The sequence below is a fragment of the Pseudoalteromonas sp. NZS100 genome (assembly GCF_015864815.1).
Classification (GTDB): Bacteria; Pseudomonadota; Gammaproteobacteria; order Enterobacterales; family Alteromonadaceae; genus Pseudoalteromonas; species Pseudoalteromonas distincta.
Genome location: NZ_JADYWM010000018.1, coordinates 1 through 95,576, shown reverse-complemented (window position 1 = coordinate 95,576; position 95,576 = coordinate 1). Strand labels below are relative to the sequence as shown.

The 95,576-nt window shown below is 38.7% G+C and carries 86 protein-coding genes, 3 tRNA genes, 1 rRNA gene and 1 riboswitch; of the genes, 47 read left to right on the top strand and 43 right to left on the bottom strand.

Annotated features, from left to right (window positions below):
* Positions 1 to 116: 116 nt before the first annotated feature.
* From I6E69_RS16515 to murB, 4 genes are all read right to left on the bottom strand, one after another.
* Positions 117 to 192, bottom strand: a tRNA-Thr gene (locus tag I6E69_RS16515).
* Positions 193 to 318: 126 nt separating this feature from the next.
* The gene (locus I6E69_RS16510; protein ID WP_197121682.1) at positions 319 to 1,029 is read right to left on the bottom strand and encodes a type III pantothenate kinase; all 711 of its coding nucleotides are present in this window, start codon (positions 1,027 to 1,029) and stop codon (positions 319 to 321) included.
* Entirely contained in the window at positions 1,026 to 2,018 is a 993-nt protein-coding gene (gene birA, locus I6E69_RS16505; protein WP_197121681.1) for a bifunctional biotin--[acetyl-CoA-carboxylase] ligase/biotin operon repressor BirA, read from the bottom strand. Before birA ends, I6E69_RS16510 begins: the two co-directional genes overlap by 4 nt.
* On the bottom strand, positions 2,018 to 3,025 hold the full coding sequence (gene murB / locus I6E69_RS16500; RefSeq protein WP_149601948.1) for a UDP-N-acetylmuramate dehydrogenase: 1,008 nt from the start codon (positions 3,023 to 3,025) through the stop codon (positions 2,018 to 2,020). The genes birA and murB overlap by 1 nt, the downstream gene beginning before the upstream one ends.
* Positions 3,026 to 3,168: 143 nt before the next feature.
* Between murB and I6E69_RS16495 the strand changes: the two genes are divergently transcribed.
* Positions 3,169 to 5,010: a M1 family metallopeptidase gene (locus tag I6E69_RS16495; RefSeq protein WP_039488662.1), complete on the top strand. Its 1,842-nt coding sequence runs from the start codon at positions 3,169 to 3,171 to the stop codon at positions 5,008 to 5,010.
* Positions 5,011 to 5,068: 58 nt separating this feature from the next.
* Here the strand turns inward: I6E69_RS16495 and I6E69_RS16490 are convergent, their stop codons facing one another.
* On the bottom strand, positions 5,069 to 5,668 hold the full coding sequence (locus I6E69_RS16490; RefSeq protein WP_004334921.1) for a DUF2057 domain-containing protein: 600 nt from the start codon (positions 5,666 to 5,668) through the stop codon (positions 5,069 to 5,071).
* Between the two features lie 92 nt (positions 5,669 to 5,760).
* Between I6E69_RS16490 and I6E69_RS16485 the strand changes: the two genes are divergently transcribed.
* From I6E69_RS16485 to I6E69_RS16475, 3 genes are all read left to right on the top strand, one after another.
* A complete protein-coding gene (locus I6E69_RS16485) occupies positions 5,761 to 6,129 on the top strand; it encodes a histidine triad nucleotide-binding protein (protein ID WP_197121680.1) in 369 nt (122 codons plus the stop codon).
* Positions 6,130 to 6,348: 219 nt separating this feature from the next.
* Positions 6,349 to 7,005: a response regulator transcription factor gene (locus I6E69_RS16480; protein WP_004334929.1), complete on the top strand. Its 657-nt coding sequence runs from the start codon at positions 6,349 to 6,351 to the stop codon at positions 7,003 to 7,005.
* A gap of 166 nt (positions 7,006 to 7,171) precedes the next feature.
* Complete coding sequence (locus tag I6E69_RS16475) at positions 7,172 to 9,328, top strand: response regulator (protein ID WP_024606307.1); 2,157 nt, start codon at positions 7,172 to 7,174, stop codon at positions 9,326 to 9,328.
* A 30-nt stretch (positions 9,329 to 9,358) separates the two neighbouring features.
* Here I6E69_RS16475 and I6E69_RS16470 read toward each other — a convergent pair whose 3' ends face one another.
* From I6E69_RS16470 to I6E69_RS16460, 3 genes are all read right to left on the bottom strand, one after another.
* On the bottom strand, positions 9,359 to 10,774 hold the full coding sequence (locus tag I6E69_RS16470) for a mannose-1-phosphate guanylyltransferase/mannose-6-phosphate isomerase (RefSeq protein WP_197121679.1): 1,416 nt from the start codon (positions 10,772 to 10,774) through the stop codon (positions 9,359 to 9,361).
* Between the two features lie 75 nt (positions 10,775 to 10,849).
* Positions 10,850 to 11,623: an amidohydrolase gene (locus I6E69_RS16465; RefSeq protein WP_024606305.1), complete on the bottom strand. Its 774-nt coding sequence runs from the start codon at positions 11,621 to 11,623 to the stop codon at positions 10,850 to 10,852.
* A complete protein-coding gene (locus I6E69_RS16460) occupies positions 11,611 to 12,753 on the bottom strand; it encodes a methionine aminotransferase (protein WP_197121678.1) in 1,143 nt (380 codons plus the stop codon). Before I6E69_RS16460 ends, I6E69_RS16465 begins: the two co-directional genes overlap by 13 nt.
* 108 nt (positions 12,754 to 12,861) lie before the next feature.
* Between I6E69_RS16460 and I6E69_RS16455 the strand changes: the two genes are divergently transcribed.
* The 4 genes from I6E69_RS16455 (at position 12,862) to I6E69_RS16440 (ending at position 15,894) form a co-directional block, all read left to right on the top strand.
* On the top strand, positions 12,862 to 13,491 hold the full coding sequence (locus tag I6E69_RS16455) for a methylthioribulose 1-phosphate dehydratase (protein ID WP_149601943.1): 630 nt from the start codon (positions 12,862 to 12,864) through the stop codon (positions 13,489 to 13,491).
* Positions 13,488 to 14,174 carry an acireductone synthase gene (gene mtnC, locus I6E69_RS16450; RefSeq protein WP_197121677.1) on the top strand — a complete coding sequence of 229 codons (687 nt, stop codon included), beginning with the start codon at positions 13,488 to 13,490 and terminating at the stop codon, positions 14,172 to 14,174. The genes I6E69_RS16455 and mtnC overlap by 4 nt, the downstream gene beginning before the upstream one ends.
* On the top strand, positions 14,171 to 14,713 hold the full coding sequence (locus I6E69_RS16445; RefSeq protein ID WP_197121676.1) for an acireductone dioxygenase: 543 nt from the start codon (positions 14,171 to 14,173) through the stop codon (positions 14,711 to 14,713). The genes mtnC and I6E69_RS16445 overlap by 4 nt, the downstream gene beginning before the upstream one ends.
* A gap of 116 nt (positions 14,714 to 14,829) precedes the next feature.
* Complete coding sequence (locus I6E69_RS16440) at positions 14,830 to 15,894, top strand: RelA/SpoT domain-containing protein (RefSeq protein ID WP_004334940.1); 1,065 nt, start codon at positions 14,830 to 14,832, stop codon at positions 15,892 to 15,894.
* On the opposite strand, the gene mtnA is transcribed toward I6E69_RS16440, so the two are convergent.
* Complete coding sequence (mtnA, locus tag I6E69_RS16435) at positions 15,883 to 16,911, bottom strand: S-methyl-5-thioribose-1-phosphate isomerase (protein ID WP_197121675.1); 1,029 nt, start codon at positions 16,909 to 16,911, stop codon at positions 15,883 to 15,885. The genes I6E69_RS16440 and mtnA overlap by 12 nt on opposite strands.
* Before the next feature lie 129 nt (positions 16,912 to 17,040).
* On the opposite strand from mtnA, the gene mtnK reads away from it, so the two are divergent.
* Positions 17,041 to 18,258 (top strand): S-methyl-5-thioribose kinase, encoded by a 1,218-nt coding sequence (gene mtnK, locus I6E69_RS16430; RefSeq protein WP_197121674.1) that lies wholly within the window; start codon positions 17,041 to 17,043, stop codon positions 18,256 to 18,258.
* A gap of 46 nt (positions 18,259 to 18,304) precedes the next feature.
* Here mtnK and I6E69_RS16425 read toward each other — a convergent pair whose 3' ends face one another.
* Both I6E69_RS16425 and I6E69_RS16420 read right to left on the bottom strand, forming a co-directional pair.
* Positions 18,305 to 19,786, bottom strand: coding sequence for an FMN-binding glutamate synthase family protein (locus I6E69_RS16425; protein WP_138489912.1), 1,482 nt, complete (start codon positions 19,784 to 19,786; stop codon positions 18,305 to 18,307).
* 175 nt (positions 19,787 to 19,961) lie between these two features.
* The gene (locus I6E69_RS16420) at positions 19,962 to 21,740 is read right to left on the bottom strand and encodes a DUF885 family protein (RefSeq protein WP_197121673.1); all 1,779 of its coding nucleotides are present in this window, start codon (positions 21,738 to 21,740) and stop codon (positions 19,962 to 19,964) included.
* A 334-nt stretch (positions 21,741 to 22,074) separates the two neighbouring features.
* Between I6E69_RS16420 and I6E69_RS16415 the strand changes: the two genes are divergently transcribed.
* From I6E69_RS16415 to mdoH, 14 genes are all read left to right on the top strand, one after another.
* A complete protein-coding gene (locus I6E69_RS16415; RefSeq protein WP_004334947.1) occupies positions 22,075 to 23,061 on the top strand; it encodes a GGDEF domain-containing protein in 987 nt (328 codons plus the stop codon).
* 83 nt (positions 23,062 to 23,144) lie between these two features.
* On the top strand, positions 23,145 to 23,900 hold the full coding sequence (ubiE, locus tag I6E69_RS16410; RefSeq protein ID WP_024597074.1) for a bifunctional demethylmenaquinone methyltransferase/2-methoxy-6-polyprenyl-1,4-benzoquinol methylase UbiE: 756 nt from the start codon (positions 23,145 to 23,147) through the stop codon (positions 23,898 to 23,900).
* A gap of 11 nt (positions 23,901 to 23,911) precedes the next feature.
* The gene (locus I6E69_RS16405; protein WP_004334950.1) at positions 23,912 to 24,595 is read left to right on the top strand and encodes an SCP2 domain-containing protein; all 684 of its coding nucleotides are present in this window, start codon (positions 23,912 to 23,914) and stop codon (positions 24,593 to 24,595) included.
* Positions 24,596 to 24,604: 9 nt separating this feature from the next.
* Positions 24,605 to 26,206 carry a ubiquinone biosynthesis regulatory protein kinase UbiB gene (ubiB, locus tag I6E69_RS16400; protein WP_197121672.1) on the top strand — a complete coding sequence of 534 codons (1,602 nt, stop codon included), beginning with the start codon at positions 24,605 to 24,607 and terminating at the stop codon, positions 26,204 to 26,206.
* 80 nt (positions 26,207 to 26,286) lie between these two features.
* The gene (tatA, locus tag I6E69_RS16395; protein WP_004334954.1) at positions 26,287 to 26,535 is read left to right on the top strand and encodes a Sec-independent protein translocase subunit TatA; all 249 of its coding nucleotides are present in this window, start codon (positions 26,287 to 26,289) and stop codon (positions 26,533 to 26,535) included.
* 5 nt (positions 26,536 to 26,540) lie between these two features.
* Positions 26,541 to 26,873: a Sec-independent protein translocase protein TatB gene (tatB, locus tag I6E69_RS16390; protein ID WP_024597077.1), complete on the top strand. Its 333-nt coding sequence runs from the start codon at positions 26,541 to 26,543 to the stop codon at positions 26,871 to 26,873.
* Positions 26,874 to 26,921: 48 nt separating this feature from the next.
* Complete coding sequence (tatC, locus tag I6E69_RS16385; protein WP_004334958.1) at positions 26,922 to 27,662, top strand: twin-arginine translocase subunit TatC; 741 nt, start codon at positions 26,922 to 26,924, stop codon at positions 27,660 to 27,662.
* A gap of 1 nt (position 27,663) precedes the next feature.
* Entirely contained in the window at positions 27,664 to 28,179 is a 516-nt protein-coding gene (locus I6E69_RS16380) for a hypothetical protein (protein WP_004334960.1), read from the top strand.
* On the top strand, positions 28,179 to 28,964 hold the full coding sequence (locus tag I6E69_RS16375; protein WP_197121671.1) for a TatD family hydrolase: 786 nt from the start codon (positions 28,179 to 28,181) through the stop codon (positions 28,962 to 28,964). Before I6E69_RS16380 ends, I6E69_RS16375 begins: the two co-directional genes overlap by 1 nt.
* The gene (locus tag I6E69_RS16370; protein ID WP_197121670.1) at positions 28,964 to 30,817 is read left to right on the top strand and encodes a diguanylate cyclase; all 1,854 of its coding nucleotides are present in this window, start codon (positions 28,964 to 28,966) and stop codon (positions 30,815 to 30,817) included. Before I6E69_RS16375 ends, I6E69_RS16370 begins: the two co-directional genes overlap by 1 nt.
* A 12-nt stretch (positions 30,818 to 30,829) precedes the next feature.
* Positions 30,830 to 31,840 (top strand): porphobilinogen synthase, encoded by a 1,011-nt coding sequence (gene hemB / locus I6E69_RS16365; RefSeq protein WP_024597079.1) that lies wholly within the window; start codon positions 30,830 to 30,832, stop codon positions 31,838 to 31,840.
* Positions 31,841 to 31,967: 127 nt separating this feature from the next.
* Positions 31,968 to 34,694 carry an ExeM/NucH family extracellular endonuclease gene (locus I6E69_RS16360; RefSeq protein WP_197121669.1) on the top strand — a complete coding sequence of 909 codons (2,727 nt, stop codon included), beginning with the start codon at positions 31,968 to 31,970 and terminating at the stop codon, positions 34,692 to 34,694.
* A 330-nt stretch (positions 34,695 to 35,024) separates the two neighbouring features.
* The gene (locus tag I6E69_RS16355; RefSeq protein WP_193225464.1) at positions 35,025 to 36,644 is read left to right on the top strand and encodes a glucan biosynthesis protein; all 1,620 of its coding nucleotides are present in this window, start codon (positions 35,025 to 35,027) and stop codon (positions 36,642 to 36,644) included.
* Complete coding sequence (gene mdoH / locus I6E69_RS16350) at positions 36,616 to 38,577, top strand: glucans biosynthesis glucosyltransferase MdoH (protein ID WP_197121668.1); 1,962 nt, start codon at positions 36,616 to 36,618, stop codon at positions 38,575 to 38,577. The genes I6E69_RS16355 and mdoH overlap by 29 nt, the downstream gene beginning before the upstream one ends.
* Positions 38,578 to 38,642: 65 nt before the next feature.
* Here the strand turns inward: mdoH and I6E69_RS16345 are convergent, their stop codons facing one another.
* From I6E69_RS16345 to I6E69_RS16310, 8 genes are all read right to left on the bottom strand, one after another.
* Complete coding sequence (locus I6E69_RS16345; RefSeq protein WP_138489902.1) at positions 38,643 to 39,074, bottom strand: hypothetical protein; 432 nt, start codon at positions 39,072 to 39,074, stop codon at positions 38,643 to 38,645.
* A gap of 356 nt (positions 39,075 to 39,430) precedes the next feature.
* Positions 39,431 to 41,515, bottom strand: coding sequence for an elongation factor G (fusA, locus tag I6E69_RS16340; protein WP_004334977.1), 2,085 nt, complete (start codon positions 41,513 to 41,515; stop codon positions 39,431 to 39,433).
* 206 nt (positions 41,516 to 41,721) lie between these two features.
* On the bottom strand, positions 41,722 to 42,447 hold the full coding sequence (locus I6E69_RS16335; RefSeq protein ID WP_197121667.1) for a response regulator: 726 nt from the start codon (positions 42,445 to 42,447) through the stop codon (positions 41,722 to 41,724).
* A 14-nt stretch (positions 42,448 to 42,461) separates the two neighbouring features.
* The gene (locus I6E69_RS16330; protein WP_052201245.1) at positions 42,462 to 44,084 is read right to left on the bottom strand and encodes a sensor histidine kinase; all 1,623 of its coding nucleotides are present in this window, start codon (positions 44,082 to 44,084) and stop codon (positions 42,462 to 42,464) included.
* Between the two features lie 8 nt (positions 44,085 to 44,092).
* On the bottom strand, positions 44,093 to 45,637 hold the full coding sequence (locus I6E69_RS16325) for a tripartite tricarboxylate transporter permease (RefSeq protein WP_039488686.1): 1,545 nt from the start codon (positions 45,635 to 45,637) through the stop codon (positions 44,093 to 44,095).
* A gap of 3 nt (positions 45,638 to 45,640) precedes the next feature.
* Positions 45,641 to 46,108: a tripartite tricarboxylate transporter TctB family protein gene (locus I6E69_RS16320; protein ID WP_039488687.1), complete on the bottom strand. Its 468-nt coding sequence runs from the start codon at positions 46,106 to 46,108 to the stop codon at positions 45,641 to 45,643.
* Between the two features lie 11 nt (positions 46,109 to 46,119).
* Entirely contained in the window at positions 46,120 to 47,091 is a 972-nt protein-coding gene (locus tag I6E69_RS16315) for a tripartite tricarboxylate transporter substrate binding protein (RefSeq protein ID WP_039488688.1), read from the bottom strand.
* An 11-nt stretch (positions 47,092 to 47,102) separates the two neighbouring features.
* On the bottom strand, positions 47,103 to 48,344 hold the full coding sequence (locus I6E69_RS16310) for an OprO/OprP family phosphate-selective porin (protein WP_197121666.1): 1,242 nt from the start codon (positions 48,342 to 48,344) through the stop codon (positions 47,103 to 47,105).
* Between the two features lie 498 nt (positions 48,345 to 48,842).
* Here I6E69_RS16310 and I6E69_RS16305 point away from each other — a divergent pair, with 498 nt between their 5' ends.
* Positions 48,843 to 51,821, top strand: coding sequence for a DUF3857 domain-containing transglutaminase family protein (locus I6E69_RS16305; RefSeq protein WP_197121665.1), 2,979 nt, complete (start codon positions 48,843 to 48,845; stop codon positions 51,819 to 51,821).
* Between the two features lie 553 nt (positions 51,822 to 52,374).
* Here the strand turns inward: I6E69_RS16305 and ylqF are convergent.
* Entirely contained in the window at positions 52,375 to 53,319 is a 945-nt protein-coding gene (ylqF, locus tag I6E69_RS16300) for a ribosome biogenesis GTPase YlqF (RefSeq protein ID WP_004334981.1), read from the bottom strand.
* A gap of 91 nt (positions 53,320 to 53,410) precedes the next feature.
* Here ylqF and I6E69_RS16295 point away from each other — a divergent pair, with 91 nt between their 5' ends.
* Together I6E69_RS16295 and I6E69_RS16290 are read left to right on the top strand one after the other, a co-directional pair.
* Positions 53,411 to 53,947 (top strand): YaeQ family protein, encoded by a 537-nt coding sequence (locus I6E69_RS16295; RefSeq protein ID WP_024593828.1) that lies wholly within the window; start codon positions 53,411 to 53,413, stop codon positions 53,945 to 53,947.
* 183 nt (positions 53,948 to 54,130) lie between these two features.
* Entirely contained in the window at positions 54,131 to 54,736 is a 606-nt protein-coding gene (locus I6E69_RS16290) for an alpha/beta fold hydrolase (RefSeq protein ID WP_149601930.1), read from the top strand.
* On the opposite strand, the gene I6E69_RS16285 is transcribed toward I6E69_RS16290, so the two are convergent.
* Positions 54,733 to 54,942, bottom strand: coding sequence for a hypothetical protein (locus I6E69_RS16285; protein ID WP_024597139.1), 210 nt, complete (start codon positions 54,940 to 54,942; stop codon positions 54,733 to 54,735). The two genes, I6E69_RS16290 and I6E69_RS16285, sit on opposite strands and share 4 nt — an antisense overlap.
* Before the next feature lie 334 nt (positions 54,943 to 55,276).
* Here I6E69_RS16285 and I6E69_RS16280 point away from each other — a divergent pair, with 334 nt between their 5' ends.
* Positions 55,277 to 55,750: a Dps family protein gene (locus I6E69_RS16280; protein ID WP_004334993.1), complete on the top strand. Its 474-nt coding sequence runs from the start codon at positions 55,277 to 55,279 to the stop codon at positions 55,748 to 55,750.
* Positions 55,751 to 56,031: 281 nt separating this feature from the next.
* Here the strand turns inward: I6E69_RS16280 and I6E69_RS16275 are convergent, their stop codons facing one another.
* Positions 56,032 to 58,974 carry a TonB-dependent receptor gene (locus I6E69_RS16275; protein WP_004334996.1) on the bottom strand — a complete coding sequence of 981 codons (2,943 nt, stop codon included), beginning with the start codon at positions 58,972 to 58,974 and terminating at the stop codon, positions 56,032 to 56,034.
* A 238-nt stretch (positions 58,975 to 59,212) separates the two neighbouring features.
* On the opposite strand from I6E69_RS16275, the gene I6E69_RS16270 reads away from it, so the two are divergent.
* Positions 59,213 to 59,965: a LytTR family DNA-binding domain-containing protein gene (locus I6E69_RS16270; RefSeq protein WP_197121664.1), complete on the top strand. Its 753-nt coding sequence runs from the start codon at positions 59,213 to 59,215 to the stop codon at positions 59,963 to 59,965.
* A 22-nt stretch (positions 59,966 to 59,987) separates the two neighbouring features.
* Here I6E69_RS16270 and I6E69_RS16265 read toward each other — a convergent pair whose 3' ends face one another.
* The 4 genes from I6E69_RS16265 to I6E69_RS16250 form a co-directional block, all read right to left on the bottom strand.
* Positions 59,988 to 60,386 (bottom strand): hypothetical protein, encoded by a 399-nt coding sequence (locus I6E69_RS16265; protein ID WP_033020977.1) that lies wholly within the window; start codon positions 60,384 to 60,386, stop codon positions 59,988 to 59,990.
* Between the two features lie 60 nt (positions 60,387 to 60,446).
* The gene (locus tag I6E69_RS16260) at positions 60,447 to 62,522 is read right to left on the bottom strand and encodes a S9 family peptidase (RefSeq protein ID WP_197121663.1); all 2,076 of its coding nucleotides are present in this window, start codon (positions 62,520 to 62,522) and stop codon (positions 60,447 to 60,449) included.
* 137 nt (positions 62,523 to 62,659) lie between these two features.
* Entirely contained in the window at positions 62,660 to 63,223 is a 564-nt protein-coding gene (locus tag I6E69_RS16255) for a chitin-binding protein (protein ID WP_182672463.1), read from the bottom strand.
* Positions 63,224 to 63,319: 96 nt separating this feature from the next.
* Positions 63,320 to 63,407: riboswitch (cyclic di-GMP riboswitch) on the bottom strand.
* An 88-nt stretch (positions 63,408 to 63,495) separates the two neighbouring features.
* Entirely contained in the window at positions 63,496 to 64,152 is a 657-nt protein-coding gene (locus I6E69_RS16250; RefSeq protein ID WP_004335011.1) for a cytochrome b/b6 domain-containing protein, read from the bottom strand.
* Positions 64,153 to 64,259: 107 nt separating this feature from the next.
* Between I6E69_RS16250 and I6E69_RS16245 the strand changes: the two genes are divergently transcribed.
* The 3 genes from I6E69_RS16245 (at position 64,260) to I6E69_RS16235 (ending at position 65,831) form a co-directional block, all read left to right on the top strand.
* Complete coding sequence (locus I6E69_RS16245; protein WP_004335013.1) at positions 64,260 to 64,964, top strand: AzlC family ABC transporter permease; 705 nt, start codon at positions 64,260 to 64,262, stop codon at positions 64,962 to 64,964.
* Entirely contained in the window at positions 64,961 to 65,260 is a 300-nt protein-coding gene (locus I6E69_RS16240) for an AzlD domain-containing protein (RefSeq protein WP_197121662.1), read from the top strand. Before I6E69_RS16245 ends, I6E69_RS16240 begins: the two co-directional genes overlap by 4 nt.
* Positions 65,261 to 65,333: 73 nt before the next feature.
* A complete protein-coding gene (locus I6E69_RS16235) occupies positions 65,334 to 65,831 on the top strand; it encodes a glutathione peroxidase (RefSeq protein WP_197121661.1) in 498 nt (165 codons plus the stop codon).
* A 118-nt stretch (positions 65,832 to 65,949) separates the two neighbouring features.
* Here the strand turns inward: I6E69_RS16235 and I6E69_RS16230 are convergent, their stop codons facing one another.
* Complete coding sequence (locus tag I6E69_RS16230; RefSeq protein WP_007579801.1) at positions 65,950 to 66,135, bottom strand: PA3496 family putative envelope integrity protein; 186 nt, start codon at positions 66,133 to 66,135, stop codon at positions 65,950 to 65,952.
* 387 nt (positions 66,136 to 66,522) lie between these two features.
* Between I6E69_RS16230 and I6E69_RS16225 the strand changes: the two genes are divergently transcribed.
* A complete protein-coding gene (locus tag I6E69_RS16225; protein WP_197121660.1) occupies positions 66,523 to 67,317 on the top strand; it encodes a YggN family protein in 795 nt (264 codons plus the stop codon).
* A 237-nt stretch (positions 67,318 to 67,554) separates the two neighbouring features.
* Here the strand turns inward: I6E69_RS16225 and I6E69_RS16220 are convergent, their stop codons facing one another.
* A complete protein-coding gene (locus I6E69_RS16220) occupies positions 67,555 to 68,997 on the bottom strand; it encodes a PLP-dependent aminotransferase family protein (protein ID WP_197121659.1) in 1,443 nt (480 codons plus the stop codon).
* Between the two features lie 103 nt (positions 68,998 to 69,100).
* Between I6E69_RS16220 and I6E69_RS16215 the strand changes: the two genes are divergently transcribed.
* Positions 69,101 to 70,030, top strand: coding sequence for a DMT family transporter (locus tag I6E69_RS16215; RefSeq protein WP_004335033.1), 930 nt, complete (start codon positions 69,101 to 69,103; stop codon positions 70,028 to 70,030).
* Between the two features lie 37 nt (positions 70,031 to 70,067).
* Here I6E69_RS16215 and I6E69_RS16210 read toward each other — a convergent pair whose 3' ends face one another.
* Complete coding sequence (locus I6E69_RS16210; protein ID WP_197121658.1) at positions 70,068 to 70,937, bottom strand: diacylglycerol kinase family protein; 870 nt, start codon at positions 70,935 to 70,937, stop codon at positions 70,068 to 70,070.
* A 325-nt stretch (positions 70,938 to 71,262) separates the two neighbouring features.
* On the opposite strand from I6E69_RS16210, the gene I6E69_RS16205 reads away from it, so the two are divergent.
* The 4 genes from I6E69_RS16205 (at position 71,263) to I6E69_RS16190 (ending at position 72,653) form a co-directional block, all read left to right on the top strand.
* Positions 71,263 to 71,403 (top strand): hypothetical protein, encoded by a 141-nt coding sequence (locus I6E69_RS16205; RefSeq protein WP_164487637.1) that lies wholly within the window; start codon positions 71,263 to 71,265, stop codon positions 71,401 to 71,403.
* 218 nt (positions 71,404 to 71,621) lie between these two features.
* A tRNA-Ser gene (locus I6E69_RS16200) sits at positions 71,622 to 71,712 on the top strand.
* A 51-nt stretch (positions 71,713 to 71,763) separates the two neighbouring features.
* Positions 71,764 to 71,856, top strand: a tRNA-Ser gene (locus I6E69_RS16195).
* Between the two features lie 308 nt (positions 71,857 to 72,164).
* Positions 72,165 to 72,653 (top strand): RNA-binding protein, encoded by a 489-nt coding sequence (locus I6E69_RS16190; protein WP_197121657.1) that lies wholly within the window; start codon positions 72,165 to 72,167, stop codon positions 72,651 to 72,653.
* On the opposite strand, the gene I6E69_RS16185 is transcribed toward I6E69_RS16190, so the two are convergent.
* Both I6E69_RS16185 and I6E69_RS16180 read right to left on the bottom strand, forming a co-directional pair.
* Complete coding sequence (locus I6E69_RS16185; protein ID WP_197121656.1) at positions 72,637 to 73,761, bottom strand: aminotransferase class V-fold PLP-dependent enzyme; 1,125 nt, start codon at positions 73,759 to 73,761, stop codon at positions 72,637 to 72,639. The genes I6E69_RS16190 and I6E69_RS16185 overlap by 17 nt on opposite strands.
* Position 73,762: 1 nt before the next feature.
* The gene (locus I6E69_RS16180; protein WP_165744624.1) at positions 73,763 to 74,932 is read right to left on the bottom strand and encodes a monodechloroaminopyrrolnitrin synthase PrnB family protein; all 1,170 of its coding nucleotides are present in this window, start codon (positions 74,930 to 74,932) and stop codon (positions 73,763 to 73,765) included.
* A 136-nt stretch (positions 74,933 to 75,068) separates the two neighbouring features.
* Here I6E69_RS16180 and I6E69_RS16175 point away from each other — a divergent pair, with 136 nt between their 5' ends.
* The 4 genes from I6E69_RS16175 (at position 75,069) to I6E69_RS16160 (ending at position 80,834) form a co-directional block, all read left to right on the top strand.
* Positions 75,069 to 75,524 carry an Lrp/AsnC family transcriptional regulator gene (locus I6E69_RS16175; protein WP_024604725.1) on the top strand — a complete coding sequence of 152 codons (456 nt, stop codon included), beginning with the start codon at positions 75,069 to 75,071 and terminating at the stop codon, positions 75,522 to 75,524.
* A 74-nt stretch (positions 75,525 to 75,598) separates the two neighbouring features.
* Positions 75,599 to 78,316 (top strand): ATP-binding protein, encoded by a 2,718-nt coding sequence (locus I6E69_RS16170; RefSeq protein ID WP_331459130.1) that lies wholly within the window; start codon positions 75,599 to 75,601, stop codon positions 78,314 to 78,316.
* On the top strand, positions 78,306 to 79,688 hold the full coding sequence (locus I6E69_RS16165; protein WP_197121655.1) for a carboxylesterase: 1,383 nt from the start codon (positions 78,306 to 78,308) through the stop codon (positions 79,686 to 79,688). The genes I6E69_RS16170 and I6E69_RS16165 overlap by 11 nt, the downstream gene beginning before the upstream one ends.
* A gap of 6 nt (positions 79,689 to 79,694) precedes the next feature.
* Entirely contained in the window at positions 79,695 to 80,834 is a 1,140-nt protein-coding gene (locus I6E69_RS16160; RefSeq protein WP_197121654.1) for a GNAT family N-acetyltransferase, read from the top strand.
* Here I6E69_RS16160 and I6E69_RS16155 read toward each other — a convergent pair.
* The gene (locus I6E69_RS16155) at positions 80,811 to 81,401 is read right to left on the bottom strand and encodes a DUF938 domain-containing protein (protein ID WP_149601919.1); all 591 of its coding nucleotides are present in this window, start codon (positions 81,399 to 81,401) and stop codon (positions 80,811 to 80,813) included. The genes I6E69_RS16160 and I6E69_RS16155 overlap by 24 nt on opposite strands.
* A 200-nt stretch (positions 81,402 to 81,601) precedes the next feature.
* On the opposite strand from I6E69_RS16155, the gene I6E69_RS16150 reads away from it, so the two are divergent.
* The 5 genes from I6E69_RS16150 to I6E69_RS16130 all read left to right on the top strand — a co-directional run bounded on the left by I6E69_RS16150 (position 81,602) and on the right by I6E69_RS16130 (position 84,700).
* The gene (locus I6E69_RS16150) at positions 81,602 to 81,787 is read left to right on the top strand and encodes a hypothetical protein (RefSeq protein ID WP_010554833.1); all 186 of its coding nucleotides are present in this window, start codon (positions 81,602 to 81,604) and stop codon (positions 81,785 to 81,787) included.
* A 101-nt stretch (positions 81,788 to 81,888) separates the two neighbouring features.
* Positions 81,889 to 82,257 (top strand): hypothetical protein, encoded by a 369-nt coding sequence (locus tag I6E69_RS16145; protein WP_231619805.1) that lies wholly within the window; start codon positions 81,889 to 81,891, stop codon positions 82,255 to 82,257.
* An 11-nt stretch (positions 82,258 to 82,268) separates the two neighbouring features.
* Positions 82,269 to 83,645, top strand: coding sequence for an aspartate ammonia-lyase (locus tag I6E69_RS16140; protein WP_197121653.1), 1,377 nt, complete (start codon positions 82,269 to 82,271; stop codon positions 83,643 to 83,645).
* 109 nt (positions 83,646 to 83,754) lie between these two features.
* Complete coding sequence (locus I6E69_RS16135) at positions 83,755 to 84,288, top strand: hypothetical protein (RefSeq protein ID WP_197099194.1); 534 nt, start codon at positions 83,755 to 83,757, stop codon at positions 84,286 to 84,288.
* Positions 84,289 to 84,298: 10 nt separating this feature from the next.
* The gene (locus I6E69_RS16130) at positions 84,299 to 84,700 is read left to right on the top strand and encodes a hypothetical protein (protein WP_004335077.1); all 402 of its coding nucleotides are present in this window, start codon (positions 84,299 to 84,301) and stop codon (positions 84,698 to 84,700) included.
* A gap of 29 nt (positions 84,701 to 84,729) precedes the next feature.
* Here I6E69_RS16130 and I6E69_RS16125 read toward each other — a convergent pair whose 3' ends face one another.
* The 8 genes from I6E69_RS16125 to I6E69_RS16090 form a co-directional block, all read right to left on the bottom strand.
* Entirely contained in the window at positions 84,730 to 84,915 is a 186-nt protein-coding gene (locus I6E69_RS16125; protein WP_193225444.1) for a hypothetical protein, read from the bottom strand.
* 15 nt (positions 84,916 to 84,930) lie between these two features.
* The gene (locus I6E69_RS16120) at positions 84,931 to 85,251 is read right to left on the bottom strand and encodes a hypothetical protein (RefSeq protein WP_024597423.1); all 321 of its coding nucleotides are present in this window, start codon (positions 85,249 to 85,251) and stop codon (positions 84,931 to 84,933) included.
* The gene (locus I6E69_RS16115; protein WP_197121652.1) at positions 85,248 to 85,886 is read right to left on the bottom strand and encodes a DUF4178 domain-containing protein; all 639 of its coding nucleotides are present in this window, start codon (positions 85,884 to 85,886) and stop codon (positions 85,248 to 85,250) included. Before I6E69_RS16115 ends, I6E69_RS16120 begins: the two co-directional genes overlap by 4 nt.
* A gap of 74 nt (positions 85,887 to 85,960) precedes the next feature.
* Positions 85,961 to 86,653 (bottom strand): PspA/IM30 family protein, encoded by a 693-nt coding sequence (locus I6E69_RS16110; RefSeq protein ID WP_004335088.1) that lies wholly within the window; start codon positions 86,651 to 86,653, stop codon positions 85,961 to 85,963.
* 24 nt (positions 86,654 to 86,677) lie between these two features.
* Entirely contained in the window at positions 86,678 to 87,091 is a 414-nt protein-coding gene (locus tag I6E69_RS16105) for a YjfI family protein (RefSeq protein WP_004335098.1), read from the bottom strand.
* 79 nt (positions 87,092 to 87,170) lie between these two features.
* The gene (locus tag I6E69_RS16100) at positions 87,171 to 88,892 is read right to left on the bottom strand and encodes a polyamine aminopropyltransferase (RefSeq protein ID WP_197121651.1); all 1,722 of its coding nucleotides are present in this window, start codon (positions 88,890 to 88,892) and stop codon (positions 87,171 to 87,173) included.
* Positions 88,893 to 88,895: 3 nt separating this feature from the next.
* Positions 88,896 to 89,795, bottom strand: a complete 900-nt coding sequence (locus I6E69_RS16095) for a DUF350 domain-containing protein (protein WP_024597420.1) — start codon at positions 89,793 to 89,795, stop codon at positions 88,896 to 88,898.
* Between the two features lie 26 nt (positions 89,796 to 89,821).
* Positions 89,822 to 90,754: a CHAD domain-containing protein gene (locus tag I6E69_RS16090; RefSeq protein ID WP_197121650.1), complete on the bottom strand. Its 933-nt coding sequence runs from the start codon at positions 90,752 to 90,754 to the stop codon at positions 89,822 to 89,824.
* A 259-nt stretch (positions 90,755 to 91,013) separates the two neighbouring features.
* Between I6E69_RS16090 and I6E69_RS16085 the strand changes: the two genes are divergently transcribed.
* Complete coding sequence (locus I6E69_RS16085) at positions 91,014 to 93,107, top strand: EAL domain-containing protein (RefSeq protein WP_197121649.1); 2,094 nt, start codon at positions 91,014 to 91,016, stop codon at positions 93,105 to 93,107.
* Positions 93,108 to 93,147: 40 nt separating this feature from the next.
* Here I6E69_RS16085 and I6E69_RS16080 read toward each other — a convergent pair whose 3' ends face one another.
* From I6E69_RS16080 to rrf, 3 genes are all read right to left on the bottom strand, one after another.
* Positions 93,148 to 93,609, bottom strand: a complete 462-nt coding sequence (locus I6E69_RS16080; protein ID WP_024597417.1) for a hypothetical protein — start codon at positions 93,607 to 93,609, stop codon at positions 93,148 to 93,150.
* Positions 93,609 to 94,802: an outer membrane beta-barrel protein gene (locus I6E69_RS16075; RefSeq protein ID WP_182672493.1), complete on the bottom strand. Its 1,194-nt coding sequence runs from the start codon at positions 94,800 to 94,802 to the stop codon at positions 93,609 to 93,611. The genes I6E69_RS16080 and I6E69_RS16075 overlap by 1 nt, the downstream gene beginning before the upstream one ends.
* A gap of 468 nt (positions 94,803 to 95,270) precedes the next feature.
* Positions 95,271 to 95,385 (bottom strand): 5S ribosomal RNA (rrf, locus tag I6E69_RS16070).
* Between the last annotated feature and the right edge of the window lie 191 nt (positions 95,386 to 95,576).

Sequence of the window (95,576 nt, the reverse complement as noted above, 5' to 3'; positions counted from 1 at the left end):
GAGCTGGATTCGAACCAGCGAAGGCTGAGCCGTCAGATTTACAGTCTGATCCCTTTGGCCGCTCGGGAACCCCTCCACGATAATTCTCTACTAATTCACTTCCGGTAAAAGGAAAGTGGTGCCGACTAACCGAGTCGAACGGTTGACCTACTGATTACAAGTCAGTTGCTCTACCAGCTGAGCTAAGTCGGCACTGCTTTAGTACGGGGCGAGATATTAGAGTAAGGTTTATTGGGATGCAACTATAAAATTAAAAAAAGTGTAAATTTTTAGTTTAAATGCTCAATATTCACGCGAAAACACGTTTTTTGCACTTTTTTATGTTGTTTTGCTTAGCTGGTGCCAGTAATTTAACCCCTTCATTACGAGTAATGAATCAAAAATACTTCCCTCAAATTGCTGTTGTAAAAGCAAGCCATAGCCACCAGCAAAAATTATTTGTACTTTTTGCTCTGTTTTTTTATCCGTTAAGTGCAACTTAGCTTGCTCAATTGCTCCAATGGTTGCCACTAAAGCACCATTTTTTAAACCATTAGGCGTGTTTTTACCCAGTTCATTGGTAAATGGAGTTTTACTATCATCAAAAACACGTTGAGTATTTTGTGTAAGTGATGAGGTCATTAAATCAAGCCCAGGTAAAATCCAGCCACCTAAATGCAACCCTCCACTACTAAGCACATCAATTGTTGTCGCAGTACCCGCATCAACAACAATGCATGCTGTGTTTGGATATAACGTAAATCCAGCAATAAGCGCAAGCCACCTGTCTATGCCTAAGTTAGCTACATGCTCGTAAGCGCATACAAGATCTCCAAGCGTTTTGGTTACCTTGGCTTCAAAACAAATAATATTATTGCTAGCCGCTTGCGCGAGAATATCGTTTAGTAAATCACTGCGCCCTACACATGCATAAATCACTTCGGTTATTTGTAACCAAGGCAGGTTATTTATATCTGCCGGTTGTGCTTGCTCGTTATGCCACAACACAGCTTTTAATGATGTATTTCCTACGTCGATCAATAATCTCATAATTGCGCCTTTCTAAGGGAGACTTCCCCGCCGTAATAACTTTTTACTTCCCCGTCTTGGCGAATTCGTATTCCACCTTGTGCGTCAATACCTTCACATATTCCACGCCAGCTTCTGTGCCCTGTGTTTAGTTCAACATATTCACCAGCAAACGCATTGAGCAAATTCCATTGCTTATACATAGCTTGCAAACCCGTTTGACGATACTGCGCTAAACGCTGCTCCAAATGATGAGTAAGAGAAGCCACAAGTTGGTTTTTATCAAGCTTTTGAGTATGTTGATTTAAGTCGGTCCACGCTTGGTCTATATGCTGACTAAAGCTCTCAGGCATTTGTAAATTAATACCGATACCAATCACTAACTGACAAGGTCCTTGCGGTTGTCCATCTAATTCAACCAATACACCTGCAAGTTTTTGCTTATTTATATAAATATCGTTAGGCCACTTAAGTTCTACGTCAACTTGGTATAACGCTTTAATAGCATCATAAACAGCTAGGCCTACCGCAATTGATACGCCCATTGCAGCTTGTAAGCCGTCATCTAAACGCCAAAAGTAACTGTAATACAAATTAGCGCCAAATGGGGATTGCCAAACACGGCCGCGTCTACCACGTCCTGCTTGCTGCATTTCAGCAACAATAACAGTGCCAGACTCAAGCGTTGTTTTGGCCTGTATACGGCGCATGAGCTCGCTGTTGGTCGAATCAATAATAGGGTGTACTTCTACATCGGCAGTATTTGCACCTAGCGCTTTGTAGTGCTGATCAATTTGCGTTTTATTTAAAAGGCCCACCTGACTATTCAAACAATAGCCTTTGCCAGTCACTTTAAAAATATCCAAGCCCATTTCTTGTAACGTTTTAATATGTTTACTTACCGCAGCCCGGCTAATACCTAGCGTTTCACCCAAGGCTTGGCCAGATACAAAGCCTCCTTGGTTGAGTGCATTTAAAATAGCGAGTTTGTTCCCATCAGGTGCTTTCATTACTTAGGCTCCGCGTTAATATGGCATTCGCTGCGTGCATTAATTAAACGTACTTCATGCTCTAACTTAATGTTGTAACGCCTATAAACAACTTGCTGAATGTGTTTAATCATTTTTATTAGGTCGCTGCCTTCACTATTTCCATGATTAACAAGTACTAGAGCTTGTTGTTGATGCACTTCTATACCAGCCTCGCGGTGCCCTTTTAAACCACTTTGATCGATTAGCCAGCCTGCTGCGACCTTGTGATGACTTTGCCCATATTCGTAATGAGGTAAATCGGCAAATTGCTTTAATAGCTCAGCTAACTGCTGGTTGGTTATTATTGGATTTTTAAAAAAGCTGCCCGCATTGGCAAGTGTATATGGGTTAGGTAATTTGCTATTACGCGTTTTTATAACCTGATCGAATACAGCTTGCGGGGTGATGCTTGAGAGCTGCTGCAAAGGGCCATAATTTAATACTGGTTGCCATTTTTTTGGGAGCGCTAAGTGTACTTGCGTGATCACCGCTTTATTTTTAAGGGCATGTTTAAATATTGAGTCTCTGTAAGCAAATTCACATTGCTCGTTATTTAATGAATGCATAGTGTTAGTGGTTATATCAAAGTACTCTACCAACTCAACAAATTTAGCTATCTCAACGCCATAAGCACCAATATTTTGTACCGGCGATGCGCCAACAGTGCCCGGTATAAGTGCTAGATTTTCAAGCCCTGGTATATTTTTCTCTAATAAATAGCTAACTAGTTGATGCCAGTTTTCGCCTGCGGCAATACTTATTAGTGTGTCGCTCTCGCGCTCGGTAATTTTAATACCTTTTAAAGCTATTTTTATAACCGTACCCATGTAGTCATTTAAAAATACGGTATTACTGCCCTCGCCCAGCAAACAAAACGGTGCACTAAAACTTTGCGTTTTAAGTTGCTCAAGCTGAGTAATTTCAACAAAATTTTGGCATTGGCTGTTTAATGCGAATGTATGTAAGGAGTGTAATGAATGCGCCACAAAGCTCTCTAAAAATACCGGTAACTAATCGCAATAGTTTACCTCATCGTCGCAAATGTGGCACTAGATTGTAAAAATCACTCAACCCGCCGTGTCAATCGTGATATAAAACCAGCACTTTTTTATTTGTGTTCAGAGTAATGATGAAAATTAAACCTCTTTTTTTAAGCCTCGCTATGGCGGGTATGTGTTCGCAAGCAATGGCTAATGCGATTGACCAAAACTCGTATGCTAACCTTGATGATGTTGTTACTACTCACTTAAACCTTGATTTAGATGTCGATTTTGCCGACAAGCAGTTAGAAGGTTTTGTAGAGCATACTCTTCAGTGGAACAACAGCAAAAGTAGAACTCTCGTACTTGATACCCGCGACTTAGACATTGATAAAGTAATGTACAAAGATCAAAGCGGTAACTGGAAAAAAGCGACTTTTGATTTAGCTAAGCGAGATGACGTTAAAGGTTCAAAGCTTACTATTGTGTTTAAAAACCAAGCTGAAGTAGTTCGTATTTATTACAACAGTCGTCCAGAAGCTTCAGGCCTGCAATGGTTAACACCAGAGCAAACGGCAAGTAAAACGCATCCATTTATGTACAGCCAATCGCAAGCAATTCATGCACGTAGTTGGATCCCAGTGCAAGATACACCCGCAATGCGTGTAACTTACTCTGCACGAATTCATACACCAAAAGATATACGTGCTGTAATGAGTGCCGATAACAAAGATGCGCTTTATAAAGATGGCGACTACATTTTTGATATGCCACAAGCAATTTCACCTTACCTAATTGCTATTGGCGCAGGTAACTTAGAATTTAAAGCAATGTCGCATCAAACAGGCATATTTGCTGAACCGACAATTTTAGATGCCTCAGTTGCTGAATTTGACGACACCCAAGCCATGATCGATAAAACAAACGCGATGTACGGCGAATATGCATGGGGTCGCTACGACTTATTAATGCTACCACCAAGTTTTCCGTTTGGTGGCATGGAAAACCCACGCTTATCATTTATTACTCCAACGGTTGTTGCTGGTGATAAAAGCTTAGTTAACCTTATTGCCCATGAGCTTGCTCATTCTTGGTCAGGTAACTTAGTAACTAACGCAACGTGGGAAGATTTATGGTTAAACGAAGGTTTTACCTCGTACGTTGAAAACCGCATTATGGAAGAAGTATTTGGCCGTGACCGTGCGGTTATGGAACAAGCACTTGATTCAGCGTCTTTACGCGCACAACTTAAAACAATTGATGCACCAGATACACGCCTTAATTTAAAACTTAACGGCCGCGACCCAGACGATGCGTTTAGCTCAGTGCCTTATACTAAAGGTCAATTATTTTTAATTTACCTAGAAAACAAATATGGTCGCGATAAATTTGACCCGTTTGTAAAAGCGTACTTTAAAGAGTTTTCGTTTAAATCTCTTACTACCGCGCAATTTGTTACTTACTTAAAAGCTAACTTAATTGAAAAGTATCCTGGTGTTGTAAGCATGGATAAAGTAAACGAATGGATTTTTGAACCTGGATTACCAAGTGATGCGCCAAACCCTACTTCTGATGCATTTGATAAAGTAGATACTGCAACAGCAGCATGGTTAAAAGGCGACACAACTGCAGCTCAACTGCCAACAGCTGATTGGTCTGTGCATGAGTGGCTACACTTTTTAAATAACTTACCACGTGATTTAAGCCAAGAGCACATGGTAGAGCTTGACTCAGAATTTAACCTAACACAGTCAACTAATGCCGAACGTGCATTTGCTTGGTTTATGCTAGCAGTAGGAAATGGTTATCAACCAATTTACCCTGCACTTGATAAGCACTTATCAGGTATTGGCCGTCGTAAATTAATTGTCCCGTTATATAAATCCCTTATCACTAACGGTAAAAAAGAGTGGGCACAAAGCGTGTACTTAAAAGCACGCCCTGGGTATCACCCACTTGCACAAGGTACTATTGACGCATTATTTGAATAAATAGCGTTAACTAGAAACTAAAAAGGGCCAAATTTGGCCCTTTTGTTTTGCTATTTTTCTACTTTGTCACTTTTTCTAAAAAAGCTTTACGCTCTGCAGTTGTGGCTTGTTGCCACCAAAAATCAAGCATTTGCGGCGCACTTGGCATGCCTTTACCTGTAATGGGTGCTATCGGCTTTATTGGCTGACTAGGACGAGAAGGTCCTGCAGGCATTGTATTTTGCATTACCGGTTTATTGCTTGCTAGCTGCGTGTTAGAAATAACACTTAAAGGCTTAGCAACAGCGCTACTTTTTGCTTTTAAACTAACTTGTGGTGCTTCTGCAAATACTTTTGCAGATACTGCATTTTCAGCACGATTAAACACTAAGGTATAATCTTTACCTGCTTCAACAGTTACACTTACCCAAAATGGTTCCGACTCCACAACTTCATGCGTGTCATAATCATCTTCATATAAATCGGTATATTTTAGCCTAAGCTGGTAAGTTCCTGGCGCAAGCTCTACATCATCAATACGGCTAAACAAAGAGCTTTCTAGCATTTTATCGCCCACTTGTAGTGGTACAATTTCTTCTGGAAAGTGAATGTTTTCAGCATTAGCCGAAAAACTAAGTAGTAATGCAACTGCGCTACTGATTAAAATTGGTTTAAGCATATTAACTCCTTTATTTGATTTCAGTTTGACACTGCTTTGAAAGTTTGTCATTAGTGAGCTTAAAATTCATAACACTTAATTAGGAACACACTATGAGCCAAGAGACTATTTTTACCAAAATAATTAATCGTGAAATTCCGGCTGACATTGTCTACGAAGATGAAGACACCCTCGCATTTAAAGATATAAATCCACAAGCGCCATTTCATGTGTTAATTATCCCCAAAAAAGCAATTGCTACTATAAATGATATAAATCCTGAAAACTCACATTTAATAGGCAATTTATACGTTGTTGCGGCAAAATTAGCTAAGCAACACAATTTTGCTGAGGACGGATACCGCGTGGTCATGAACTGTAACGAACATGGTGGACAAACCGTTTATCACATACATTTACATATGCTTGGCGGTAAAGAAATGGGATGGCCACCTTACCAAAATGTAAAAAAAGTAAATTAATTAAAAATTTTTATCTAACTATTCTGCTCAACCAATTAGTTACAAATGTTATGATTTTTCATGGTTATAAAGAATAAATAGTTACTTATTTGCAACATTTTATGTTTAAATAATCGTAAAATCGTATTTGTTATTGAGTGCTTCAGCGACTTTCTAATACAAAAGGTGCGGAAGTCGTGATAAACTTAAACAGTCAGCTTTATAAAAGAGTATAAAAACATGAGCAGTTCAGCCTTTTTGTTATTAGATCAAGAGCCAATTAACACTATTGGTATTAACGTTTTAGAACCTTTGTTAAAAACGCAAGGCCTTGACGTAACCACGGGTACTAATATTTTAGATATACCTGAAGGGACTCGACTTTTGTTTATCGAAACATCTAGCAAGGATGCATGGGGAAAACTAAAAGAACAACTAGTAAACCTACGTATTAAATGCGATATCATATTATTTAATCTAGACGAAAACCCTGAGCTTGCTAATCGTGCATTGTTGAGCGGTATTCGTGGCGTATTTTACACAACAGATAACGCCGATGTATTAATGAAAGGTATTCGCTTACTACTTGAAGATCAGCTTTGGTACCGTCGCGATATTATGTGTAATGCATTAAATCGTATGCTGCAATTTAATAAAGATGCGCTGCATAAACTAACCGAAGGCGATATTGAGCCTGTTAAACTTACTAAGCGAGAAAAAGCAATAATCTCATTAATGAGTAAAGGTTCGAAGAATAAAGAAATCGCAGAAGATTTAAGTATCAGTCCACACACAGTTAAAACACATTTATATAGCGCATTTAGAAAAACTAAATGTCGTAACCGTATTGAGCTCCTATCTTGGGCACAACAAAATATCCCTGATGAAATTCGTTAATCATATATTTAGTTTAAAATTAAAAACAGACACTAAGGTGTCTGTTTTTGTATGTGTTACACACTTATTGAATACCAATTTGCTTGCCTAAGTGATCTGCTTTGATAATTGGTATAAGTGTATACTTTTGATAATCTTAGTTTAAAACTACTTTGCTGGAATATTAATGCTCGACTCTTTCACTCTTTATTTTGCCAGCATCGCCATCATGGTTGTAATGACCTTACTTAACTTTTTAACATGGCGAACGAACAAACAAATATCGGGCACGCTGCTATACATTTTCTATCCCATATTGCTATTAGGCTCTGTTATTGGTTTTACGCTTGTTGGTGATACACATAACTTAGTAATTATTAGCGCTGCCAGTAGCATGATGTTTGCCGCATCAATAGTGCATTGTTTATCGCTCAGTCAGTTTTTAAATTATCACGGCATTGGTTTTAAATTACTTTGCTCAGTGACCGCTTTTTGCACTGTAATGCTTGGCTATTACACCTTTTTTGACCCATCTTTACACGAAAGAGTGATTGCATCCGATATACAGCACATAGCAGAAGCCGGCTTTTTACTCTTTATATTTATTAAGTACGCGCGCAAACCCTACCCTAATGGCAGCATTGTATACATAACCATTTTAACGCTTGTTGCTTTAAGCTTTATCGGCCGCTCGTTATTTATGGATAACATTGAACAAAAAAATCTTTTAGTAAACGGCTGGTTTAGCTCTTTATTATTTTTAAATGGCGTAATTGCACCCATGTTTTATGCTGCAGGTATGGCCTTATTATGTAATGAGCGCAGAGAGCAGCACCTCAATAAACTCGCCGATAAAGCACAAAAAGACTTAGAAATACGCGGGCTCTTTTTATCAACAATAAGCCACGAAATTCGCACCCCACTAAACGGTATTTTAGGCAGCGCCCAACTTGTTATGAACCAAACAAGTGATACCCGCAATAAAGCCTATTGCGAGGCGATTATAAATTCTGCCGAATCACTTAACTTGTTAGTAGATAAGGTCCTTGATTACGCGAGCCTAGATCAAAGTGACGAAGCGCTTTACGAAGAAGATGTAGAATTTAAAACATGGCTTAATAATTTATGTTTATTACTAAGCCCAATGGCCGAGCAAAAGCAGCTAAAATTTGAGCTTATCTATAATATTCCTGAGCAAGCCTGTTATTACTGCGACCAACAAAAACTTAGACAAATAATTATTAATTTAGTCGGTAACGCTATTAAATTTACAGATCACGGAACCGTTAAAATTCAGGTTGATTTAGTATTAGAAAAACAACTTGAGCACACGATAAAAATTAGTGTCAAAGATTCAGGACCAGGTATAGAAAATGATGAGATAGCCTACTTAACAGAACCTTATGTACAAAGTAGCGCAGGAAAAGAAAAAGGCGGAACCGGCCTTGGTTTAGCTATTACTAGCCGCCTGCTTGAGAAGCTCAGTAGCCGACTCGAAATAGCCAGCCAGCTTGGTACTGGTAGTGTATTTAGCTTTACCGTTACTTTTACTTTAGGTGAATTAAGCCTTGTAGAGCAGCGCCATCAAACTAAAGATTACTTAACAGGTCTTGATGTACTACTGGTTGAAGATTTAGATTTAAATCAAAAAATTGCTATAGAATTTATGGCCGACGATGAACACAAAATTAAGCTCGCAAAAGATGGAAAAAGCGCCATAGAGCTCATGCAAGCCCACCACTTCGATGTTGTTTTACTTGATATGAACCTACCTGATTTAACAGGCCAAGAAGTACTTAAACGTCTAAAACGCATTGATCATAAAAATCAACGAACGCCAGTACTCGCGTTTACTGCAAGCCTTAGTCCTGACGAGGTAAAAGAGTATTTAGAATTAGGAATAAAAGACATTGTAGGCAAGCCTATTAAGCACGAAAAGCTTCGTCAAGCACTTAGCGACTCTCAATCTAATCAAACTGCGAGCATTGCAGTAGAGCTTATTGATACCTTGTATGACAAAACAGCGGCCGAAACACTCACCAGCTCATTTAGTGAAGATGAAGTATCGTCGATTTATAATGAGTTTGTGCTTTCGGCGCGTAACAAGCTAATTCGCTGTCAAAAGCTTATTGACCAACAACCAGAGCAATGCATTAAACTTTTACATCGCCAAGCAAGTACCGCTCTGCAACTTGGTTTTAATCGCTATGGTATTGAGCTTAAAAAAATAGAGCGCCGTTTACTCGATAAAAAGCCACATAACGACATGCTTGATGAAGCGTTAGATCTGTGGCAACGCAGCTTAGAGCAATATTTAAAGTTTGTGCGTGGGCAGTTAGAGTAATAGTGAATTAGCTTTAAAAAAAGCTAATGATTAGCCTCTTCCATATTTATCATCAAATCGCTCTATATCGCTTTCATCAAGCACAGTACCGGTTTGCACTTCAATGACAATTAACGGCTCTTTTTGATTATTAGCCAAACTATGAATTTGCTTAGCCGCGATATAACACGATTGGTCGTGCGTTAGCGTATACGCTTGCTCATTAATACACACATCTGCAATACCCGAAACCACCACCCAATGCTCAGCGCGATGCTGATGGCGCTGCGTCGAAAGCTTAGCACCGCTATTAACAGTAATTTTTTTAACTTTAAAGCCAGTGCCTTCAACCAAAGTACGGTAATTCCCCCATGGGCGAAAAACCACTTGATGATGATTAAGTTTATCAGCCTGTGTTGTAGCAATTTGCTTAAGCAACAAAGGCAGAGAATCTAGCTCATTTTGGTTTGCAATTAACGTGGCATCATGAGTATGAATAATTGCTAAACTGCTTACTCCAAGCGTGGCAATAGTGTGTTCAGCCTCGTTAATAACTAAGTTATTAGTGCTTTTTTGAGCCATATAATTAGCATTTAAGCTATTACCGTTTTTATCTTTTTTTGTAAGCGCATCAAGGGATGAAAAACTACCTACATCACTCCATTTTAAATCAACAGGCATAACAACTACGTTATTACTGCGCTCTAAAATGGCGTAATCAATTGAATCGCTTGGGCAGTGTTCAAGCGCACTGTTGCTTGGGCGGGTAAACCCTAAATCTTTAGTAAATTGTGCTGCTGCAGCGACACTCGTTGCTATTTTTGGCGCAAACCGCTCGAGCTCTTTTAAATAGGTCGCTGGGGTAAATAAAAACATGCCGCTATTCCAGCTATAACCACCTTGAGCTAAATAACGGTTCGCTGTATCTAAGTCAGGCTTTTCTTTAAATTGAGCAACATCGTAACAACCCGTACCGGCAATAGCCGCGCCTTGTTTTATATAACCATAACCGGTATGCGGCTCTGTAGGAGTAATAGAAAATGTCACTAACTTACCTTGCTCGGCAAGTTTTACAGCTTCTGGGAGCTTAGCCGTTAATACATCAAAGTTTTTAATATGATGATCGGCAGGCATCACTAATAGCGGGCCGGTAATCCCATTTTGCAGCGCATAGTGGGCGGCTAATGCGATGGCAGGAGCGGTATTTTTACCTTTGGGTTCGAGTAATAACGCAGTAGGAATTGAGCTTGCAGCTTGCTCGGCGGCAATAAATCGGTGCTGCTCATTACACACTAAAATAGCATTATCAAATAAGTTATTAGAAACACGCGCCAATGTACTTTGCAGTAATGACGTGTTTTCACTAAGTAGTGGTAAAAATTGTTTAGGCATTGCTTGGCGAGAGAGCGGCCACAAGCGAGAGCCTATGCCACCTGCTAAAATTACAGGAGTGATTAAAGTGTTCATAATGTACATTAGCCGCCAACAAAAATATCAGCGACTATTTTAACACTTTATTGGCTCTGCGCTAAATTAACGTGTTTATATTAATGTAAAAGAGTCTGCATCTAAATAGGCAGGAAACGCTGCTTTAAACTCATCCAGTGGCGCTTTTTCAAGCGTGATAGTAACTAGTTGCTCTGCGTCATCTTGCGCTTTAGTTAACGCATCACCTTTGAAGTCGTATACCGCTGTACCGCCATTGTGCGCCACACCATTACCGTCTTCCCCCACGCGATTAACACCTACTACGTAACATAGGTTTTCCATTGCACGCGCCATAAGTAACGTATCCCAAATATGGCGGCGCACAGCAGGCCAGTTTGCTACGTTTATCATTACATCGTAGTCGTTATTATTACGTTGAAATACCGGAAAGCGCAGGTCATAGCATACTTGCGGTAATAGTTTAAAACCATTGATTTCAAAAACTTTGCGCGCTTGCCCTGCTACAACGTAATCGCCCTCGCTGCCTAAGCGAAATAAATGGCGTTTATCGTAATAACTCACCTCACCATCGGGCTTTACCCAATAAAACCGATTCGCTTTTTTATCGCCTTGTGCAACAAGTACCGAACCTGCAATAACCGCATTATGTTTATGAGCCTGCGCCTTTAACCACGTCAGTACTTTACCGTTTTCAGGCTCTGCACAATCTAAATTAATAGCAAAGCCAGTCGAGAATGTTTCGGGCAGTAAAATAAGATCGGGCTGATGCGTAATTGCTTCAAGCTGCTTATTAAACATGGCTAAATTAGCATCTTTATCAAGCCAATAAAGCGAGCTTTGCAATGCTGTAATGGTTAAAGTTGACATAATATTTGCGCAGCCTCTATGAGAGTGTTGTCGTTTTTAGCAAAGCATAAACGAATTACTTTGTCGGTTGGTGGATTTTGATAAAAAACACTTAACGGAATAGCCGCAACACCGGCTTGCTCAACTAACCAATGGCAAAATTCAACATCGTTTAAATCCGATACATCGCTGTAATCTAACAATAAAAAGTAAGTGCCTTGGCTAGGTAAAATTTTAAAACGGCTGTTACTTAAATGACTCGCTAATAAGTCGCGTTTTTGCTGATAAAACCCGCTTAGCTCATCTATATGCTCGCCTTGCCGCTCGAGCATATCGGCAAGCGCATGCTGTGCGGGGGTAAAACTAGAAAACGTAACGTATTGATGAATTTTTCTAAATTCGACAGCTAAATCTGCAGGTGCAATACAGTAACCCATTTTCCAGCCCGTGCTGTGAAACGTTTTACCAAAACTCGATACAACAAAGCTTTTGGTAAATAATTCATCATCGCGTAATGCGCTTAAATGCGGTTGCTGATCAAACGTAATGTGCTCATATACCTCATCGCTTATTACATATAAATTGTGAGTACCAACTAACTTTTTAAGCTCTTTTATATCTTGTGGCTGTAATATTTTACCGCTTGGGTTATGAGGCGTATTTATAATAATTGCACGGGTATTTTTAGTAATTGCTTGGCTTACTACTTGCCAATCAATGGTGTAATTTGGCGCACTTAAAGCAATGTGTACCGACTTTCCACCAGCGAGTTCAATTGCCGGTTGGTAAGAGTCATATGCAGGGTCAAATACAATCACTTCATCACTGGGGCGCACAATTGTTTGAATAGCCACAAACAATGCCTCTGTTGCACCCGAGGTAACAGTCACTTGATCAGCTGCGTTTATATCAACTGCATATTTGCGCTTTGCTAAATCAGCAATTTGTTGCTGTAATCTTGGTACACCACTTGAAGGTGAATATTGATTAACGCCCTGCTGCACATAATAATTTAGCTGCGTTTTTAAAAGATCAGGAGCATCAAACTCAGGAAAGCCCTGAGAGAGATTAATTGCCGAAAACTCATTAGCCAACCCGCTCATTTGGCTAAATATACTAACGCCTAAATTTGGTAATTTACTTTCAAACACGTGATGCCCTTAATGATGGTTTTGCGCTTAAAGCGATGCTATCATTGCTTAAAACAGAAGTATAGCCGTCTAAAAACAATTAACTTTACGCTCATTAGTGAGGAATGTATGCAAAACAATACCGCTATTTCACAACTTATTGAAGCCGGAAAATGGGTTAGCCAAAAAGGCTGGGTACCCGCAACAGGCGGAAACTTTTCAGCTCGTACTAGCACTGGCTTTGTTGTTACAGCAAGTGGGCACGATAAAGGCTCATTGACGCAAGAGCATTTTTTGCAATTAGATCACCAAGGCGAGCGCCTAGCAGGAGCTGCAAAACCATCGGCAGAAACACAATTACACCTAAGTTTGTATCAGCTTATACCTGATGCGCAGTGTGTTTTGCATACTCACTCTGTAGCCGCTACCGTACTGTCGCAAATTACCCAAGGGCATCAGCTTGATTTAACAGGCTATGAAATGCAAAAAGCACTGAGCGGCTTTACTTCGCATTTAGAAACGCTGAGCATTCCTATTTTCGATAACGATCAAGATATTGACCGATTAAGCCTACTGGTCAGTGACCATCATTTACACACGCCTATAGAGCATGGCGTACTGATACGTGGTCATGGTTTATATGCAGTAGGACGTAATATTGATGAAGTTCGTCGCCACTTAGAAGCCTTAGAGTTTTTATTTAGCTGCGAACTAGAGCGCCTAAAAATAATAGGCATTCAAGCGGGAGTAACTAAATGATTAAAGCCATTTTAACCGACATCGAAGGCACAATAACCCGTATCTCGTTTGTTAAAGAGGTGTTGTTTCCTTACGCAGCAAAACAGTTACCTACCTTTGTACGTGCCAATGCTAATAAGCCAGATGTAGCTGAGCAAATTAGTGCCGTAAAAGCCCTTATCGAAAAGCCAAACGCCGATATTGAAGAAGTCATTAGCACTTTACTTACCTGGATTGATGAAGATAAAAAAATCACTCCACTTAAGCAATTACAAGGCTTAATTTGGCAAACAGGGTATGAACACGGTGATTTTAAAGGTCATTTATACCCAGATGCATTTGATTTTTTACAAGCTCAACACAACAACGATATTACTTTATATGTGTACTCGTCAGGGTCAGTAAAAGCGCAGCAGCTACTTTTTAAATACAGTGATTATGGTGACATTCGCAGCTTGTTTACTGACTTTTTTGACACCAAAGTTGGCGCAAAACAAGAGCAAATTGCCTATAACACCATTGTGGAGCTGTTACCGTTTAAAGCAGCAGAAATACTCTTTTTAAGTGATGTAGCCGGCGAGCTTGATGCCGCGCAAGCTGCAGGCTTAAAAACACTACATTTAATTCGTGATGGGCAAGCAAGCACTAAAGCACACCCTTATATTAATGACTTTAGCCAATTTAAATTGGAGCAATTAGTATGAGTCAATTAACAATATATGCTGACAACGATGCAAGCAAAGCACTTGTAAGCACATCAAATGCTGATGATATTACAAAGCAGCTAGCTAAAGTAAACGTACGCTTTGAACAGTGGCAAGCAAATGCAGATATTAATGAGCACACCACCCATGAGCAAATTATTAGTGCGTACAAAAACGATATAGATCGGTTAAAAACCGAAAATGGCTATCAAACAGTAGACGTTATATCTCTAACTAAAGGTAATCTTGGCGCATCAGAGCTGCGCAAAAAGTTTTTATTTGAACATACTCATAGTGAAGACGAAGTGCGTTTTTTTGTAAAAGGCCAAGGGCTATTTTGCCTGCATTTAGGCAATAAAGTTTACCAGGTACTTTGCCAACAAGGCGATTTAATTTCAGTGCCTGAACTTACCCCGCATTGGTTTGATATGGGAAGCGACCCTGAGTTTACTGCCATTCGCTTATTTAACAATACAGAAGGCTGGGTGGCAAAAAGCACTGCCTCGTCTATTGCAGAGCAATTTCCCTTGCTCGATTAATAAAGCTCAGTGCACGCATTTTCTATAAGCGTATTTATGCTATTTGCAGGATGACTTCAATCACTTAACTCTGTAATATTATTTTAGTAATGCAGCTGATAAAGAGTAACTTTCTAATGGTGAACGAACAATATCAAAAGTCTAAACAACAACTAGCCTACTCACGTAAGCAAGTTGAAAAGGCTGGTCGTATTTTTCGTAAAAATGAAGGTGATTTTGACTTTGCAATAGAGGTTGTACAGAACTATCGTGCAGCACATTTATATCCGCTGACTATTATTAAAAATCTTGTATGGAAACATGTAAAAAAGCTTCATTTGCTAGAATCGGCGACCATAGTTAGACGCTTAAAGCGCTTGCCAACTATTATAGATAAGTTACAAAGAGCCTCGTTGGATGGTAAAAGTGAAAACGCAATAAATCTGAAGCGAATGCACGACATAGGTGGCTGCCGAGTAATCTTAGATAATCTAGAGCATCTATATCAACTCAACGCCAGTTTAGATTCGAGTAGAGCTGTTCATAGCGTTAAATCATATGATTATATTGAAAACCCAAAAGCGACAGGCTATAGAGGTATTCATCGTGTTTATAAAAGTTATAACAATTTAAAATCTCACGATTATAAAGGCTTTCAAATTGAAGTTCAGTTACGCACTAGGCTTCAGCACCTTTGGGCTACTACTGTTGAAATTGTAGATATTATTGAAAAAGAAACACTAAAAACTAATCCCCAAGCAGCCGACACAGATTGGAAGCGATTATTTTTTATCATGGGTGAGTTTCTTGCAGTCAAAGATGGTTCAAATCAATTAAGTTCACAACAATCGCAGGCCTTTGTTGATGAGCTTTCGGCACTAAATAAAAAGCTAGCCGCATTTCATAAGCTTGATGCATTTAATCGCGCATTCCAAGTTGACGAAATTAAAAATAAATCGAAAGATACAGGCTTTGCTTTACTCGTTCACAACACAGAAACACAAATGGGTCGAGTCTTTTTATATGCAGAGAATAAAAAGCAAGAAGCTCTAACACATTACGCCGAACAAGAAAAACAAACTCACAATAACGTGCTTCTGGTAGCAGGGAGCGACTTGAAATCTATAGAAAAAGCCTACCCCAACTACCTAAATAGTACCTCTGAGTTTCTTTCAGAATTCAGTCGCATATTATTGAGTTAGCTCTTTAAGTTTACCCATTAATACTTGTTGCTGGTTATACACACCAGTATCTAACACCCACCCTGTGACCAGTTTTGCCGGCGTTATATCAAATGCAGGGTTATATACATTAGCATTGATGGGAGCCCATAGAGCCTCGCCAAAGCTACCGCTAACTCCGCGCACTTCTTGAGGATTTCGTTGCTCTATTTCTATATCATCACCACACGCGGTGTTGGTATCAAGCGTGGTAATAGGCGCAACTACATAAAATGGAATGTTATGAAAATACGCAAGTACGGCTAAATTATAGGTGCCCACTTTATTAGCAAAATCACCATTGGCGGCAATACGATCAGCCCCCACTACTATTTTATCTACCTTACCTGCAGCCATTAAACTTGCTGCCATATTATCGCAAATTAATGTGTAAGGTATTTCCCAGCGCTCAAGCTCAAAGGCAGTTAAGCGACCGCCTTGTAATAATGGTCGTGTTTCATCAACCCACACATGTACGTTGCCATGTTTTTGCTGCGCTTTGTAGATAACACCTAGTGCAGTACCAATACCAGCGGTTGCAAGCGCCCCTGTATTACAATGAGTTAATATGTTGTCGCCACTTTTTATAAGCTCGGCACCACGGTTTGCCATTCGTTCACACAGCTCAATATCTTCAATAAACAACCGCTCAGCAGTACTAACAATACCGGCAACATAATCGCTTTGCGTTAAAGCTTTTCGCAATGCCGCCATACAATGCATTAAATTAACCGCCGTTGGACGAGTGGCTTCTAGTTCATTGATTGCTTTTTCAAGCTCACTTTTCACTACCCCTTGCTCAGCTAAATACGCCACTAACAAGCTCGCGCCTAAACCAATAAGTGGGGCTCCACGCACTTTTAAGTTAATGATCAGCTCTTTCATGGTTTCTACATCATGGCACTGATGCCATACCTGCTGGTGAGGTAGTAAATATTGGTCGAGCACACTAAGCGACCCGTTTTCATATTTTAAACTGCTTGCGATTAAGTTTTGCATAATGCTTAAGGTATTAAAAATGCGTAACGTTATTTTACACCACTTTGAATAACTCTCAAGTTAGACTTGTAGACATCTAAACATTTAAAAGTATAGAATGCTTAAAAGCTGATTTTTGAGATTTAAACCATGACTAACTATGTTGCTTTTAATGCACAGGGCGCTATCGATTACGTATCGACATTAATTGAATCTAAACAATGTAATTTTTTTGAATCCGGACAAACCTTATCGGCATATGAGTTTGGTGATGGCAATCTTAATTTAGTATTTAGAATTACTGATGAGCAAAATAATAGTGTTATTTTAAAGCAAGCTCTGCCTTACGCGCGTTGCGTAGGTGAGTCGTGGCCACTAACGCTTGATAGAGCCCGTATAGAAGCACAAGTTTTACTTAACCATGGTGCTATTTGCCCTACTTATACTGCTAATGTTTTACATTATAGTGAAATACAAGCGCTGACTATTTTAGAAGATTTAGGTAATTTACAAATATTGCGTACTGCACAAAATAATGCAGAGCAATTCCCTAAATTGGCACAGCATGTAGCGACCTACTTAAGCCACACCGGCTTTTATAATTCAGATTTTTACTTAACCGCGCAAACTAAAAAAGCACTCGTTAGCCAATTTACTAATCCTGAGCTTTGCCAAATCACTGAAGACTTATTTTTTAGCGATCCGTACATTGAGCACGAACGCAATAACTACCCAAAGCAACTACAAAACGAAGTTGATGCAATACAAAAAAACAACGCATTAAAGTTAGAAATAGCAAAACTAAAAGCTAATTTTTTATCTAACCCGCAAACATTACTTCATGGAGATATGCACAGCGGTAGCATTTTTGTTGATTGTAATAACACAAAGATGATTGACCCGGAGTTTGGCTTTTTTGGGCCTATTGGGTTCGATATTGGCTCTTTTATTGGTAATTTACTATTGAATTACTGCGCACAATACGGGCATATTGAAGACTTTGTAGCACGTCGCAATTACCAAACACATTTACTTAGCTGTATCGTAGACACCTATAGTTTATTTGAGCAGCAATGGCTTGAATTAATACGCACTAAAACATTAGATGAATCATTAGCGCCAGTAGGCTATGCGCAATACTTTATGAAAAACGTATTGCAAGATGCTGTTGGTTACTGTGGTGCTGAGTTAATTAGGCGTACTATAGGGCTTGCGCACGTAAGCGATATAGATAGTATTAGTGATGACAATGCGCGCCTTACAGTGCAAAAACAAACATTAGCACTAGGCGAGCAACTTATTTTAAATGCACAAACATGCAACAACAAAGAAGCATTTTTTAGTTTATTAATAAGCCAATTAAACTAACAAGCATTAAAAAAGGCGCTATAAGCGCCTTCTAGTTAGTTAAAACTTACTTGTAGTTTTCATAAATTTTATCAAGCGGCTCTGAAAGCCCACTTTCTTGCACTATACGTACATGCTTACGAGCCAACTCACGTGCACTTGTTACACCGCATGAGTGAGCAATTAAACCGGCTCCGTAATGAATATATTTATTATAGTTAGCTACTCGTTGCGCTTTATCAGCTACATTTAAGCCGCGTTGCAAACGCTCGTTATGCGTAGTGATCCCGGTTGGACAGGTATCTTTATTACATTGCATTGCCTGAATACAGCCCAGTGCAAACATATGACCACGAGCCGATACAACAAAATCAGCACCGAGCGCCAATGCCCAAGCAACCTTTGAAGGAACGATTAATTTACCCGATGCAATAATTTTCACGCGATCTCTAAGGCCGTGCTTTTCAAGCATATTAACTACAAGCGGCAAGCTTTCGCGCAGTGGTAAACCCACCGAATCCATAAGCGGCTGCGGTGCAGCCCCCGTACCACCATCAGCACTATCAATTGTTATAAAATCAGGTGCCGACTCAATGCCACGATGATTTATTTCTGCAAATAACGTTTCTAACCAGGTGTAATCACCAATAACGGCTTTAAAGCCTGTTGGTTTTCCTGTGGCATTACGTACAGTGGCAATCATATCGAGAATATCAGCTGGGTTTTTAATTTCAGGGTGTCCATTTGGGCTAATCGAATCTTGCCCTTCTGGAATACCCCTAATTTTAGCTATTTCGGCGTTAACTTTGCGCCCTGGTAACATACCGCCTTTACCTGGCTTTGCACCTTGGCTCATTTTTAGCTCGAACATTTTGACTTGTTCGTGAGCTGCTATTTCTTTAAGTTTTTCGGTGCTTAAGTTTCCATGCTCGTCTCGGGCACCATATTTAGCTGTACCAATTTGAAATACCAAATCGGCGCCACCTTCAAGGTGGTAAGGGCTTAAGCCCCCTTCACCTGTGTTCATCCAGCAACCCGCCAATTTAGCACCTTTTGATAAAGCGCGCACAGCAGGCTTTGAAAGCGCACCAAAGCTCATGCCCGACACATTAAATAACGAATTAGTGGTGTAAGGTGTTTTACAATACGGACCTAAAGTAACATTACTCGGGTCGAGTGCTTCTTCATCTAAAGTAGGAAAAGCACAGTTCATAAACATAACCGTACCCGTCACTTCTAAGCTTTGTGTTGAACCAAATGCCGCGGTGCGATCGACATCTTTTGCTGCGCGGTAAACCCAACTGCGCTCAGCGCGGTTAAATGGCATTTCTTCTCGATCGAGGGCAAAAAAGTATTGTCTGAAAAATTCACCTTGGCGTTCAAAAAAATATCGAAAGCGGCCAATTACTGGGTAGTTACGCCTAATAGCATGTTTTGTTTGTGTTATATCGCGAAAGTAAAAAATAATAACAGTAAGCACAATTAACCCAAGTGCGATAATAAAAATACTCGCAAATACGTCAATACTAAACATAATGAAATTGCTCATCTAAGGCCCCTTGATGGCTATATTTTTAAATAATACCTATTGCGTAGTATGTGAATATTTTGACGATTGGAGTCGCTAAAATAAACTACATTACTAGGTATGTGGTATAAAAAAGGTGTTGCGGTCAAAATGACACAACACCTTTGTTTGTTCAAGGTTTATAAGCCCTACAAAGCTAATTTTGCAGCTTAGTTAACTCATTTTTTATATATAAACGTACCTGTGTTTCTAATACTGACAAGGGCACTGAACCATGGCGAAGAACCTGATGGTGAAATTCGCGAATATCAAAATTTGGTCCAAGCGCTTGCTCTGCTTCAACACGTAAACGTTTAATAGTTAACTCACCAATTTTGTATGACAGTGCCTGAGCTGGCCAAGATATATAACGGTCAGTTTCTGTTTTAACATTATGCAGCGAAAGCGCGGTGTTCTCGCTCATAAAGTTCATAGCTCGCTCGCGGCTCCAGCCATACATGTGCATCCCTGTATCAACAACCAAACGTGCTGCTCGCCACATTTCATAAGTTAAGCGACCAAAACGGCTATATGGGTCTTGATAAAAGCCTGCCTCTAAACCTAAATATTCAGAGTAAAGCCCCCAACCTTCGCCAAATGCCGAAAGGTAAGCATCACGACGATAGCTCGGCAAATTTTCAAGCTCTGCATTAAGTGATATTTGTAAATGATGACCTGGCACTGCTTCGTGCAACGTTAATGCTTCTAAAACATACAAAGGGCGCTTATCTAAAGCGTAAGTATTTACCCAGTAGTATCCAGCTTCATCATCTCGATTAGAGCCAGAATACCGACCTGTTGTGTATTTAGGGGCAATACTTGCGGGCACCGGTGCCACGCCATAAGGTTTGCGCGGTAAGGTATGAAATAACTTAGGCAGCTGTGCATCCATTTTTTTAGCAATGTAAGATGCTTCTTTCAAAAGTTGCTCAGGTGTTGTTGCGTAAAACTGTGGGTCGGTACGTAAAAAGTGAATAAACTCAGCAAATGAGCCTTTAAAACCAACTTCTTTTATTACAGCTTCCATTTCACCTCGAATGCGAGCAACTTCTTTTAAGCCTAGCTCGTGGATCTCTTTAGGTGTCATGTCGGTAGTGGTGTAATGCTTAGCACGGTTTTTATAAAAAGCTTTGCCATTAGGGGTTTCTGAAATACCAATACTTGTGCGGGCGCCCGGTTGGTATTGCTCAGTAAAAAACGTTAAGTAGCCTTTATATGCTGGTATTACTTTATTTTTTAAAACAACTTTAGCTCGCTGTTGAAGTGCATAAAAGTCACTCTCACTTAAACTGGCAGTGTTAGCTAAAAACGGTTTATAAAATTCTGATTGAGTTACATCATCAACAATATAAGTACTTATGGAGTCTTCGTATCCTTCTAACACTGCTTTTGGTTGGGTGAGACCTGTTTCGAGCCCTTTTTTCATCCAATATATATTTTGCTCAAAAAAGCGGGGAATTTGTGCTAAACGTGCAAGGTATGTCTCTAAATCTTGCTCTTTTTTATATTGGGAACTGTTAACGATGTACGACAGACCGGAGTGAAAACCATACTCAGATGTAAGCGGCATGTAATGCGCATTAAACACATATTCGTCTACACTATTTTGCACTTGAGCACGAATAATACTTAAGTTAATTTGATTTTCGTCACTAAGCTTAGTTGCATCTACGCCATCTAAGTCTGCTAATAATTGAGTATTACTTTTGTACTGCTCTGCTAGAAATTCAGGCGATAAATTGGCAAGTAAATAGCCATCAACCCCTTTTGAACTGCTATAAGGGTTTATACTTTCTCTATATTGAACAATAGATTGTGCCACTTGAGTAAACTGCTCATTCGCATTGGGTGTGGTTATTTGACATGCACTTAACGAACATAAAGCAGTTATGCCAAGAAGCGTTTGGCGAAGCGTTTTTGGTAAAAAAAGATTCATTATTATTTAACTTGATGATGCAATAGATTGCATAAAACTATCGTAGGCTAAAGAAATAGCAAGTAAATGAGACAAACTAGCATATTGAAATAATGCTACATACGTTAACAGAAGTAAAAACCAGCCGAATTGATGAGAAAAACAGCGATTGGGCTGCTAAAGTAAAATTTAAGTTCCCTAACTATCGTTTTTGCTTTTAAATAGCGCGGATAATGATTACTGTATAAAAAAATAATAAAAAGCTCGGACGCATAACCGCCTCATGGAATGAGATATTTTAAAATTTGCACTTATGCGTACTTAGTTGGTATTTAAAATGATGTTCCATGATTCCATGGCTATTGCACAAGAGAAGATGACTAAAGTGTGTGTGTTTTTAGAGCGCTATGCACTTTCTCCTACGCCGCTCAATTATCAAGTTGTTTATACCTATACTAGCCAAACTAACCTTGAGCTGAACAAAGCCCTAGACCGCGCTATTGCGGTTGAAGACAATATAGACAGCGTTTTAATTGAACAGCTCCATGCTGAATTTTTAAATACCGGTCACACAGAGCAAGTCAACATGATTCAAAATGTTGATGGTGTTATAAGTTCACTTTCTCAAAACTCTCAAGCTACTGAAAAACAGATAATTCGCTTTGCGGGTCAGGTGAGCGAATGCGTACATTCACTAGATGAGAACAACATAGAACAAAGCCGTCAAGCGCTTGAAGTACTTCATAATCAAACCGCCGAATTACTAAATCAACACAAGCAATTTAAGCAAGAACTAAGTAAAGCCAAACAGCTACACGAAAAAACAAAAAAGCAGCTAAATCAACTTCGTAAACAACATATTATTGATAGCCAAACAGGGCTTTATAAACGCCATTATTTAACGCAACAAACTCAAGTATGGACTAATCAAAAAAAGTCTATTTGCGCCATTGCGATTCAAATAGATAACCTTGATCACTTTACTGAAAATTACGGTGATATAATTGGTGAAGTTATTTTGAATAAAGTAGCTAAACAAGTGCAAAAATATGTTTTTCAAAGTGGCTTGCCTGGCCGCACAGCTAAAGATCAATTTACTGTTTTACTCGCCGATATAGACCCAGAAACAGCCAATGTTATTGCTGAAAAAGTCCGAAATGGAGTCGAAAAGCTTCGCTTTGTTAGTTCAAAAACAGGGATTAAGTTACCTAGTATTGGCTTATCTCTAGGAATTGCTCAACATCTACAAGAAGATGATTTTAACCAGTTAGCTAAAAAAGCGTCTCATGCGGCTTTTAAAGCGCGGTCATTAGGGCAAAGTAGCTACACTGCAGGGCAATAAATTACCTGATAAATCATATTCAAATTGCACCTACTGCGTACAATAAAGTACACTAACCTCTATTGTCACGATAGAGATTAGTCATGAACGAAACCGAACAAAAGACCACGCATTTTGGTTATAAAACAGTAGCCGAGGGCGACAAAGCTTCTATGGTTGCTGATGTATTTCACTCAGTAGCTGCAAAATACGATGTAATGAATGATTTAATGTCTTTTGGTGTGCATCGTTTATGGAAACGTCAAACTATTGCAAGCTCAGGTGTTCGTAAAGGCCATCATGTACTCGATTTAGCCGGCGGCACTGGCGACTTAACGGCAAAATTTAGCCAACTAGTTGGCGAAACCGGCCAAGTTGTTTTGGGCGATATAAATTCATCTATGCTTAAGGTTGGTCGTGAAAAACTACACAATCTTGGCTTAGTAGGCAATATTGACTACGTACAAATGAATGCAGAAATGCTGCCATTTCCAGATAATAGCTTTGATGTGATCACTATTGCCTTTGGTTTACGTAACGTTACCGATAAAGACAAAGCATTACGCTCTATGTACCGTATTTTAAAGCCCGGTGGCAGATTACTTGTTTTAGAGTTTTCAAAACCAGAGCATGACGTACTTAGTAAAGCTTATGATTTTTACTCATTTAATTTATTGCCAACAATGGGTAAGCTAGTTGCTAACGACAGTGAATCGTACAAGTATTTAGCTGAGTCTATTCGTATGCATCCAGATCAAGACACATTAAAAGCGATGATGGAAGATGCGGGCTTTGAACAAACAACATACCAAAACCTCACAGGCGGAATTGTTGCACTGCATCGTGGTTTTAAATATTAAGGCTAGCAGTTATGGCGCTTGAAAAAATAACAAAAAGCAATAATGGTGCAATGTCATCTGAGTTTTTTATGTTACCCAATTTTGTACTTTCGCTTATTGAGCGTGTACTAAATCAAGCGCTTAGCCTTGACCCACAATTATCTCAAAAGCTAAACGCAGTTAAACATAAGCGCTTAGTGGTTGAAATAAGAGATTGGCAACAAAGCATCCAACTCGTTTATAGTGCTGATCAATTACACTTATACAGCGCTCAAAGCAATGAAAATGCAGATTGTATGATCAGCGCAGATATAGAAACACTTTTAGCGCTCAAAAACCCTGCAATGCTTACCCAATTAATTCGCCAAGATAAGCTCGACTTACAAGGCGATTTAAATATTGCGCAAACTTATAGCAATGCATTTTCAGGTATTGATATTGATTGGCCTGAACAACTTTCTAAATACATTGGCGATGCCCCCGCTCAGCAGTTATACCTGCACTTAAAAGAACTAAAACAAAAGAGCAGCAAAACCAATACTAAAATAAGTACCATGCTTACAAGTTTATGCCAAGATGAGCTCGCAATTACTATTCATCCATTAGAACTTGAGCAATTTAAACAAAAAAATAGAGAACTCAAAGGCCAAGTCGCTGCTGTTGAGCAGCGTATTAACGCCCTCTTAAATTCTTTTTTACCTTCAAACACCCGCTAAGGATTTTTTGTGTCGACTGCACGTTTATATAACATCACCAAAACGTTACTTAGCTATGGACTAGACGAGCTAATTCCAAAGCATAAAGTACCTTGGTTTGGTAAAGTAGCCCGTGGCAGTTTATTTTGGCTGCGTAATCAGCACAAAGAAAAACCGGCAGGGCTACGTTTACGTTTAGCATTGCAAGAGCTTGGTCCTGTTTGGATCAAATTTGGTCAAATGCTCTCTACTCGTCGTGATTTACTCCCTCATGATATCGCTTTAGAGCTTGCGTTTTTACAAGATCAAGTTCAACCATTTGAAGGCGAGCTTGCACAAAAAATAATAGAAAAAGCACTCGAAATTAACGATATAAGTGAATTATTTAGTGAGTTTTCACAAACTCCACTGGCCTCTGCGTCTATAGCGCAAGTACATACAGCAAAACTTATTGATGAGCACAGTATTGAGCAAGATGTCGTAATTAAGGTTATTAGACCCAATATTTATGAGCAAATTAATGCCGATTTAGCGTTAATGGAAAAGCTCGCAAAGGTACTTGCAAAAGTACATAACGAATCAAAACGCCTGCGCCCGGTTGAAGTAGTTAAAGAATATAAAAAAACACTCCTAGACGAGCTCGACTTAATGCGAGAAGGTGCCAACGGCATTCAACTAAAACGCAATTTTGAAGGCTCTGATTCATTATACATCCCTGCAGTTTACAGTGATTACAGCCGTAGCAATGTGCTGGTGATGGAGCGTATTTACGGCATACCCGTCTCTGATACCGATGCACTTATGGCGCAAAACACTAATATGAAATTACTTGCTGAGCGTGGCGTAGAAGTATTTTTTACGCAGGTGTTTAGAGACAGTTTTTTTCATGCCGACATGCATCCGGGTAATATTTTCGTCTCTCGAGAGCACCCTGAAAACCCAATGTATATTGGTATTGATTGCGGTATTGTTGGTACGTTAAGCAAAGAAGATAAACGCTATTTAGCTGAAAACTTTATCGCCTTTTTTAATCGTGATTATCGCCAAGTTGCACAGCTACACGTTGATTCTGGTTGGGTACCACCAGATACTAGCATTGAAGAATTTGAATTTGCGATTCGCACAGTTTGCGAGCCTATATTTAATAAACCTTTGGCCGAAATTTCATTTGGACACGTACTCGTAAATCTATTTAATACTGCACGTCGTTTTAACATGCAGGTACAGCCGCAATTAGTACTACTACAAAAAACTTTATTATACGTTGAAGGATTAGGGCGTCAGCTTTACCCGCAACTCGACTTATGGAAAACAGCTAAGCCCTTTTTAGAAGACTGGGTAAAGCAACAAGTTGGACCGCTATCAGTACTGAAGCAAATGTATGCTAACTTGCCATTTTGGGCTGAAAAAATGCCTGAGTTACCGGATCTAATTTATCAAAATTTAAAGCGTGTACCACACATTCAACCTCAAGAACAAAAGGTCTCTCACAAACCTTTAATATTGAGTTTATTTGGTAGTGCTACAATGATTATGGCAACACTTTGTTATTTACAGCACGATTTAATAGCTGCAAGTCTTGCAATAAGCTTATCGGCTATTAGCTTTATAGCGGCATGGCGCAGCGCATAAACTGGGTGCTATTTGCGCTAGTGAGCGTATAATTAGTATTTAAAATAAACATTTAACCGTTTTATATATTGGAGAAAACCATGGGTTTTGGTGGTATTAGTATTTGGCAATTATTAATTGTTTTAGCGATCATAGTTTTACTTTTTGGCACAAAAAAACTACGCGGTATGGGTGGCGATATTGGGGGCGCTGTAAAGGGCTTCAAAAAAGCAATGTCGGATGATCAAATGAGCGAGAAAGAGAAATCCGAGCAAATTCAACAATCAGAAAAAAACACTGCTGACAACTCAACCGATACTGAAAAAAACAAAGATAACAATAAGGTTTAATTAGTATGGGCATGTGGGAACTTGTTGTTATTTTTATTGTTGGTTTAGTGGTGCTCGGCCCTGAGCGCTTACCTGTTGCGATTAGAACAGTGAGTAAATGGGTTAAAACCGCTAAATCACTTGCCAACTCAGTAAAAGCCGAAGTAAGTGAAGAGCTTCGCATTCATGAGCTGCACGAAAACCTTAAAAAAGCAGAACAGCAAGAATTAAAAGATTTAAGCCCTGAGTTACAAAGCTCACTAACAGAGCTACAAAAAGCGGCTGAATCAGTTACTCACAGCTACAAGAAACAACAATCTGATACATCAAATAACCAACAACTTGATGAGAAAAAGTGAAATTTATTTCTCACTTTGTGGTCAACTTACTACATGGTATAAAAAATAATGGCTGAGGAAGTAAAATCAGGGTTTGTAGCTCATTTAATTGAGTTGCGTGATCGGCTAATAAAAGCACTACTAAGCATTTTTGTTATTTTTATTGCCATAGTATATTTTGCAAATGATATTTATGCTTTTGTTGCACAGCCGTTAGTCTCGCATTTGCCAAGTACGGCAACCATGATTGCAACCGATGTAACAGCTCCCTTTTTTGCACCTTTCAAACTTACTTTATTTGTCGCTTTATTTGCGTCGATTCCATGGATATTGCATCAAGTTTGGGGGTTTATAGCGCCTGGTTTATATCAGCACGAAAAGAAAATGCTCATGCCTATTCTCGCCTCAAGTATAATATTATTTTATGGCGGTATAGCCTTTTGTTACTTTGTAGTCCTGCCAATTATTTTAGGATTTTTTACAAGTACCGGTCCCGAAATGATGACCCTTGCACCTGACATAAGTAGTTATCTAGGATTTGTATTAAAGTTGTTTTTTGCATTTGGCGTCGCTTTCGAAATTCCAGTGGCTATTATGTTGCTATGCTGGAGTGGCGCAACAACAACAAAAAGCTTAAAAGAAAAGCGCCCTTATATCGTCGTGGGTGTTTTTGTAGTCGCGATGTTTTTAACACCGCCTGATGTATTATCACAAACATTGCTAGCATTTCCGATGCTTCTTCTGTTTGAACTAGGTCTAATTTTAGCAAAGTTTTATACCGCTAAACCACAAAAAGAATCTGAGGAATAAAATGAAAAAACAACTACTCTCACTATTGGTTTTATTAAGCGCACCAACTTTTGCTGCGCAAACAGAGTTTAATACTCAAGCGTTACAAGCATGTAGCTTTATCGAAAACGATTTTAACCGCTTACTTTGTTACGACAATACTATCGCGGGTAAGTCACTGGTTAAGCCATCAGTAACAAAAACGCTCACACCACCAACAGCTAATAATGTACCTCAGGCAGTAGCCACAACACCAACAGAAGTAAAAACAACAGCTGATGAATTTGGGTTAGAGTACAAAAAATCACAGACAGAAAAAGACGCTGAAATTAAAGCGATGGTTGCTTCAGTTGAAGAAGCTGCTTACGGCGAGTTAATTATTTCGCTAGATAACGGTCAACAATGGCGTCAAATTGGCTCTGACAGCATGCGTTTGAAAAAGAACGATACGATTGTAATTAGCCGTGGTGTTTTTAACTCATTTTTACTTAAAATTGACGGTGAAAACCGCTCTATTCGCGTTAAACGTACTAAATAATGTCATATACGTTAATTGATGCTGGAGTTAACTTAACTAATCATCAATTTGATGAGCAGCATCACGATGTAATTACCCGTGCCAATGAAGCGGGTGTTACAAATATGCTTATTATTGGTTGTGATATTGCAAGCAGTCAGCAATCACTTGAACTTGCAACAAAGCATCTTCAATATTCTACGGCGGGTATCCACCCGCATGATGCAAAATCAGCCACTAATGAACTAGAAGCACAACTAACTGTACTTGCAAATAATAAGCATGTTATCGCTATTGGTGAGTGCGGTCTTGATTATAACCGCGACTTTTCGCCTCGCGATGTACAGCGCAGTGTTTTTAGGCGCCAATTAGCACTTGCTGAAAAATTAGATTTACCTGTTTACTTGCATGAACGTGATGCAAGTGACGACATGTTAGGTATATTAAAAGAGTTTAATATTCGCGGTGTACTCCACTGCTTTACGGGTAACTCAGCAGCTCTAAAGCAATATTTAGATTTAGATCTATATATTGGTATAACGGGTTGGGTATGTGATGAAAGGCGTGGAAAAGAGTTACAACAGCTAGTGCCTAGCATTCCTCTAGATCGATTATTAATAGAAACTGATGCACCATTTTTAATTCCACGAACAGTTAAGCCAAAACCTAAATCACGTAAAAATGAACCTGCCCTGCTTCCTTATATCTGTCAAACGGTTGCACAACTTTATCAAATAGATGAAGAAGTTGTGGCCCGTAAAACTACAGAAAACTTTCACCGTGTTTTTGGTTTAGAAGATCGTTAATGGCCTATGCAAAGGCACTTTTAAGCCTATTAGTATTCCTTTGCACTTTTTGCTCTTTCGCAAACCCAGTAATAATAAAACACGATTTTAACTCTCAAAACATTAATAACCTGTATTACTCTTTTGAACCAACGTCGCTATTAAGCGCACAACAAAGTAGCCATATACAGTGGCAAAAAAACACAGGAAAACCCCTTAATTTAGGACTAGAGCAGCGTCCTGTATGGATAAAATTTAAAATAAAAAACACACTTAGTTATAATACTGAGCAAATATTGTCACTAAACAATCCTTTGCTAAACGACGTTCAAGTATATCAATTACATAACTCGCAATTACTTTCTTATACTCAAATTGGTGATGCCTACCCCTTATATAAGCGCACAATTAAAAGCGAATCTTTATTAGTTAAACTGCTCAGCCCTGCAAATAGCGAAACGCTTATTATAATGAAAGTGGCGAATAGCTCAGGCTTGCGAGTCCCTTTAACGCTGTGGCAACCAGAAGCTTATTTGGCACACAAAGGAAAACTCAATTTACTCTATGGCTTATTGATTGGTTTTATATTTTCTTTGGGTGTGAGTTGCATAGTTTTATATGGTTTTTCACGTAAAGGTTATTTTATTTATGCTGGGGTTATATCTCTCACATTAGGTAGTGTATTAGCCTACCTTTGTGGTTTTGGCTTAAGGTACGTTCATCCTAATTTGCCTGCATTACAGCAAGTTATGATCCCTATATTACTTATGCTTATCACTTTAATGTTTTTGCCTTTGCAAAAGCAAGTTTGCCATCCAAGGCCCTCACTTCTGCTAACTATTCAAAAAGTTGTAGTTAACGCTTTAGCCATTTCGTTATTATTTATTTGGCTACTTCCAAACAACATAGTTACATTACTTTGTTTAATCACTACTCCAATCGTTTTAGGCTTTTATATTGTAACTACGTTTATGTGCGTGCGTTTAACGCCTTCTAAACCAAACAAAGCACTATTACTTGTATTGGTTTTTTTCTTGGTGGTAATGCTTTATTTTACTGTTGCAGTAATGGGCCTATACGCCTTTGACAGAAGTACGCTCGCATTTGTATTTGCATGCTTTTTTGGTTGCACTTTTTGCTTATGCTACAGCGTAATGAAGTTATTTATTTTACAACGCGATGAAGAAGTGATTGCCCAACAAACCTTGATTGCTGAAAACACAGCACAAGATACACTACTTAAAGAGCGCTTAAAATTACAAGAAAAAACTCGCCAAGAACTTGAATCTCAGGTGGACGAGCGCACCTTTGAATTACAAGTGACGCTTAGAGAGCTTGAAGAAAAAAACCGCTCACTTGAGTTACTAAATACTGAAGACGCATTGACTGGAATAAAAAACAGACGCTTTTTTGATAAAAAACTGGTAATGGAGCTTCGTCGCTCTCGTCGAGAACAAACTCCTCTTAGCATTGTTATGCTTGATATAGATCGATTTAAAAATATCAACGACACGTACGGCCATATCATTGGCGATCAAGTTATTAAAGCAGTGTCTGACCTTATAAAGGACCATTTAAAACGCCCACTCGATGAAGTTGCCCGTTATGGCGGTGAAGAATTTGTTGTGCTATTACCTAATACCCCTAGTGAAGGCGCACAAGACATAGCTGAAAAAATACGAGCTGATATCTCAGTAAGTACAGTAACGGTTGCCAATAATGATATTCAATTTACTATTAGCGCTGGTGTATACACCAGCATTGCTGATGATGTTAGCAACCCTCAAATTTTTACTGAGTGCGCCGACAAAGCACTTTATTACGCAAAGCAGCATGGCCGTAATCAAGTAATCACTTTTCCATTACCACAGTAGGAGCATATTAATATGGCCCAATCAGGATTAGACCTTTTCCCATATACTCGCATGCGCAGAATGCGCCGCAGCGACTTTTCTCGCCGCTTAATGGCTGAAAACCAGCTTAGCGTAAATGATTTAATTTACCCTGTATTTGTACTTGATGGTAAAAATCGCCGCGAGGTAATTGAATCAATGCCTGGTATTGAGCGCCTATCAATTGATTTACTGCTTGTTGAAGCAAAAGAACTCGTTGAACTTGGCGTACCTGCCGTTGCTATTTTTCCGGTAACGCCTGCGGATAAAAAATCATTATTTGCCGAAGAAGCATATAACGATGATGGCTTAGCGCAACGTACCGTAAGAGCGTTAAAAGAAGCTTTTCCTGAGTTGGGTGTGATTACTGATGTAGCACTTGACCCTTTCACTACGCATGGCCAAGACGGTATTATTGATGATTCAGGTTATGTTATTAATGATGTCACTACTGAAATTTTAGTTAAACAAGCACTTTCCCATGCAGAAGCTGGTGCTGATGTTGTTGCCCCTTCTGATATGATGGATGGTCGTATTGGTGCTATTCGCGAAGCACTTGAAGCTGATGGGTTTATTCATACTCGAATTATGGCCTACTCTGCTAAATACGCATCTAGCTACTATGGCCCATTTAGAGATGCTGTAGGCTCTGCTGGTAACTTAAAAGGTGCTGATAAAAAAACTTACCAAATGGATCCAGCAAACTCTGATGAAGCAATACGTGAAGTCGCATTAGACTTACAAGAAGGCGCTGATATGGTTATGGTAAAGCCCGGTATGCCTTATTTAGATATTGTACGGCGTGTTAAAGACGAATTTGGTGTACCTACTTTCGCATATCAGGTAAGTGGCGAGTATGCAATGCACAAAGCAGCAATTGATAACGGTTGGTTAAGTGAAGAGGCAACAATAATGGAATCTTTACTTGCATTTAAGCGTGCAGGAGCCGATGGAATATTAACCTACTTTGCTAAGCAAGCCGCAAAATATCTAGCTAAAAAGTAATTTTCTATTAAAAGGCGGTCAAACCGCCTTTTATTTACATTCGTTTACATTTTTGTATTATTTCCGTCATATTTATTCTCTAAACTGGTGTCCCATTTTGGGATTAATACACGGGAATAATAAAAAAATGTTTAAAACAAAAATAACACCACTCGCACTTGTTATAGCAAGTCTCAGTGCACCAGCATCCGCTGATCTAATCATTTCAGAATATATAGAGGGAAGCAGTAATAATAAAGCAATTGAGCTTTATAATAATGCTGATACGGAGCTTTCTCTTGAAGGGTATACACTTAGCTTGTATTCAAATGGTAAAAGTGAAGTAGGTAATTCTGTAGACCTTACAGGAACACTTGCTGCTAATTCTACTATTGTAATTGTCAATCCGAGCTCATCTGATGATTTAAAAGCCAAAGCCGATTTGGAAAACAGCGTTACTGGGTTTAATGGTGACGATACTCTAATACTAACTAAAAACGGTAATATCGTAGATAGCTTTGGTCAATACGAAGTACAAGCAACATGGGAAGGAAACGGTGTTTCCGCAAAAAACCAAACTCTTCGCCGTAAAGATGCTATTACCAGTGGTCGTACAGATGCAACCACAACTTTTGATCCAAGTGTAGAGTGGGATAGCTTTGAAATTGATGCATTCGATGGATTAGGTTCACATGCAGGTAATGGTGGAACAACACCTGAACCAATTCCAGAACCAGAGCCACTTGAACCACTTGTTTGTGGTGCAGAAAAAACACTAATAAATGCTATTCAAGGTGATGGCTCTGCTAGCCCACTTGTAGGTACATTAGTAGAACTTGAAGGTGTTGTAAGCGCCGATTTTCAAGGTGATGAACAATTAAAAGGCTTTTTTGTTAACTCACTGGCTGCTGATATAGATGCAGACCCACTTACCTCTGAAGGTGTATTTGTATATTTTGCAGATACTGACGTGAATGTAGGCGACCATGTACGTGTACAAGGTACTGTTGAAGAATATTTTGATGCAACACAAATTGGCAGTGTTAGCCAAGTTGCGGTGTGTGGCACTGGTTTAGCTGCAGCAGCTACAAAAATCACTTTACCTTTAGCTAATACAACTGATTTAGAAGCTTTTGAAGGTATGTTAGTCACATTAGAGCAACCATTAGTAGTGACTAATAACTTTGGTCTTGGTCGATATGGTGAAGTTGAATTAGCAACAGAGCGCTTGTACCAAGGTACCCAGGTTGCGTTACCTGGCGATGCTGCTAATGCAGTTGAAACTGAAAATCTACTTAAAAAGATTTTAATAGATGATGGCTCTACAGTACAAAACTTAGACCCTACAGCTTATCCAACTCCAGGCTTATCGGCAGAAAATACTTTACGAACTGGCGATACTGTTAATACTGTGACAGGGGCACTTGCTTATAGCTTCGGTCTTTACCGAATTCACCCAACTTTAGCGCCTTCGTTTATTGCAACAAATGCACGTGAAGATGCGCCTGAACTTAATGCTGAAGCAGATTTACGTGTAGCTAGCTTTAACGTACTTAATTACTTCAATGGTGATGGCCAAGGCGGAGGGTTCCCTACATCTCGAGGTGCAGATACTGAAGCTGAATTTATTCGTCAAGAAGCTAAAATTGTAAGTGCCATTAGCGCTATTGAAGCCGATGTTGTTGGTTTAATGGAAATTGAGAATGATGGCTTTGGCGAATTTAGTGCAATTGCTAGCTTAGTAGATGCATTAAATGATGCAGATAGTGCTAACAACTATGCATTTGTTGATTTTAACGTAGATCAAATTGGTACCGATGCAATTACTACCGCACTTATCTATCGTGCTAACAAAGTAGAAGAAGTAGGCACTGCTGCCATTACAACTGAGGCTCCATTTGATTTTAGTAACCGTGCTCCAATTGCACAAAGCTTTAAATCAATAGAAACTGATGAAGTATTTACTGTTGCTGTGTCACATCTTAAATCTAAAAGTTGTGGTAGTGCTTCTGGAAATAATGCAGATTTAGGTGATGGCCAAGGCTGTTGGAATGAAATACGCACGCAAGGTGCTAATGCATTCGCAGATTGGCTTGATAGCAAACCAACCGGTGTTGATGACGAAGATACTATTTTAGTCGGCGATATGAATGCTTACGCAATGGAAGATCCAATACGTGCATTTGCTGATAAAGGCTACAAAAATGTAGTTGCTGAAATTGATGGTGATACACTTGGTTATTCTTATAGCTTTTCTGGTCGTGCAGGAAGTTTAGACCATGCAGTAGCTACACAATCATTACTTAGCAAAGTTGTCGCTGCAACAGATTGGCATATCAACGCAGATGAACCTATTTCACTTGATTACAATGTAGAGTTTAAAAGCGAAGGTCAACAATCTAGCTTGTACTCTGAAAGTGCATACCGCGCATCAGACCATGACCCTGTGATCATTGATATTAAATCTGAAATTACTTTAACCTCTGAAGAGCAAACACCTGTAATTGCAGCCGATCAAGTTTTTGCAATCGATGAAAACAGCGCAATTGGCACAATTATCGGCACGCTCGATTTTAGTGATCCAAATGCCGATGAATCACCTGTTGTTAAATTTATTACATCTGATAATGACAGCGTTTCTATTAACAATGAGGGGCAGTTAATTGTTGCTGGAGAGATTGATTACGAATTCGAAAATCGTATTACTTTAACAGTACAAGCTCAAGATAGTGCTGGTAACTTATCAAACATTGAAAAAGTAGCCGTTAAGGTAAATAACTTACGCTCAGATGATGACAATGATGCAGGTTCATTACTATGGTTATCACTTCTTTTAGCACCACTATCAATAGTGCGTCGATTCAAAAAGAAATAATTAAGTAAAATCTAAACATATAAAAAGCCGCTTTTGCGGCTTTTTTTATTTTATACAAATGTAATTCAGACAAGCTTCATTAAACTCCCCGTAATATGTTCATACGATTAGTGAGTCTTCTAGTAATTAATCAGTAACAACTACATAAGATTGAGTGAATTTTACACAACAAAAACCTCAGTGAGTTACGAATATTGGTTTTCCTATTGAAAAATATGAACTTTTATAAAGGTTCACATTTTGCTTTAAGTAAATTAGAAGATACTTACAAAACAAATCAATATTTACCCTAAACGTAAAAATAAGTCGTGTTTTTATAAAGGAATGAGAATGAAACAACTAACCCAAAACTTGCCTAGATGGCAAAAAAAGTCAGCACCACTACTGGGTCTACTTATTATTTTTTCGACTTGGGGCAATAGCAACCAAGCGATTGCTGCAACTGTTGATGTAGCAATTCCACAAAGTAGCTTATTTGATGTAATTAGCGCTCGCGCTAAAAAGTTAGCAAGCGAAGAATATGTTGCACCTAAAAACATAGAGCTTGAAGCGCTAAATAATATTGATTATCAAGACTACCGTTCAATTCGATTTAAAAAAGACAAAGCGGTGTGGAAAGATGAAGGCCTGTACGAGCTGCAATTATTCCACCCTGGTTTTTTATATAAAACACCTGTAACAATAAATACTGTTGATAGCGACTCTAAACGTAGCCGCTTACCTTTCAGCACCGACTTTTACCAATACGATGGCACGGCTGCACCACTACAAGAAGAAATAGCTAAAAGTGTTGCAGGCACTCAACTAGGCCATGCTGGATTTCGCTTACATTACCCAATAAATACTAACGAGTATAAAGACGAAGTAATGGTATTTCAGGGAGCATCGTATTTTAGAGTCGTTGGCCCTCAACAAGTTTATGGCTTATCAGCAAGAGGCCTTGCCATTGATACTGCTGAGAATTCGGGTGAAGAATTTCCAATGTTCAAAGAGTTTTGGTTAGTTAAACCAAAGCCAGAGCAAACACAAATCACCATTTTTGCATTGTTGGATAGTCCATCTATTTCTGGTGCGTACAAATTTAGCGTCGACCCTACAACTAATATGCTAGTTGATGTTGATATGCAGATTTTTGCGCGTAAAGATATTAAAAAACTAGGTGTAGCACCATTAACGAGTATGTTTTATCACGGCGAAAACAGCACCAAATTTTTTGATGACTATCGCCCTGAAGTTCATGACTCGGACGGCCTATTAACTCAATCTGCTGATGACAAGTGGGTATGGCGTCCTCTTAACAACCCATCACAACTCAGCGTTACTTCATTTTCGTACAATAACCCAAAAGGTTTTGGGTTAGCTCAACGAGACCGAGACTTTAATAACTATCTAGACACAGAAGCACATTACCACGACCGCCCTAGCCTATGGATTGAACCACAAGGTGAGTGGGGAAATGGTCGTGTAGAGCTTGTAGAAATACCGACTGATACAGAAACTAACGACAATATCGTAAGTTACTGGGTACCAGAAAAACCAATGAAGGCCGGAGATTCATTAAAATTAAGCTACAAAATGACGACCTTTAATTCAGTTTTAACTCAGCACGAGAAAGCACGTGTACTACGTACAAGAATTGGTAGCGCCGCTTTACCTGGTGAGGACAACCCACCACCAAAAAGCCACCGCCAATTTACTGTTGATTTTACTGGATCAGAAATAAATCAACTGTCTAAACAGTTAAAACTAGATGCCGACATTCAACTTACAACAGGCGAAGTAACCGACGTGAATGTACAAAAACTTCCGGATTCACGTGGATGGCGTGTAGCCTTTAAAATTGCACCACAGGACGATCAACCCGTTGATATGCGTTTATCGTTAAAACTACGTGACAAAGAAATTAGCGAGGTATGGAGCTATGTTTGGTACCCAAATGACATCAAGTAATAAAGGTAGGGGCACTCCAATGCCATTCAAAACACTAAGAGTATGGCTATTTGCCATTGCGGCACTTGGCACATCTGGCTACGGCATATCTATTATGTTTGAGATTTTAAGCTCAAACGGTATGACATTACTTGAGTATGCCCTTTTAGTATTATTCTCAATCACATTTGCTTGGATTGTAACGGCTTTTTGTAGTGGCACAATCGGCTTTGTACTACAGTTGTTTCGAATTGACCCGCTTACGTTAAAACGTATTAAACCAATTAAGTTCAATAACGAGGCAATTAACGCTCAGAAAACCGCCGTTGTAATGCCTATTTATAACGAAGATACCCACCGTGTTATCGCGGGCTTTGAAGTAAGTCTACAATCGTTAAAAGAAACTGGTCAGCTTGATAATTTTGATTTTTATTTATTAAGCGATACACAAGACCCTCAAATAGTTAAAAACGAGCTAAGTGCATGGCATGCATTGTGCGAACGTTTAGGGGATACAGCAAAGCATGTTTTTTATCGTCGTCGCGAAGATAACAAACACCGCAAAGTAGGTAACCTAACCGACTTTTGTGAGCGCTGGGGAAGTAATTACGACCATATGATTGTGCTTGATGCAGATAGCGTAATGACCGGTAAATGTATGTTAGAACTTACTACAAGCATGCTAAACAACCCACAAGCAGGCCTGATCCAAACGATTCCAATACCTGTTCGTCAAGATACCTTTTTTGGTCGTTTTTTACAGTTTGCGTCAGTGCTATATAGCCCAATGCTCGCTACTGGCTCAGCATTTTGGCAAACAGATAAAGCCAATTACTGGGGTCATAATGCAATCATTAGAGTTGAAGCATTTATAACGTGCTGTGGCTTGCCAACACTCAAAGGTAACGCACCCTTTGGCGGTGAGATTTTAAGTCATGACTTTGTAGAAGCATCACTACTTCATAGTGCAGGTTGGGATGTACTATTACTATCAGATATTGAAGGCAGCTACGAAGAAGTACCAAGCAATATCCTAGATTATGCTGTACGCGATAGACGCTGGGTACAGGGTAATATTCAGCACTTAGGCTTACTATCGTCATCTAAATTAAAATTAATGAGTAAGCTGCACTTTCTATTAGGTGCAACAGCCTATATTTCATCACTAATTTGGCTCTCAATGCTAGCGCTAAGTACTATTGATGCAGTAACGCGCGCATTAAATAGTGATGTGTACTTTAATCGTGTTTATCAATTATTTCCTACATGGCAAATAGCTAAAACCGATCTTATTGATTCACTCTTGTATTTAACTATTGTTATTTTATTAATGCCTAAATTAATGGGCGTAATAGTCACCCTAATACATAGAAACAAACGCTTTGGTGGTTCAATTAAGCTCATACTAGGTTCAATCATTGAAACCGTATTTGCTATTATTGTTGCGCCATTAATGATGGTATTTCATGCTTACTTTGTACTTTGCGTATTTTTAGGTAAAAAAGTGAAGTGGGATGCACAACCGCGCGAAGGTCGTATGGTCCCGTGGAAAGAAGCGTTTGGTTATACGTTATTCTCTACTATTGTGGCTATAGCATGGGGCAGCACAGCCTACTACTTCACACCTGTATTCTTTTGGTGGCTATCACCTATATTATTAGGCTTAGTATTAGGTGCTCCAATTATCCGTTATACCAGTAGTATCAAACTCGGCGTACAGCTAAGAAAGTTAGGTATATTTATTTGCCCTAGTGAAGTTGATAACGACTCAACTCTAGAGGCGCTTAAAGTACATCTAAAAGAGATTTCCGTGCCAGAGGAAGGAACTTACCCACAAATAATTCCGGCACTGCCACAAGAGCATATGGTATCAATGCCTATACAATCTTTTAAAAAGCCACGCAGGCTAAAGATGAAAGCGCTAAAAGCTAAGGCTATAAAAAAGTTTAATTAGCGCGTTATAAAATAAAAACAAAAAAGGAGCAATTAATTGCTCCTTTTTTCTACCTAAATTAAAAATCACGCGCTGCATTTGCCGCTAATATTTTCAATTTTTCTAGCTAACTTATTACAGTACATTTTAGAAATAGCTGATTGCGTTTCATCATCTAGTTGCCAGTTATAAAAATGAAAAGTTTTACCATTCTCCAGCTCTACTTTAAAAATGGTGAAAAGAAAAAACGAGCTAAATGATACAAAAGTAATTTCTTCACTATTGATATAACGCTCTGTGCATAGACGTGTATAACAAATTCCTGCTCTGTAACAATGTAAAAAACGAAGATGGAGAATATTGAAAGCAATAATAATCAATAGAACTGGTGATGCAGTGAAAAAAACAACTTCTAGGTTCTCAGAAAATATAATATGAATTAAAAATATTAGGCTGAATGCGAAAACGCATTTTGTAAATTGTAGCCACCAGTTTGGTGCCAATTTAATAGATTTCATTATAGTTACGTCTTATATAAAATTACTATGTAAACGTCTCTGCTTCGGAGACTTCCTTATCTGACTTTAGAGCTCTAGTCTAAAAGTGCTGATATTCTACATTACGTATCGTAAAGCATCAATATAAGCTACCAAAATTCAACAAGTTACACTCTATTCATAATAAACCTTATATAAAGCAATCGATTAAATAATTAATGTAAATAAATTGCTCTCTAGTACCTTTTTATTAATTAGTTATATAGGATTAATTAATAATAAAAAGTAGTTATAAATAACTAAAAAAATAAAACCAAATTATAGGCAATAAAAAACCCGCAACATATGCGGGTTTTTTTAAAGAGTTAAGAAACTAATTACTTAGCAGCTTTTTTCTCTTTTTCTGCAGCGATTACTGTGTCAGCTACGTTTTGTGGACATGGTGCGTAGTGTGAGAACTCCATAGAGAACTGACCACGACCAGATGTCATTGTACGTAGTGAACCAATGTAACCGAACATTTCTGATAACGGAACGTCAGCTTTAATGCGAACGCCAGTTAAACCAGCTTCTTGGTCGCTTAGCATACCACGACGACGGTTAAGGTCACCGATTACGTCACCAACGTGATCTTCTGGAGTGAACACGTCAACTTTCATGATTGGCTCAAGAAGTTGTGCGCCCGCTTTAGGGATCGATTGGCGGAAAGCACCTTTAGCAGCGATTTCGAACGCGATTGCAGATGAATCCACGGCATGGAAACCACCGTCAAAAAGTTCAACTTCAACGTCTAATACTGGGAAGCCAGCTAGAACACCTTCGCCCATCATTGACTTAAAGCCTTTCTCAACTGCAGGCCAGAATTCTTTAGGTACGTTACCACCAACAACTGATGATTTAAACGTGAAGCCTGAAGCAACTTCGCCTGGCTTGATGCGGTAGTCGATTTTACCGAACTGACCAGAACCACCAGATTGTTTCTTATGCGTGTAGCTATCTTCGATTTCACGAGTGATAGTTTCACGGTAAGCAACCTGTGGTTGACCAACGATAAGGTCTACACCGTAAGTACGCTTAAGGATATCAACTTTGATATCTAAGTGAAGCTCACCCATACCTTTAAGGATAGTTTCGCCTGAATCTTCATCAGTCTCAACTTGGAAAGATGGATCTTCTGCAACCATTTTACCGATAGCAACACCCATTTTCTCATTACCGCCTTTATCTTTAGGCTGTACAGCAATCGAGATTACTGGAGTTGGGAATACCATTGGCTCAAGTGTTACTGGGTGCTTAGGATCACATAGAGTGTGACCAGTTTGCACATTTTTCATGCCTACGATAGCAATGATGTCACCAGCTTGTGCGCTAGTTAATTCGTTACGGTCATCTGCTTGCATCTCAACCATACGGCCAACACGCTCAGTTTTACCAGTAAACGCATTAAGGATAGTGTCACCCTTATTAAGCTTACCTGAGTAGATACGTACGAAAGTTAATGCACCAAAACGGTCATCCATTATCTTAAATGCTAGCGCCTTGAAAGGTTCGTCAGCAGATACGATTGCGAATTCGCCATTTTCGTTACCTTCTTCATCCATAAGAGGTTGAGGATCAACTTCTGTTGGAGCAGGTAAGTAGTCAACAACAGCATCAAGGATTAGTTGCATGCCTTTGTTTTTGAAAGCAGAACCACAGAACGTAGGGAAGAAAGCAAGGTCACGAGTACCTTTACGGATACAACGCTTGATATCTTCGATAGAAGGTACTTCACCTTCCATGTACGCTTCCATAAGATCATCGTCTTGCTCTACAGCAGTTTCGATAAGCATTTCATGGTATTCATCAGTTTTTTCTACCATGTCTGCAGGAACGTCAGTGATTTCGTAGTTTTCTGGAAGACCAGTGTCATCCCATACGTACGCTTTTTTAGTTAAAACATCTACAACACCAACAAACTCATCTTCGATACCGATTGGTAAAGTCATGATTAGTGGAGTTGCGCCAAGTACTTTACGTACTTGCTCAGTTACACGGTAAAAATCAGCACCCATACGGTCTAATTTATTTACAAAGATAATACGTGCAACTTCTGATTCGTTAGCATAGCGCCAGTTAGTTTCTGATTGTGGTTCAACACCACCAGAACCACAGAATACACCAACACCGCCATCTAATACTTTAAGTGAACGGTATACTTCAACTGTGAAGTCAACGTGTCCAGGAGTATCGATAACGTTAAAACGGTGATCTTTCCAGAAACAGCTTACAGCCGCAGACTGGATAGTAATACCGCGCTCAGCTTCTTGTTCCATGAAGTCAGTAGTAGATTCACCATCATGAACCTCACCTGTTTTATGGATTTGACCAGTAAGCTTTAGGATACGCTCAGTAGTCGTGGTTTTACCCGCATCAACGTGCGCGAAAATACCAATGTTTCTGTACTTCGATAAATCTGCCATTAATTTTACTCTTAATAAAGTCGATAAATTATTCGGCAGGAGTATAACATCACTTAATGCGAACATCACCATACAAGCCGCTTAAAATGCAATCAATTCAACATATTTTTTTTATCGTCAGAATCTATTAAATATCAAACATAACAAAAAAAACGCAAGACATTGAAATTAATAGTGTTTAATACTTAAGTTTCAGATGCACCAAGTTACTTCGCTATTTTATAGCAACGTTCAGGACGGCCAATACTGCCATAACTTTGATCCGCTGTTAACTTACCTGATTCAAGCAAATACTCTAAGTAACGGCGTGCTGTAGAGCGACTCACACCGACCAAATCGCCCATTTGCTGAGCAGTAAATGCAGTGGTTGCGTGCTCTACAAAAGCATCATGTATTTTTTGCAGGGTAAGTTGGTCGACCCCTTTTGGTAAACGATTAAAAATATTGGTTTGCTGCTTTGAGCCAAATAACGTATCAACCATTGACTGCGTTACTTCACTTGCATCAGAAAAACATTGCTGACGTGATTCAAAACGTGCAAGTGCTTGATCTAGTCGGTTTAACATTAATGGCTTAACTAAAAAGTCGCATGCGCCTAACTGCATTGCTTTTTCAAGGGTTTCAACCTCTTTTGCAGCCGTGAGCAGCATAACTTCACTTTTAATTGTTCGTCGTCGTAAATCAGTTAACAAATCTAAGCCATTACCATCAGGCAGGTGTATATCGAGTAAAATTAAATCAGGTTCAATTGCATGCAGCAAAGCTGTTGCCGTGCTTAAATTACCTGCAATGCCCACTACCTGATACTGTGCTTGCCTTAAACTTTGCTTTGGCGTTTGATTGCCTGCAATACCATTTGGTAATAACAAGTACTGCGCTAAAAGCTGTGCTACCTCTACTTCGTCTTCAATTATTACTACTGAATACGTCATGTTTAATGCTCTTATTATTTTGGAATATAAACACTTAGTCTTGCACCAAGTAGGTCTGACTCACCAATTTCTAACGTACCGCCGCATGAGTCTAAATTTGTTTTTACCAAATACAAACCAATACCATGCTCTGCCCCAGATTTAGAACTGTACTGAGGTGTAAAAATAACATCATGGTCAGAACCTAACCCAAAGCCTGTGTCTTCTACATCAAATAAGAGAGTTTTACTGGTTTCATCAACGGTTACGCGTACTTTTGCAGAGCGAGAGCCTGATGCCCTAACAGCAGCCTCAATCGCATTATCAATAAGATTTCCTAAAATAGATATAACCCGTTCTAGCATTTCTTTACGTGCAATAACACCAAGCAAGCTGTCAGGGTTTAGCTCAAGCGCAACATTTAATTCTCGTGCTTTATGGTATTTACCTACCAACAAACCAGCAAGCACTGGGTCTTGTATGCGATCTAACAAGTTATGAATTTGTGCCTGAGAGCCTTGGCTTTCTTGTCCTATTATTTCTATAGCTTGTTCATTTTTCCCCATTTGCACTAACGCCCCAATTAGATTGAGCTTATTAGAGTAGTCATGAGTTTGTACTCTTAAAAGCTCTGCAAAAGCCTGAACTTTAGTTAGTTGTTGGCTTAAATACTCAAGTTCATCAGAGGGGCGCATACTCAGTAAAATGCCATCAGCCTGCCCTTGCACCTGCAAAGAAAATCTCGATAAAATAAGGCGTTTATCAGCGGCAAATAATTCAAATCCTACTATTTTACGTCGCTGATTACGCAATAAAAACTTAGCGTGCTTGGGTAATAAATCTTCCAAGGAAAGATTGTTATGGACTATAGATGTCGGTTTATCGAGGATTTCGCATGCACGCTGATTTAGCTTTCGGACTTTACCATCAGGGTCCAGTGCAATAATGCCACTACGAACAGTATTTAAAATAGCATCTTGCTCTGAAAATAACCTTGCTATTTCATCAGGTTGCAAGCCAAATATCGCATTACGTACTCGCTGCCCAATATAGACAGCCGCTACAATACTTAAGCCAACAAGCAGCAGCCCCCAGATAAGTATCTCAGCGCTGCGTGATAAAATCAGAGGGTTAATAGATTGTACCAAAAAGCCAACAGACACTAAGCCTATAATTTCATTATTAACATTATATACAGGTACTTTTCCGCGAATAGACTCCCCCATACTGCCATGCGCAACCGATATGTAGCGCTCGCCTTTGAGGGCGTTTTGGCTATCGCCTCCAACCATAGGCTTGCCAATTTTATGCTCATCAGGGTGAATAATACGCAGCGCATTAATATCGCCAACCACAATAAAGTCAGCACCAGTGAGCTCTGTGAGAGTCTCTATCTGCGAGTTCAACGCTGCTAAGTCGACTTTAATCTCTAACGCATTTATTACATCTGTACGTGTTGCAATACTATTGGCTACAGCGAGTGCTTTATCACCTATGTGGTTGTGTAAACTTTGCGCTGTAAGCTGATACACCAACGCCCCAAACAATATTGCTTGTAAAACACATAGCCCTGTTACCCAAATAATTAAACGTGTTTCTAATCGTTTAGGTTTTTTAACCATGCTTTGCAATGGGTTTAGCTTGTTGGTGTTGATCATTTATCTCTCTATTGAACTTGTTCTTGCTGTAACTTAGACGCTGTTTTATCCGCTCGACGCTGCTTTAAATAATCCTTTAAAGGAAACAACAGCACTAAAATAGAAAGTATAAAAATACTTAACGTGAGTGGTCTGTCCCATAAAAAGCTTAAAGAACCATCTGAAATCATCATTGAGCGACGGAAGTTTCGCTCGATCATGTCTCCTAAAATAAAGCCAAGCAACAACGGTGCCATTGGAAAGGCCAGTAGACGTAATACTAACGCAACCAAAGCAACGCCAACCATCATAAATAAGTCGAATGTGTTAAACGACACCAAGTAAACACCAATTAAGCTAAAGAACAATATCATCACGGTGAGTACCGACTTTGGCATTGCCAATACTTTTGCAAAATAAGGGATGAGTGGCAGGTTTAAAATTAATAAAACAATGTTGCCAAAATACATACTTACAATTACAGACCAAAACACGCTAGGGTTTTCTTGCATAAGCATCGGGCCAGGCTGAATGCCATAAGCGATTAATGCTCCAAGCATAATTGCCGTAGTACCAGAACCAGGAATACCCAATGTTAGTAAAGGAACAAACGAGCCTGTGCACGCAGCATTATTTGCAGACTCAGGAGCAGCTAAACCACGTAAAGAGCCTTTGCCAAATTTTTCCTTTAGGCCTTTAGGTGCTAAATTTCGCTCTGTTGCATAAGCCATAAAACTAGCGATAGTAGCTCCAGCTCCAGGTAAAACACCAACAATAAATCCTAAAAATGACGAACGGCCAACAACCGGCGCCATATCTTTAACTTCGTCTTTTGTTAATTTAGTTGAACCTATTTGCGGCGTATCTGAATCATTAAGACTTTTAGCGTCTTTCTTCTCTGGCTTAACAACATTAATTAATGCCTCAGCAAGTGCAAACGTTGCCATTGCAATTAATAAAAAGCTAATACCATCGAGTAAGTCGGCTTGTCCAAAGGTAAATCGCTCGGTGCCCGAGGATGGATCTATACCTACCGTTGCCAGCATTAAACCAAATACTGTCATCATCATTGCTTTTAAAAATTGGCCTTTATTTGAAAATGCAGCAATAGCTGTTAAACCTAAAAACATTAGCACAACATAATCAGGAGATTGAAAGCTCAACGACACCTTTGCTAGTAGAGGTGCGGCAACCATAAGTAGTATGGCGCCGATTGTTCCGCCAATAAACGAGGAATAAGCAGCAATAGCCAAGGCTTTACCAGCATGGCCTTGCTTTGCTAACGGGTAGCCGTCAAAAGATGAAGCCACCGTACCCGCCACCCCTGGCGCATTTATTAAAATAGATGACGTAGAGCCGCCAAAAATAGCGCCGTAATAAACACCGGCCATTAAAATCATACCCGAATCAGCACCTATGCTATAAGTAATAGGGATCATCAGAGCAATCGCAGTTATAGGTCCAAGCCCTGGTAGCATACCAATAAAAGTACCCACCAAACATCCTGCTATCACGTACATTAAATTATTAAAGTCGAGCACGGTCGACAAACCAAGCATAATTCCATCAAACATAACTTAACTCCACAAATCGCCCGGAACCAAGTAAATACCTAATACTTGAGTCATCAAAAACCAAAACACCACGGCAACAGGAATAGAGGCAAATAATAAAATCTTCTTGCGCTTTTCACCCATTACAAAAAATCCCACTAATAAAAAAGCGCTCGTTGATATTAAAAAGCCAACAGGTTCCAACATGGCACTATAGATAACCATTAAAACTAATAAGCCTAAAGTACGCACAATGTGTGACTTTTCTAATGGCTGGTTTTCTGCTGCTTTTTCGTTTGGCTTAAGTAAAGTAGAACCAATTGAGAGCAAGCACACCACAATACCAAAAACAGCGTAAACTTTTGGTAACGTAGCAGAAGTAACGGTTTCGTATTCTTCAAACGGTAATAGTGGAATTTGCCACGCCACTACAGCGTACAGAGTAAATAGCGCCAAGAATAAACTTGGCCCTAGTAGTTCGCGATTCATCATAAAAACCTCGATTAATCCGCTTTACGAATAAAGCCAAGCTCTTGCATTACCACTTTAAGCTGCGCTTCTTGTTTTTCGAGTGACTCAATAAATTCATCTTTTTCTTGAAAGAGATTTAACCAGCCATTTCGTGCACGAACAGTTTCCCACTCAGGAGTTGATTGTAATTTTCGAAGTTTTTCGGTGTATTGAGCTAATTTATCGGCAGGCAAATTAGGGGCTGCAAAAAAACCACGCCAATTAACAAACTCCATATCGTAGCCCATCGACTTTAATGTAGGTATTTGTGGATAATCAGTTAAAGCCTCTGGCGATGTAACGGCTAACACCCGCGCCTGTCCGCCATTTGCAACTTCTAATGCTTCGCTTAAGCCAGTTGAAAGTAAGTTAACCTCACCAGAGAGTAGGCCTGCTTTTGCTTTGCCACCGCCATCATATGGAATATAACGAATTCTACGGCCATCAATGCCGCCAGCTTTAGCTGCTTGTGCAGCAACTAAGTGGTCCATACTGCCACGGGCTGAACCACCAGCTACTTTAATTGAGCTTGGGTCTTCTTTAAGCGCTTTAATAACATCCTGCCACGTTTTATATGGCGAATCGTTACGAACAACAAAGGCACCAAAATCAGCAATCATACTTGCTACTGGTGTTAAATCTCGGTAACTGTAAGGAATCTTTCCGGTTAAGGCTCGCAATACTATAGGCGTTGAATTAACCATTAAAATATCGCCTTTTTTAGTACCTGACTCTATTAAGTAGGCAATTGCACGGCCACCGCCACCACCTGACATATTTTGAAAAGATGCATTATCATCAATGCCTGCCTTTACTAAACCTTCACCTACACCGCGAGCTGTTGTATCCCATCCGCCACCAGGGCCTGCTGGTACTAAAAAGTGAATATCGGCCATTGCCATGGGGCTACTTAGTACTAATGATGCCGCTAATAATGTTGTTTTTACTGACTTAAATAATTTCATTGTGTGTCTCCTTAAAATAAATACTGCATACGTGCACTAAAGCCCATACCAGAGTCTTCATCACCTACAAGCGCAGCGGTGCCTGGGCCCTCTACATCGCTGTAGATAAGGTTGCCCATAAATTTAATGTCACTACTAACGTAATAGCTTGTTCCTAATGTAAAGGTGGTTACTTCGCTGCCTTGGTTTTTACTCGTTGCATCCATTTGTGAAACACGCGCAACAAGCTCCCATGCATTTTTAATATTTTTAGGTTGAACAAATAGAGCTGAGCTGGCTTTGTACTGTCGTTGCTCCCCCCCTAAAAAGTAACTTGCTGAAATATGAAAACCGTCAAAACGTTCTCCATCTAAATCATCACTACTATTAAGCGCATCTAATGCACGGCTTGCGTACTCAGCCTCTAGTGTTAAAGAGTCAGCCTGAAAAGCAAATTCAAGTCCCGACTGCGATAAGCTATCCAATGATACTGTTGTACCGCCTGCAGCATAATTAACTAGGCGTACATTGGTTTCACGTATTTCACCACGCGCAAAACGATCTCCTAGTTCATTGCCGCCCATATCGCGATATGAATGCCATGCACCTAAATGAATTACATCACCAGGGGCTGCACTCGACCACGTCGCACGCCCTGTAATAGCAAGAGTAAGCTTGTCGTTTTCATCATTACCTGTTGCACCAAATGCATCATTTTTGTAAACGCCTATCGCGTAACGAAAGCCAGAGTCTTTAAAATATTGATAGGCAGAAGCGCCCCAACGAAAAAAGGGCGAGAAGGTATTAGCAAGCGAACTACGCTCAATAGTATTAATATGTTTTGAACTGGTTAATGCATTTAGCGAGATATCTTCGCGAATTTTACCTACTTTAACTTTAAGTCCGTTATCGAACGCATAACGTACTCGCGCCATCACTATTTCAGCGTCACCTTCGCCAAATTCTAAAAGTAATTTGTGATCCCAGTTACCATGTTCACTCTCTACATAGGTACGAATACGGCGAGGGAAAAAGTCGCTCCCGCCAGAGCCCTCGTTCTCGGCATTGTAAGCACCATCAAAATAGTTGTAGTCGAGCTGAACTCGTCCACCAAACTCTAAATTAAAACCACTGGTTGTTTTTAATGCACTTACTTCTTTTTGCAGCGCATCTAATTGCTCTTGTAGTTTTTGCGTATCGTTATCGGCTAAAACGGATGTACTTGCTAATGCGGCAGCAACTGCCAAAGCGAGTTGTGTGTTACTTGCTTTCATTATTTTCTCCACGCTTGTGTATGTATTTATTGTCAGGTAGATAAGCGACGACAAACTGCTATCTAACTCGCAGCTTATTGTTAACGTGAAATTAACTAAATATTTAGAAGGTAAGGTGCATTGATGATCGTTGTGTGCTTTTTATTCATAAAATTCATGAACAAAATGAGCAAAAACAGTTACTGTTATATTTTGATTTATAAAAAATTTTAAAGGTTTGAATGATTACCGTACGAATAAATAGATAGGATTTTTGCAGCTCTACAAAGTCCACAATAAAGTAGGCTTAGCTAATTATGATTTAGCAATACAACTAAAAAATTATTTTAGGAACATTTGAGGAGGGGTTAAGCGTTTCGCACTTACATAGCAGTTTATTTATATACTATTAATTAACTGCTCAACAATGAATTTGTTAACATCTCATTGTCAAAAAAGCCTAAATTTGGTACATTATTCCTTCAATAGTATTTATAAAAACAACTATAAGACCCCACAATGAAATGGAACTTCCTTCGACTCAGTGCTTGGCTAATTGCACTTACCTTATTACTTTTATCTCATAGTATTTTTGCGCAGCAATATAAAATAGATAAACCAGCTAATTGGGTTAATACACATATTATTGAGCAACCCAAGGATTCCGACATAACCAAAGTACGTGACGGCACACTTTATTTGTTACTCGATAACCAATCCTATATACCGAGCAGGCAAAAACAGCAACGCTATACACGTTTGGTTATGAAAGCTTTAAATCAAAGTGGTGTTGATTATATAAGCCAGCTTAGTCTCGATTTTGATCCAAGTTACGAGTCGCTAACACTAAATAGCTTAACGATTATCAGAAATAATGAGCACATTGATAAGCTTGGTAGCGCGAGAATGACGGTTATACAAGGTGAATCTGAATTAGCTGATCGTATTTATAATGGTAGCTTATCACTCAATATTATTATTGATGATATGCGCAGTGGCGACATACTCGATTACAGCTACACAGTGACAGGTAGCAACCCTATATATGCTAATAAATTTAGTACAAGGCGCACGCTGAACTGGTCGGTACCCGTAGTGCAACAAAATATGCGTGTACTTTGGGGTAAACAAACACCTCTACATATAAATACAATAAACGGCGCAGCTGATATTCAAGAAACGCTTAATAAATATGGCAAAGATTATTCTATAACTCTTTTTGAAGAACCTTTACTGGAGCAGAATTCTCAAACCCCAACGTGGTACGACCCATATACACAAGTTTATTTTTCTGAGTTTGACGATTGGGGTCAGGTAGTTAACTGGGCATATCCGCTTTATCAATCAGCCATAGAAACTCCAAATAGCATTTTGGATGTTGCTGAAAAAATAAAAGCAAAACACACAAAAACATCAGACAAAATTGCCGCTGCACTGCGCTTTAGCCAAGACGAAGTTCGATATTTAGGGCTTGAAATGGGCACTAACTCGCATCAACCAACGTCAGCTTCAGAAACGCTTTCACTACGATACGGCGATTGCAAAGATAAAACAGTACTGCTTATCTCGTTATTAAAAGCGATGGATATAGAGGCATTTCCCGCGCTAGTTGATACAGAGGAAACCAAACGTTTAAAAGAACTTCCACCTTCAGCAAGTGTATTTAATCACGTAATTGTTACGCTTAAACAAAACGGAAAACGCTACTGGCTCGACCCTACGGTTAGCTACCAGCGAGGTACTCTCGAATATTTAGCACAGCCTGATTATGGCTATGCCCTAATTATTGATAAAGGTGAAAGCGCTTTAACTTCAATGGCGCAAAAACCTGTACATACAAATGTATCTGTAGAGGATAACTTTTTTATTGCTGAAAAAGTATCTGAGCCATCACGTTTTGAAACCCAGTACACTTATGCTGAATTTGAAGCAATTAACCGAAGAAACAATATAGCCAGCAGTGGTCTAAATAGCGTTGCTAAATCTTATTTCGAGTATTACCAAGGCTTTTTAAATGGCTTATCAATCAATGAAGCAATGGCAATTAGTGAGCAAGAAAAAACGGGCAAACTAATAACCAAAGAATCGTATTTAATTAGTGAATTTTGGGAAAAAACAGACGAAGGCTACGAAGCTAGTTTTTATGCGAGTGAAATACAAAATAGCGTTTACGAACCAAAGCAGGTAAATCGTACCGACCCACTTTACTTTGACTACCCCAATATAATTAACACCACAATAAAACTACATTTTGCAGAAAAAGGTTGGGGATTTGATAGCGACCAAGAAGAAATTGACAACGACTACTTCAATCTAAAAACAACTACTGAATTTAATGATAATGTTTTAACACTGAGCTATAACTATTACGCAAAACAAGATCATATTAAAGCGGATCAAATAGATGATTATTTAGCACAGCGTAAAAAGTTAATATCAGCAACTCATTACCCTATTCTAAAATATGCAAAGGCGAGCGAAACGCCTCAAACAACAGCTGATGTGCTAGATAGCCTTGGTTATAGCTGGCTTAAATATGTGTTGGCTGGCTATATTTTAGTGCTCATATTCTTTTTCGCCGATTGGCGATTAGAGTCAGCAAAAAAAGTTAAATTTGAAGATAGTCCATTTTATGCTGTATCTGTAAGTAAGTTTATTATTTACAGTATTTTAAGTTTAGGCATATTTGTTAACTACTGGAGTTATCGTAACTTTAAGGCCATTAAAGAGCGCGATAACTCAAGTATTATGCCTATTGCTCGAGGTATATTTGCATTTTTATGGTACTACCCTTTGTATCGCGCACTTGCACAGCACAGCCAGCAACAGTTAAACAAAAATAGAGTAATGCCTAACTGGACTGCCTTAACACTCTGGCTAATGGTACTTGCCAGCGCCTTTACTTATCGTATGGACGAATACGCAACCATAGTGATTTGTATAATGCCATTTTTATGGTTGCCCCTAGTTAGTTACATTGAGCAAACCGATATAAGTAAAGAAGCCCTACATTACAACTCATACTGGCGAATTAGACAGTATTTAATCTCGCTTGCGTTTGCACCTCTATTATTTTTAGGCGTACTTCAAGAAGTAAATATTTTACCCAATGCTGCAATTATAAAAGGCGATAGTTTATGGCCTTACCAAGTACACTTTTTAAAACGTAATCGCCTAACACCTGAAAACGAAGAAATACTTTATTTTTATAGCGATGCAGTATTTGATTACCGAGAAGACGGTAACGGAATAACCGAGAACTATATTTTTAGTTACTACAAAAACGATGACGGTAAGCTTGAATCAGATCTTAGTCACTTTAAAGACATAGAAAAAATAGAAACCACATACGGTAAAACCAAACTTGATAACACAAGCATTAAAGTAATAAAAACTGACGGTAGTGATTTCTTGCTCATTGTAGGGCGTCTAAACAAGCAGGATAAAGTACTAGTGGAGCAGATTAATTTACGTATAACAGCAAATAAAGTGCGTTAGTGGCTTAAAATATCCAGTTAAGTACGAATATTTTTAGCCATAAATTAAAGGCTGTTGATCTTTAGGGGCTAAGGTTTTACAAGCAATGCTTTTATAATAAAAATCCATATCAAATTATTTAATAAGTATTAAGCATCTATTTTTTATTCTTAATTGTTCAACCAAAGTAAGTATTTTTATTAAATGTCAGTGCTAACTAGCCGATTTATATATGAATAAAAAACAAACCCACTAATAATAAGAATTATTTGCATTTAGATGTTGACAGATAGTTAGATCTAACTGATAATCAATATCAACAAGACGGATTGCATACCACTTGTTAAGGAATGAATTGATTTGTTTCTCGACCCTGAAACAACGTGTGGCGCACGTAAACAGCTATGGTTACTTGTTATGAACCGCAACGCCCCTTGATGTTGATGATGAGTAACCGCCCTACTATTTTACTTGCTACATTGCTCATATCGGTGACGGTAGATATGAAACTAAAAAAGCCCTTACGGGCTTTTTTTATGTCTGTAATTTAGTTGGTTAAATTAAACTAAATCAATTAACGACGGTTTTTACGTGCGCGTGCTCGGCGTTGTTTTTTCTCTTCTTCTTTAGCTGCTTTTTTAGCTTCTGCTGCAGCGCGTAAACCAGCAACCATTACTTCTTCTTCCTCACGCATTTGCGGAGTTTCCATAGTAATACGGCCAATGATACCGTCGCGTAATTCGTTGATTAGTATTTCAGACATTTTGTATGTGTCTATTTGATTGCCACCACGAATACAGCCACGTTTTTTACCCGCCATTTCAACAAATTCCCAATCACTTTGTGGTAATTCATCTATTTTATAACGCGCTTTTAATAACTCAGGGTATGCACGCAATAGGTACTCAGCTGTGTAACTTGCTACTTCTTCATACTCAAGTGCTGTATCACGAATGGCACCGGTAGCGCCTAAGCGATAACCTGAGTTTTCGTTTTCTACTTTTGGCCACAACATACCTGGCGTATCGTAAAGCATAATACCGTCTTCAAGCTTAATGCGTTGTTGCGCTTTAGTAACAGCAGGCTCATTACCTGTTTTTGCAACTATACGCCCAGCCAATACATTAATTAACGTAGATTTACCCACGTTAGGAATACCCATGATCATGGCTTTAATTTGCTTATCTGCACCCACTTTATGCGGCACTAGCTTTTTACAAAGCTCATTAATACGGTGTACTTCAGCTGCTTTATCATGCCCAAAAGAAATCGCTTTAACACCGTTTTCTTGCTCAAAATAATCTTTCCAGATTTGAGTCATTTTAGGATCAGCTAAATCAGCTTTGTTCAAAATTTTGATGACCGGCTTACCTTCACGCAAGGTTGCCACCATCGGGTTTTCACTACTGTAGGGAATGCGCGCATCAAGCACTTCAATGATCACATCCATTTGTGGCATTATTTCTTTAATTTCATTGCGGGCTTTATTCATGTGCCCAGGGAACCACTGGATAGCCATTTTTAACTCCTAACGTATAATTAACCGCTATTTTAACTGGCAATTCATTTAATTGCGCTATACTGGCGCAAATTTTTTCAGATTAGTTGTTATGGCTCTTAAATCCACCATTATGAAAGTGCAGTTATCGCTTAGCGATATGGACCGCCACGTTTATCAAGATTTTAATTTAACCTTGGCTCAACACCCATCAGAAACCGACCAAAGGTTGATGATTCGCTTACTCGCTTTTGCGCTAAATAGCTGTGATGGTTTAGAATTTACTAAAGGGTTAAGTGCTGATGATGAGCCTGAACTTTGGCATGTAAGCTATAGTGAAGAAATAGAACTATGGGTTGAACTTGGGTTACCAGATGAGAAACGCCTTAAAAAAGCCTGTAATAAATCTAAAAAAGTGGTGCTGTATACTTATGGTGAAAACAATCAAGCAATTTGGTGGCAAAAACATCAACCTAAATTGTATGAATTTAAAAATCTAAGTATTTTTAGCCTTGATTACGCAGCAACACAAGCACTTGCTGCTTTGGTTGATCGTGGAATTAAGCTCGCCATTACCATTCAAGATGGTGAAGTATGGGTAAATACCGATACAACCAATATTGAAATAAAACCGCTACAGTTAATGTAATTACGGTAGTTATACCAATTGCATTAAATTAGTTATCTATTATAGCGACAAATAAATAAGTCGATAACAAGGCGAAAATTATGACATATAGTTGTTCTATCTAAATAATTTTTAACGCAGGTAGCGGATTATTTAATACGCTAGAATGATCATGTTTTTAATAAAATTGGTATTAGGGAGCATATGAAAGTTAAACACGTTATTGTTTTACATGGCTTGTATATGTCTGGCTTTGTTATGCGCCCACTTTGTTCACGACTTGAAGAATCGGGTATGACGGTATTAAACATTACCTATAATACGCTCGACCCCCACCGCGATACCATATTTGCACAAATTGATGAGTGTATTTCTAACGAACCTGCAGCGCTTGTATGCCACTCAATGGGAGGGCTGATTGCACGTGCTTACCTAGAGGCAAACTCTCCTGCTAGCCAGAATATTACGAAGGTAATTACACTGGGTACTCCACATAAAGGCAGCCATATAGCGCAAAAAATGAAGCAAAAAGGGTTTGAATCATTTTTAAAAAATAGTGTTGAATTTTTGCTTACTAAAAATGGTAATTGGCCTTTTAAAGCTAAGCTTTATAGTATCGCAGGGGATTTACCTATTGGGCTTATGCCTTTAATAGTCAAAGGTAGCAAGTCAGATGGCACCGTATTACTAGATGAAACCAAACTTAAAGGTATGGCCGAACACAAAGTGTTTCATTTAAGCCATACCAGTATGATTTACTCGCGCCAAGTACTCGATTACATTTTAAAGTGCTTAAACGAGAAAGATTAATCCTCAGCATTGGCTGCTATTTTATAACTAATTAAAAATATCACAGCCAGTATCAGCGGAATGGGCGCCGCAATGTAACCAAAAAAATCTGAGTTCGCAAAGCTTGCTCCTGCTAAGTGCGCTACTAGCCCAAGCACAAATGCGATGACTGCAATTCCTACCACGATTAACTCTGCTTTATTTTGTTTCGCTGTTTTTGCATGCATGTTATCTCTCCTAATTATTTCGACAACATTATTATGCGCCGTTAGGGTGGATGATTTTTGACCTGCATCAATAAAAAAATAGCTAAGTTATTACCTTGAATAAAGTTTGTTTTAGATCATGATTTATATACTTCTGGGTTTTATTTATTTTTGAGGGGTAGTATTTTTATTAATCAGTCCCATTTCTATTAATAGTCTAAAGTGAATACAGGTATCAAAAACAGCTAATAGGTTAAAACTATTAACTAGATATATTTAAACGATTTTACTAATTTATCGAAATTAGTAATACTTATCACAAGTTCACAAACAAACGGTTATTCAGGAGCAAGTTATGTCACATGTAAACGCAATTGGTCTAAACAGCGCAAAAAGCGAAGACATCATAAAGTCACTCAATACATTATTGAGTAGCTACCAGATTCAATACATGAACGCGCGTGGCTTTCACTGGAATATTAAAGGCCGTAACTTTTTTGAACTACACGTTAAGTTTGAAGAAATTTATAACTTACTACTTCTCAAAGTAGATGAAGTTGCAGAACGTATTTTAACGTTAGATGGCGCACCTCTACATGCATTTTCTGATTACCTTGAAGTAAGTAAAATTAAAGAAGCTAAAGGTATTAGTGATGGCGTTACAGCCGTAGAAAACCTACTTGCTGGTTACAGCACATTAATTCACATGCAGCGTGATATTTTAAGCCAAGCTGGTGATGCAGACGATGAAGGTACAGCCTCACTAATGAGCGATTACATCTCAGAGCAAGAAAAACTGGTTTGGATGCTAAAGGCTTACTTAGACTAAACCAGCAAAAAAAGCCCTCAATGAAGAGGGCCACAAATAGGGATAAATCGTTAAATAATCAAGCGATTCGGTTACTATATTAGCCTCCTCCCAATACTAAACAACGCCCCTGTTACCAGTGGCGTTGTTTTGGGTTTAAGTGGGTGTAATGCTCATATATTGGGATAAACAATGTATAAGCATTACTACTACATTATTTTTCCCCATGAAAAAGCCCCAGCAATACTGAGGCTTTGTGAACGTTACTAATTAAGTAACTATATTAGTGTCGTTATTGTTGGTTAGAATTTACTTCTAAAACCTATGTAGAATGATTGACCAATTGGGTCATACGTACCTGCATCTGTTTCAGTACCAGTACTTGAACCGCTCACACCCGATAAAATGCGTGGTGGCTCTTTATCAAATAAGTTACTCGCACCAGCGTAAAGCTCTGTTGAATCGCTGATATGGTAACTTGCTTGAACATCATGATATGTCACTGAACCAATCCCTACTCCACCTGGAGCAATACCAAAACCACTTAAGAATTGATCATCAAAGTCTGCAGCGCCAATGTAAGTTAAGCTCCAGTTAAAATCAAAGTCGTTAAGTTTATAACCAAAGTTCCAGTTAGCTTTATGCTCTGATGCACCAATTTCTCCAGCAAACTCATCTTTATCAGCGCCAGGAAGTGGGATGCTATAACCATCGATTAGGTAAGTATAAGCAAGGCGAGTTCTAAACGCACCTGGGCCAATATCAGTAGAGTACGTTAGTGTTAAATCAACACCTTCTGTACCTAAACCACCACTATTAGATACACCACTGTCAATAAACTCTAGTGAACCAGCACTATTATTACCTGATGGCGCACTACGACGAGTTACAAAGTCACAAAAGCTTGTATCGCCACCACCATAACATTGGTCAAGAATAAACTGACGAGGTGTTGATACGATTGCATCTGTAATTTCGATATCAAAGTAATCAAGCGTAATGTCTAGGCCTGATATTAGATTTTCTGGTGTAAATACTAAACCTACTGTTACAGAGTCACCAACTTCTTCTTTTAAATCTTGGTTGCCACGGTTAAAACCACTAATACCTTGTAAGTCAGACTGGTTAAGCGTGAACTCGCCATTTGAAGCGATATTAGTTGTAACACCAACATCTGTACGACAAGCATCACCTGCAGCACCACCGCCACTATTAGTAACACCTAAACATGGATCGTTTAAACCACTTGGGAAAGTTTGTGAAGGTGGAGAAAATAGTTCATCGATATTTGGAGCACGTGTTGAACGTGCACGGGTAGCACGTAAACGTAAGCTATCCATTACTTCCCAATCTACACCCACGTTCCAACTTTCAGTATTGCCTACTGTTGAGTAGTCAGACAAACGAACTGCTGCATTCATTGTTACAGAATCAAGCACGGGGATGTTTGCTTCTACATAATATTCAGTTACATCAAACGAGCCTTCTGTTGCTGGAATTGCATTACCCGCATTAAGGCCAGCTTGCTGTAGAGCATCAAACTCACTACGTGAGAACTCTTCACGGTATTCAAAACCAGCAGCGATACCTACCGTACCTGCCGGTAAATCAAATAAATCACCTGAAATATTACCACCAATGATTTCTTGCTCAACCGACGTTGAAAGTGAGCTAGGTGCACTTACAAAATCAATAGCACCTTGCGATAGCGAATTGAAACCGTAAATGTCTACCGGCGCACAGTTAAAGCCACGTGCTGTCGCATCGATACAAATAGCCTCATCAGTAATACCATCGCCATCTAAATCTTGGCTATCGATAACAGCTTCTAAACCTTGACGAAAGCTTTGTACGTTAACTAAACCACCAGAAACTTGCTGCTCTTTTGTTTTACCGTATACATAGTAAGTATCGTAGAACCAACCATCTGCTATTTCACCTTGAAAGCCTAGTGCTAAACGGAATGTATCACGCTCAGCTCGTGCTCCACGGTTACCGATATCACTTAAGCGCTTTGCAAAAAAGATATCACGCATACCATCACCGTCGGTGTCGGTTGCTGCGTTATATATATCATCAGGTACAAATGCGTTACGCAATATTTCACCGTTTACATTAAATTCAATTGGTACTTGGCCATTTGCATAGATGTCGTCAGAGGCAAAAGGGAATGGCTCTAATTCAGAAACGGTTGTTGTTGCAGCGTAAGTACCTTCATAAAAAAAGCTATGCTTGTCGCTTAGCTCGTAGCTACCATTTGAGGCAAATAAGTAACGTTCTGTAGGTATCGCTATCGTACGTACGCCACTTCGGTTAAAACCATTTGCAGCTACGCCATCGCCACCGTTAGTACTAAACGAGTTTTGTAGGGTGTTTGCATCATTAAACGTAAATGTTTCATCCCCAGCGCTAAAGCGACCCTGTGGCGGAAATGAAGATAAAAATGGGCTTACAGCATCAAATACAGAGCCCGGGTTTGCTACTGGATCATCTTCAAAGAAGATACCTGAAAATTGGTCTACTGCCGAGCGGTCACGGTCACGTGAAAAAACAGCACCTTGATCAGAATACCCAAGATGGAACATCGCGTGCCCTTTCCCATCTGAGCTTGATAAGCCTGAGGTAAAGTTAAATTGGCGTGATTCATCATCGCCTTCGCTTGATTCACCATATTGGCCTTCGAATTCAATACCTTCAAAATCATCTTTTAGTACAAAGTTAACTACACCAGCAACAGCGTCAGAACCATAAACAGATGAAGCACCACCTGTCATAATTTCAACACGTTCGATGAATTGACTCGGAATAGTATTTAAATCGACAGCAGAGCTACCTGGTACACCTGATACATAACGACGACCATTCACTAAAACCAATGTGCGGTTAGAGCCTAAATTACGTAAATCAACAGTAGCAACACCCGCACTTGCGGTATTAAAGTTTGAGTTAGTACGGCTAATAGCTGGTGTACCAAATGCAGGGTTCTCTAATAATAAGTCTTGAATATTTAACGACCCTGATGCATCAATAGCAGCACTATCTACAACTTGAATAGGAGCCGATGACATTGCCTCAGCTGAACGAATTCGAGAACCTGTAACTTGTACGCGTTCTATTTTAGTTATTTCGTCATCTTCTGCTGCAACACCTTGAAATGAAAAGCTTGCAAGTATCGCGCTGCTTAGCGCAACTGTTAACGACGATTTTTTAAATAATCGCGCGCTACCTTTGTTAGTTAATGTCATATAATTCCCCTGAATTGTTATTTTTGTAACTAAATGGTTACTTCGCGGATTACAGTAAGGGGATTTATTTAAACACTCTACGGGCATTATTTATGAGGCGTAGTCTTTGGTACGAATAGCAGCTTTTATGGGATGAATCAGTACGTCACAATTATTTTATAAATATATTGTACTTTTCATAACAGTTTTTCCGCTAAGCACGGTCTTTATTATTATATACAGCAAGAGATATAAAATAATGATCGCTTCTTTTCATGCATTAACTTTTGTTAGTAGCACTAAGTTTGCAACATTTTTAACAAAGCGTGTGCAAGATCACCGGCACTTTGAATCTCAATCTTTTCTTCAAACAAATAGATTAGATCAAATAGACACAGATCAATACAACGTACTGTTTTACGAACTAACCAACCTAGCTGACCCTATGCAAATAGTGCATTTAACTGAGCTTGCTAAAAAGCTGAAGTTAGTCATTATTGCTCAATCGGGACATTTTGCGAGTTTTGCCTTTGAAGTTGGCGCTGTAGATTTTTTAATATTAGATTCAACTGCATCACGTATTGATAAATGCTTTGATAAGCTGATTCACCTTTGCCCAATTGCAAGTGCGGCCGAACGCCAATACCAGCAAAGCACACAAGCTGAAAAGCCATCATCACATATTGTGGTTAAAGATGTAGGTAAGGTAAGGCTAATTGATATAAATGATATTATTTGGATTAATGGCGCGGGCAACTATGTAGAGCTGCATTTTACCCAAGGTAATACGCCGGTACTACATCGCGAAACCATGAAAAATATTGAACAACAACTAGAACCAGAAGGGTTTGTTCGTATTCATCGCTCAACGCTGGTAAGAAAACAAGCTATTTGCGAACTGATGCCTACTGACAGTGGCGATTATAGAGTAAGGCTGAAAAACGATATGTGTTTAAACCTTTCACGGCGCTATAAAGGGTGTTTAGAGAGTATTATAAGCCCTCTTCAATAGCGGTTTATAATACTCATGTTAGTTACCAGTTCTGTTTTATATAACTGTCATTTGGGTGCACTAATAAATAGCTTTCGGTATCTTTATAAAAATTAACTTCTACATCGCTATTTTTCCATACTTTTTCAAACATATTTTTAGCTATGATATTAATGTTTATATAATCAACTCGTTGATAGCCTCGTTCTTTTACACCGGCAAAATAGGCCTCTAATGAATCAAGGCCATCCAAAGTTAACAGCTCAAATTCTTTTAAATTAACAACCACAAACTTAATCGTATTTTCAGGATGAGTGCTCAACTCCTGAACAACGCCATTAGTCAACAGCATAATGCCTTCATTGTTAAAGCTCCCTTTCAATTTTAAATACATCTGAGGGGGCTGTGAACAAATTTGAAATTCACCATGTGCTCCAAACATAAATCGCCTTACATATATCAACTTCTATATATAGGATAATACAATTTTCCGATTTTGCAGTTAATTTAATAAAGCAATAAAAAAGGCCATTTCGAGTGCTTTTTCCTCTAAACTTTTAAAGCGACCTGATGCACCGCCGTGCCCTGCATCCATATCGGTTTTAAATACTAAAATATTACTATCAGTCTTAAGTTCACGCATTTTTGCAACCCACTTCATAGGCTCCCAATACTGCACTTGTGAGTCATGAAGACCGGTAGTAACGAGTATGTTCGGATAGTTTTGGGCGCGAATATTGTCATACGGCGAGTAAGCTTCAATTACATCATAAAACTGAGGCTCATTTGGATTACCCCATTCATCATATTCATTTGTTGTGAGCGGAATACTTTCATCAAGCATCGTGGTTAATACGTCTAAAAATGGTACATGACAGCCAACACCGCAATATAACTCTGGTGCTTGGTTTACAACCGCCCCCATTAATAAACCACCTGCACTGCCGCCTGAGGCAAACACCTTGCTGCTATCACAATAGCCTTGTGCAACAAGCGCTTTTGTCACATCAATAAAGTCACTAAAGCTATTTTGTTTATGCTCTTTTTTACCTTGTTCGTACCACTCGCGACCTAGCATTTCAGAGCCTCGAACATGTGCTATTACATAAACAAAACCACGATCGAGCAAGCTCAGCGATGAACTTGAAAAACTTGGATCAATCGTATAGCCATACGCACCATAGCCGTATTGAAATAACGGATTTGAGCCATCTTTTTTAAAGCTGTCTTTTCGATAAACAACTGATACAGGTACTTTAACTCCGTCGCGAGCAGTTACCATTAATCGCTCCGACTGATAGTCATCGGCATTAAAACTACCGAGTACTTTTTGCTGTTTAAGTAGTGTTTTTTCGCCAGTTGCTAAATCAACATCATATAAAGAGCCTGGTGTTGTTAAACTTGAGTAATAAATACGCGCAGTGCGTGTGTCTGGCTCTGGGTTCATTGCTATTGCAGCATAATAACAAGGATCGGCAAACTCAAGTGCCATACGATCCCCTTGCCTATTAACAACTACAAATCGAGCTTGCCCTTGCTCGCGTTCACTCAATACTAAAAAGTCATTAAATAACTCTACACCTTCAAGCAGTACATTTTCTCTGTGAGCTGTATGCTCAAACCATTGTGTTTTATCAGCAATTGTTTCGTTTGTTGCCGTCATTAATCTAAAGTTTTTAGCTTGCCAGTTAGTCACAATATAAAATGTGTCACCTAGCTTATCTACGTCAAACTCGTGGCCATCTTCACGCGGCATTAATGCTTTAAATTCGCCAGCGGGCTTATTAGCATCAAGCACCCATGTATCGTTGGTCTCTGTCGATGCTAAATCAATAATAATTAAGCTTTCATCGCGGCTTTTACCAAGTCCCATAAAAAAGCTGCTGTCTTGCTCTTCGTAGACCATTACGTCTTGGCTTTGCTCGCTGCCAAGCTCATGCCTAAATACTTGGTATCCTAATAGCGTTTTTAAATCTTTTTTTACATAAAAAACAGTTTTATTGTCGTTAGCCCAAACAACTTGTCCTTCTGTATTTTCAAGTACATCAGGTAGCATTTCACCGGTCGCTAAGCTTTTAAAGCGAACATTATAAATACGACGACCTTCAGTATCTTCAGAGTAAGCCATAAGCTGCTCGCATGGACTTAGTGCGACTTCGCCCAGCTCAAAAAACTCAAATCCTTCAGCTAAGACATTCACATCGAGTAAAAGCTCTTTATTATCGGCCTTTATGCTCGTACTTCTATAGTGACGCGAGTACTCATCATCACCACGAACTTCTGAGTGATACCAGTATTTCCCGTCTTTAACGGGTACCGAATTATCATCTTTTACAATGCGTGCTTTTAACTCTTCAAAAAGTGTATTTTGTAGTGGCTTCATAGCAGCTAACTGTTCATCGCAGTACGCATTTTCAGCATGTAAATGCGCAAGTACTTGCTCATCCTGACGATCGTCATCGCGCATCCAATAGTAATTATCGGTACGTATCTTATTATGAGTACTTAATGTATGGGCTTGCTGTTTAGCAATCGGGAAATTAGGTAATAAACTTAAAGAGTAGACAGGACGAGACACAACAAAACCAATTAAAAAAATAATGTGATTTGCAGTTTATCATAAAAATAAAAAAGCCCATCCAATAGTTGGATGGGCTAAAACGGTAAACGCTTCATTACTAAAACCGCTATACCTTTGGGAAGATAATTTAAGCTTTATATTTGCTGCCAAGCCATAGCCCAGCTTTGCCCTACACCGGGTTCGAACATAGACTTATTATCGTCATTCGTGCGGCAAAACTCATTAAATGGCCAAGGCCTGCATTGATATACATGCCCAGTTTTTGGCTGCAATACCTTTGTACCCGCATTATAGTTTTCACAATTTTCAGGGTACACGTAATCATAAGTATCAAGGTTATTAACAACACGCTCATCGCATTTTGCAATACAATGAAAGTCGACGTGTGCTTTACATATACCACTGCTTTGCAAAGCAAAAATTTCATTATTTCTATAGGCTACAATTAAACCCTGTTCGGTCATTTTACCTGCGCTAACCAGAGGAACATGTACATTAATATGCTCGGCAACTAAACGTGGCCATGCGTGAGGCTCACCTTGCTCAAGCGAGGTGATCTTGTAATCAAATGATAAACTAACCAGCTCTCCTTGCATGTCGTAAAAGGTTACACTCACCACATCACCAATAAATAATTGGGTATGATGATTTAAGCAACCTATTGTTGACCACTTTCCACAGGCCAACGACGTATGCATAAACACGGCAACACCTTAAGAGTTACAAAATCTTATCCATACACTATGGATACACAAAAAATACACTGAGGGCAAGTGATACATAACAACACGTTATGCAGTAGTCCCGCTACCATAGCTTTTAAAAAGCCTTAGACCGGAAACTTTGCGTCCTAACCTTTCGGCTAGTTTGCCAGCAATGCGGCGATTATAATTCGACCCCGCATAACAATCAAACAAAAGAATGTAACCAAAAACAAAAACCAACCCTTTAAGATTGGTTTAATGTGTTTTTAACTAAATAAATAAGTTAAAGGCTCTTTCGCCCACGTAAATACCAGCAACACCAATAAAGATATAAATATTAACCACGCAGGCCAAGACGCTTTTGTTACTTTAGCCTCAGAGTCATCCGCTTTTAACTCTTTTGAGCCTGTGATCATCGCCTTAACTAGCGGTTTGCCTTTTATTCTATAAACAATAATAGCTAATACATGCAAGCCAATAGCATAAAGTAAAATGTCAAAATTCAGCTCATGTAGCCAATTGGCAAAATCAATCGTATCGCTAGACACATATTGAGCAAGCGGCCCGTCAGTTAAAATACCATCACTGCTCATTAAGCCACTTGCAAGTTGCGTTATGATCAATATAAAAAACACTATCACCATACAGCTACCGGGTGCTGAATGGCCTAACGAGTCGCTTGGTGTTTTTAGCGCCTTTAAAATAGCACTAGGAGAGTGCAGTAACCCACTTAATCTCGCGGTTTTGCTACCAATAACACCCCATATTAAACGTGTTACTATAAGTGCTAAAGTAAAAAAACCAGCGACAAAGTGAAGCTCAATCATGCCCTCTTCAATACTAAAATAAAGCACTGCAATACTTACAACCAAAAACCAATGAAAGCATCTAATAAACCCATCCCACACTTTTAACGTCGTCATTGTGCCTATCCTTAAAAAAACAGTATTATTTAATTTGTTAACTACTTTAACATCATAATATTAAGGTATCCTTATGAGCCATTCTACAAGCCGTGAGAGTAAATATCATGCAACCAGTTAAAAAAGCTATTTTAAAAGGCTTTTTAGATATGCTACCACTGTGTTTAGCCGTTGTTCCTTGGGGTATTTTATGCGGCTCTTTAGCGATTCAAAATGGTTTTAGCGCCTTTGAAACCCAAGCAATGTCGTTATTAGTATTTGCAGGCTCTGCACAGCTTGTTGCGATTGAACTTATGGCGGGCAACACACCATTGCTCACAATTTTATTCACAACATTTATTATTAGCTCTCGGCACTTTTTATACGGTTTAGCTGTGCGTCATAAGGTCATTGATCAACCTATGCGTTGGCGCTTACCGGTGAGCTTTGTTTTAACCGACGAGCTATTTGCGTTTTCTCATCATCGAAAAGCATATAGAACAAAAACACGCTTAATATACGCATTGAGCGCTGGTTTTAGCTTTTATATTGCATGGAATATTTGGACGTTAATTGGCATTGTAGCGGGCACAATGCTGCCCGACTTAACTAATTTAGGGCTCGACTTTGCGATTGCTGCCACGTTTATCGCGTTGGTTATTCCGGGAATCAAAAATTTGGCCTCACTCGTTACGGTAATTGTAGCAGGCGTTAGTGCAACGCTTTTAAAAAGTACCGGATTTGAGTTATGGCTTGTTTGCTCAGCGCTGCTGGCAATGGCCGCAGGTTATAGTACAGCAAGGCTAACCGCTAAAAAGGAAGCAACGCTATGATGACGACTATTTTACTCATGGCGTGCATTACATTTTTTACGCGTTATTTATTTTTACACCGCGCTTTACCGTTTAAAGTAGGCCCTAAAATGCAGCAATTTTTAAGCTTTAGCGCACCTGCGGTGCTTACAGCAATTTGGGTGCCTATCGTGTTTTTGAATGAAGATGGCATTAACTTAAAGTGGCAAAACCCTTATTTAAGCGCAGCGATAGTCGCCATTATTGTTGCCTATAAAACACATAATATTTATTACACAACGCTTGCCGGTATGGGGCTATTTCTGATTTTAAATTAGAGCGCTCTTTATACTTTATGAAATACTGTACTCAGGTTAAAATACCGATAACAATAATAAAAAAGACGCCAATATGCACAAATTCCATCAATTAAGCGCAACAAGCTTGCAGGGTCAACCTATTAACTTTAGTGATTTTGAAGGTAAGGTTGTGCTTATTGTTAATACCGCAAGTAAATGTGGATTTACCTACCAATACGAGTCGCTTCAATCTTTGCATAATAAATATGCCAGCCAAGGTTTAGTTATTTTAGGATTTCCGTGTAATCAATTTGGTCAGCAAGAACCCGGCGACGCTACACAAATAGAGCAAGGATGTTTAATTAATTTTGGTGTGAGTTTTTTAATGGCGGCCAAAGTAGATGTAAACGGTAAGCATGCTCACCCAGTCTTTCGTTATTTAAAATCGGCTTTACCTGGTTTTTTAACACGTAAAATAAAGTGGAATTTTACTAAATTTTTAATTGCCGCAGATGGCACGCCAATTAAACGTCATGCACCTTTTACTAAACCCGAAAAGCTAGAACTTACAATTCAAAAAGCTTTAGCACAGGCTAAAAGCACGCTTTAAAAAGTAATAAAGAGGCGCAAGGCCTCTTTATTGCCAATACTATTGAAACTTAAACATACACATAACTGCACATTTAAACTCTCAATATTAATTGGTATTTTATTTATACTAGTGAAATTTAATCGGTGTAATCGCTTAAATCGTCTTCGCCTAGATTTTTACGCAAGCGTTTTTGCTCAAGGTAGTCTTCCAACTTCTTTTTAACCTTTTGCTTGTTCTTATCGTGTTGATTACGGCCGAGCATTTCGTACTCGTCTTCAACAAAATCGTCATCTAGCGCATCGTAACTAAATGTCTTACCCACAACCCACTCCATAAAGTGTTTGAGACCAACCAAGGATTTTATTATCGCAATAGTCGGTAAAATTAAAATGTTTAACGTCAAAATGCTGTGCAAATTAACATCAAAATAAAGCCACGTGACTACTGTAAATAGTCTTCATGTCAGTAATGTGAATAAATAGCGCTAAATTTGAATTGAGGAAAGTGAGAGTTTTTTATCGTATCGATAAATAAAATTTATTAATTTTTATTAGTTAGCCAATTTGACTAAAAAATAGTTATTTATTAATTAATTTCATTTACTAAAAAACAAACAAAAACAGTTAAGCATATGTTTTATATTAAAAAATAAAACTGGCATCAAACTTGTTATTAATTAATCGTCATCAACAAAAAGTAGAGAAAAAACATGAAAAAATTACTATTAGTTAGCGCATTAATTTGTTCACCAGCCGCTATGGCTCATAACGATAACGATTCTGCAATTTCATTTAGTAATGATGAATGTAACGTCGAATTTAAAAATGATGTGCGCATTAAGCCAAACGAATTGGAAATTTTTACCGCCAACAATAAAACCATGCAGTTTAATACCTATGGTGACTTAACCGTAAATGGCGAACTTGTAGCGCTGAGTAATTCGCAGCGCGACGCGCTAACCAAGTACTCTGATAGCTTACGCACTCAATTACCTGAAGTAGCTAATATAGCGCTTGAGGGTGTTAAAATTGCCGGAGTAGCATTAGAAGAAGTAGGCAATGCATTTAATATTGACGGTCTTGATAATATGTCTGAGCTTATGGATGACATTAAAATCGAAGTAGAAAACACATTTTACCAACAAGGTACATTTGTGATGGGCCAACAAAGTTTTAATCAATTTGGCGAAAACTTTGAACAACAATTTGAGCAGCAGATAGAAACAGCGGTTGAATCAGCAGTGATGCAATCAATGGGCAGTATTTTAGTAGCTTTAGGTTCTGAGTTACTTGGTTCAGGCGGTGATATGGATGCCTTTGAACAACGTATGGAAAATATGGGTGCACAAATAGAAGAAAAAGTAGAGCTACATGCAAGCGCACTTGAAGAACGTGCTAACTCTTTATGTGGAAACTTTGCTGATATTGCAAAACAAGAAGAGCAATTAGTAATGCAAGTGCCTGAGCTAGAAGGTTACCAGTTATTTAGCTTTAAACAAAATTAGTACAGCAAACGTTATTTAACATCCCTTTGGCAGCACTTAAGTTTACTTAAATGCTGCTTTTTTGTGTTTCGCAAATTTATACCAACCTGCATAAATCTTTGATCAATTTAATGAATTAAATTGCACTATAACTTCGTTAAAAATTTTTATTTAGAACAACTAGATACAAAAGCTTTTGCCTAGTTCTAGCGTAATTTTCTTAACGTTAAATAGACCCCATATATAAGCAGATTGGTATTACTTTTTAGCTAATAAAGTGAGCTTACCCAATGTAACTATTGCGTGCTCAATTTGCGCGCTCCATTGCACACCATAACTTAACCTTACGCAGCTTTTATATTTATTAGAGGCCGAAAAAACAAGCCCAGGGGTAATACTAATACCAACCTCAAGCGCAAGTAAAAACAATGTTTGGCTATCGTACTCGCCACCTAAATCTAGCCACATAACGCAGCCTCCTTTTGGATCGCTTATACGTGTATTTTTTGGCATAGCTTGTTGTAAGCACCATCGCATACGCTCTTTGTTATCGCGCAGGCGTTGCCTAAGTACTTTTAAATTTCGGTCGTACTCGCCGCTGGCAATAAACTCAGATAACGTCCATTGGTTTATTAACGAAGCAGAGCAACTTAGTGCTCTTTTATATCGCCTTGCTTGCGTTGCAAATTTACCCGCAACTAACCAACCTACACGATAGCTCGGCGCTGCCGTTTTAGAAAAAGATGAGCAACTAATCACTAATCCTTTTTTAGAGTACGCTAAAGCAGGTGTGCCTCGTTTTGCCGTAAAATATAAATCGCCGTATACGTCATCTTCAATAAGCACTACGTCATGACTTTCAAGTAGCTCCACCAGCTGCTGTCTGTTTGTATCAGGCATAAAGCTGCCCACAGGGTTACTAATTGCAGTCGAGAATAAACACGCTTTTATGTCATGCTCATTTAAAGCGCGTTCCAAATCGCTTAACCAAATACCATTATCTGGGCACAGTGGTATTTCGAGCGCTTTAAGCCCTAGGCTTTCTATTAACTCGATAATCCCGTGATAGCAAGGCGTCTCAATGGCAACTACATCGCCTGGCTTTGTTACACACTTAAGTGCAATAGCCATGGCTTCTTGTGCACCATTGGTGATCACAAGCTCGTCCATATTTATACCAATGCCAAAATCTAAATAGCGATGCACCAATTGCTTTTTCAGCGGCACAAACCCATCTGTTGGTCCATAGTTAATAGCTTTACTGCCAGCTGTAGTCATTACTCGGCGCATATTTCTGGCCAGTGCTTTATCGGTAGGTGCAGCAGCAATTGGGTTAGCGATACCAAAAGGGACTACGTTCGCTTGATGAATCGCGCTGTACACCTGCTCTATTAAGGCTTGTTTATTTACCACAACAGGTTCGCGACTTAATTTAACTCGCTTAGGTAAATTATGCGCCATGCTAACGACTTTTAAAAAATACCCTGATTTTTCACGTGCCTCTACTAACCCCTGATCTTCAAGTGCTTGATAAGCTTGCTTCACTGTCGGAATACTAATGTTTAAGTTATCTGCCATTTTACGCAGTGATGGAAGTTTTTCGCCAGGGAGTAAAACCTGCTGGGCGCTCATATCTCTGATCAACTGAATAACTTGTTGATATAGAAACTCATGCCCCTGGCTATTTTTTTGTCTTATCATCACGCATCCAAATCTGTATAGGTTACATTTTTACTTTTCTGTATATGGTAAGTATACAGATAGGTCTTAAAATAGCCATTCAATCGGGCTTTGGAGAGTAACCATGAAAAGTGCAGCGCTATACATTACAACCGTTTTAATTTGGGGTTCTACTTGGTTAGCCATCGAATTTCAGCTAGGTGATATTGCGGTAGAGCTATCGTTATTTTATCGCTTTGCTATTGCAGCGCTTTTAATGTGGTTATATGTAGCGTACAAAAAACCGGATATGCGCTTTTCATTAATCGATCATGGCTTTTTTGCTTTGTTGGCTCTTTGTAATTTTGCCTTAAATTACTTAATGCTTTACTGGGCACAAAATTACTTAACCTCCGCTATGACCTCTATCGCCTTTTCACTGTTGCTGGTTATGAACATAGTTAACACTCGACTATTTTTTGGTAAGCCTATCTCAAAACGAATTTATACCGGTGCCGCACTCGCTGTATTAGGTATTACGTGTCTGTTTTGGCCACAGTTACAGCAGTTCGACTTAAGTAACGGTGCATTGGTCGGGTTACTACTTGCCCTTGGTGGCACCTTTGTGGCTTCATTGGGCAACATGGTAAGCGTTCGTAATTCTCGTAAGCAAATTGGCGTATTGCAGGGCAATGCATGGGGCATGTTATATAGTGCTATAGGCTTAGCTTTATATGTATTAATGAACGATGTGCAATTTAGTTTAAACGCCCCAACTAGCTACTGGCTATCATTACTTTATTTATCAATATTTGGCACCGTAATCGCTTTTGGTTGTTACTTTGCACTACTAAAAAATATAGGCCCTGAAAAAGCCAGCTACGTTATTGTTTTATTCCCATTAGTGGCAGTAACACTGAGTAGCTTTTTTGAAGGCTTTGAATGGCACGCAAATACCTTTGCAGGGTTTAGCTTAGTGTTATTAGGTAACGCCATTGTGCTTACCCCAACAAAACGAATTAACGCCTTTTTAGCTAATAGAGCAATAGCTAAAAGTGGCTCCGTCCCCAGTTAGACGCGTTATTAACGCAACTAACGCAAAAGCGCCTACTTTACTGTAGGCGCTTTTTTATTGGCATATGAAAAAGTAAGGCTTGTCCATGCACACTAACAACTGCAGGAGTTTTACCTACCAGTTCACCATCTGCTTCAATCAATAACCCTTCAGTTTTTATGGAAGCTGTATTTAAGCGACTGTAGTTAAGGTTTTTTATATACTCATGACGCTTAAAAAATAACTTAATAAAGCTTATTACATTATAAAAAAGCCCACCCGATCGCATTTGATAACACTCAAGCTGGCCATCAATTAAATCCGCTTTTGGCGCTATTTTTAGCCCGCCACCAAAGTACTTATGATTAGCAAATACAGTAATTAAATTTTGATACTGCCGAGCATCGTTATTAAACGTACCTTGTAACTGCTGAGCTTGATAATAAAATAGCTCTTTGATACTCGTCCAACTGTAATCAAAAGATGAAAAATTAGCTTTATCGTTAATAGTTTTAATCACATGAGCATCAAATCCTACCCCTGCAATATTAATAAAATAGCGGCTATTAATTTTTCCTATATCAATTGCTGTCGGTGTATTAAATAATGCCTTTCGCCAATCATCTGCTTTGCAATTAAACCCTCTGGAGAAATCGTTACCTGTACCGCAAGGTAATAATGCTAACGAACAGCTGCTCCCTATTAGCGCATTAACAGCCAAGTTCAATGTACCATCGCCACCTAGTGCAACTACTTTGGGAAATTTACTCAGTAACAACCTTATTTGAGCGCAGTCATCGTCAAAGCTTCCCGTTGTAGTAAATATACAATAAGAAAAGCTGCGTTTTTTACAGATGTTTTTAAGCCATGCCAATGATTTTTGGCTCTGTTTTTTGATACTTGGTTTAATAATTATTAGTAGTGACAAGCTTTTGTTTCCAGCAATGTATTTTAGAGTGAGATAACAAACGTTTAATTGAATTTTTTTAATCTGAATAAATAATCAAAAAACATTGTATAAAATGCATAAAAATAAATTAAAAAATCAAAAACCCCAACAGCAAAGGGGTTAAAACCAACTGCCATATAAATAGCTATGCAAAAACAGTAATGCAACTTACTGAATCGCATATTAATAAAATCAATTCAGATTAGTTTAACTAATCCCTCAGGCTCAATTTTTATCGTTGTATTTTTAATCAAACAACGTGCAAAATGCACGCGATTTCAACAGATACAACCGGAGCAAAATAATGAAACCAATTAATACATTAAATCAAACAGCAGTAGCGCAAGTAGCCGTTAAACCAACTAACCGTAAAGCAAGAATGTTAGCTAAACTTAACACGATTGGTAAAAGACTAGCACTTAGCGGTGCAGCTCAATATAAATAATCACCCAACCATGATTATTTTTCGGTGCAGCGAACACTCAACCACTAAATGAAGTCACTTATTTAGCTCCCATTGTTTGCTGCAACCTATTTATTTTATTAAAAATTGCCTTAATTTCCCCTTATTTACAAAAAAAACCTCATTTACGTATATTTTTTAGGCAAACAGTCATTTTGCTATTTACACAGCGGTATCACCTAAGTATTATTCTGCGTCACGGAGAGATGGCAGAGTGGTCGAATGCACCGGTCTTGAAAACCGGCATGGGTTTATAGCCCATCTAGGGTTCAAATCCCTATCTCTCCACCATATTTTAATTGGTGGCTTTTTTTACTCCATCAATACAACCGGTTATGCGTTGGAGAGGTGTCCGAGTGGCCGAAGGAGCTCCCCTGCTAAGGGAGTATAGAGTTTGTAGCTCTATCGAGGGTTCGAATCCCTCCCTCTCCACCATACTTAATTTAAACCACTTAATTGTGGTTTTTTTGTGCCCAAAATTTAACACCGATACTAAATTGGGAGGGTGAGAACCCTCGACAGGGTTCGACAAAATGTCTGGAACATTTTAGGCCGCTGCAAACGTCGCGCAGCGATTGATTACATGGATGTAAGCAAGTCTATCCCTCCCTCTGGACTATACTTAATTTAAACCACTTAATTGTGGTTTTTTTGTGCCTAAATTTTATAAAAATTAAACAAATTGTGCCTAGTAATAACTTAGGGCATTATTAACACAACTTTAGCCACTTTTAGGTTTAGCTATGATCCGGTTCATATTGCTATCATTTTGCGCGGCAGCACCATTTTTTACCTTGGCACAAAATACAACAGTGTATAAGTGTGTAATTAAGGGCGTTCCTACTTTTAGCCAAACGCCTTGCGCTAAAGATGCACAAGTTATTACTCTAAAAGATATAAATGTAATTGAAGCATATAAAAGCTCTACGCCCGGTAAAGGTATAACCGATACCTCTGTTGATGACTACTTAGAGGCTCAGCAAATAGAGCGTGAAATAAAGCGCCTTGAGCTATCTATTGAACAAAGCCAAAAAGAATACGCAGCTAAAAAACAACAAATAGATTATATGACCCAAGATAAGGCCAATCGTTTAGGCGCTTCGTCTATTGCTGATGCTATCGCAACTAAAACAAATTCATTAAAACAAGCCTACGACGCATCAATTAGTCAAACGCAGCAAAAAATAGAGTCATTAAAGCAAAGAAAGCAGCAGCTTAGCCAAAACCCTTAAGCGCTCGTTTTACTATAGAAATAAATTGCGCAACGTCTTCTTGAGTATTATAAATATGTGGCGATACTCGTATTCCAAATTTGCGAGCATCTACACTGACTTTCGCTTTATTAAGCTCTGTAAGTACATGGTCTTGCTGCTTGTTAAAAAACAAAATAACAGTCCCGCTGCATTTATCACCACTCATAGGTGATGCAACATATTCGCTTAGTTGCTCATGAATAAGCGTAAGCATCGCTAAGTTATGCACCCTTACCTTGTGAGCTGTTAGCTCTGCAAAGTAGGTAATACTATTTGCGGCAATAATATAAGGCGCTACAGAAGGGGTGCCACCCCAAAATTTAAGCGCACTGCTGTTATATTCAAAATTATTAATATCGAACTCAAATGGATTTTGATGCGAAAACCAACCCACATCTTTAGGCTCACAATACTCTATTTGATTTTTGTTAACCCATAAATAAGCTGCACCTGGGCCACCACATAACCATTTAACGCTCGAGCCAATCATAAAGTCCGCATCGAGCACGCTTAAATCAAGCGGTATAACACCCGCTGACTGAGCAACATCAACTATTGATAAACTATTGGTTAATTTACTTATAGCTACAATATCGTACACAGGCGCCTGTACACCTGTATTTGAATATACATGACTTATAAAAACTAAATCGATTTCGGCGGTTATATAACGCTGCCAAACACTAATATCAGTTAGGTTTTCGTGCTCAGGTATAAATATGATTTGCGCGCACTTTGGCAACGCTTTTTGCATTGCAAAACCCATACTCGGAAAATCACTTTGCGCCATAAGCACTTTACAATTTTTTTGCTGTAATCGAGGGTGCGACATAAGCAACTTTGTTAAGCCACTTGATAAATTAGCCTGAGGACAAAACTGCGAACTAGGCGCATTAAATAACTTACCAAGCGCGGTAGTAAATTGCTCAACTGCGGGCAGCCATTGTTGCCAAGGTTCTTTATTTGAGCTCTCCCACGGTAAAAAGTAGTGCTGTGCTAAATATTGCTGTGTACTTTTAAGAGGACGCCCTACCGAGTGGTTTAATAAATAACAGCCATCGGCCATACAAAAATCATTTTTAAGCATACTATTTAACCCATTCTTTAAGTGTATTTAGATCGTCAAAACGTGTTTTTATATCGTCGCGTTTGGCACTGGCTCGCCTATCTCTTAATTTTTCGAGCGAATCAAGTAACACATTAAGCGGCGGACCACTTGCTGTTACCTTGCTCATATGCTGCTGTTGCATATTTTTTGAGGGCTGAGCAATAAACTTTTCAACCAGTTGATTATGATGACCGACTGCGGTGTCGCCATGTAATTTACACACTTGGATAAATAACGTTGCGTGGCTTTTAAACCAATCTGTATTTTTATATGGCTCTGCTTGTAAAAAGTCATCCATAAAGCTTTGCATACGCATGGCTTCTCGCAGGATTTGTTGATCCTCTGGCATCATATATAAAAACTTATCCACCAGCATTTGCGAGTAACTAGGCTCGTTTGCACTACACAGCCCTAACAGCATATCAATCACGTTAATACCTGCAAAGTCACCAGCATTTGCCCCTCTGTAAACCTCTTTACCTACACGGTACGGTTTATAATAAGGGCGAACGCAGTTAAAAAAGCGATCTGTATCGAGCTCAGAATAAAGTGCATTGTTTGACTCAATTACATCTATAAGCGCTTGTTTAGCTACTTTTAATAACTCACCACACAAGGGATGTGAAATACCTAACGGCAATATTTTTAATAATGCATCACTTGCACGTTTATAGGCCAAAATGCCTTGAGTGTTATAATCAAGAAACAGCTTTTCATCAGGTAAATTGGTAAATCGTTTATAAATACCGTTAAGTGCTTTGTTATGAGTAGTTAAGTGGGCGGTAGCAAAACGAGGGGTTACGCCAATGGATGCGCCTATATGCATAGCAAGCGCTGAGGCTTCTATTAGCGGTGAAGTGGTTTCTCTGCTTGGCTCAGTAATTTCATGGCGCCTACACGCTGCCATAAATAATCCTACGTTACCGAGTAAGTCAAAAGCGCTATCAAAGCCTTGATCTGTGTTTCCCTCGGCTAATAAATTACTAATTAATGCGTTGCCTTCTTTTTCTAATTGTTGCTTTAAGGCCTCACCTATTCCTTCTACATTTGCTTTATCGGTTTGCTGCCAATAAAGCTGCTCTAATTCACTATTTAAAGTGACAAACTCTGTTCGTATCCAGTGATCGAAAATAGCGGTATGTGTGTTCATTGCTGCGCTCTATTATTTTTATAGTTAAATGCTAACAGAGTTCAATTAGGGTAAAGCGCCAAAAAAATTAGTAAAAACTGCAATACTTAGCAATAATCACTACAAATATGAAAATAATTAATAAAAGCCGACAACTATGTTAGATAAAAAAGATCAGCAATTACTCATTGCACTGCAAAGCCAAGCTCGTATGTCGGTTTCAGATTTAGCTGGCAGTATTAACCTATCGGATACGCCTTGTTTAAGGCGTATAAAAAAGTTAGAGCAAGAAAACATTATTACCGGCTACCACGCCGCCATAAATCCCAAAGCACTTAATCTTAATGTATTGGTATATGCGTTTGTACGATTAAGCCAAAACTCGGTCAGTGCTGCAGAGCAATTTGAGCAACATGTAGAAAAATTACCACATGTATTAGAGTGTTGTGTAATATCAGGAAGCTATGATTATTTATTAAAAATCATTGCACATGATCTTGAGAGCTACGAAACGTTTGTGAAACATCAACTAGGTGGCTTAAGTTGTATCGCAAATATAGAATCGACAGTTGTGCTTAAACAATCATTTAGCAAAAAACAGTTACCATTATAAAAATAACCAAAATAAATTACTGTTAGCTATACTAGTTATTTAAAGTGTAATAACAATAATTGCCAAGGACCTAAGTGAAAAATTTTAACTCAAAATATCACTCAAGTATTTTTTACATCATGTTTGCCTTGGCATATTTTTTAGTCGGCATAGCACTCACTAAACTTGCTTTTAACTCGCAAATAATTCCAATTTGGTTACCTGCCGGCATAGCTTTAGTTGGCTGTTATATTTGGTGGTGGCGCTTTATCCCGCCTCTATTTGTAGCTGCAATTGCATTTAATCTAAATATTTTTGATAACTCTGCCCACGAAATGGTACTTATTGGAAACTCATTTAACGAAGCTATGTATATTTCCTTGGGTGTGGTTATACAAGCCATGGTCGGCGCTGCTTTACTAAAATTTTGGCTTGGTCATCCACTACGCTTTAAGAATCGTAAAAACATTATTTACTTTATTATTGTAGTCGCTATTTTAAGTAACTTAATATCAGCAAATTTTGGTGTATTTGCCTTAAGCCAATTTAACCCGATTTACAGCATTGATAATCATTGGAAAAATGTTGTTTATTGGTGGCTGGGAGACACTCTTGGAGTACTCATTGCTACTCCACTTTTACTTTCTTTATTACCACAAAAATCAAACCAGTACTCTGTTTCAACCCTACCCACGCTTGCTGTGTGCAGTGTATTATTTGTATCTGTAGCAGTAACAACCCAGTTATACGATCAAGAAAATCGCACTAATACAATTAAAATAGCTGAAGGCGAAGTTCATGTAATAGAAAATAGCCTCTATAGATATATAAATAGAAGCCTTATAGCAGTACAGAGTTTGGCAAGTCAGGTGCAATCTTCTTCGACTTTAAGTCAACAAGATTTTTATAGCTACGCAAGTGAGCTACTTACTCAACATTCGTTTATAAAAGCGCTCTCTTGGAATGTCAAAATACCGCAAAGTCAACTCCGCAACTTCACACAAGAAATATCTGATATTTACCATTTAGACTACAACGTAAAAGGTGAGCCATTAGAAAAAGATGATCCCTTAGTGATTGTAAAGTACATAGCTCCTTTTAATGGTAATCAGAAAGCCATTGGCTTTAATGTATTTTCGAACCCAGATAGAAAGGCATCATTGCTCGATCCTTCAATTAGATACCAGCCTGTTGGTACTAAAATAATTCAGCTGGTGCAAACCAAAGAACCCAAGCCAGCTTATTTGTTATTTGCCCCTGTATACTCACAAAATAACGAAATAGACTCAGTTAAAGGTTATGCCACAGGTGTGTTTTTAGTAGACAACCTTATTGACCAAGCAATTTCAAAACAACAGTCAGAAATGTTTTCGATTAACATATATGAAGATGTAAACGACCCTCCTTTTTATAGCAATTCAAAGAATTTTAACCAAGCTATTGGCAGTCGTCTTATGAGCTTTAATATTGATTTTGGCGGACAGCAATGGATTGTAAAACTAGCCCTTCAAGAAGGATTTTTAGCACAACATAATAATCAACTTACGCTACTGCTACTTATATTGCAGGTGGCTGTGTGCTCGCTAATTTTGCTTATTTTATTATTATTTAATCAGCAACAAATCGCACTTACACGTCAAGTTGCAGAGCGTACTCACTCACTCGCACAAGCAAAGAAGCAGTCCGATTTAGCTAATCAGGCTAAAAGCCAATTTTTAGCGAATATGAGCCACGAAATACGCACACCATTAAACGCCGTTATTGGTTTTTCTTCACTTGCTCGAGAAACAGACAATGCAAATACACTCATTGGCTATTTAGATAAAATAAACTCAGCATCTAAAAGCTTATTAAACTTAGTTAATGACATTCTTGATATATCAAAAATAGAATCCCAAAAGTTAGTTATTGAATCTATTGCATTCGACTTAGGTGCTTTAATAACACGCATAAACAACATGTTTGAGCAAAGCGCCGTTAACAAAGGTATTAAATGGCAAGTTAATTCAAAGCTACCTGTTGATACCTGGTTTATTGGTGATCCTATGCGAATTGAGCAAATATTACTTAATTTATGTAGTAACGCGATTAAATTTACAAGCCAAGGCAGCGTTACTTTAAACATAGAAACAGAGTTTACTGCCGCCAATAAAGTACAGCTAGTTATAACCGTTAGTGATACCGGCATAGGTATAAAACCGAGCCAACATAAAAAATTATTTAACGCATTTACCCAAGCGGATAGTTCTACCTCAAGGCAGTTTGGTGGTACAGGCCTTGGCTTAACCATAGCGAAAGAGTTAAGCCAATTAATGGGGGCTGATATAACACTTAAAAGTGAAGTACATAAAGGCTCTACTTTTACATTTTCAATGCGATTAGAAACAACAGAACCTAAAAAAGAACATGTTATTACATTTGATAATACTAATATTACTTCGCTAGATATTTTGGTCGCAGAAGACAACCCGGTAAATCAAATGGTTATTAAAGCGATGCTTGGCTCGTTAGGAATTGTGCCGTATATAGTAGAAAATGGCGAACTGGCCGTTGATATAGTTAAAAAGCAGCACTTTGACTTAGTGCTTATGGATTGCCAAATGCCTGTAATGGATGGCTATAGGGCAACGGCACTGATCCGCCAGTTTAAAACTGAACAAGAGCTCCCGATTATTGCTTTAACTGCCGACGTTATGCCAGAGGATAAAGCACATGCACAAGCCGTTGGATTTAACCAGCACCTTGCAAAACCGCTTGAACTCATTAAGCTAACCGAGTGTCTTGTCCAATATGCAGAAGTTAATGAACAATAGTGGTTTAATTTTAAGAATAGTTTTAAGAGTTGGTTTTGTTTTAAGTGTTTTTTCGCATACAGCTATCGCTCAAAACTGTATCCCGCAGGCGAGCGACTTTAAATTTATAACAAAAAGTAAGCAACAAGGCTTATTACGCTTTGAAAAAGAGCACAACCACCAGCGCTTTAATTACCACGCACTTTTACCATTTAACGATTACTTAGATTTTGCATATAAACATATAAATAAAACCAATCCACGTGCAGATATGCCATGCCCTGTTATTACACAAACGTACCAGCAATTAGTAACACAAGGTACGCGAAAACCTGACCCTACTATTGCAGATATTATTGCCCCTTTTGAGCTTACGCATCCAAACAGCAATAAAGTTGCACTACTAATTCACGGGCTAACTGACTCACCCTTTACGTATCACGATTTAGCACAAGTGTATTATCAACAAGGCTATACTGTGCGTACTATTTTATTACCAGGACATGGAAGCGCCGCAAGTGCATTACTCAATGTAGAGGTTAGCCAATGGCAACAGGCAATAAAATACGGTATTAAACGCTCGGTGCAAGACTTTGATGAGGTGATACTCGCAGGTTACTCTACCGGTGCAGCGTTACTTATTGATTACGCAACCAAGCACACTGTTTCACCCAAAATTAAAGCGCTTATGCTTTATTCGCCAGGCTCCGAGCCACATAATAAGTACGGCTGGATAGCAAAGTGGATTGATGCCATACCCTTTGTTAATTGGATAGATAAAGACGCCGATGTAGACTTTGCTAAGTATGAATCATTTCCTTTAAATGCAGCTGCCGCGTCGTACTATGCTATGTCACTTGCAAGCGTAAGTAGCTTAAACAAACGCTCTGCACTTAAATTACCTATTTTTAGTGTACTTAGCGATATTGATACCACGATAGATACGCGTGCCACGCTAAAATTATTAAGTGCATTACACAAAGATAATTCAGTAAAATATAAGCCGCTCGATACTTTAGTACTTTATGGAAGCACTGATATTTTACCGCCAGACTTTGCTAGTGACTACACAGTAAATAACCCGCAATGCACATCGCCTCAGTGTAAAAAAGTTCATGGTATGTCGCATATTGCTATTGTTAACTCACCGCAAAATCCACATTATGGAATTAACGCAACCTATCGTAATTGTGGCAGCTTTATTAACGACGAGCCCCTGTATAAAACATGTAAAACAACAAAAAATCCACAACTAGGAGAGCGTACAAGCGCCAACTTAAAACACTATCCGGCTTTACAACGCTTAACTTATAATCCTCATTTTACCGAGCTTAAAAAGCAAATTAGTACGTTTATTAAAAACGTAGAACAGCTTAGAACAACTACAAGGTAAGTAGTCATGGGAACGTTTTCGCACCAATGGTTTAGCAGTATTAATGAGATTGATCAGGCGCAGTGGCAACGTTTATTTGGTGATGAACCATTTACTCAACATGCTTTTTTATATGCCCTTGAGCAAAGCCAATGCGTAACACAAAAAAGCGGTTGGCAGCCCCATCACCTCGCTATTTTTGAAGATGATACGCTCATTGCGCTTGCACCTGGGTATTTAAAAAGTCATTCATACGGCGAGTACGTATTTGACTGGGCATGGGCTGAGGCATACGAAAAACACGGTTTAGAATATTATCCCAAGTGGCTATCTGGCATTCCCTTTAGCCCTATTGAAGGCAAGCGTATTGCTATCGAGCACGCTAACCCAAATGCGGTGTATCAGTACATTACAGAGCAACTTAATATACACAGTGCTGAGCAAAGGTGGTCGGGGTGGCATGTTAATTTTTGCGACCAAGCCCAAGCAACATCATTAACTGAGCAACATGCCATGCTAAGAGTGGGTGTGCAATTTCAGTGGTTTAATAAAGGTTTTGAAACCTTTGACGATTTTTTGCAAATACTTAACTCACGAAAACGTAAATCCCTTAAAAAAGAGCGAGCTAAAATAGCGCAACAAAATATTGATATTGAATGGCTGCAAGGAACGCAAATTACGCCCGAGATAATGCAATTGTTTTGTGAGTTTTATCAGCGTACCTACTTAAAGCGATCTGGTCATTTGGGCTATTTAAATATGGAGTTTTTTACGCTTTTACATGCATTAATGGCTAATAACCTCGTTATTATGCTGGCCAAAAAAGACGACAACGTGATTGCTGCAACACTTAGTTTAGTAGGTGAGAATACGCTTTATGGGCGCTACTGGGGAGCAAGTGAGGAAGTAGATTCGCTTCACTTTGAGTTGTGCTATTACCAAGGTATTGAGTTTGCAATAAAGCATAAACTCAACTGTTTTCATTCGGGTGCACAAGGTGAGCACAAAATAGCACGCGGATTTGAACCCGTACTTACCTACTCTGCTCACCATATTGTTGATGGCGATTTCAGTAATGCAATAAGCGACTACTTAAAGCGTGAACGCGGCCATATTGATATATATAAAGAGCAATGTAGCTCATTACTGCCGTTTAAAAACGAGTAACTGATTATTTGCAGGCATGGCAGTATCGCTAATAAGCGTAAGCCCTGCTTGCTTAGCTAGTTGTTCAACTGCTTCAAAATCTCTTATTCCACTTAACGGATCGCGCTCTGTTAAAAAGGCACTAAAGTCATCATTACTTGGGCTGGTAAATTCACCTTGGTACTTAAATGGCCCATAAATACACAACATACCGTCGTTATTTAAGTGACGTTTAACACCGTCAAAAAAACGTTCAACTAATTGCCAACTTACAATATGAAATGTGTTTGCTGTATAAATAGCGTCAACCTTATCTACAGGCCATTCATTATTTAAATCAAGCTCAAGTGGTGCATGTAAATTAGTTAAATTAGCTTCGCGGTGCCATAAATTAATCCCTTCGTGGTTTATAGCACGATCACTTGTATGCCATTGTAAATGTGGTAATTGCTCTGCAAAAAACACACTATGCTGGCCGGTTCCTGATCCGACTTCGAGTACTGTTTTAGTATTTTTTAATACGTCCTTTAATTGCTCTAAAATAGGGGTTTTATTGTTTTCACAGGCTTGTGAAAATGGCTTTGTCATTACTGTGCACCAAAATTGTAGATTAATGCACAACAGTAAAGCAAATTTAGCTTATTTTGTCGTGATGAAAAAAAGGTAATTTTTAAATACTATAACTATCATATGGTTGAGCTGGCTCATTATGGTTGGTACGTAATATGCTTTTATATTGTTAACCCACTAAAGGGTTTAACTTATATTAAATTTCAAAGGATAAAATTATGCATATACCCCCTTATACCGCTGTAGACGCGGCCATTGCTATAACCGAAAAAACCACCGACGATCATAGTTACGCCGTTGATATGAGAGCTACAGTAATCGATTTACTTTCGCACCCTAAACATAATCAACAGGCGATGACAAAACATGAAACAGATCAGATATTTATTCTTGGCTACAATTAATACTCAAATTAGTATCGCAAATAATTTTTATAATAACTGTTTACACTGAAACCGATTAAATGTAATGATAACTATTATCGTTAACTTGAGTCGGTTTTTTTATGTCTTCAAATTATGCCCAGCATCGTTACCATCAAGAACTCTCTTGTCATTGCTTAAGACCTCCTGGCCTGCATGCACCCATGCTCGTTGCCGAATACATAGAAACCGCCCTTAACGTCGCCAAAAAATTTGAGCAACAACATAATCCCTTGCTTCAAGAGTTTTATCTTAGGCGCACACACCATGAAATTATGAACAAAATGTGCGACCCTCTTATACATAATGCTATTCGTAAACAATGTTTAGAGCAGCTATACAAACCATTATTAGCATTAAAACGGTTTTATAAGGTGCATAACAATACTGCACAATTTTTAATACTTGAGCGTGAAGCTCGTATTCTTAGTCACGAATTCAACCCTTTTTAAGGAGCACACTTATGAGCAACTTTAGAACAGAATCAGACAGCATGGGCGAGCTACAAGTACCTACTGATGCGCTCTATCAGGCGCAAACACAACGAGCAGTTAATAACTTTGCCATTAGTGGCTTATCTATGCCAAAGCAATTTATCACTGCACTGGCTTATATAAAACAAGCCGCTGCGCAAAGTAACTGCGAGCTTGGCCATTTAAGTAAAGACAAAGCAAATGCTATTGAGCAAGCTTGTCAAAGTATTATTGATGGCGAGCATGTTGAGCATTTCCCCGTTGATATTTTTCAAACCGGTTCGGGCACAAGCTCAAATATGAATGCCAACGAAGTTATTGCAACGCTTGCTAGCCGATTAGGCAGTGAAAGCATTCACCCTAATGATGATGTAAACATGGGGCAAAGCTCTAACGATGTAGTCCCTACTGCTATCGCACTCAGTAGCGCAATAAATGTAGTGTATGAATTACTTCCTTCGCTTGAAAACTTATCGCAAAGCCTAGAAAAGAAAAAAGCTGAAGTAGGCCATATAGTTAAAACGGGCCGTACGCATTTAATGGATGCAATGCCTGTAACATTTGATCAAACACTAAGTGCATGGCAGTCACAAGTTAATCATGCCGCAGCAGGAATTAGACATAGCCTAGAGCGTGTATGCGAACTTGCACAAGGCGGTACAGCTGTTGGAACAGGAATAAATGCAGACCCTAAGTTTGCAGCCAAATTTGCAGAAAACCTGAGTGCCAATGTAGGCATTAGATTTACGCCTAGTAGTAACTTTTTTTATAACATCGGCTCACAAGACGCCATAGTAGCGCTTTCGGGGCAATTAAAAGTACTCGCTGTAGCACAAATGAAAATAGCGAACGACCTACGTTGGATGAACTCAGGGCCACTTGCGGGCTTAGGCGAAATAGAGCTAGAAGCACTTCAACCGGGCTCGTCTATTATGCCAGGTAAAGTAAACCCAGTAATACCAGAAGCCGCAGCCATGGTAAGCGCACAAGTAATCGGTAACGACGCGACCATTACAGTAGCAGGCCAAGCGGGTAATTTTGAGCTAAACGTTATGCTGCCAGTCATTGCTTATAATATTTTGCAAAGCATAGAATTACTTGCCAATAGCGTACAAGCATTGGGCGATAAAGCCATTGCCAGCTTTAAAGTAAATCAGCCTAATATAGATAAAGCACTCGCTAAAAATCCAATTTTAGTGACTGCGCTCAATCCGGTGATCGGTTATGAAAAAGCAGCAAAAATAGCAAAGCAGGCCTATAAGGAAGCCCGCCCTATTATTGATGTAGCCGAACAAGAAACCGATTTACCACGCAGTGAACTCGAAAAGCTACTTAATCCCACCAAACTAACGCAGGGTGGACTTTAATAAACGATATTTTTCACGGCTTTAATTACTTGATAATATAGTTTTTATTGCCGTAAAAAATGCACCGTGTATGATAGTGATGAATATTTCATCACTATCAAGGTTTGTTATGCGTACCCCATTGTTAGCCATACTTTTACCACTTTGTTTAACTGCATGCTTAGATAAAACGCCAACTGAAACGCAGCAAGTAACAATAACCTCAGAAACTGAAGCGCCAAAGCAAGAGCTGCAAAAGCTAAAAGAAAACACTCAATTACAAGAAAATACAAAAAATAATGTAATTGCTGAAAGCGTTTCAATAAACGATTTAAAAAACGTTTCAATAGACGATATAAAAACAGCTAAAGCCGAATTAAATACGCTAATTACAGATACGCAATGTGATACAAGCACTCAATGCAGAATAAGTGCCGTAGGCAGTCGCGCGTGTGGCGGGCCAAGCAGCTTTATTGTGTACTCAACAAAATCAGCGTCTGAAAAACAAGTAGCAGCCCTTAGCGATAAAATTACTAAGCTTGAAAGTAGTTATAATTCACAAAAAGGGATGATGAGCATTTGTCAGCATTTAACAACGCCAAGCACGCAGTGTGTTGAAAATAAATGTGTTAAACTTGAAGGCTCAGCGGTAAGTGCATTTTAAGGATAACGTTATGAGTTGTTTACCATCGGCAATTAAACTATCAATTTTAAGCATTGCTAGCAGCATTTTATTACTAAGTGGTTGTGCTAGTACTGTGACGTCAAATGAGCAAAGTAAAAACTTGTCTGACTTAAACTATGATCTTAGTAACATGGTGAGTAATAACAGCTGCACCGCAAGCTTTCAGTGTAAAGTACTTGAAGTGGGCGCCCGCGCATGCGGCGGACCGAGTAAGTATGCTGTTTATTCAACGCTGAACACATCTCAAGAAGAAGCAGAACAGCTTGCTCAACAAATAACAAAACAAGAAAAAATACAAAATAAAGCACAAGGCTTAACCGATTGTTCTCCTGTACTTGAAGTGCAATCGCTGTGTATTAATCACCAATGCCAGTCGTTTGATATAAAATAAAAACGGTCGCGTATAATTTAATCTCAGCGTTAACTTAAATACGGAATTAACGCTGAAATTACAACCACCAGCACCACGCAAATACCCGCTTTTATAATGTATTTCATGGGCATTGTTTTAAGCACCCAATATGCATAAATAAAACGTACAAAATAACTCGCCGCAGTACCAAACAACGCAAAAATAAGTAGATAAGCAATTAGAGTAATATTCATAATAATCTAGTGCAACTACTTAGTTTTTTTAGTGTGAGCAATTAGTAAGTCAGCTACTTGTTGTTTTACGGCTCGCTTATCATCACTTGGGACATCAAAGCGACTGGCTAGTTGCGCAATCTCATCATCATTTAAATTAAACGATAAACGTTGACGCGTTTTTTTAGATTTTACATCTAAGCCAAGTATTTTACGGATCATATCTGACGGCGTTAACTCTTGGTCAATAGCTTGCTTTTTTATCAGCTTTTGAACTTCGCTGCTTAGATCAAATGCCATTTGTGTGGCACGTACAGCTTGTTCCTGACGCAACCACTTGTCTTTAGCATCACTCACTTAGCATCTCCAGGAAACAAGTCTACAATGTCTGACATTGGACGCATGAGCGTTAGCGATACTTCGGTTTCGCCGCCATCCCAAATTTCGATATTTAAACCAAAGCCTTCATTATCTGATGCTAAACAAATCATTTCACATGGCTCACCACCTTCTTGCTCATAGCGAGGCAATGTTTGGTTGCGGTAATCTTTATTATGGAAATAACACACATAAGGCGACTCGCTTTGTTGATAACTTTTAGCTAAAAACTGCATAAAGCGCTCTGGTGTATTTTGCACTGTAATGTGGGTTAACGACTCTTCATCAAAAATACGCGCAAACTCATCAAGGCCAAATATCTCTTCAACTTCGTTTCGCTGAATTTTAATAGAAAAGTTAGCCCACTGCTCGCCGTCATCTTGCTCAATTTGTAAAAATACAACTTGGCCGCTATTTGTCTCAAGTACAAATTCAGTATCGCTGCTGTGCTGATATTGGTAAGTCTGAATATCAGTAACACGTAGCGTTTCACCTTTTAACCATGCCGGATAAGCAAATGAGTCGATAACGCTAAACATGTCGCCTTTTTTAAGCTCGCTCGGATGATTAAGCTGACGCTCTGGCTCTTTTTTAGATTTGAAAAAATTAAACATAGGAGGGCTGCCTTCTAAGCAAAAAAGGTAACTGAGCAAAACTCGGTTACCTTTTTAAAGTATAAACGTAATGGTTAGCTATTTTGCTTCGCTTTGATGCGAGCTAAAATATCAGCACTTTTTGGACTTGTGTCGCCAATGCCTGCTTCAGCCATTTTTGCTTTTAAGTCATCGCCATTTACGTCTGACTCAAGTTGCTTTGCAGCACCTAGCTGGTCGCTACGATCTTGTTGACGCTGTTTAATGCGTTCAAGCGATTGACGAGCCGATGTCATAGACGAGCTGTTTGTATTAAGCGTGCTGTTAACAGCCATTGTTGCTTGCTGTACGCTTTCAGTGGTTTTAACCATTGTAAGCTGGCGCTGATTCTCTTTAATCGATTTTTCAGCATCTTTAACTTGCTGCTTAAGCGCAACAATATGGTTACTAAAGCCAGATAATACTTGCTCGTTTTCGGCTTTTTCAGCTTCAAAGTCACCAATTTTTTCTGCAATCTCTAATGCTAACGCTTCGTTGCCCTTTTCAAGAGCTTGGCCTGCATACGCTTCGTGTTCAGCGATTGATGCATCTACAGCGCTAATTTTACGCTTAGTTTGCATTTCTTTGGCCATTACTTCTGTAAGGCTTTTTTTAGCGCGGTGAAGTGCATTTTGCGCGTCTGCAATTTCTTGCTCAAAAATACGGATGCCATTTTTGTCTACAATTGCTTCGCCTGCTTCACGAGCGCCGCCACGTACTGCTGTAAATAATTTTTTTAAAATACTCATAATCTTAACTCCACTAACTGGCTATTAATCGTTTAAATACAAGGTCACGGCTTCTAGTGCATCGATAGCGTTATCGGCTAATGTCACTAGTTCGTGGGTAACGTCATCTAATGATGAATTTACCGACAGTGCACCAAAAATCGCGTATTTGTTATCGATTTTAGCAAATGCACTCAGTGGAATTGGCACGTTTAAACGTAGTAATGTTTCGTTTAACTCGTTGCGTAATTCACTCTTAACTTCATCTTCGTCAAACAAGTAGCTAATACATAACAACTGCTCTTGCGTTTGTGTAACAAAAATTGGAAGTTCATCATTTCCATCAACAATGACTTGTAAAACATCTTGCTCGCCTGGGTTGGCAATCAAGAAAGACTCAAAGTTAGCGCCTTCAGTTTCAAAAGAAGCTAATTTTATTGAAAGTTCATTTAATTCCATGTCTCTGCCTTTTGTCGTTTGACATATTATGTCTGAGTTAAGATTCTCATGGTCGACATATTATGTCAACCATGTTTTGTTAGTTTTTATACAATTCGCTTTCTATTTGCCATGCAGTTCGGTAGTAATCATAAAGCTGACCAGATCCTAACCTATTGACCTCAATACTTTTAACTTGTTCAAAGTAGTGGTTAGGAAATACAAAACTTGCCAATAAATATTCTTTACTAATCCATCTTGATGGCACAGGCATAGCCGTCGCATCATTAATACGGCCACTAGCCGACTGCCCCATTTTAGTGGCTATAGTCCAGCCCCACTGCCCAAACGAAGGTATGTTTTGCTGATACTGCTCAACATACTCAAACCCTGCGGCTTTAACTGTTTTAGCAATGCTTAAAAACGCTTTTTTAGCATGATAAGGTGAAGTTGATTGAACCGCCATTGCGCCATCGGGTGCTAATAACTGACGTACATGATTATAAAAGTAGTCACTGTACATTTTATTTAGATCAGGGTGATTTGGGTCCGGTAAATCAATTAAGATAGTGTCGAACTGCTTAGATTGATCAAGCAGCTTTTCAACTTCTAAAAATGCATCACCCACAATTATGTTGGCTCGCGAGTCTTGCATCGATTTATTGTTTAGCTGTAGTAATCGCTTATTGATGTGCTCTGGCGGGGTAAAGTCACCGTCTTTATGACCAAATAAATTGAGAAGCTGCGCGTCTAAATCTATTAGCGTTACTTCACTCACAGGCCATTTTAAAACATCCCTAAGTGCAAGCCCGTCACCACCACCAATTATTAATACACGGTCGTGCCTGTTAGAGGCAAGCATTGCAGGGTAAACCAGCATTGAATGATATATTTGTTCATCAATACTTGAGAACTGTAAACGCCCATTTAAATACAAATCGGTGATTGGCTGAGGTTGGTTTTTGCTTAATCTTTCGGTTAAAACTACGTGCTGGTATTTGGTTGCTTGCGAATAAATTACTTTATCTTTGTATAAAACATTACTTAGATTGTTCATCCAGCTACTGCCAAATACTAAAATAAAGACAAACAATGCCAGCAGTGCTATATGGCAAACTAAAAGTGCCTTAGCAAAGCGCACATGGGCATGGTAACGCCATAAAAAAGCGAGTCCTGCGATGATATTAAATAACGCCGTCCACGCCGCAGCTTGCATTATAGGCATTGAGAGCATGATACTTACCCAAATGGCGGCACCAATACCAGCACCAATATAATCGGCACCATAAATAGTCCCTGCGTTGTTTTCTAAAAAACGACCATAAACATGCTGACGAATACGCGCTATAAGCGGTATTTCCATACCAATAAATAAGCCCAGTATTAAACCAAAAACATAAGGTAGAAAACGTGACCACTCTTGTAGCTTTTGAAATACGTAACCATTAAGTACAACATCTGGGGGTAAATTAAAAATGCTCGAAAATAAATGAGGAAGAGAATAACTTACAGCTATTACACCCGCTATCGCTAAAATGCAGCCCATGCCAACCAAAGCAATAATGCTTTCTAGCCAAGCAAAAGCGGTAAATGCATCTTTAAACCAACGCGCTAAAAAAGCGCCTAAGCCCATTGCTACAATCATAGTACCGATCATAGCGTAAATAGCACTTTCTACTGAGCCAAGTACACGGCCCGCATAATGAGACAGTAAGTATTCATAAATAAGGCCGCACCCAGCAAGCACGGCCATAACAGTAATTAGTAATATATCGTGCCCAAGTAAGCGAGACTTACTTGGGGGAGTGTTGGTTGATGACACTGATTATGCGCCTAGTAAGGTTGCCATAGTGATACCTACAGCAAATGATACTGCTGCAGAAATAGCTGCTACACCTACATTTTTTTGACGATTAACTTCATCTGAAATATCGCAACCAGATAAAATTATTTTAATTGTCACTAAGTGCAAAATAATAAATGCGACAAGGCTCACAACAGCGCTAATAGCCCAGTATAGTAAACTCGCATTAATGTTATCAGCAGCGTATGGCGCAACACCCGTTGCAGCTGTAATAGCTAATGCACTACCTATTAAAAATCCAGCGTAACGAATACCCACAGCTAAGTTACCATCAACAATTGCTTGTTGTAGGCAGTCGCCACTTTTGTTTGTACGCTTAAATAACTGCACTCGGTACTGGCTAACAAGTAGTAATACAACACTACCTATAATAAAGGCAGCAATTACAATTGGAAGACCATGCCAGCCATCAGTAGCCACCCATAAAAGTGCTGAGCGAATAACTATTGCAACGCTAACAACATGACCAAAATCAATTATTGAAGCTGTAACGTTACCTTTAACTATTTCGTCGTGCAGGCTTACTTTACGAAGCGCTACTTTATCTTGAAAAAAGTGACCTAACTTAATAAGTACAATTGCTAATGCGCCGTAAGCTAACATTTGCAGTGCTTCTTGCTGCAGTGTTGCAGCAAAAGCACCACTACTTACACCTGTTAATACAATCGCCAGTGCCACTAAACCAGCGGCAAAGCTAATACCAAAAGCAAAGTTATCACGCTCTGTTATTTCATCATTTGCGTGTAAGTTTGAAACCCAGCCTTTTATATATTTTAGGCTTACAAATAATAAAACAATAATTGCAAAATCAATCGCCAATGCTTGTAGCGACCACATAGTTATTCCATTAAATTCATACATATTATTCTAACTCCAACTTTATTCTTTTACTTACCACGGCTCACGCCACGAGAGGTTCTGCTACCGCTATCACGCACCGATCCTGAGCTATTGCTATAACTGCTAGAACGTGAGTAACTACTGCGGCTTTTTGGTGGCGTATAACTACTACGGCTTAAACCGGATGCACCTGTTTTTTTACTCGCATAAGGGCTTGTAAACTGCTTACCTTGGCGTTGGTATGTTTGGCGCGTGCGTGTTTCTAGCGCGCTTTGGGTTTTAATTTGTTTAGGGCTTGAATAACGCGAACGGCCATAGTCATTGTAATAACTATACTTTCGGCGCTTGCTCCAACTACCATATTCAACACGGTCAAATACATCGCCTAAAATACGGTACATGCCGTACCATTGCCAAAAGCTAATACCATTACTATTTGTTTGCCAGTTACCATAGTTAGGGTTACCTACCATTTGGTTACCAACACCCTCACCTTCAGCTTGCTTACTAATTGCGCCTACACGCGCTAAAGTGCCTTTGGACATATCAGCTAGCATATTAATAGGATCGGTTAACGCATCAGAAAATAGCGTAGGTTTAGACGCATCACGCAACAAATCAATACTATGCAACGTATCTTCGTAAGGAGGAATTAAGTAAGTTCCTTTAATATCTTTAAGTCGCTGTGTTAAACCACTATAAAGTGCGCCTTGGCGCGTTGCATCAAGGGTAATTACATCAACAACTTTTGTAAGCTCTGGCTGTTGTTTTTTAAGGAGCTCGCCATATTCTTTAACTAATACAGCATTGCGCACACTCCCATTATCAAGCGCAGTACCAAGCTGTGACAGCTCTGTATCTGCTTTTTTAATAGACTCTTGAATTGTTTGTTGCAGCTGCTCTTCTTTAGATTGACAACCCATAAGCACTGCGAACAAACAAAACAGGCTTATAAGTTTCCAAGCTTTAATATTCGACATTCATGTCACCTGATTTACTAAATTAACTAAGGTAGTTTTACACAGGTCACTTATTAAACCAAGAATGAAATTGCAACAAAGTAAGTCAGTACAAAATTAAATAAACAGCTATATTTAGTATATGAATTTAAAAGCATTCTCAATGTTAGGCTTTTAGTGCTTCAAAGGGCGTAGTCAGTAACTTTTTTGTAATTATGGATTGCCTGATTACACAATAATAACTAAAACATAATTAAATGATGGTTAAGGGTTAGATTTGATGCTTCATAGTATTCGATATAAATTTATTATAATAACAACGGTTTTAATTATATTTAGCGCAAATTTAGTTTTTTTCCTCGCAATTAATGAACACGAAGATTTATATCGCCAATCTGTTAAACAAAACTTAGATGCAATGTCTTCAAATATTTCAGATAGATTATTACGTGTTATGTCTGAGCAAGTTGATTTGTTCTCTATAACCACCGAATTGCTCGGTTTTGATCGATATGAACACATTAAGTTTGTTAATGTATTTGACGCTGACTGGCAATTAATCCAATCGTATGTCCACCCTAACTATTTAGAACTTGAGAGCTTTAAGCCTGAACTTATAAGTATTCAACCAAAAGATTTACCTTATGCGGTTACAATAACCAATGAAGGGCTAGTGGCCTTAAAGGCAATTGGGGAGGAGCAGTTTCCTATTGGATATTTGCTCATTGTGCAAGACTTTAAAAAGCCATTGAATGAAAGTAAAATTAGCCTTTTTTATAGTGCAGCTCCATTTGTTGTTTTAATTATTGCACTCACCATTATTATTTCATTTTGGATATATCAGCGTTTATTAAGCCCACTTTTAGCGCTCTCGAAGTTCACACAGAAAGTTGAAAAATCAACAAATTATAAGCTTCAATACCAAGTCACTGGTCATGATGAAGTATCTCAACTTGGTAACGACATTAATGCATTACTACAAACAATTGACTCCCAAGTTCAAACCAATCATAAACACACCGCACAACTTTTAGTACAAACGCATTCAATGGAGCGCCTCGCCAACTACGATATATTGACAGGTTTACCTAATCGCATGTTTTTTATGGACCTACTCAAACTCGAACTAGCTAGTAGTAAAAGTAACGACCGAGACGTTGCGATTATGTTCTTTGATGTTGATAGTTTTAAAGGCGTTAACGACACCCTAGGCCATGAAACCGGAGATATGCTTTTACAAGCTGTGGCTAAAAAAGTGAAAAGTTATCTGCGTAGTAACGACATAATTGCACGCTTAGGCGGTGATGAGTTTTTAATTATGCTACCTAATATCACTGAGCAATCTATTGTTATAGATATTGCCGAAAGTATCATTGAGGGTATGAAAGAGCCATTCACTATAAATGAGTGGGACGTACCAGCGGGAATTAGTATTGGTATTGCGAGTGCCAAAGAAGCTGAATTTGATATAAATACATTTATCAGTAATGCCGATATTGCAATGTACACATCAAAAGAAAAAGGCAAAGGCGCATATACAATATTCCACCATAAAATGCTTGAAGATAACAAACGAAAAGTGCAAGTCGCTAACTTAATATCTCACGCAATAGCGCAAAATGAATTTGAGTTATTTTATCAGCTTAAAATGTCGAATACAGGCGAAGCTCAAGGCTTAGAAGCCTTAATAAGATGGCAAAGCAAAGAGCTAGGCTTTGTTTCTCCTGGTGAGTTTATACCTATAGCGGAACAAGCAGGTAAAATAAAAGCGATTACTCAATGGGTGATCACACAAGTATTTAAAGATATGCAAATGCTAAAACAACTTATGGGGAATAATGTACTCGTCTCCATGAATCTTTCAAGCCATGACTTAAAAGATCATAACTTCATTCATACTGTAAAAAGTAAACTACTTGAACATAGCGTCGATATTTCAAATATTCAGTTTGAAATAACAGAATCTAGCTATTTAGAAAATTTTGAAAACGCGAATCAATTTTTTAATCAAGTTAAAGTTATGGGAGGCTCAATTGCATTAGATGACTTTGGCACAGGTTACTCTTCATTGAGTTACCTTACTAAAATTGAAATTGATACATTAAAAATAGATCGAATGTTTGTAAATCAATATGCAAGCTCAGCAAAAGACACTGCAGTATTACAAGCAATACTCGATTTAGGCCAACGCCTTGGTTTAAAAATATGTAGCGAAGGAATTGAAACAACCGACCAAGCTAACTACCTAGTATCAAATGGTAGTGATGAAATGCAGGGCTATTACTTTGCAAAACCAGTGTGCATTGCACAACTACCACACGCAATTGAACGAGCGAAAATATTATTTAAAGAACTAACAATAACTTCAAAATAACTCAGTGCAATTGATTTTTTACTAAGCAAACGGCTTACTTTTAATTTAGTGCAATTATGGTGAGCTCTTTAGGTATAGTAATTCCTGCTGGAAGGTAAGCTACTGAGTCTTCAACGGTTAGTAAGTACTCTATAACCTCTTCTGTAGACTCAAATTCAACAGGGGGCTTGCTGCGCCCCGTGAATCGCATTTGGGCCCAATAAGCTTGTATTCTAGATTCAGTAAGACCTACCATCCTAGTGTTAAAATTTATTCTAAGCGGATTGCCGACAAATAGGTTAACTGCTTTAAATTGTCTGCTCATAGCTCCGCCCATATAAATATGGCGAATTTGTTGCTTACTAAAAGATAAGTTTTTATCTGTGGTATTTACTACAATAATGACATTCGAGGGGTTTGTATTTTCTGCATAAACTGAAATGCTAAAACCAAATAGGCTACTAGCGACTACAAAGAGCATCATTATTTTTTTAATGTTATTAATAGGTTTAAAAAATATCATTAAAACACCCAATCCAAACCAATAAGATAAAGATTAGTTTTTTTATCAAAATCAGAGTCATCAGGAGTAACGAAAAACGAGTCTTTTACATCGTCGCCTTCTAGGGTTGAAAACTCAGCTTTTAAGGCAAGGTTTGGCAACACATCCCAGCGTACACCAACCGTCCAACTCTTAATTGAATCAGGCGTAGATTCATCAAAAATACGATTGTACCCATATGCAAGTTGATCTAAGTCGCTATTAATACCTAACGGAATTTCATTTTCAGCAGAACGAGTTTCTACGTCGCTATCTGCAAATGTTAAGTGGTAAGTAAAAGGAGCATGATTAACGCCGGCAGTTAAATAATAGCTTTGAATTATAGGCACTATCCCTAAATCAGTTTTAATGCGGACCCATTCACCTCTAAAAAAATAATCTAAATTGTCGTAAATTACGCCAAATTGGTCTGCATGTGCTCTACCTTTTGTTTTTACCGAGCTGGCGCTTTTTGTAAAATTAAGGCTATTAAGCACATTTTCTAGCTGTCTTATCTCATCAATATCAAGCTTGATATTCCCATTATAACGGGAAACTCTAAATTCTAAGTTTTCAATATTAATCTTACCAATGAACCCTAAAAGGTTATCAACTTCAAAGCCCGTTCTTAAGGCGCCAATCCCTATATCACCCGACTCTTCACCATAGTAACCTTCAAAGCTCAAATCAAAGTTTTCTGCACCAAATTTATAAACAGCATCTATGCCATTAAATGTTTTAAATAAATAAGTATCGTAGACCTGTTGAGGTGGATTGATCCATGGGTACGCAAAACCAACATCCGAAAAGTCACTCATAGTAAAAAAAGGTGTGCGTAATTTTCCGAGTTTTATCTGAATATTGTCAGTTGGCCTATATGTTAAATATAACCACTCTAACCCTGAGTTATCAGAAGCTGTTGTGTTATTACTTCTTAGCAAAACTTGGGCTGTTGCAGACCACTTATCATCAAATTGATACTCGCCTTGGAATCCAATTAAACTAGATGGAGAAAATTTAATACTGTCTTCATATCCCTTAAATTCGACATTTTTTTCGTCTAAGTAACCACCAATAACTCGAGCATAACCAGAAAATTCTAACTCATTAGAAAAAGCTGAAAAATGAGTAAGCATAGTGGTAAAAAGTAAGCACCAAGATATTTTATATCGCATCAGAGAAAATTAAATCCTTTGTTGAATTATGCAAAGTACAATGAAGATTAATTATGCTAACAAGGAAATAATTCACCAGTTCGGATAATCAATTATTTAATTATTTTAAGTAGCGCTCTTTACCGCGACCTAGGATTAATGATTATAGTCAATGAACTACATGTTGGCACAATATATGTGCTCTATAAGAGTATTAAGTACCTAGGTAACACTGTTTTTACCTCAATCCCATTCAGTATTATTGTGATAGAGCTTAACTATATTTATATAGATACTTATCAACTAAGTAGGGGATCAAACTGATTCTTAATTTATCTCGTTCACCAAGATTGAGTACTTAATATAAGTGTTTGGTAGGATGTAAATTAGCTAAATTATAATGCGATATGTGAGTAATTCACCACATTTCACTTTTCTGCAGACGTAAAAAAGCCCGACTATTTCTAGTCGGGCTTTCTACAATTTGAAGCCTGGTAATGTCCTACTTTCACATAGCAAATGCTACACTATCATCGGCGCTGTTTCGTTTCACTACTGAGTTCGGCATGGAATCAGGTGGGTCCAAAACGCTATTGTCACCAAGCAAATTTGGGCGTTAATTCGTATTTCTACGCACTAACTGAATTTGGAAAATATCTGATAATATTTTTTAAGTCTTTCTAAGTAATTTCTACTTTAGTTATATTAACTTCTGTCTAAACTGTCGCATAAAACGCGTTTGGCGTTGTATGGTTAAGCCTCACGGGTAATTAGTACAAGTTAGCTTAATGGCTC

Excerpts from the sequence above, each read along its gene's own strand:
- I6E69_RS16180 (WP_165744624.1), bottom strand. The coding sequence starts at position 74,932 with ATGAACACACATACCGCTATTTTCGATCACTGGATACGAACAGAGTTT.
- I6E69_RS16270 (WP_197121664.1), top strand. The coding sequence starts at position 59,213 with ATGATCGCTTCTTTTCATGCATTAACTTTTGTTAGTAGCACTAAGTTT.
- I6E69_RS16305 (WP_197121665.1), top strand. The coding sequence starts at position 48,843 with ATGAAATGGAACTTCCTTCGACTCAGTGCTTGGCTAATTGCACTTACC.
- I6E69_RS16370 (WP_197121670.1), top strand. The coding sequence starts at position 28,964 with ATGGCCTATGCAAAGGCACTTTTAAGCCTATTAGTATTCCTTTGCACT.
- I6E69_RS16330 (WP_052201245.1), bottom strand. The coding sequence starts at position 44,084 with ATGATCAACACCAACAAGCTAAACCCATTGCAAAGCATGGTTAAAAAA.
- I6E69_RS16215 (WP_004335033.1), top strand. The coding sequence starts at position 69,101 with ATGAAAAGTGCAGCGCTATACATTACAACCGTTTTAATTTGGGGTTCT.
- ylqF (WP_004334981.1), bottom strand. The coding sequence starts at position 53,319 with ATGGCTATCCAGTGGTTCCCTGGGCACATGAATAAAGCCCGCAATGAA.
- ubiE (WP_024597074.1), top strand. The coding sequence starts at position 23,145 with ATGAACGAAACCGAACAAAAGACCACGCATTTTGGTTATAAAACAGTA.
- I6E69_RS16150 (WP_010554833.1), top strand. The coding sequence starts at position 81,602 with ATGCATATACCCCCTTATACCGCTGTAGACGCGGCCATTGCTATAACC.
- mtnC (WP_197121677.1), top strand. The coding sequence starts at position 13,488 with ATGATTAAAGCCATTTTAACCGACATCGAAGGCACAATAACCCGTATC.
- I6E69_RS16480 (WP_004334929.1), top strand. The coding sequence starts at position 6,349 with ATGAGCAGTTCAGCCTTTTTGTTATTAGATCAAGAGCCAATTAACACT.
- I6E69_RS16325 (WP_039488686.1), bottom strand. The coding sequence starts at position 45,637 with ATGTTTGATGGAATTATGCTTGGTTTGTCGACCGTGCTCGACTTTAAT.
- I6E69_RS16280 (WP_004334993.1), top strand. The coding sequence starts at position 55,277 with ATGTCACATGTAAACGCAATTGGTCTAAACAGCGCAAAAAGCGAAGAC.
- I6E69_RS16355 (WP_193225464.1), top strand. The coding sequence starts at position 35,025 with ATGAAACAACTAACCCAAAACTTGCCTAGATGGCAAAAAAAGTCAGCA.
- I6E69_RS16415 (WP_004334947.1), top strand. The coding sequence starts at position 22,075 with ATGGCTATTGCACAAGAGAAGATGACTAAAGTGTGTGTGTTTTTAGAG.
- birA (WP_197121681.1), bottom strand. The coding sequence starts at position 2,018 with ATGAAAGCACCTGATGGGAACAAACTCGCTATTTTAAATGCACTCAAC.
- tatB (WP_024597077.1), top strand. The coding sequence starts at position 26,541 with ATGGGCATGTGGGAACTTGTTGTTATTTTTATTGTTGGTTTAGTGGTG.
- I6E69_RS16495 (WP_039488662.1), top strand. The coding sequence starts at position 3,169 with ATGAAAATTAAACCTCTTTTTTTAAGCCTCGCTATGGCGGGTATGTGT.
- I6E69_RS16075 (WP_182672493.1), bottom strand. The coding sequence starts at position 94,802 with ATGCGATATAAAATATCTTGGTGCTTACTTTTTACCACTATGCTTACT.
- I6E69_RS16490 (WP_004334921.1), bottom strand. The coding sequence starts at position 5,668 with ATGCTTAAACCAATTTTAATCAGTAGCGCAGTTGCATTACTACTTAGT.
- I6E69_RS16140 (WP_197121653.1), top strand. The coding sequence starts at position 82,269 with ATGAGCAACTTTAGAACAGAATCAGACAGCATGGGCGAGCTACAAGTA.
- I6E69_RS16285 (WP_024597139.1), bottom strand. The coding sequence starts at position 54,942 with ATGCATGCAAAAACAGCGAAACAAAATAAAGCAGAGTTAATCGTGGTA.
- I6E69_RS16375 (WP_197121671.1), top strand. The coding sequence starts at position 28,179 with ATGTCATATACGTTAATTGATGCTGGAGTTAACTTAACTAATCATCAA.
- I6E69_RS16110 (WP_004335088.1), bottom strand. The coding sequence starts at position 86,653 with ATGAGTATTTTAAAAAAATTATTTACAGCAGTACGTGGCGGCGCTCGT.
- I6E69_RS16220 (WP_197121659.1), bottom strand. The coding sequence starts at position 68,997 with ATGATAAGACAAAAAAATAGCCAGGGGCATGAGTTTCTATATCAACAA.
- I6E69_RS16290 (WP_149601930.1), top strand. The coding sequence starts at position 54,131 with ATGAAAGTTAAACACGTTATTGTTTTACATGGCTTGTATATGTCTGGC.
- I6E69_RS16485 (WP_197121680.1), top strand. The coding sequence starts at position 5,761 with ATGAGCCAAGAGACTATTTTTACCAAAATAATTAATCGTGAAATTCCG.
- I6E69_RS16175 (WP_024604725.1), top strand. The coding sequence starts at position 75,069 with ATGTTAGATAAAAAAGATCAGCAATTACTCATTGCACTGCAAAGCCAA.
- I6E69_RS16095 (WP_024597420.1), bottom strand. The coding sequence starts at position 89,795 with ATGTATGAATTTAATGGAATAACTATGTGGTCGCTACAAGCATTGGCG.
- I6E69_RS16135 (WP_197099194.1), top strand. The coding sequence starts at position 83,755 with ATGCGTACCCCATTGTTAGCCATACTTTTACCACTTTGTTTAACTGCA.
- I6E69_RS16165 (WP_197121655.1), top strand. The coding sequence starts at position 78,306 with ATGAACAATAGTGGTTTAATTTTAAGAATAGTTTTAAGAGTTGGTTTT.
- tatA (WP_004334954.1), top strand. The coding sequence starts at position 26,287 with ATGGGTTTTGGTGGTATTAGTATTTGGCAATTATTAATTGTTTTAGCG.
- I6E69_RS16245 (WP_004335013.1), top strand. The coding sequence starts at position 64,260 with ATGCAACCAGTTAAAAAAGCTATTTTAAAAGGCTTTTTAGATATGCTA.
- I6E69_RS16130 (WP_004335077.1), top strand. The coding sequence starts at position 84,299 with ATGAGTTGTTTACCATCGGCAATTAAACTATCAATTTTAAGCATTGCT.
- I6E69_RS16465 (WP_024606305.1), bottom strand. The coding sequence starts at position 11,623 with ATGTCAACTTTAACCATTACAGCATTGCAAAGCTCGCTTTATTGGCTT.
- mtnK (WP_197121674.1), top strand. The coding sequence starts at position 17,041 with ATGACTAACTATGTTGCTTTTAATGCACAGGGCGCTATCGATTACGTA.
- mdoH (WP_197121668.1), top strand. The coding sequence starts at position 36,616 with ATGTTTGGTACCCAAATGACATCAAGTAATAAAGGTAGGGGCACTCCA.
- I6E69_RS16185 (WP_197121656.1), bottom strand. The coding sequence starts at position 73,761 with ATGCTTAAAAATGATTTTTGTATGGCCGATGGCTGTTATTTATTAAAC.
- I6E69_RS16475 (WP_024606307.1), top strand. The coding sequence starts at position 7,172 with ATGCTCGACTCTTTCACTCTTTATTTTGCCAGCATCGCCATCATGGTT.
- I6E69_RS16335 (WP_197121667.1), bottom strand. The coding sequence starts at position 42,447 with ATGACGTATTCAGTAGTAATAATTGAAGACGAAGTAGAGGTAGCACAG.
- I6E69_RS16360 (WP_197121669.1), top strand. The coding sequence starts at position 31,968 with ATGTTTAAAACAAAAATAACACCACTCGCACTTGTTATAGCAAGTCTC.
- I6E69_RS16240 (WP_197121662.1), top strand. The coding sequence starts at position 64,961 with ATGATGACGACTATTTTACTCATGGCGTGCATTACATTTTTTACGCGT.
- I6E69_RS16440 (WP_004334940.1), top strand. The coding sequence starts at position 14,830 with ATGGTGAACGAACAATATCAAAAGTCTAAACAACAACTAGCCTACTCA.
- I6E69_RS16405 (WP_004334950.1), top strand. The coding sequence starts at position 23,912 with ATGGCGCTTGAAAAAATAACAAAAAGCAATAATGGTGCAATGTCATCT.
- I6E69_RS16380 (WP_004334960.1), top strand. The coding sequence starts at position 27,664 with ATGAAAAAACAACTACTCTCACTATTGGTTTTATTAAGCGCACCAACT.
- I6E69_RS16145 (WP_231619805.1), top strand. The coding sequence starts at position 81,889 with ATGTCTTCAAATTATGCCCAGCATCGTTACCATCAAGAACTCTCTTGT.
- I6E69_RS16320 (WP_039488687.1), bottom strand. The coding sequence starts at position 46,108 with ATGATGAATCGCGAACTACTAGGGCCAAGTTTATTCTTGGCGCTATTT.
- I6E69_RS16205 (WP_164487637.1), top strand. The coding sequence starts at position 71,263 with ATGAAACCAATTAATACATTAAATCAAACAGCAGTAGCGCAAGTAGCC.
- I6E69_RS16265 (WP_033020977.1), bottom strand. The coding sequence starts at position 60,386 with ATGTTTGGAGCACATGGTGAATTTCAAATTTGTTCACAGCCCCCTCAG.
- I6E69_RS16295 (WP_024593828.1), top strand. The coding sequence starts at position 53,411 with ATGGCTCTTAAATCCACCATTATGAAAGTGCAGTTATCGCTTAGCGAT.
- I6E69_RS16425 (WP_138489912.1), bottom strand. The coding sequence starts at position 19,786 with ATGAGCAATTTCATTATGTTTAGTATTGACGTATTTGCGAGTATTTTT.
- I6E69_RS16080 (WP_024597417.1), bottom strand. The coding sequence starts at position 93,609 with ATGATATTTTTTAAACCTATTAATAACATTAAAAAAATAATGATGCTC.
- hemB (WP_024597079.1), top strand. The coding sequence starts at position 30,830 with ATGGCCCAATCAGGATTAGACCTTTTCCCATATACTCGCATGCGCAGA.
- I6E69_RS16225 (WP_197121660.1), top strand. The coding sequence starts at position 66,523 with ATGAAAAAATTACTATTAGTTAGCGCATTAATTTGTTCACCAGCCGCT.
- mtnA (WP_197121675.1), bottom strand. The coding sequence starts at position 16,911 with ATGCAAAACTTAATCGCAAGCAGTTTAAAATATGAAAACGGGTCGCTT.
- I6E69_RS16115 (WP_197121652.1), bottom strand. The coding sequence starts at position 85,886 with ATGTTTAATTTTTTCAAATCTAAAAAAGAGCCAGAGCGTCAGCTTAAT.
- I6E69_RS16250 (WP_004335011.1), bottom strand. The coding sequence starts at position 64,152 with ATGACGACGTTAAAAGTGTGGGATGGGTTTATTAGATGCTTTCATTGG.
- I6E69_RS16420 (WP_197121673.1), bottom strand. The coding sequence starts at position 21,740 with ATGAATCTTTTTTTACCAAAAACGCTTCGCCAAACGCTTCTTGGCATA.
- I6E69_RS16190 (WP_197121657.1), top strand. The coding sequence starts at position 72,165 with ATGATCCGGTTCATATTGCTATCATTTTGCGCGGCAGCACCATTTTTT.
- I6E69_RS16105 (WP_004335098.1), bottom strand. The coding sequence starts at position 87,091 with ATGGAATTAAATGAACTTTCAATAAAATTAGCTTCTTTTGAAACTGAA.
- I6E69_RS16445 (WP_197121676.1), top strand. The coding sequence starts at position 14,171 with ATGAGTCAATTAACAATATATGCTGACAACGATGCAAGCAAAGCACTT.
- I6E69_RS16310 (WP_197121666.1), bottom strand. The coding sequence starts at position 48,344 with ATGAAAGCAAGTAACACACAACTCGCTTTGGCAGTTGCTGCCGCATTA.
- I6E69_RS16125 (WP_193225444.1), bottom strand. The coding sequence starts at position 84,915 with ATGAATATTACTCTAATTGCTTATCTACTTATTTTTGCGTTGTTTGGT.
- I6E69_RS16160 (WP_197121654.1), top strand. The coding sequence starts at position 79,695 with ATGGGAACGTTTTCGCACCAATGGTTTAGCAGTATTAATGAGATTGAT.
- I6E69_RS16090 (WP_197121650.1), bottom strand. The coding sequence starts at position 90,754 with ATGTCGAATATTAAAGCTTGGAAACTTATAAGCCTGTTTTGTTTGTTC.
- I6E69_RS16345 (WP_138489902.1), bottom strand. The coding sequence starts at position 39,074 with ATGAAATCTATTAAATTGGCACCAAACTGGTGGCTACAATTTACAAAA.
- I6E69_RS16510 (WP_197121682.1), bottom strand. The coding sequence starts at position 1,029 with ATGAGATTATTGATCGACGTAGGAAATACATCATTAAAAGCTGTGTTG.
- I6E69_RS16470 (WP_197121679.1), bottom strand. The coding sequence starts at position 10,774 with ATGAACACTTTAATCACTCCTGTAATTTTAGCAGGTGGCATAGGCTCT.
- I6E69_RS16455 (WP_149601943.1), top strand. The coding sequence starts at position 12,862 with ATGCAAAACAATACCGCTATTTCACAACTTATTGAAGCCGGAAAATGG.
- fusA (WP_004334977.1), bottom strand. The coding sequence starts at position 41,515 with ATGGCAGATTTATCGAAGTACAGAAACATTGGTATTTTCGCGCACGTT.
- I6E69_RS16255 (WP_182672463.1), bottom strand. The coding sequence starts at position 63,223 with ATGCATACGTCGTTGGCCTGTGGAAAGTGGTCAACAATAGGTTGCTTA.
- I6E69_RS16155 (WP_149601919.1), bottom strand. The coding sequence starts at position 81,401 with ATGACAAAGCCATTTTCACAAGCCTGTGAAAACAATAAAACCCCTATT.
- I6E69_RS16315 (WP_039488688.1), bottom strand. The coding sequence starts at position 47,091 with ATGAAATTATTTAAGTCAGTAAAAACAACATTATTAGCGGCATCATTA.
- tatC (WP_004334958.1), top strand. The coding sequence starts at position 26,922 with ATGGCTGAGGAAGTAAAATCAGGGTTTGTAGCTCATTTAATTGAGTTG.
- I6E69_RS16085 (WP_197121649.1), top strand. The coding sequence starts at position 91,014 with ATGCTTCATAGTATTCGATATAAATTTATTATAATAACAACGGTTTTA.
- I6E69_RS16275 (WP_004334996.1), bottom strand. The coding sequence starts at position 58,974 with ATGACATTAACTAACAAAGGTAGCGCGCGATTATTTAAAAAATCGTCG.
- I6E69_RS16235 (WP_197121661.1), top strand. The coding sequence starts at position 65,334 with ATGCACAAATTCCATCAATTAAGCGCAACAAGCTTGCAGGGTCAACCT.